Origin of the sequence: Desulfovibrio sp. 86 (assembly GCF_902702915.1) — a bacterium.
Taxonomy (GTDB): Bacteria; Desulfobacterota; Desulfovibrionia; order Desulfovibrionales; family Desulfovibrionaceae; genus Desulfovibrio.
The window spans coordinates 1-115,343 of sequence record NZ_LR738849.1; the positions used below are offsets into that span (position 1 = coordinate 1).

Below are 115,343 nucleotides of genomic sequence, written 5' to 3' on the forward strand. Positions count from 1 at the left end.
GTTTTACAGTTATCAGGGCAAGCCGGTTGGCGAATCCTACCATCTTGGCTTTGACCTTGCGTCCATACGCAACGCCGAAGTGCCCGCCGCCAACAGCGGACGGGTCATTTTCAGCGGCGAGCTTGGCATCTATGGCAATATTGTAGTGGTTGATCATGGTCTGGGGCTTATGTCCCTCTACTCCCACCTCAATGATTCTGCGGTCAGGGCTGGCGACGTGGTGCAGAAGGGGCAGCTCCTCGGCCATACTGGCACCACTGGCCTAGCGTTTGGCGACCACCTGCACTTTGGAATGATGGTGGGTGGTGTTGAAGTCACGCCTCTGGAATGGCTCGACGCCAAGTGGATACGCGACAATATCACCGACAGACTTGATGCCTCAATGGCTCAGCAATAACCCACCACCAGCAATGCGCCGTGCCCATTTTTCAGCCAAGCAGCGATTGAAAAATGGGCACGCGCCTCTTTTTTTGTAAAGTGGGGCTTGTCTTTGACGCCCCTTGCAGTATATCCTGAATCTATAGCTGGAAAATATTTCGCTTTTCCGTTAAACAGGAATCATTCTTCGATGAAAGGCGATATCTTGTCTCTTCCACAAACACACAGAAATGTGAGGACTTATTTGTGTCTCCACATCCTGCGGCCTTTCTTGGTCTGGACATAGGCTCCACCACTGTCAAGCTGGCGCTTCTTGATACCGAGGGCATGGTTATTGAAACTATGTACCGTCGTCATGGAACCGCCGTTCGCGCCACGTTATCCGCTCTTTTGGATGAACTGGCACAAAAATATCCTCTTTTGCCAGTGCGTTGCGCCATCACCGGTTCGGGTGCGCTGGATCTTGGTCAGGCCCTGTCTTTGCCCTTTGAACAGGAACTGCTGGCCACGGCCCGCGCGGTATCGGCAGCGGCTCCGCAAACCAGCGTTGCTGTCGAGCTCGGCGGCGAAGACGCCAAACTGTTGTACCTCGGGCAGGATGTGGAACTGCGCATGAACGAATCCTGCGCGGGAGGAACCGGAGCCTTTATCGACCAGATGGCCCGTCTGCTCAGCACCGATGCTCAAGGGCTCAATGAACTGGCCGCACAGCATACCACTCTTTACCCCATTGCTTCACGTTGCGGCGTGTTTGCCAAAACGGATATTGTGCCCCTGCTCAATGGCGGAGTGGCGCGGGAAGACATCGCGGCCTCCATATTTCAGGCCGTGGTCGAGCAGACCATTGGCGGCCTGGCTTGTGGCCGCCCCATTGAAGGCACAGTGGCCTTTCTTGGTGGGCCATTGCATTTTTTGCCAGAGTTGAAAAAACTTTTTATTGCGGCTCTGCATCTGGAAGATGACGAAATCGCCTGCCTGCCGCATGCCCAGTGCGCCGCCGCCCACGGTGCGGCCTTGTGCATGAAGGACAGACAAGGTGAAACGCCGCTGGTTCGTCTGGACGAACTGGCCCGTCAGGCCCGCAATCTGGCTTGTGAAGCCCTGCCTCCCCTGACCAAGGCGCTGCCGCGCTTTTTCCGTGACCCTGCCGAATATGAGACCTTCAGAAAACGGCACTCCGACGACCGCCTCCCCCGATGCGATCTGAGCAAGGCGACCGGCCCCTTGTATCTGGGACTCGACCTGGGGTCCACCACGGTCAAGGCCGCGCTCATAGACGCGCAGCAGCGCATGCTGGCATCGTGTTACGTGTCCAATGGGGGCAACCCCCTGCAGGTTCTTCTGCCGCCGCTTGCCGACATGCTTGAACAGATTCCTCCGCAGGCCTGGCTTGCAGGTACGGCCGCCACCGGCTATGGGGCGCAGCTTGCCGAGGCGGCGCTCAAGCTCGACAGCGTCACAGTGGAAACGCTGGCCCACTTCAAAGCCGCACGCCGTATTGTGCCCGAAGTGAGTTATGTCATAGATATCGGCGGTCAGGACATGAAGTGCCTCAAGGCCGAAAATGGCGTTATCGCGGATGTGAGCCTTAACGAGGCATGTTCCGCAGGCTGCGGGGCTTTTCTTGAAAGCTTCGCCCTGGGGCTTGGCATGTCTATGGAGGAATTTGTCGAGGCGGCCCTGTATGCCGAACACCCGGCAGACCTTGGCTCGCGCTGTACGGTATTCATGAACTCAAAGGTCACGCAAGCCCAAAAAGAAGGCATGAAAGCGGCCGATATTGCGGCTGGCCTCTGCTATTCTGTTGTTCGCAACGCTTTGGACAAGGTGCTGCGCATCAAAAATACCGATGAACTGGGGCAACATGTGGTAGTGCAGGGAGGCTCATTTCTCAATGACGCATTACTTTGCGCCATGGAGCGTACTCTGGGGCATAGCGTGCACCGTCCGGCCTCTTCGGGACTTATGGGGGCCTATGGGGCTGCCCTGACGGCGCTTGAGGCTTGCCCCGCCAATGAAGTGCGTCACTTCCCCCTGACTGCCGAGGCCCTTCGCAATTTTGAGATGCGCAGCCGCAGTTTCCGTTGCCGCGACTGCGGGAACAACTGTCTGCTGACTGAAACGCGCTTCTCGCACGGGACGCGCCATTTTTCGGGCAACCGCTGTGACAAGTTCGACAATATCACTGGCAAAAAAGCGGCCGCCGGACAAAATCTTTATGACTGGAAGCGTCAGCGGCTTTTCCGCTATGATCCTCTGCCCCTTGAGCGCGCGCCACGGGGAGTTCTGGGCATACCGAGGGTGCTGACCGTATATTCGCACTATCCTTTCTGGTTCACCCTTTTCACCAGCCTTGGATTCAGGGTCGAGCTTTCACCGCCGACCAGCCGTGCGCTCTTTGCCCGGGGCCTGGCCTCCGTGCCTTCGCAAAGCGTTTGCTATCCTGCCAAGCTTGCCCACGGGCATGTGCTTTCGCTTGTTGAAAAAGGAATCTCGCGCATATTCATGCCCTGCATTCCCCGCGAGTCCAAAGAATTTGAGGAAATGTGCGACGCTTTTTCCTGCCCGGTAGCCTGCGGTTATCCGCAGGTAGTACGCGAAAACCTGCCGGAACTGGTCAATGGCAAGGCTCTCATGTACGCGCCTTTTGTGAATCTCAACCACACGGGATCCCTGGTACGGAACCTTTGCCAGGAAATGGACCTGCCCAGAGGGGAAGTGCGCGCCGCTGTCCGCGTGGCCCGGCAGGAGCAAGAAAACTATTTGCGCGAACTGCGGGATGAAGCAGAAAAGCTCTACGCCGCAACGCGCCGCCAGGGCGGGACGCTGGTGGTGTTGGCGGGCCGTCCCTATCATGCCGACCCGCAGGTGCACCACGGTTTGCCGGATTTTATCGCTTCACTCGGCGCCACGGTTATAAGTGAGGATGCCCTGCCACGCCACTGGCTACGTAAAATCCCCGTGCCGGGGCTGCGCGTCCGCAACCAGTGGACCTATCCTGCCAGGCTCTACCGGGCCGCGTCATGGGCCGCTCAGGGAGAGCACGGCAAATGCCGGGTGGAGCTTGTGCAGCTTACCTCATTTGGCTGCGGCCTTGACGCCATTACTTCCGACCAGATACGCGAACTGCTGCACCAGCACGGCAAACTGTATACCCTTATCAAGATGGATGAGGGCAACGCGCTTGCTTCGGCCCGTATTCGCATCCGCTCGTTACTGGCCGTAGCCGAAGGACGCGGCAAAGGCATGCAGACGGCCATCCCGCCGGCCACGGCTCCTGTTTTTTCCAAAAAAGACGCCCGTTCGCACCTGATTCTTGTCCCGCAAATGGCTCCGCTGCATTTCCCCTTGATCACAGAGGGTATTGTGGGCAGTGGACACATGGTAAAACTGCTGCCAACGGTAACTTCTGAAGCCATCAGCATGGGGCAGGCCTATGTAAACAATGACGCCTGCTATCCGGCCATTGTGGCTATCGGCCAACTCCTGCACGCGCTGCAAAGTGGCGCGCATGATCCCCAGCGTACGGCCCTGCTGCTGTCACAAACCTGCGGGCCGTGCCGCGCCAGCAATTATCCGGCCCTATTGCGCAAGGCCTTGCTTGAGTGCGGTTTTTCGTCGGTTCCAGTGCTCACCATGAGCACATCAAGGGTTGACAGCCATCCGGGTTTTAGCCCCAGCCGCGCCATGCTGCATAAGATGGTGCTGGGCATGCTGGCCGGAGACATGCTGCAACGCCTGTCTCTGCATACGCAGACCTATGAACGCCGTGCGGGAGATACCGCCGAAAGGGTCGATCACTGGTTGCGCATATTGGCCCCCATTGTGCGGCATGGCGATGATCTGGCCTTCCGCCGCAGTATGGAGCGCCTTGTGCGTGATTTTGAGCAGATCGGCTGCGATGTGGACCATCGACCGCGCGTTGCCGTGGTCGGCGAAATTCTTCTTACCTACCATCCTGACGCCAATCGGCATATTGTGGATATCATCAGGCAGGAAGGGGGCGAACCCCTGCTGCCCGACATCACAAACTTCATGCTGTATTGCCTGAGGGATTCCATTTACGACTGGCAACGTCAGGGCGGCAGCGCTCTGGGCGCGCTGGGCAGCACTCTGGCCATCAAGAAAGTGGAAAATTTGCGCAAAAGCATGCGGGAGGCCCTGGCACGCTCTCCCCTTGCGGACAGGGTCATGCCCGTGGCCCATCTGGACACGCTGGCCCGTATGGGCGAGAGCATGCTTTCCTTGGGCAACGCTGCTGGCGAGGGCTGGCTTTTGCCGGCAGAAATGCTGGAATTTCTTAACCACGGGGCAAAGGATATTCTGTGTCTTCAGCCTTTCGGCTGCCTGCCCAACCATGTGGTGGGCCGTGGAGCGTTCAAGACTGTGCGCCGGGCGGCCCCTCAGGCCAATATTATGGCCATTGACTATGATCCGGGCAGCAGCGAGGCCAATCAACTGAACCGCATCCGCCTGTTTATGGCCATTGCCAGGGACATGGCGCGCCAACAGGGGTTTTTACGGCTGGGCGATCTTCAGGATCAGTCAGATTTTGCCAAAAAACTTTGCGGCGTGAGGTAATTGCCTAAACACGGCACGATTTAAGAAAGCACTGATTAAAGAGCCTCTTGAAGCGCGCAGTTGTTTCGTTTGGCAAGGCGCGATCTTTTTTCAAGCAGGAGTGGACTCTTCCGTCCTCGACTGTTTCAAAAAAAGTGAAACAACGCCGCCAAACGGAATAAATCAGCGTTCCATAATAAAACGGGTGGGAGATGGCCGTATTGGCACATTCCCACCCGTTATAATTTTACGTGTCGCCGAGCGGCTATTCGCGCGGAGGCAGTTCGCGACCGCCTTCTTCCAGACGTTGCAAAAATTTGTCGCGGCATTCATAGCTGCAAAAATGGTGGACAATTTCACCATCACGCACAGAAATATTGCCTTCGGCAGAAACATAGGTCCCACATTCCGGGTCCTTGACCATTTCTCCGGCAGCTATCTTGCGTTCCATTTCGGCCGCGTTTTCTTCTTTGTTTTCTTTTTGCTTTTTCTGCACATCATTGGCGAAAAGACGATACAGGGCGTAGACCGCCAATATCAAAATAAGCCATTTCCACATCTGTCGTGCTCCTTGGGCTCATGCCGGGCATCGGGCCAAAAAATCTGGAGTTTGCGGCTGGGCAAACTGCCTGCAAGCCGAGGAAGACCCTATCACAGAGAGTTCTTCCCGTCACTGAGAAATTCTTTGACCATTCTTTTCGAATTTCAGGCGTGAAAGCCAGTCTGTGGCAGAAATCCCGTCAATATGGATGCCGGGGGCAACGTCCAGCAGGGGCACAAGGGCAAAGGCGCGTTGGGTTAGCCGGGGATGCGGCACAAGACAACGCGCATCGTCGCTGCGCTGCTGCCCAAAAAGCAATAAATCCGCGTCAATGGCTCTGGGCCCAAAGCGGAGGGCCGGATCAGCGCTGCGCACACGGCCAAGGCTTGCCTCCATTTGCAGCAATGCCTCCACAAAAGAACAGGCCTGCCAGGAGGATGCCACAAAAAGTTCAACCACCTGGTTCAAAAACCACGGTTGATCGGCAAAGCCCTGAGGTTCGGTCGTGTATATGGGCGATGACGCGCCAAGGCGCACATGGGGCAGATTGCCCAGGGCCTCGCGGGCCAGCTGCAGCATGCGCGCCGCGTCCCCGCTGTTGGAGCCCAGGCTCACGTACGCCTGAATTTCTTCACGCATGGTTGATCTGTCCTTTTTTCAGATTGAAATTGAGCACATTCACCCTGAAACTGTTCTGGCGACCGCATGAGCGCCACCTGCCGTCAGGGCGTAAGTTCGGTTTACCCGCGCGCTTATGCGCCCAAGCGGGCGTGTGGCACCGTCGCGAATATATATCTCAATGGAGCCTTGTTCTAGAGGCAGCAGAGGGCCTTGGCAACAACTTTCGCAAGAGCTTTTGTCCTGAAAAGTGCAGGTGGCTACGTGGGCCGACTCCCGCCATAACTGGCGAGTCTGACCGCTGCGACTGGATATCCGCAAAAATGATTTGCTCTGGCGGCACGCGCCCTACGGATTAAAAGCGACGGAATAAAAGCGTGTGTCGGCATGTATCCAGCCGCAGCATCTGTAAAAAACTTGCTCGCGGAGCCTAAGGCGGCTAGCATGCTCACATGACAGAATCCGCAACATCCGCCACCGCACCTCCCTGCCCCTTGGCCGCCCTTCTGCCTTTATGGCAGGATCATCTGCTGGCTCAGCGCGGCCTGTCGCAGCAGACCGTTCTTTCCTACAGCCAGGACCTCGAAAATTTTTTCCTTTTTCGGCAGGAACTCTCTGGCGGCGGCATCATGGGCGCGCAACCAGACGAGCAGGAGGTCTTTCTTTACCTTGCATGGCTGCGCGCACGCCAGAACACGGGTAGAACGCTGGCGCGGCGTTTGTCCGCTCTGCGGGCTTTTTTTGATTTTGCCATGCAGGAAGGCGTCATAAAGACCAATCCCGCGCAGTTGATGGACAACCCCAAGCTGCCGCAGCATCTGCCCGAAGTGCTGACCCGCGATGAAATGGAAAAAATGCTGTCGCAGCCCGATATGCGCGAAAGGGGCGGCCAACGCGACCGCTGCATGCTCGAGCTGCTGTATGCGGCTGGATTGCGCGTGTCTGAGCTCTGTGATCTGTGCGTACCGGATCTGGATCTTCAGCGTGGCCTGGTGCGTGTTTTCGGCAAGGGAGCCAAGGAACGCCTCGTGCCCCTGCACGACTTCATGCAGCGCATGCTTGAAAATTATATCAGTCATTGGCGGCCGGCTTTTTCTCCCACTGGCAACCAGCTTTTCGTCAACCGTTCCGGCCATGCGCTTACCCGCCAGTATATCTGGAAAATGGTAAAAAAATACGCGCTCGCGGCCGACATACGTCGCCCCATTTCACCCCACACCTTCAGGCACTCTTTCGCAACGCATCTGCTTGAGGGCGGGGCTGACCTGAGAGCGGTGCAACTGCTGCTGGGGCATGCCGATATCAGCGCCACAGAAATTTACACCCATGTTCAGGCCGAGCGTCTGCGCGGCATCCACCGCCAATTCCATCCCCGGAGCCAGATGTGACAGCCGCCAAAGCAACTCTGATCACCTGTCATGCCAATGCGGATTTTGACGCCTTTGCCGCCATGCTCGCGGCCCGTCATCTATACAGTCCACACGTGCTGCTTTTTCCCGGCAGCCAGGAGCGCGGCCTGCAAAAACTCTACGCCAGCATCGATACAAAGGCGTACGGCTTTGCCGACAGCAGCGATCTTGACTGGGATTCCTTTGACCGCCTGGTACTTGTGGACACGCGCCAGCGCAGCCGGGTGAGCCATGTGTCGCCCCTGCTGGAGCGTCCCGGTGTGGCTGTCGAGATGTGGGACCATCATCCCGATTCTGGAGATGACATCCCCTTCGGCACGGTGCATCTGGCCCATATTGGCTCGGTTACAAGTCTTATCGTACAGCAGTTGCGTGCGCGCGGGATTCGCCTTGAAGCAGAGGACGCCACCCTGTTGGGCCTGGGCATATACGGCGATACGGGTTCATTCACCTACTCCTCCACCACTCCCGCAGACTTTGAGGCGGCGGCATGGCTGCTTGGTCAGGGTATGGATGTAAACCGCATAAATGACCTGGCCGCGCACGAACTTACCAGCATGCACATTCAGGCCCTCAACAGCCTGCTCGAATCTGCCGAGTCCTTTACCATCAACCGCACGCAGGTGGTGCTCGCCGAAGCGGCCATGGAACACTATCTGGGCGACTTTGCCTATCTGGCGCACCGCCTGATCGAGATGGAGAAGTTCCCCGTTCTTTTTGCCATAGGCCTTATGGGGGACCGCATTCAGGTGGTGGCCCGCAGCCGCAGCGACGCCATCAACGTGGGGGATATCTGCGCTGCGCTGGGAGGTGGCGGCCATGCCTACGCGGCCTCTGCCTCCATCCGGCATATGACCATGCATGAAGTTCGGGACGCCATTTTGCGCCAGTTATACGAACAGGCCCACCCTGACAAAACGGCGCGCGAGTACATGTCCTCCCCTGCCGTGGGTGTTGAGTCCACGGCCACCATCCGCGAGGCCGATGAACTCATGCTGCATTTCGGGCTCAAGGCTGTGCCTGTATTTACGCCAGGCACCAGAACCTGCAAGGGCCTGCTTGACGCCCAGACAGCCTCACGTGCCAGCGCGCACGGCCTTGGAGGGGCTCTGGTCGAGGACTACATGCAGGGATCGGTGCAGACTTTGCCGCCTGAAGCCGTTCTCAAGGATCTCACGGCAATCATTGTGGGCGCGCGGCAGCGCCTTGTGCCCATTGTGGAGGCAGACCGCGTCATAGGCGTCGTAACCCGCACAGACCTTATCAATGTCTTTGCCCACGAACAGGACAGCCTGCCGGTGCTCAAGCATTCCCCAAGCAAGGAGCGCCACGTGGGCAAGCTCATACAGGACCGTCTGCCCTCTTCCGTCAAAGACCTTTTGCAACTGGCGGGAAAGCTTGGCAGGGATTTGGGCTTGCCCGTGTATGCAGTGGGCGGTTTTGTGCGGGATTTGCTCCTGAACAGGCCCAATCAGGACATTGATCTTGTGGTCGAGGGCAACGGCATCACGCTTGCCAAGGCTCTGGCCGTGGAACTTGGCGGAAGGGTGCGCGAACACCAGGAATTCTTAACTTCCGTGGTTATTTTCAAGGATGAGAAAGGAGAGGAATCGCGCATAGATGTGGCCACGGCCCGGCTGGAATACTACGAATACCCCGCAGCGTTGCCCACGGTGGAGCTTTCGTCCATAAAAATGGATCTTTTTCGGCGGGATTTTTCCATCAATGCCCTGGCGGTACGGCTTGACAGCACGCCTTTCGGGCAGCTGATAGATTTTTTCGGTGGTCAGCGTGATATCAAGGAGCGCATCATACGGGTGCTGCACACCCTGAGCTTTGTTGAAGACCCCACGCGCTGTCTGCGGGCCGTGCGCTTTGAGCAGCGCTACGATTTTCGCATCGGCGCCGGGGCGGAAAGGCTCATTAAAAATGCGCTGGGCCTCAAGCTTATGGACAAGCTCACGGGGCCGCGCCTTTTCAGCGAATTCAGGCATATTTGCGATGAGGGCAATCCGCTGGCCTGTTTTGTGCGGCTTGACCAGTTGGGCATTTTGCCAGCCATCGCACCGCAACTTGCGCTTATACCGACCCGCAGGGGCTTGTTGCAGGATCTTCAGGATATGCTGTCATGGTATCATCTGCTGTATTTTGAAAAAAAACCGCAAGCCTGGCTGGTATATTTTCTGGGCCTCAGCCACGGCCTGCCCTACGCGGAAACATCCGACCTGTATCGTCGCTTGGGGCTGCCGGAAAACAAAAGGGCTGAAATCCTGAACCAGCGGGAGCAAATGCGCTCAGTTCGGGGCCGTCTTGAAACCTGGCAACGACAGCAAGAGGGGCAGGCTCCCAAAATCAGCGCCCTTTGTGAGGTTTTGGCTCCCCTAGCGCTGGAGTCGCTGCTCTATCTCATGGCAGAAACGGAGAATGAACGCCTGCAAAAAAGCCTGTCGCGCTATATCACCCAGTGGCAGCACGAAAAAGCCGACATCACTGGTGATGACCTCAAAGCTCTGGGGATGCCCCCCGGCCCCCTGTACAGCCACATTTTGCGTACCGCGCTGAAAGCCAAGCTGGATGGCGAAACGCAAGGCCGCGAAGCCCAGCTTGGGCTTGCGCGCGAGCTTATGCGGCAGGAACAGGAGAAAAAAGCCCGCCATCCCACAAAGGAATGAGCCGGGGCACTCTTGAGCTTAAATGTTGAGTTTTTTGCTTGCCTTTGTCGGTATTTCTCATTTTTTTGCCTTGCAGGCAATCGGGGATTGTTCTGTTAACTTTTTAAAATTGCTGCTGATTCACGGATTGGCATCAGGCTGGCAGGCGGCTGGCCTCTTGCTCCCGATGGTCAAGCGGTGTATAGAAAAAAAATTATGAAACAATTATGGGCACCTTGGCGTATCGAATACATTCTTGGACCAAAACCAGATTCCTGTGTGTTCTGCCTTTCCGCCGACGGACTGGATGACGAAGAACGCCTCGTTCTTTACAGAGGCCGCCATGCCTTTGTTATCATGAATAAATTCCCGTACAATAACGGACATATCATGGTCTGCCCGTACAGGCACGTCATGAATCTTACCGATCTGACCACTGAAGAGGCTCATGAAGTCATGGATCTTCTGCAGGTCTGCGCCGCAATTTTGAAAAAGCGTTTTAACTGTGAAGGCATCAACGTCGGCCTCAATCTCGGAGAGGCCGCAGGCGCGGGCATCAGAGAGCATCTGCATTTTCATCTGGTGCCGCGCTGGACTGGGGATTCGTCATTTATGGCAGTCTTTAACGAGGTGCGTACCATGCCCGAGCATCTGAGCCGCAGCTACGCTGCGTTGAAACCCTATTTCACGAAGGACGCCATGGCTGGGGAGCCATGTAGCGCCGGTTCCTTGCCCCATCAGGAAGGTTGAGATCAACGCCGGAATGGTTGATGAAGGAGTGGCAGGAAGTTTTTTTGCGCCGCGGCGGCGTGAAAAAACCGGCTGGAGAGCGCAGGCTGTGCCCCACGGGGCGGGCGGCATTCTCAAAAAGCCCGTGAAGATTTTTTGAGATAGCTTTAGCCTGAGGAGTGTGTCTATGCGGTATATCAAGGTTCTCTTGCTGGCCGTCGTTTTTTTTCTTGCTCTCGTATTCTTTTTCCAGAATCAGGGGCCTCTTTCACAAGACATGGTGCTCACGCTCCATCTTTTCTTTATCCCGCCCATGCATTCCATCCCCCTGCCTTTCTACTTTCTGGTGATCGCGGCTTTTGCGCTTGGATCATTGCTCACCCTGAGCTTCCTTGTGTGGGACAAGCTGAATCTCTCTGCCCGTCTTATGAAGCACAAGTGGCACATCAGCAATCTTGAGCGCGAAATGGCCAAACTGAAAAAGAAGTCGGACATCGAAGCTTCGAAGTTCAGCTTTCTTCAGAAGAACAAGGAAAAGACCGAAGGCGCTCAGGCAACGGAAACCAAGCCGGTACAGACTGCTGATGAGTCTCTTGTGCCCGATCCCGACAAGCAGTAGAAATTTGCCATCAGCTTTCCGGCGCTGCCCGATGCGTTTCGGGCAGCGTCATATGCCAATAATTTATGCAGCCGTACAACAATTATTGCCCATGAAGCACCACCATGTCTGAGCCCACTATCAAAATGACTCCCATGTTTGAGCACTACATGAGCATCAAGGCTGACTACCCTGATGCTCTGCTTTTTTACCGCATGGGGGATTTTTATGAGCTTTTTTTCAGCGACGCCGAAGTGGCCGCCCGTGAACTCCAGATAACGCTCACGAGCCGCAGCAAGGATACGCAAAATCCCGTTCCCATGTGCGGGGTGCCCTGGCACGCCGTTGACGCTTACGTGGCCCAGCTTGTGGACAAAGGCTATCACATCGCCATTTGCGATCAGATCGAGGACCCCAAAACGGCCAAAGGTCTTGTCAAAAGAGCCGTAACCTGCGTCAAGACTCCCGGAACCGTGGTGGATGACGCCAACCTGAACACCAAAAGCCATAATTACCTTGGGGCGCTTTGCCCTGGCGCAGACAGCGAGGGAGGCGGTTTCGCCTGGGTGGACGTGTCCACCGGACAATGGAGCGGCGTAGATTTCAAGCGTCAGGCAGAGTTGTGGCAATGGGTGCAAAAAATGGCGCCCCGCGAACTGCTGGTGCCCGAAGGCGTACAGCCGCCGCCCCGCACCCTGCTTGAGGGGGTTCGTCTGGTGCGTCAGCCCGCAAGTATTTTTGAACTCAAGCGCGCCACTGAGCGGGTGCTGTCGGCCCAGGGCGTGCGGGACGCGGGTGCTCTCGGCCTTGCCGGGCATAACGAGATCATGCGCGCCTGCGGTGCGCTGCTTGCCTACCTTGCGCAAACGCAGATGCGCAGCCCCGAGCACCTCAAACCGTTTCAGCGCCTTGATCTGAGTCGCCGTCTTGTGGTTGACGAGGTAACTGAGCGCAACCTGGAAATTTTCACACGTCTGAATGGCCGTAAGGGAAAAGGCACGCTGCGGCATGTTATTGATGATACCATGACGCCCATGGGCGGGCGGCTGCTTGAAGACATGCTGCGCCATCCGTGGCGTGAAGTTGCCCCCATTACGCGCATACAGGACGCGGTGGCCTGGCTTTATGCTGACGACGGCCGCCGCTCAGCTTTGCGGGACGCGCTTAACAACGTGTACGACATGGAGCGTCTGTCTACGCGCATCAGCCTGAATCAAGGCAGTCCCCGCGACTTTATTGCCCTGCGCAACAGCCTGGCGGCTTTGCCGCAGGTGTATGCCGTGCTGACGGGCGATCCAGCGCCGTCAATTCTCCAGCGGCCCGATCAGGACGATGCGGCACAGGCTGCCGACCTTGCGGCGGCGCCTCCCAGAGCTGTGGCCGACATCGTCAAGACCTGGGACGCCATGGAGGACTGCACGGCACTCCTGCTGTGCGCGCTTGTGGACAGCCCCCCGCCGGTTATCACTGACGGCGGCCTTTTTAAAAACGGTTACAACGCGGAACTGGACAGACTGCTTGATCTCGCCGAACACGGTGAACAAAAATTGCAGGCCATGCTCACCGAGGAGCAGACCACAACAGGCATCGCCAAACTCAAACTGGGGTATAACCGTGTATTCGGTTACTACTTTGAGGTATCGCGCGCTGCGCACAGTGGTACCGTGCCCTACCACTTCATTCGCCGCCAGAGCCTTGCCAATGCCGAGCGCTTTACCACTGAATCGCTCAAGAGCCTCGAAGAAGAACTGCTTTCAGCATCAGACAAGCGCAAGGCGCTGGAATACAGCCTTTTTCAGGATTTACGCCAGCACATGGCGCAGCAGCGTGAACGCATCAGCCACATGGCCCAACTGATCGGCCATCTGGACTATTGGCAAAGCCTTGCCCAGGTCGGACGCATCAATAACTGGTGCCGCCCTGAACTGACGGCGGACGCCAATCTGACCATTCGTGAGGGCCGCCACCCCGTGGTGGAAGCCATGCTTGGCCGCGCCAATTTTGTGCCCAACGATTTTCGCCTGGATGACAATCGCCGCCTGTGCCTGCTTACCGGCCCCAATATGGCGGGCAAGTCAACCGTGCTGCGCCAGGTGGCCATCATCTGCCTGCTCGCGCAGATGGGCGCAATGGTTCCGGCCACATCCGCGCGGCTTGGCCTGGTGGACAGATTGTTCTCGCGCGTGGGGGCTTCTGACAATCTGGCCCAGGGGCAAAGCACCTTTATGGTCGAAATGATGGAAACAGCGCGTATTTTGCGTCAGGCAACACGTCGCAGTCTTATCATTCTGGATGAAATCGGTCGCGGCACCAGCACCTATGACGGCGTGGCCCTGGCCTGGGCCATGGTCGAAGATCTGTCCCGACGCGCGCAGGGCGAGCTGCGCACACTCTTTGCCACGCACTATCATGAACTTACGGCGCTCGAAGGCCGTGTGGATGGCGTTTTTACGATGAATATAGCCATCAGCGAATATGGCGGCGATATTCTTTTTCTGCACAAGCTTGTGCCCGGTCCTGCGGACAGAAGCTACGGCGTTGAGGTGGCCAGGCTTGCTGGCGTGCCCGGCCCTGTTGTGCAGCGCGCGCGGGCCATACTGGCCAATCTCGAACGCGGGCGCGACCTTGCACGCAAAGCGGTAGTCACAGCCGTATGTCTGCCCGGGCTGGATTTGCCCGAGCCCAAGCCGACGGATGACCTGCCCATCCTTCAGGCGGCTCCTCCGCGTGCGGAGCATCCGGTGGTAGAACTGCTGCGCCATATGCAGCCTGAAGAGCTGAGCCCACTTGACGCGCTGAAAACACTGATGGAGTGGAAAAGCCTCTGGGGGACTGCCGCCGCATCTGCTGCTGCATCTGGCGCCCGGCCGCAAGACGACCAGCAGGCTGCTTCGGAAGGAGAAGACCATGGCAGGGGCTAATCCTTGGTCTGTCATCCAGTTCATTGCTGAAAGACGCATTGAAGAAGCCCAGGCGCAGGGACTCTTTGACAATTTGCCAGGGCAAGGCAAACCGCTGGATCTGGAGGACACAAGCCATGTGCCCGAGGAACTGCGCATGGCCTACAAGATTTTGAGCAATGCGGGCTGTCTGCCCCCCGAATTGGCTGAACGCAAGGAACTGAGCCGCCTCGTGGACATGCTGGAGAGCTGTGAGGATGAACAGGAGCGCGTGCGGCAGATGCAAAAACTGCGCTTTATGATTGCGCGTGCAAAAATGCGCTGCCAGCGCCATTTGCAGCTTGAGCAGGATGATCCTTACTATGACAGGCTATTGGACAGACTGTCCGCGTCGGGCAAAAAAAATCCGCATCCTGCCTGATGCTTTTGCCTTCGGGCGGCCCCGTTCAATAAAGGTCGTCATCCGCTGGCGTGCGTTCCCAATAAACGCGCCCTTTTTTCCTGTACTTGCGCAGTAATACATAGACGCTGCCGGGGCCCCCGTCATGGGACTGCGCCGTGCAGAAGGCCAGCACGACCCTTTTGAAAGGGTCCTGAGTCAGCCAGTTTTGCAGCTTCTCGCGCAAGATGCCTATGCCGTCTGGGGAATTGCGCCCCCGGCCCGGCACCACCAGCACAGTGCGCAGTCCTTTATACCAACTGCCGCGTAAAAAACCGCGCAGGGCCTCAAATGCCTGCACAGCATTGAGCCCGTGCAGGTCCAGATGCGCTTCGGGACTGAAGGAGCCTGCCCGCAGCTTGTTTATGGTCATCTGATCCAGCCCCACCACATGCCCTTCAAGGTACTCGTCGGAAAATGACAGGGCAAATTCCAGCTTGCCATCCATAAAATCCTGAAGGCTGGTGTCCCCGTGGGGCGGCGGCGTGGCCGTTTCAGGCACTGGCGCCACATCACGCCCGCGTCCCTGAAGAGGAGCAACCTCGCCCATGGCCTGAAGGAACACGGCACCGTCCGCATCGGCGTCTGCCATGTCGTTGGTATGGCCAGCCGCGTGTAGGGAGAGTTGCGCCGCATCGGAGCCGGAACGCTTTTTCGCGCCCATGCGTAGGCCGCCCTGCGCCGCATCAGACTGGTTTTCCCCCTGGGTTGGCGTTGCGCCGTCCCTCAGTGCCCCTCCCCCTGCTCCGCATTCAGACTGGGGGGCTGACATGCCTGCTTTGCCCCTGTTCTGCTTCATTTTTCGGTCGCCACAATCAGGCAGACTGGCGTGCTCTTCCAGCAGGAAGGTTCCCGGGCCGTGCTGCTTTTGCGCTCTGCCTGCCCCCTTGGGCGCTTTTGATGACTGCATTTGCCCTATGGAGCGTAAAAAAAGATCGCGCTCTTCTGCGTCAACGCCAGTATCGGCACCGCCGGTATCGTTTCCTGCGGGCGCGGGGTGAGGCTTAATATCTTTTCTGGCTTTGGCAGCAGCGCGGGAGGCCGCAGGCTTTGCCGCTTTTTTTTCAGGAAGCTTGCCCATATTGAGGGATCTGAAGGGATTTTCACCAAAAGAATCGGAGTCGGACATGGTCAACCCCACAGGGAGAGTTTAGAGCTTTTTTAGTTGGATGTTGCCGCCATCCGCAACGCTTCATCATTAACGCCTCATCATCAAGGCGTCATCATAGCCTGAGGGTTGCCGTTCGGAACGCTCAGCGACTGCGTGAGAGGCGCTCGCCTGGAACAAAAACGGCGCGCCGTAACTTTGAGAGTATACCTTCCGAAAGATATTTGCGCTGGCCAAAGGTCTTTGCTCCGGTTGAAAAAAAAGCCGCGGCATGCCGCGGCTTTTTCAATCATGAAATCAACGTGCTACTGCCCCGCAGGCGCGGCATCCTGATTGCCGACAGGCGCGGATTGCCCGGTCGGAGCAGCTGGTGCGGACTGCGCGGGCGGCACGGTGTTGGTCTTGGGTGCCGCAGGTTCTTCAATCTTTACATTAAGAATGGTAGATTCGCTGCTGGGCCGCGAACTGGTGACATACGTGTAACTCAAAGAGGTAATAACAAAAATCACCGCCATAAGCGTGGTAAGTTTGGCAAGAATGCCGCCAGCGCCACCACTGCCGAAAACAGAAGTGTTGCCCCCGCCAAAGATGACGCCCATGCCTTCCTTGCCCGATTGCAAAAGTACAAGGATAATCAGCAACACGCATACAATGATATGCAGCGTAAGAATGAGAGTCTGCACGTATTCCTCCTCGCCGTCCGGCCACTGCCCGACGGCGCGCCAGAAGTTGGGCATCAGGCCCCGATAATTTGTAGGAAGCTTTGCGCCTCTAAAGACGCTCCTCCTACCAAAAGACCATCCACGTTGTCAAGGGCAATAAGGGCTCCGGCATTGTCTGGCTTGACGCTGCCGCCATACAGGACGGGCAGTTTTTTGCCGGTTTCACCCATAAATTTTTCAAGCAGGGCGCGTGTGACGCCGTGTGCTTCACGCACTTCACCAGGGCCAGCCACCCTGCCGGTGCCGATGGCCCACACGGGCTCGTAGGCAATGACAAAACGTCCGGTAAGGGCCTCATCAGCCATGGCGTCAGGTTTTGACGAAAAAAAGGCCGTCAATTGACGTTCAAGCACCACATACAAATGGCCCTGCTCACGCTCTTCAAGTGTTTCACCGATGCAGAGCATGGTTTTCATGCCATGGCTTAAGGCAAACACTGCCTTGCGTGCGACCATCTCATCGCTTTCACCAAAAATATGCCGCCGCTCGGAATGTCCGGCAAGCACCCATTCAGCACCCACATCCCGCAGCATGTCTACAGAAACTTCCCCCGTGAACGCGCCTTCGGGCGCGGGATAAAAATTCTGCGCCCCCACAGTCAGGGCTTTTTGCCCGCGAAATGCCTGGGCCACACATTCAATGGCCGTCGCTGGCGGAAAAACGACAACTTCCCGCCCTTCCGGCAAGACTCCAGGCAGGCCCGCAGATATTTCAGCGGCGGTGGTTGCAGCCTCCATGCGGTTTTTATACATTTTCCAGTTGGCGGCAATGATTTTATGCATGACATACCCCTTGAGGCGTTAAAGCTGACAGGAGTCAAGCTCACATCGGTAGACAAGGGCGTCTTCACCCGTGTCGGCATAGTAGTTGCGACGTCGTCCCACTTTCTTGAAGCCGCAGCTCTCGTACAAGGCAATGGCAGCCCTGTTCCCCGTTCGTACTTCAAGCAAGACTCTATGAATATCCATTTTACGCGCCAGGCGCAAGACAGTGCGCAAAATGCGCCTTCCGTGCCCACGGCGGCGCATATGGGGCCGCACCGCCAAATTGAGTATTTCCAGTTCATCCTCGGTATGATAAATGGAAATATAGCCTTCGAGGCATTCGCCATTGAACAGGCCAAAGGCCGCAAATGCCTTTTGCCCAAAGGCGGCACGGCATTGCTCTTCAGACCAGGGCAACGTAAAACACTCCCGTTCTATAGCAGACATTTTTTCGGCATGGCATGCTTCAAGTTGCCGCATGCGCCATGCCTGCCCTGTGGACATGCTCATGAAAACAATTCCTTATGACTGCCTGAAAAATCCGGCACAAAGCCTTGAAGTGGTGGACAGCAACAATGCGCCCCTGTGCATCATGGCGAAAGAAGATGTTTTGCGCCAATGCCTGCCGCACCGTGCCGTGGCGCTGCTTGTCCGCGACAGACGGGGGCGCGCCCTGCTGACCTTGGGCGAACAGGGCTGGGGATTTTCGTCATACGGCCAGGTTGCAGCCGGGATGTCGTGCGAGAGCAGCGCACAGGATATCCTGTCTCGGGAATGGAGCCAGGAGGGCGGCCGCCTTGCCAGTCTGGGGCTCATGCCGCCCTCGCCCAGCAATGGCCTAACCTTTCTTCACCTGTATACGGCCAGCCTGCCGCGTTCCATCATTAAAACCAGGGCCCTGGCACGCGACAGGCACCTGCTGGTGGATCAGGATGAGATGAAAGGATTGGGTTCCCACTTTGGCGATTTGCTCTCCCCTGTCATGTATGCCGCCCTTGAGGGCGGATACCTCTCACATTTCTGAGCAGCGCTGTTTTTGCCTCTGAACTGGATTACGCTCAGAACGTGGGACTCAGGTCGTGGGGCTCAGCAAATCGACGGCCAGGGCGTGCAAACGCCCGTTGCTCGCAAGCAGGGGTTCGCCAAAATGCAGGAGATCGCCGTTCAGGTTGCTGACGCGCCCTCCAGCCTCTTCCACAAGCAGCATGCCCGCCGCAAAGTCCCACGGCTTGAGCCCGGCTTCATAAAAAATATCCAGCTTTCCGCTGGCGACGTATGCCAGATCAATGGAGGCCGCGCCAATGCGCCGCACACCTTGCGCCATGGGTAAAACCAGGGCAAGGCGTTCTAGTATTTCCGGCAGCCGGGTGGCGATGTCATAGGGAAAACCTGTGCCCACCAGAGCGTCATTGAGACAGTCCACACCACTCACGGCAATGGGCTTGTCATTGCAAAAGGCTCCGTGACCACGGGCCGACCAGTAGCAGCGATGCAGCATGGGCACATTGACAATGCCAAGCTCAACACGTCCGTTGTGCCACAGGGCCACTGACGTGCCCACCTGTGGAATGCGATGCACAAAGTTGGTGGTGCCGTCCACAGGATCGATGATCCAGCAAAGCTCGTCAGGCGCTTCGTCGTCCCGGCTGCTTTCCTCGGCAAGAAAACACGCGCCGGGCACGAGGTTCGCCAGTTTTTCCTTTAAAAACGCCTCTACGGCCAGGTCGGTCTGGGTGACCAGGTCAATGCTGCCCTTGTGGCGCACGTTACTGGGCAACTCCCAGTGTTCGCGTATGATCTCACCGCTTTGCAGGACAATGTCCACGCAGTTTTTGAGTATGGAACTGGCATCAATCATGAGAAATCCTTTGTTTCAAGTCGAAGCGCGCGAAACCCCGCCAAGTCCCCCGGACAAAAGCCGGACAGACTCAAGTGATCAGGTACATTTCCCGTGCTTCAGTTTACCCAGGTGTGCCATGGTGGTGACATTCAGAGCAATCCCGCGCCGCCGCTGACGCACGACAGCCGGGGCAGTTTTTCGCCATTGGGACTGAGAGCGACATAACCGCCCTGTTCAGCGCCGTAACAGGCGTGCTGTCAATGTTGAGAGGATGCCTGTTTGCAAAGATTGTGGCTCTGGAGCAGGCTACGAATGAAATGAGTTCACTACTGTGCAAGGATTTTCTGAAAAATCCTTGCCATTCTCAAGGATAATCTGCGCTAGTTGATAAAAACGGAGCGGTACGTTTCGCGGTCAAGCATGGCTTTGGCTGTGCCGCGCAACACTGTGGTAAGCGGATCTTTATCAACAAAAACCTTGAGGCGGGTTTCTCTGGCGATATATTCGTCAAGGCCCTTGAGCAGTGAGCCTCCACCAGCCATGAGCATGCCGTTGCGGTAAATGTCTGCGGCAAGTTCGGGCGGCGTTTTTTCCAGCGCGCGCAAGACTACCTCAAGAATGGCCTGCACCGGCTCACGCAAGGCTTCACGAACATGCGCTTCTGTCACCTTGACCACTCGGGGGCCGCCGCGAACCATATCCTTGCCCGAAACCTCAAGGATGGGGGCATTAGGTATGGGCATGGCCGAGCCGATAATCTTTTTCACGTTTTCAGCAGTATTGTCCCCTACTTCCATGCGAAAAGCATCACGCATGAAGCGCTGTACGGCCAGATTCATGGCGTCGCCCGCTATGCGTACCGACTGGGTATTGGCAACGCCGGACAGGGTAATGACAGCCACCTCGCTGGTGCCGCCGCCTATGTCCAGGACAAGATTGCCCAGGGGTTCGTGGATGGGTAAATCAGCCCCTATGGCGGCAGCCATCGGCTCTTCGATCATGGAGATGTCTGCCGCTCCGGCCAGCATGGCCGCGTCAATGACAGCCCTTTTTTCAACCTGGGTAATACCGGTGGGGATGCAGATGGACATGGAAGGCTTGACCAGACGAAGCCCCGTGATGGCCTTGCGCACAAAGTAGGAAATCATGGCGCGAGTGACGTCAAAGTCGGCGATGACGCCGTCCTTCATGGGGCGAACCGCGCGGATACGCTGAGGTGTCCGCCCTATGTATTCTTTTGCGGCGGCTCCCACGGCAAGGACTTTGCCGGAATGCGCGTCCAGGGCGACCACTGACGGTTCATTGACGACAATGCCGTGCGCCCTGGTGTAAAGCAGGGTGTTGGCGGTGCCAAGATCCATGGCTATGTCTTTCGACAGAAAACGGAAAAAGCGCCGCAGCAACATAATTAATTTTCTTTTTGAGGTGGCATGGGGGCACTGTCCGGATCATATACCTGGGGGCCATCGCTGTGCACCCTGGCTCGGGGCAGCATGGTGCGCAAACGCACCTTGAGGTACAGATTTTCAAGAAACAGCGCCAGATGGTCTACGGCCTGACGCACAAAACTGCGCATGGACTCATCAATCTGCCTGGGCTGCGTGTGGGCCAGGCACAAAACGCCGCGTGTACTTTTGTTGACCACAACAGGCATGCAAATGGCGGCTTGAAAGTCCGGCATATCAGGGAGCTTGCCGAATAAAACAGTGGAGGGCGCGCCCTCTACCCCTTCGGCCACCACAGGTTGATCGTTGTGAAAAACCCAGCCGGTTATGCCGCTGCCCATAGGCAAGATGAGGGGTTCCTGCCCGTCAAGAAGAAGCCGCGCTGATTCAGCTTCCACGCAATATGTTTCGCCAGGGGTATCCACCGAGGCAAAGGCGCAGTAGTCAAAGCCCGTAGCCTCGACCATGATGCGCAGATAATTCTGTAAAAATTGCGGCCAGCGCTTATAGCGAAAGCGCAGATCCTGGATGACGCCCAGTTCCACAAAGTAGCGTGGAATATTGCCCGTCAGATCCTGGCGGCCCTTGCTGCCCTGCTGGCGCGCCACCAGCTCTGCAAACATCTGTAATATCTTGTGGTCTTTGTCAGAAAAAGAATACTGTCTTTTGCTGTCAACGCATAACGCCCCTCCGGTCGGCACGGGGCAACCCATGAAGGCCTTGATGGCGGCCTCTTCACCACCGGAATAGTAGCCAAGGTTGCTCTGGCGCTGATCAAAGTTGGGGACAAGAAGCGGCTGGCGATTGCGTACAATCCAGCCCACCAGCCCCTTGCCAGGCAGCACTGTGGCCTTTGCCCCGATTTTGTCGCCAAGGCTGAAGGAAGCGGCGAGGTGGTGCCCCTCCCCCTCTTCGTCGGGCAAAAACAAGACAACAGAGTATGCGTCAAAAACGCTGCAAACGATACTGAGTATATGTTTTTCTAAAGAATTTTCAGTCATGGTGCTGTGGGTTTTATGGTGATGCGGCTTGGCCGCCAAATCTATTAATAAGCTCATTTCTTGTAACAAAGCGTACCGTCCCCCGCAACTGCTTTTGATCATAGGACGATGCAACAGGTCAGGCAATCAGAAGAAAAATGGACAAATTTACATAAATATGGGCACGCTGCCCCTGTAAGGGGTTGACTCTTGTGTAAAATATTTATTTATCAGCTATGGACACTGGAATTATTTTAAAAATAAGTATAAATAATTGAGAAAGACTGGTATGTAGGGTGCAGGAATGATCAAGTGGCAAGAGGTCTTCAGCAAAAATGGTCAACCTTGGCGGGACGCAACGTGCTTGTCCGCCCCTGTTGCCATCAGCGACCTTGAGTCGCTCAAGAATTTTCTTGATGCCGTACACGTGCGCTTCTGCCTGGTAAAGCCCTATCAGGAGAACAAGAACTACCCGGTTGTGGAAGGCCGCGAACTTCTGCCTTCATTTGACAATGACATGTTCGAATACAGGGAACTGCCAGGCTTTTCCCTGGTGGCTTTTGCCCGCCAACTGGATTATTTTTCTGAAATTTTTCAATTTGACAGGTTGCACCCGGTCGTCACCGAGGGTGAGGGAGCCTTATGCCCGCTGGAAAATCAGGTGATGGGGCAAAACCTGCAAACCCTCGCTTCACGTCTTCCGCGCATGCATCAGGATGTCTTTCGTCAGCAGTTCCGCTCTACGGACACTGTTCTGCTTGAAAGCTACCCCGCGCTCATGCCGTACCTGCTCAATATGGACAGGGCGCAAGTGCTGGCCTGGGGCGCGGACAACCAGTTTCATCTGGCTGGCGTGTTCGCCTCTTTTCCCTCTGATATTGACAGCGAACTTAAGCGGTTTGGCATACGTATCGGCAAGTTTGTCTATGGCGACAGCGATATTTATGAACGCAACCGCATGTTTGTGTATCAGTATCTTATGGAGCTTTACGGCTTTCCCATTGTGTCCGAGCGGCGCACGTCCAGTGCGCTTTTTGCGCGCAAGCTGCATAAAATGGGTGAACATTTTCTTCTGCGGGTTCTCGGGCAGACTGACCGTACCCTCACAACCTATATGTCCATTGGCGGAAACCAGCGCTACCCTCAACTGGAAAAGATAGCCTTGGTCGCCGTGGATGCCGACCATGAAGAAGCACTTGAAATCATAGACCGCGACGGGTTTTTCCTTGATAAGCCCCGTCGGGTCGTCATCTTGCGCGTCAAATACCGCCAGCATACCTTTGATTCGAGCAACGTCCGCCAGGATCGCGCGCTTTCCGTGGTGGCTCAGGAAGTGCTGCATCCTCTCACCGGCGAGCGCCTCACCGGGCTCAATCTTATCAAGGATACGTCCAACATGTTCCTGCGCCTCAACGACATAGTGCGCGGCGAATTCACGGGGCGTATTGTCTTCAAGCGCACCGAGGTTGTGGAAAATACCGACACTCACGAAAAGAGACTCAAATTTCTGTACAGCTGGCTGACCAAGCACCAGCGCCGCATGATCAGTTATAGCGACGAGTTTTTTTCCAATGTCAGCAAAGTGCTGTCTAATTACCTCTACTCGCCGGACAATGACGAGGTTTTTGAAGATCTGCGTGAACTGTATCAGGAAGTCTGCACACGCTTCAGCTATATTCAGCAGGCCCGCCGCGTGCGGATTCTGGAAGACCTGTGCACGCGCAGTTGCAAGGGCGTACATATCACATACAGGCAGATGCTCAGCGAAGCCCTGGTCTTGCTCAATGAACTGAAATTTGAGGTAGTCAACTTCTTTCCCGCACTGGTGGACGGCATCATCGACTGTGTTGAAAAAATATTGCGCGATCGCTACCTGCAACGCCAGTACATTGAACCGCCGGAAGACAGTCTGACCCCTGCCGGTATTGAAATACGCAAAAATTACGGACGCCTCGTGTCCTTGCAGGACGGCTTTAAGGCTGTACGCAAGGCACGGAAGGGCAAGGAAAGCATGTTAACATGAGTTTGGCGTTATTTTATCTGCCTCCGGAACACTGGGGGCATGAGGTTTGTCTTGATGGCCAGGAGGCCCGTCATCTGAGTCAGGTTTTGCGCATTGCCCCCGGCAGCGAAGTTGGGCTTCTTGATGGCCGGGGCCGTCTTGGCCGTTTTGTGGTGCTGAAGGCCGGAAAAAAAACCGTGAACCTTGAGTGCAGAAGCGAAGAATTTTTGCCGCAGCCTGAAGCTCGCGCCGTGGTTGCCCTTGCCTACAGCAAGGCCGTACGCCGTGGATTTTTTATGGAAAAAGCCGTGGAACTCGGCGCAGCCGGCATATGGCTGTGGCAAGGCGATCACAGTCAGGGCAAACTTTCCGCGGCAGCACAGGAAGCGTGCCAGGGGCAGCTTGTTGCTGGCGCCAAACAGTGCGGCAATCCCTGGTTGCCGGAGGTTTGCGTGCTCGGCGGCGGGGTGGACGATCTGGTCAGGCAGGCGGCCGAAGCCGACTACCGCATTCTGCCATGGGAAGCGCAGGACGCCGTCCCCATGCTTTCCCCAACCATGGCGGGGCAGCGCGGTTTGACAGTTTATGTCATTGGCCCTGAGGGCGGTTTTTCACAGCGTGAGCTTGCCTTGCTCACGAAGTCCGGTTTTTGCGCTGTGAGCCTGGGCACGCGGGTGCTTCGCTGCGAAACGGCCGCAACCCTCTGCCTTGGCATACACTGGTGGGCTTCGCAATTGCCGGAGGCTCCACCGCACGAGGCGGAACGGTCATGACCGTCAACAAACCCCTGCCGGAGCGCATGCGCCCGGATGATCTGGCGCTCTTTCTGGGTCAGACGCATCTTGGCGGACGCCTGCATTCTCTCATGCAGGCCCCGCGTCTGCCAAGCCTGCTTTTTTTCGGCCCTCCGGGCTGCGGTAAATCCACGTTGGCCCTGCTGCTGGCAAAATCCACAGGCAAAAAATTTTTGCGGCTCAGCGCGCCTGAGGCGGGTTTGCAGCATTTGCGCCGTTCGCTTTCTGGCGTGGACATTCTTGTTCTTGATGAGCTGCACCGTTTTTCCAAGGCGCAGCAAGACTTTTTTTTGCCTCTGGTAGAGTCGGGCGAGCTTACCCTGCTGGCTACGACCACCGAAAATCCTTCTTTCAGCGTCACGCGCCAGTTGCTTTCACGGCTTCATGTGCTGCGGCTACGCCCCCTGGGACGCCCTGAACTCATGGAACTGGCCAAGCGCGGCGCTGCCGACCTTCAGATGAACATGTCTGAAGAACTGGCGGATTTGCTGTCGGGCGCGTCGCACGGTGATGCCCGCACCTTGCTGAACCTTGTGGAGTATGTGTCCGCCCTGCCCGCTGATCTGCAAGAACTTGAGCATATTAAGGCCGCGCTGCCCGAAGTGCTGGTTCGGCACGACAAGGACGGCGACAACCACTACGAGCTTGCCTCGGCGCTTATCAAATCCATTCGGGGCAGTGATGTTGACGCGGCCCTGTATTATCTGGCCTGCCTGCTTGAGGGCGGCGAAGACCCGCGTTTTATCTGCCGTCGGCTCATTCTGTCGGCTTCGGAGGATGTGGGGTTGGCTGATCCCGCTGCCCTGTCGCTGGCGGTTTCGTGCCAGCAGGCTGTGGAATTTGTAGGCATGCCCGAGGGGTTTATTCCCCTGGCTGAAACCGTGACGTATCTGGCCATGGCCCGCAAGAGCAATGCCTCATACGCGGCCTACCTCAATGCCCAGCGTGAAATCAAGCTCAATGGCCCGCGCCCGGTGCCGCTCCACCTGCGCAATCCCTCTACCCAACTGCAAAAGGAATGGGGCTACGGCAAGGAATACAAGTATCCCCACAACTACCCGGATTCCTGGGTCGATCAGTCCTACCTGCCTCAGGGCCTTGAAGGACGCCGTTTCTATCAGCCACGCGATAATGGTGAAGAACCTCGTCTCTCACAGTGGTGGCGCAAGATTCACAAAATCAAAAAAACGGAAGACTAGGTATGCATCCTTTTGTTGAAGGCGTCTTTGCGCAAAAATTTCTTACTGGCAATGAGTATGCGAGCCAGAACGCGCACGCGGGCTTTTTTTCGCGGCTTTTTCCATCACTCAGCTTTTACAGCCGCCTTTTTGGCGGCCCGGTGCGCTGGCTGTGCTCCAAGGCCGCCAAGGGACAGTGCGACGACAGCGCCTGGGTGCATGCCAGCGTGTGGGTCTCTGACCTGATGGAGAGCATTGGCTGCCCCATTGAAGTGCAGGGCATGGACGCCATCAACGAAGTGGACGGGCCCTGCCTTTTTGTGGCCAACCACATGAGCACGTTGGAAACCTTCATGCTGCCCGGCATGATACGCCCAAGGCGTCCCGTGACCTTTGTGGTCAAAAAAAGTTTGACGACCATGCCCTTCTTTGGCCCTGTCATGTGTTCACGCGACCCCATTGTTGTCGGGCGCACCAATCCGCGCGAAGATTTGACGGCAGTGCTTGAGGGCGGCCTTGAACGCCTGAAAAAAGGAATATCTATTATTGTTTTTCCGCAGAGTACGCGGTCGCTGATTTTTGATCAGGGGCACTTCAATTCCATTGGCGTCAAACTGGCGCGCAAGGCGGGGGTGCCCGTGATTCCCCTCGCGCTGAAGACTGACGCCTGGGGCCAAGGGCGCAAGATCAAGGAACTGGGCCCAATGCGCCCTGGCATGCCCGTGCGGTATTGCTTCGCTAAACCGCTGTATGTGCAGGGGCAAGGCAAGGAAGAACATGCGGCCGTCTGCCAGCACATTGCCAGCCACCTTGAGGAATGGATACGAAAGGACGGAGCCAATGATTCCCATCCGTCACAACCTGCGGTACAGGCCTGAACTTTTGCAGACGTAGCATCTCCGTCTCATGCCTAGAGCATTTTAACTTTGAAAAAGTGTAAATGCTCTAACGTTGCACGAGAGTGCAGCGCGCCACAACGTGGCGTGGATTCAGCCGAAAATCGCATTTTCGGCTGAATGAAAATTTTGAAATGTGAAACATTTCAAAGTTGATCTGCTCTAGACCAAGCAAAACGGCCCCGCTGGAAAGAAGTTCCTGCGGGGCCGTTTTTTACTGGCAAACATGCAAATTTTCAGACCACAATTCTTGGCATCGTGCTTTTACGCGTCGTACAGCAAGGGTTGCAGATGCCTGCCACGCCGCACAGCAGCGCCGATGAACAGGATTCTTCCTTCAGGCGTGGCTACAGGCGAGTAGCTTGAGCCATTTTTCCTGAATGGCGCTAGCCGCTGTGAGCAGCAGATTCCGTTGCTTCCGTCTTTTTTTGCAGCTTTTTTGAATACAGTGAGTAAAAGTAGCCGGAAACGGGCTTCACGCTCACCACTGCAAAAAAGAGAAGAAAATACAGCATAGAATCTATAAGCAGCATTTGTGTTGAGCGATTTTCAAAGCCGAGGGCGCTCAGATAGCCATGCAGTTTTATAATAACCCAACATTCCAGAAAAAAAACGACCAAGGCGCACAGGAAACACCTGTCTTTGACCTTTCGCAGCTGTTTTTCCATATATTCCCTTCCGCAAGCAAACGGACGTTGTGCGCGTCTTGTTCCTGTTTTTCAAACCGCTCAGAATATGGCACAGAACCGAGGTTTACGCTAGTCTTTTCACCATTGGGTGCGGAGCCTGTTCTGGGGGAAGCGGTCATTCACATCCTGACGTACAAGACTCCCCATGGTGACACATACGTAAAAAAGGCAGGAAGTTACCCTCCTGCCCGTACAGACGTTCACATGTCACGCCCTGGCGTCATTCCCATTCAAGCAGTCGCCTCTGGCCAGTCAGGGAGCGCAGGTGCGTGGCGTCTTGCCCCACTTCAAGGCAGCCCAGATAGGCTCCCTGCTTGTTTCTGAGCGCAAGATACTCAATATGGATAAATTTGCCGCCAAGTTCCAGCCAGAACTCGGCCTTGTCACGCTCTCCCCTTTTAAAGGCTTCCAGAATTTCAGTGACCATGTGCACTGATTTTGGGGGATGGCAGTTTTTCACCTCACGGCCGATAACGGCGGCGCTTCTGGGAAAAATACGGTGCGCGCTGTCAGAATAGTAGGCCACCCTGTCATCCGGGCCCACAAAGCTCACATCCACGGGCAAATTGCAAAGAATGGCGTCCACAACTTCTCGCGGCAGTTGCCCTGTGGAAAGATCGACAAGTCCTGACTGGCCCGTGCCTACGGCAAGGCTGACAGCAGCCGCGCTCCATTCCCCTTCGGGCGTTACGCCGAAAGAATAGCCGATTTCATCGTCACCCAGGCGGCAGCGGCTCCAGTCCTCCTCGGTAAGCAACTGAAGGCACATGGGCAAAAGAATATTTTCTTCTTTGCTAACCATTTCAGCAACTTCATCAATGAGGTCCTGCACAGCCGCAGATCCTTCCACCCTGTTGTCGTCAGCCAGAAGTTCCTGCGCCCGGCGGAACTTGCCTCGGATGTCATCGTGCACTTCCCACATGACCTTGCCAGGAGCGCTCACATCATGCTTTTCAAGCAGGGGGAAGAGCTGATTCTCCTTACGGACGTAGTGGGTCTGGATGCCTGCAAGCTCCTGAACAAGAGAACTGAGGCGCTTAAGCACAAAAGGCCAGTGGGCGTCGGTTGGCGTCCTGGATGGGCCCAGGGCTTCCCCGATTTCGGCAATAAGCTTTTTTGCCTGAGCATTTTCCTTCAAATAGGTGTGCACAGGGTGCCCCGGTGGAACCTGCGGCATCTGCTGCCCTTCCAGCGCATTCTGGAACAGGGCCGCATGCAGATGGCACATCCTTTTTATTTCCGTCTCGGGCAAGCCCTCGTTCACAAGGGTCTGCTCCAGAGCGGCAATTTCCTGCGGAGTGATATCACCCACTGTTTTATTGAATTTGTCCTGCAACTGGCTGAACTCCACGCCGTCATGAAGATCCTTGATTATTTCCTTGAGCGCGGCCAGGCGTTGATCCTGCGACGCCTTCGTGTCATTCCCCTGCACGCCCTTGGCGTCGGGAGGCGCAATTTCAACCGATTCGCCGGTAGTGGTCATGATTTCGCCAGCGATGAACAACAGCAGTGAAAGAACACTCTCATCACCCATGCCGGCCGCTTTTTCAACAGAGGCAACCCTGCCCACTGTCTGCCGCAAAAGAGGATTTTTGAGTTTTTCAAAACTCTTGTTGTGGTTTGCCAGAGAGTCTATGAGAAAAGGATATTCCTTGGTGAGGGTATAGATACTCGTATCCTTGGTAAGCAACATGGCTACCTCGACTTGTTTGTGCAGCATTTTCATGGTGTTGACGTTTGAAGCGGCAGCGCGCCAGAGCACTTGTATGTTGTAGCTGCCCTGGCCGCTGCGTTATGTGTGCAGGCTACGCCCATGGAGACCTAGCGCGGTTTAACCGCACGGGGGCTCACCGTAAGGGGCGCGTGTAACCTTTGACGTTGTGTCGCTTCAAAGGCCATCGGCTCTAAATCGCCCTAGATGGGCGGGGTAATGGTCACAAGCAAGCGCATGCGTGTTGTGGCCTCAACCCCGTGTGGTTCACGAATTTCAGAAACAAGAATGTCTCCAGTTTTTGCTGGCAGCTTCACGCCGTCGGCTCCCAGAAAAAACCCCTCGCCTTCAAGAATCTGTATGGACAGTTCCCCGTCCAGATCGTGCGAATGCACGGGAAAAACGACGCCAGCATCAAGGTTGAAGTTGATAATCTTGAAATTGGGGGAATCCTCCACAAGAAAGAAACGCTTCATGACATTGGGCGAAAACTCTCTGGTGGAATCAAGCTGCAGTATTTTCATGACATTTCCTTTGCCGGTCATGGCTGCTTTAGCGGATTTGCAGTAGGATGGTTACACTATAAAACAGCACTGGCGGTTGCGTGAGCCGGCGCTCGCCGCGAAGACGTAAACGCCGCGTCTGCGCTGTAAGGGGAATGCCGTGAGCGTTTGGAATGTACATTCCCAATGGTATGCAGCACCAGTGAATCTATCGTAGAGGTGGGCCTCCCGGTTTTCTGTGAGTATGCTCACAATAAACCATTAATTTTGCCTTTCCCCTATTCATACGATATGCCGCAAAACCGCCTTGTCAAATTACCATAGGGCATGGCCATGTTATGACAAAACAATACATCGGTTCATGAAATACAGCCAGTTATCCATTCTTTCAGCGCAGTCTACCTTACGGAGGCTTGCCTCTCTTACACCGGATAGTATTTTCCCGTGCAGGATTGTATTGACAGTTCAATGACCCCAGTCATTTTTATCATCGCATCAGGATAGGAACCGCCTGCATGCTGCGGTGCGTATTTACGCACAAAAGCATCCAATACGGCGCGCTTTGCGGCGGCATCGGCAATCATGGCCGCATGCCCCCTGATAATAACGCTTTCATAGGCAGTATTTGTGTCACACGCCTCTTGTGCATGGTGGACAAGCCCGATCATTCGATCCACCTCAAAGCCCACGCGCGAGTCTCTTTTGATGTTGGCAAGTTTTTCGCCCGTGGCCAAACCGTGGATAAATATTTTCCCGCGCAAATACACAAAATGAACGGGCGTAATATAGGGAAAGCCATCCGCCCCTGTGCTGGCCAATCTGGCCACCGGTTCGGCAGTAAGCAATGCGTGTATTTTTTCCTCTGACAGCGGATATTTTTTCATTCTTGCTTGCATAATGTCCCTCGTATATGTTGATGTGACCCTAGCAATAACACTCTTTTATGTATAATGAATAGTGACAGTTTCAGGCTTTTTCGCCTGACACTTTCGCGCTGCGCCGGCATGCTGGCGCACTGTCCTTGCCCGTGCTCCGCGACATTACTCTGCTCTGTATGCGCTGAAAACCGCATAGTCTTAGCCTGGGCATCATCTGTATGAATTGCACCTTGAAAATGAGTAAGACCCTGAACCGCCACTGTGTTATAGCAGACAGGAAAATCGAACGAGGCTCCCCATGACCGAGTTTTCGGACGACACCATGTGGCAGGCAGTGGTTGACTGTGATTCCGCATATGACGGAAAATTCTTCTATGGCGTAAAAACTGTGGGCGTATACTGCCGCCCTTCATGCAGATCTAAAACGCCTCGGCGAAAAAATGCCGTGTATTTTATGACAGAAGAAGAAGCCGTGCACGCAGGATTTCGCCCCTGCAAGCGATGCCGACCAGAACTTTGCGGACAAGCGCCTGTGGCGGGCCTTGCCGCGCAGGCCAAAAAGCTTATGGACGATCACTACGGCGAACGCACACTGCTGATGGCTGAGCTGAAAAAGCTGGGCGTTACGCAAAGCCATCTGGCTGCCATATTCAGGCAAAAGTATGGCATGCCCCCCACGCGTTATCTGGCCAGCATACGCGAGCAGCAGGCCAAAAAAATGCTCGCCGCGACAGACACGCCTATCATTGATGTCGCTGCCGCCATTGGTTTTGCCAGCTTGGCAGCATTTTATGCGTTTTTTAAAAAACAGGCAGGCACGACGCCGCATAGATTTCGTGTGCAATCAAAATCACAAGTGGCGTGAACCCATAGAGGAAACGCGTTCTGACGAGAATATGCGCGTGTGTTTTGTACAAAAATGGAGATGCTTGATGAAAAACATGGCGTTTTACACCTTCCCCATCGGCAAGATCGGCATAGCTGCGGACGACGGTGGCATATGCGGGGTGTTTTTCAGCACCGAGGCCCCACCTGAAGGCTTTGAACAGGTGGAAACTCCCATGATCAAAAAAGCCGCAGAGCAGCTTGGCGAATATTTTGAAGGCAAGCGCAAGGAATTCGACCTCCCCTTGCACCTGGGCGGCACAGAATTTCAGGCCACCGTGTGGCGGGCCCTGATGACCATTCCTGCTGGCGAAACCCGTAGTTACAAAGACATTGCGCTAATGGTGGGCAACCCAGGCGCAAGCCGCGCGGTGGGGATGGCCAACAACCGCAATCCTGTTGCCATTATTGTGCCCTGCCATCGTGTCATCGGACAGGACGGAAGCCTGACGGGGTATGCGGGGGGGCTTGCCATAAAGCAGTATCTGCTGGACCATGAAAAAATCTGGCAGCCAGCCAGAACTGAAAAAACGCATGAGCAATACAAGTTATTTTGAATATGGCGAAAAAGAAAAGCATTGGCTCAGGTCGCGTGATCCTGCGCTGTCTGCCGCCATGGATGAAATCGGGCATATTCACCGTGAGGTGCAGCCCGATTTGTTCAAGGCGCTTATAAACGCCATTGTCGGCCAGCAGATATCCACAAAGGCCCACGTGACCATCTGGAACAGGATGCAGGAGCGCTTTGCCCCCATCACTCCAGAAAACTTTGAAAATCTGCGAGCGGAAGATATACAGACCTGCGGTATTTCCATGCGCAAGGCCCTGTATATCAAAAGCATTGCCGACGCCGTCAAGGACGGCGGGCTTGACCTGACACTTCTGCCAGCCATGACGGATGCAGAAATAAGCGCAAGCCTTGTGCAACTGAAAGGCATTGGCATTTGGACGGCAGAAATGCTGATGATTTTTTCAATGCAGCGCCCGGACGTCCTGAGCTGGGATGATCTGGCCATACAGCGCGGTCTGCGCATGCTGTACAGGCACCGCACGATTACGCCCAAACTTTTTGCAAAGTATAAAAAGCGCTATTCGCCCCATGCCTCTGTTGCCAGCCTGTATCTTTGGGCCATTGCGGGCGGAGCCTGCGCCAGCCTGAAAGACTGCGCGCCAGTAAAAAACAGGGGCGCAAAATCCAGATAATGCCGTGTCACACGCTGCGCCGGTCGTTCAGTACGAACAACCAGGCTTGATGCCGCGACTGTCGTGATGCGCCATACCAGAAAGCGGGTCGGGCCAGAAATACATTCATAGGGAAGCACTGATTAAAGAGCCTTTTGGAAACGCGCAGTTGTTTCGTTTGGCAAGGCGCGATCTTTTTTTGAAGCAGGAGTGGACTCTTCCGTCCTCGACTGTTTCAAAAAAAGTGAAGCAACGCCGCCAAACGAAATAAATCAGCGTTCCCTTAGCCCGGCCCGCTTTCTGGTCAGAACGTTGTGCACAGTAAGACGCCGTGCCTACCAGCCATTATGGTGAATTTTTTCCACCTTGTAGCGATCGACTTTGCTGAAAGGCTGCGCAGGGTGCCCCACCACGACCAGGGCCATCACATTGATGTCCGCAGGGATTTTCAGCAAGTGGCGGATGGGCTCCACTCTGTCTTCAATGGGGTGCATGCCGCACCATACCGTGCCCAGGTTTTTTCCACGCGCCGCCAGAAGCATGTTTTCCAATGCGGCTGTGCAGTCCTGCTGCCAAAAACCTGCTTCTTTGGCTTCAGCGGGGTTGGCGCATACGATTATGGCCAAAGGCGCATGGGCTGCCATCTTGGCATAGGGGTGCAGTTCGGCGATTTTTGCGAGCAAAGCTTTGTCACGCACAACCACAAAATGCCAAGGTTGGCGGTTATGCGCGCTGGGGGCCGCCATGGCTGCGCGCAAAAGGGTTTCCAGATCAGCTTCACTGACGTCTTCATTGGTAAATTCACGGATGCTGCGACGGGTAAAAATGGCTTCTAAAACGTCCATAGTGATCTCTCCTGCAATAACCTGCGTATGTATTAGAGCATTTTACCTTTGAAACATGAAACATCTCAAAGGTAGTCTGGCCTAGTATACACAGTTTTGGATGAAAGAAAAAGCATGCAAAACAGCCGCGCGCCGGGGACAGGTATCCACGGCGCGCGGTTATTGTATGTAGAAACCCCCCCGCTAGGCGGGGGGTTCCGTAAAGCTTAAAGCTTTAAGCACGTCAGCAAAACTCCTTTTGATTTGTTACAACAACTTGCGGTCTGGCAACTGCAAAAGAAACAAATCAAAAGGAGGTCACAATGGGTGACGCAAAAAGTTTAGCTCACACAAAGTGGAACTGTAAATATCACATCGTCTTTGCCCCCAAATATCGCAGACAAGTATTTTATGGAGAGAAAAGGCGAGCGGTAGGTGATATTTTGCGTAAGCTGTGTGAGTGGAAAGATGTAAAAATACTAGAAGCAGAATGCTGCCCTGACCATATCCACATGCTGCTTGAGATACCCCCGAAAATAAGTGTGTCGAGTTTTATGGGGTACTTAAAAGGTAAAAGTAGTTTAATGCTCTATGAGCAATTTGGCGATCTCAAGTTTAAATACCGCAGCCGTGAGTTTTGGTGTCGTGGGTTTTATGTAGATACCGTGGGTAAAAATACTGCAAAAATTCAAGACTATATAAAGAAACAACTGGACAGGGATAAGCTCGGTGATCAGTTGAGCCTTCCATACCCTGGAAGCCCGTTTACGGGCCGCAAGTAACAGAAATGCAAATGTCAGATCGTGCATGCGCCTGCTAGGGCGCAGCTGGTAAGAGAGCCTTACAGGCGCATATGAAAAACCCCCGGCTATGCCGGGGGATATTTATTATAAATAGTCTTGCCGAACAACACTGTCTGCGCCTGTTGCGCTGATTCGCTTTTGCGGCAGTGCGGCACGCGTCCTTGACAGAGTACCTACGCCTAGCTCATGTCCCAGTTGGGGTACATGGTCCATATGCCGCAGGGGCAAATGCCTTCACAGATGCCGCAGCCTATGCACCGGGCAGGATCAGACACGTATTCAAAACCATTTTCATCCTGCTTGCGGTCAATGGCTTTCTCCGGGCAGGATTTGAGGCACATCTTGCAGTCACGGCACGATCCGCAACTGATGCAGCGGTTGTGTTCGTCCTGCGGGCTGGGCAGATCTTTGTCATGACATTTGGCAAAGTAGGCCGTGTGCAGCCGGGTTGACGGAACAAGGCGCTTTTCTGTGGGCGTATAGCTTTCGCCGCGCATCCAGGCGTCAGCGGAAAGGGCCGCCTCACGTCCTGTGCCAATGGCATGCACCAGAAGACCAGGCTTGATAACGTCGCCAACGGCGAAGACGCCATCCATAACGCTCAGGTCTGGCTTGGGCACAAGCCATTCACGGAATTTTTCAAGTCCTTCGGGCAGGAAGGAAAGGTCAGGCGACTCGCCCACGGTGATAATGACCATCTCACCAGGAATAAGCCTGCCCTCCTGCGTGATAAGGCCCTTGTCCGTGATTTCCTTGGTTTGCACCGGCCACACAAGCTTGCCGCCCAAAGCTTCAATCTGCTCAATTTCATGAGCAAAAGCGGCAGGCTTCTGCACATCGACACAGGTAACCAACTTGGCTCCGGAGGCATAGGCTCCTGCCGCCGCGTCCATACCCGCATTGCCACAGCCGATAACAATGACGTTTTCCGGCACCCTGGGGGCCTTGCCCTTGTTGACGGCCTTGAGAAAATCGATGCCAGCCACGATTTTTTCGTGTCCCGGCCAGGGGAAGATGCGGGGGACATGGCCACCCGTGGCCACAATAAGGGCGGTGTGTTTTTTGCGAAGTTCCGCAAATTTTTTGGCGTCAACAGTGCAGTTGTTTACAAAATGCACGCCCAGGTCTTCAATACGCTTGAGTTCTTTCTGCAGCAGATCATGGTTCAGTCGGGCACGCGGTATGACCTGTTCAAGCTTGCCGCCCATGACGGCGTCAGCCTCGTACACGGTGACGTCATGCCCCATGCGGGCCAGCTGCCATGCCGCTGTAAGCCCACCCACGCCGCCGCCGATGACGCCAACATGTTTGCCGGTACGCTTTTTTTCCTTGGGCACTTTAATATCTGCCGAGCAGGAACCGAGCGCGCCAATCTGCACCGGGCTGTCCAACTGCGAGCGCGTGCAACTCTGCATGCAGGGGTTGGGGCACACGCTGCCGCAGACAGAACCCGGAAAGGGCGTATAATCCAGCACCAGACGATAGGCTTCGTCCACCCTGCCCTCGCGCAGCAGGTTAAAACGCACCTGACTGGGAATGGAGGCCGGGCAGTTGAATTCGCAGGGAGCGGCGTAACGCGCGTTTTCCCACAGGGGCACGCGCTGGCGATAGTCGCCACGCGCCACGAGCCCATTGACCGCAAAATCGTCCGGCGCCACATCGCTGAAGATACCGTCAGCAATCCATTCTTTTGCGCGGAACTGCCCTATGCCGGGCATTCCTTCATGATCGCGCTCTTCAAAAGGCAGGGGGGTTATTTTTTTCCAATGCTTCCAGATGGAGAGTTCCTTGCGCAGCCGGGGCTTGTCGATGGCGGTCAGAAAGTCGTCCAGTCCGGCTTCAAGCCAGGCAATGTCAGCGTCATCAATGGCGCTGACGCACACTTCGTGAGGCAGATGCCCCACCGGGCCGCGAAAATACACAACGCCGCCCACCATGCCAACGCACGGGCGCTCACCCAGAATGGAGGGCATGGTCTGGCTTTCATAGCCGCAAACCACAGCTTTGCCGCCGCCCATAAATTCGAAGGAAAAGCTGCCCACGCTCTTGAGAACCCACAATTCGGGGGCCGAATATACTGGGTCATGCTTCATGAGCGAGCCGGAACGCGTGCCCGCACGCCCGCCTATATACACTACACCCGCTGCGGCACAGTGCGCCGCCGTGTCGCCGGCGTCTCCGCGCACAGTAATGCGGCCGCCCGCGTTGAGCCAGCCCACATCAGCGGGGGCGGAACCTTCAACCAGAACTTCAGTGTCGGGCAGGCACATGGAGCCAACCCGCTGGCCGGGATTGTTCACGGTGAACGTGAGCTTTTTGCCGTCCTTGTTCCACAGGGGCCCGCCAATATCGTGCTGCCCCGATGCCTCGATATAAAAATTCGTCTCGCCCTTTTCCACTGCGGCCTCAATGGCCAACAGAAGATCCTGGGTGGACATCCTCTCGTGATTTTGCAGTGTAGTTACGCGCAACATACTGTCATCCTCATGCAAAGTGCTAGCAGGCATACTGAATGCCCAGTTTGTCGGCCACGGATCTGTCTGTGGCTACCAGCGCATCTGAACGTCCGACCGGCATGGAGCTGTTGCCCACAGGGGCCAGCAGCTTACGCAGCTCGGCGTCAAAGGCCAGCATGTAGTCCACAATATTTTGCGCGCCCCTGTCCACGTCAAGACGTTTGACCAGACGCGGATCCTGGGTGCAGATGCCCGTGGGACACTTGCCAGTATTGCAGGCGTTGCAACGCCCCTGCTCGTTGCCAACGCAGCCGAGCAGCTGAATGAGTATTTTGCCGATAATAACGCCATTGGCTCCGAGACAGATCATCTTGAAAGCGTCGGCTGCGGCGTTGCCTGAAAGGCCGATGCCGCCGCCCGCCCACAAAGGAATCTGCCCCTGCAGCCCCTGAGCCACGGCTGCCTGGTAGCAGTCGCGCAGCTTGGAGACGATGGGATGGCCCGTATGCTCCAGCGACACCTCGTTGGCAGCGCCCGTGCCGCCCTGAATGCCGTCGATGAAAAAACCGCCGCAAATCTTGTAGGGATCGCGCAGCAGGTTGTTGTAAACGGAAACAGACGTGGCCGAGGCTGCGCACTTGATGGCCACTGGTACACGAAAACCAAAAGCCGCATTGAGCGAAAGGTGCATTTTCTGCACCGACTCTTCAATGGAATACAGGCCCTGATGGTTCGGCGGCGAATGCAGGGTGGCCCTGGGTACGCCACGGATGGCCTGAATATGCGGCGCAACCTTGGCTGCGGGCAGCAGGCCGCCGTCGCCCGGTTTGGCTCCCTGGCCTATCTTGATGAGCACGCCCGCCGGGTCTGTTTTCATGCGGGGCATGGCCCTGATAATGCGGTTCCAACCGAAGTGGCCGGAGGCAATTTGCAGGATCATGTACTTCAGCTGTTCAGATTCCAGCAACTTGCTCGGCATGCCGCCTTCACCAGAACACATCCGCACGGGCATACCGCATTTTTCGTTCAGGTAGGCCGTGGCAACGGCAATGGCTTCCCAGGCTCTGGTGGACAACGCGCCAATGCTCATATCACTGAATATGGCCGGGTATACCCAGTTTACCGTAGGAGTGCGATCGGTAAGCACAAGGCTTGAGCCCTCGACGCGCAAGGGCAGTTCCTGCGCCAGCATGACGCGGCCCAGGGGTGAACGTATGTCAAAAGTATGCCGCTCCGAATCCAGGGCGGGGTCTGTCATCTGGCTTATGCGGCCCACAACAATGGAATCAAGCGTGCGGGGCATGGCAAGATTGCTGCGCCCGCCGCGCTTGATGGGCCCATGGCTGCGCGCCAGCAAGGGAAAACGCTGATCAATATTGCGTACAGGGCGAATCGCGCTGTTGGGGCATATTTTTTCGCACATGCCGCAGCCAACGCAGGCATGTTCGATGCTGGGCTTCTGCGAAATGACGGGCCGGGCCATATGCTCTTGTGAAGGATCGGGAAATGCCTTGCGCGAAAGCGTCACGCTGCGGCGCATCATGGTCACTTCAATGGCATTGAATGTACAGGCGGCCACGCAGGAACCGCACATGGTGCACATTTCCGGACGGTAGTCTATCTTCCAGCGCAGATCGTTGACGCTGACATCCTGAGTTTTTACTGATTCCATCTTTGCACCGCCAGATCGTTGTCAATGACCACCATTTCCCTTTCGTTGGGGTAGATGTCTTCCGCCACATTACGGTTAGGCATAATGGCATTGAGGCCACACACTTCTGAAGCTATGGCCACCATATCCTTATCATGACCGACCACCACAGGGCGAAGCTTTTTGGAGTCGCAGCAGGTCATCATCTTGCCGTCGGGCAGCAGGGCGATAATGGTATTGGGCCCGTTGATCTCAAGGTGGGCAAGAGATTCGCGGATAAGACCCAGCACCTTGCTGTCGGCGCGCTGTTCGGCTTCCACAAAAGGCAGGGGCGTGATGACATGCTTGTAGTACCGGATGGGCCATTCAAGCTCGTGCAGCACATAGTGCAAAGTGTAAAGAAAGTTCTGCGAGTCGGATTCAAAGCCTATATAGCCTCTGTGCAGGGCTTTCTGAAACTCTTTGTTCTTGGTGAAAAAGGTGTTTTCACCGTTGGCGCAGAGGGTGTACCCCTGAAGGAAGAAAGGATGGGCCGCATAGCGCACAATGGCGTAGTTGGTGTTCTGTCTGCACTGCGTGACGATGTTTCGCGCGGTGAGACGGCCATCATCGTTCCAGAGACGAAAGTATGTGGCGATATCAGCCGGGTCGCCGATTTCTTTCAGTGTCAGCACGTCGGGCCAGAAGGAATACACAAAGCCGTTGCCGTCTTTTTCAAGCAAGGTGCGCAACTCAAGTCGCGTGTCAAGCAGGAGGTCTTCACGTTCAGCCTGACTACGGTAGCGGTAGATCTCGGGATACTCGTAGTTGCGAAAGACGTAGCGCGGCATGGCCTCAATCTTCAGACCGGGCTTTTTGTCCACTTCCGGCACCCACTGGGCCACCTGCACAAAACCTTTTTCTTCCATGAAATCGTTGGCAAGTTGCACGCCCTGAGGAGTACAGGCCAAAGAAAGCAAAGGCTTATCCTTATAGTGGCTGAACACGCCCTCAAGGTCCTGCATGACCATGGCGAAGCCGGAGTTATCGTGTCCTTCCTGTTGTGGCAACATGAGATTGAGCGCCACTGAGGGGGGCACTGGCGTCTTGCTCTTGATAGAGCCTATTCTGCACATATCTGTAACCTCGGTAAAAAGCGTCACGGAAAGACCGGTCCGCAATACGCGGCGACCGCAACACTGATGTACCCGCAATGGGGAGGCGCCAATTGAAAGCTCTATTGGGCGCAAAGGCACAACCAAAGAGCGGTGAGCGAAATTCGGTTTCTACAGCCTTGGGGAGACCGGGCAATCCGATGGATTGACGAAACCATGCTGGCGGGCAATTTCGGTCACTGTCACAGGGGGGAAAATGACCTTGCTACAAACGCCAATGATAAGCAAGAACTTACAGGGGATAATTTTAAAAAATTCTTTTCCCATCCGATCCGGCTCGTTGCGCCAAAGCGACTCAGTCTTTTTCGCAGCCTGCAGCTAGCCGCAAATTGTAACCATAGTTTGATGTGAAAATACGCATGAAGAACATTGGAACGCTCAATAAAAAGATGCGCCGGGTGCCTCACAAAAAGACTTCCGGCGCATCTTGCCTCAACATTATATGAGACTTTCCCTAATCGCGTTACATCTCACTGTGAACAGGGTTTGAAGAGGCGTCCGCCCCGGCGAAAATGGCTTTTTTCAAACTGTCATTGGACAAGGCCGCCAGCTTTGCCACAACGTCCTGGTCAAAGCCCGGATCGCGCTTGAGCAACGTGATAGCCTCCTGCGGATCCATGCCCGCCCGGTAGGAACGCGGGCTGACCATGGCGCAAAAAGCGTTGACCACGGCCAGAATGCGCGCGTTGGGCGTGATGTCGTCGCCTCGCAGCTTACGCGGCTGGCCGGTGCCGTCAAGCCGCTCTCCCATCTGGTAAACGGCATCGGGCACTGGCAGGCCGAACTGCAAATCCTGCAATACCCTGTAGGCGTATTCTGGCGCCCGCATGACTTCGCTCTGCTCTTCCGGGGTAAGCTTGCCCGTCTTGGTCAGCAGCTGGTGAGGCACAAAAATCTTGCCTACCTGAGAAAGGCGGGCCGCGAGGCGCAGTGTATCTTTATTTTCATTGGAAAGATCCATGGTTGTGCACAGAAGGTCCACGACCTGCTCCATTTTCTGCGAATGCCCAATAAGGTTCACATCCACGCTTTCAATGGCGCGCACCAAGGCTGCAGTACTGCTGGCCTGCCGCTCGCGGGCGGCCTCTGCCCTGCGCCGGAATTCCGTGATGTCCTGAAAAATGCCCACGCATCCGCCTGAAACAGGCGATTCCATCTGCAGCCTGTCTTCAAAGGGAAAAAGCGTTACCCGGTACAAACGGGATCCCTGCGGCTGATCGAGCGATATCTCTATACTGCCTTCGGTCTTGTTGGCCGCCACCGTAGTCATGCCTTCCAGCAAGGTTGCGGCTGCGTCAGGCGGCAGCAGGTCAGCAACGCCGCAGCCAGCGATATCTTGTTCAGTCTTTCCGACGATGGCGTTAAAGGCAGGATTGCACATCTGTACCTGCCCCTGGCTGTTGATCATCAGCAGGCCCGCCTGGAGTGAGGCGTTTACGCTGTCCAGCATAAGCTTTTGCTGGCGTATGAGGAGGTAGAGGCGCAGAAAATGATTGGCGGTTGTACGATAGGCGCGCCCAGCTATGCTGGCCCACACAAAGGCAAACAGCAGGGCTGTGCCCAGGCTGCCGAGAATGCCGAGCCCGTAAATCTGATGGGCCTGATTCTTCAGCACCGCGTCAACTTCACTGGCAGGAACTTCCAGAACGACCCACCAGTCGAGCCCGCTGACATAACTGCCCAGGGAGTACACTTCGCCCTGTTCCCCAATACCCGGTCTGCGCTTGAACGTGAGGCTGCTTTTATCCATTTGCGCCGTTGTCGGGAGCAGCTCTGCCTTGCCGCCACGCAGGCTGATGGCCTGTATGGCGTTGCCTTCACTCTGCACAATGCAGGGACGGATTTCCCGATGCTGCTCCTGGCTCAACGACAGAAAGGACACCAGAGTCCTGTCCACGGGAATTGTGGCCAGCAGAGCCGCAACAGGTTTGGTGCTGCCCTGCCCCAGGACTTCGTAGAGCGGATCAACCATGTCGATGACAAGATTCTGCCCAAGAGCGCGCACAGGCCCGAAGGACAGAACCTTGTCGGTCACCGCTTCGCGTACCAGTTCCGCCTGCATTTCCGTTAAGGGATTATCATGCTCCTGCGCAACCAGGGGTTGGCCATTGGGCATGACAATACGGGCTGCCGTCCATTGCCTGCTGCGGACAAAATCACGCAGAAGGTCTTGCATATAGGGCAGTTGCTCGGCCAGCGAGTGCAGGGCCTCGTCACTGCTTGATTCCGCATCGGGAGCCGTCAGCCTTGTGGCGCCGTCAGGCCCGAGGTTTGATACATCGACAGCGAAAAGCCGGAACATTTCAGCCGAACTGATAAAACGCGACTGTTCTGCAAGGCCATTGTGCCATGAATGGATGGCCTCAAGGGACTTGTCCATCCAGACCTGCTCCATGTCGCGCTGATTATTCAGGATTTCCTGCGTGACATTTCTGATCTGAAGCGTGCACAACACATACGCCACAGCGGCGGCCACGGTGAAAAGCGCCAGACTGACCGCTGCAATTACGGCTTTTTTCAGGCGGTACTTGCTGGCCACGCTTTGGGCGTCCATTTCCTGCATCTTCATAATGTTACCTACTTTACTTTGCGACCTTTAAGGTGCGCCCAGCGGCCCACTTCATTCACCGAATATTGCGGACTGTATTGCCTGATCCGGCTGTGGGACAAAACGGCATTACTGAGATTATCAAGTATATAGGCGTCGCCGTCCATATATACAGCCAGAACGGCGTGCGCCAGGTTTCGCACGGTATCGCGAACGACCACGATGCGCATGTTTTCGCGCGGTATGCCCAGCTCTTTAAGCGTGAAATATTTGACTATTGCGTAATCTTCACAATCGCCGGATTTTTTCAGAAACTCTGCCGGTATGGCCCAGTAATCCTCAACGCCCCAGTTAACGATATCTTCCTTGTAGGGCCAGGTATTCCAGAATGCGTTGACATAGCGCAGAAGCTCCATGGGACTCTTGCCTTGCGCTTTTTCCTTAAAGCTGTCCCAGGTGACATTTTTTTTAAAATATTTGCCTGGAATAAAAATGGGGTCTTTTGCATTGCGTTTAAGCAGGTCAAGCCAGTTTGGCAAGGAAGACAACGGCCGTTTAAACTCCACTGTGCCAAAAAGCTGCACCTTGGCGCCGGACGTGCCGGGCTTTATGTCTGCAGGTTCGGCAGGCGGCTTTGACGCCGCATCCGGGGCAAGTGCGGACGCCTCGCCCCTAACGTCTGACGGAGCTTCCTCACCTGACGCGGCATCCCCAAGGGCAGTTTTATCCGTATCCGCGCCCACATCCGCGAGAGAAGCACTGCGTTCATCCTGCGTGGCAGCAAGCGCGTCACCCGCTGCTGCATCTTCTTCAAGCGGCGGCGTGGGGCTTTCTATCTCTGTCTGGGCAGATCGTTGGACGGAAGGACGCGGCGGAACCTGCCTGTTGGGCTGATGCTGCGGAGCGGGCTCAAGCTGGTCAACCCTGTCAAACGTTGTCGTTATGGGACGGTCTGGGGCGTAATCGTCGCCAACAAGTCCGCCGGCAACAAGCACCGTGCCCGCGCGCGGCCCTGCATTGGCGGCCGCAGGGGTAAAGTGCCGCCAGGCAAAGGCCGCCAGCAGAAATACCACTGCCACAGACAGGGTTATTATCAGGGAAATACGCAGTCGACGTTTATTTTTCATGTAGGGATGTTACGGTGGGGTTGCACTAAAATGTCGGCTTTTTTTGTAAACTATATTGTACTGGTTGTCGCGTCCAGATGCAAAAACGGCTTTCGCCGTTGAAACTCGGCGCTTGCTTGAGTCTTCTGGCGCATACGGCGGCATCTTTGCATTGGACCTATACCCCGCCGATGGTATAGATTTTTTCGGCTGCACACGGTTGCGGGTCAGATTCACTGTAATCCTGAACAACACAGAAAGCATGGCGGAGAAAAAATATGAACACGTTTGATGTAGTCATTATTGGCGGCGGCCCTGGTGGGGCAAAAGCCGCCCACGTTCTGGCCCATGGCGGCGCAAGCGTCGCCCTTGTTGAAAGTGCCCACTGGGGCGGCGTGTGCCTGAACTGCGGCTGCATACCCACAAAGATGTTGCTGGGCGCTACCGCCCCCAAAGGGCTGCTGCGCGGCCTCGAGCGCCAGCGTGTGGCCAAAGGCGCCATTGATATAGATTACGACGCATTGCAAAAGCGTATTCAGCGGTTTACGCGAGGTTCCGCTCAGACTTTGGCCAAGGGGCTTGAGCAGGCTGGAGCGGTTTTGTTCAATGGACGTGGCCGCTGCGCTGGCCCACACCTTGTGGAAATTCTTGACGCAGACGGCGCTGTCAGCGCTACCCTTGAGGCCCGTCATATTATTCTGGCCACGGGTTCGCGCTCTGCGGCTTTTCCCGGGCTTAGCCCCGATCATGACTCCGTGCTGGACAGCACGGACATGCTTGCCATACCCGCAGTGCCTGAAAGCCTTATTGTCGTTGGCGCAGGAGCCATTGGCCTGGAAATGGCCGATTTTTTCAACGCCATGGGGTGCAAGGTAACGATAGTGGAAGCCGCTTCACACATTGCCCCCACTGAAGATACCGATATAGGCGCCGAGATGCAAAAGCTTCTCGGTAAAACGGGCATTACCTGCATCTGTGGGGTCAAGGCATCCTCGTTGCTCACCCGTGACGGTCAAGCAGTGCTCACCCTTGAAGACGGCAGGGAGCTGCGGGCTGAAAAAGCCCTTGTGGCTGTGGGCCGGACGCCCAATACTGACAGTCTTTGCGCTGAAAAAGCCGGATGCACATTAACTTCGCGCGGTTTTGTGAGCGTTAACGAATATCTCATGGCCGCTCCCGCCGTATATGCCATTGGCGACGTTAATGGGCAGACCCTGCTGGCCCATGCCGCCGAACATCAGGGCGACTACGTCGCACGGCATATTCTTGAGAAAGACCCTGATTCTTACGCATCCGGCCCTGTGCCTTCATGCGTTTACGGCAGCCTTGAAATCATGCGGGTGGGCATGACGGAACGTCAGGCCCTGGCGGAAGGCGGCGAAGTTATGGTGTCTCGCGCTCAGTTGATGTCCAATGCCATCGCTCAGGCAGGCGGAGATGCCTGCGGATTTGTAAAAATCCTATGGCGTAATGGCTCAATTGTGGGAATCGCCGCATTGGGACACGGCGTTTCCCACCTTGTGACCGTGGCCCAGCTGTTGCTGATCGGCCAGTATTGCGAGGAACGCCTGCACTCCTTCATGTTCGCACATCCAACTCTGGATGAAATTTTACACTCGGCTCTGGAAGCCCCACGCCAGGCAATTGGCTAATATCTTAAACACGTATTGCTTCAGCGGCGTCTCGATTTTATGTTGCGGCATTTGTCTTGTTAAATCGTGACGTCGCTAAAGCTATTTTGTGTTCGTGCGCATTTTGTAGACCCAAAAACCTTGTCAGACGCAGTTAAGTTGGAGTAACTATTTCCCCGCCAAAAAATCAGAGTGGTTTTTTATAGCGTAATCCTGACCCATCCCCCACAAGGAGAACGATGATGTCCTACGTGCAACGTGTTATAAGCAATCTTCAAGACAGATATGCCTATGAACCCGTATTCCTTCAAGCTGTACAAGAAGTGTTGCATAGTTTGCAGCCCGTATTGGACAAAAATCCTCATTATGAGCGCAATAAAATTCTGGAGCGCATTGTCGAACCTGAGCGCACCATTTCTTTTAGAGTGCAGTGGGTTGATGATAACGGTCAGGTACAGGTTAACAAAGGCTTTCGTGTTCAGTACAACTCTGCCATTGGCCCCTACAAAGGTGGCCTGCGTTTTCACCCCAGCGTGAACCAGGGAATTTTGAAATTTTTGGGTTTTGAGCAGGTTTTCAAAAATTCGCTCACAGGGCTCGCCATCGGCGGCGGCAAGGGCGGCGCGGATTTTGACCCCAAGGGCAAATCTGAAATGGAAATTATGCGCTTCTGCCAGGCTTTTATGAGTGAGTTGTTCCGGCATATCGGGGCTACCATTGACGTGCCCGCTGGCGACATGGGCGTGGGCGGCCGCGAAATAGGCTATCTTTACGGTCAGTACAAGCGCCTTACCTGCAGTTACGAAGGTGTGCTTACGGGCAAGAATCTGCTTTTTGGCGGATCATTGGCGCGTACTGAAGCCACGGGATACGGGGCGGTTTACTTTGCGCAGAGCATGCTCGACGCCAGAGGAAAAAGCCTTGAAGACAGAACATGCGTGGTTTCCGGCGCTGGCAATGTGGCCATCTATTGCTGCGAAAAGCTCTATCAGGTCGGCGCCAAGCCCGTCACCGTGTCTGATTCACGCGGGATGATTCATGATCCTGAAGGGATCAAGGTTGACGTGCTCAAGCAGGTCAAAGAAGTTGAGCGCGCGTCCTTGAGCCGCTATGCGGAGATCGTCCCTTCCGCCGTGTACACCCCGACAAGCGGCTACCCTGAAGGGCGCAATGCCGTGTGGTCCGTACCCTGCTTTGCGGCCTTTCCCTGCGCGACCCAGAACGAGCTGAACCTTGAAGACGCCAAGGCTCTGCTCGCCAATGGCTGCCAGTGTGTGGCTGAAGGCGCAAACATGCCCTCCACCCTGGACGCCATGCATGCATTCCTTAAGGCCGGCATTTGTTACGGCCCCGCCAAGGCGGCCAATGCGGGCGGTGTTGCCACCAGCCAGCTTGAAATGGCCCAGAATGCCAGCATGCAAAGCTGGTCCTTTGAGGCGGTGGACAACAAGCTCCGCCAAATCATGAATAATATCTACATGAGCGCCGCTGAAACGGCAGCGGAATTCGGCGTGCCCGGCAACCTTGTTGTTGGCGCGAACATCGCGGGCTTCTGCAAGGTGGCTGATGCTATGGTGGCACAGGGCGTCTAGCAGCCTGCCCCCATCGCACGTACTGCAAAAAGCCGGAGGCCTCACGGGGCTTCCGGCTTTTTCTGTGCGCCCTTAAACTGCTTTGTGGGGGCGACCCTTATGCAAAAGGGTAGCCTCCCCCACGCCCCCACCCCCTAAAACTCTTATTGTGCCTTGGTAAATACAATGGCTTTTCTGTTAGAGCATTTTGCTTTTGAACCACTCCGTGTTTCAACGCATCATTCTGGCGAAAAACGTGGTTTTCTCCAGAATCCACGCCACTTCGTGGCGGCTGCCGCCTTCGCGTCAGCAGAGCAATTTCAAAGTGAAATTGCTCTAGGGGCGCAGTGTTTTTTTGATGATTTCAAGGCCGCGTGAAATTTCTTCATGCGTCAGGTGCGAATAGCCAAGAATTATCTCGTTGGCATGGCTGCCGTCACCATTCAGGGAATAGCGTTCCACCGGATACACCTTCACGCCCCTGGCATAAAGCGTTTCCGTCACTGCATCTGAAAACGCAATGTCTGCAAAGCTGGCCACAAGATGAAGGCCCGTCGCCTGCCCTCTGACTGTCACCGCCCCGCCAAAAGTTTTTGCCAGGCATTGCAGCAAATGATTCCTTTTACGGGCGTAGATTTTCTTCATTTTCCAGATATGCCGCTCAAGCTCGCCCTTGCTGATGAATGCTGCAAGCGCATATTGCGACAGGGCATCGGTATGCACATCCATATATCTTTTTTCTCTTCTCCAGTCGTCCATCATGCTCTCTGGAATGAGCGCAAATCCGAGGCGTAAGGCCGGGGAAAGAATTTTACTGAAAGATCCCAGATAGATCACCATTTCAGGATCAAGTTCATAAAGCGCACTTGTGGGCGCGCCCTCATAGCGAAACTCGCTGTCGTAATCGTCTTCAACCACGGCGCAGGACATTTCGCGGGCAAAGCGCACAAGGGCCTGACGCCGCTGAATGGGTAAAATCGCGCCCAGGGGGTATTGATGAGATGGGGTCGTATACACAAAAGCCACGTCTGCCCCTGGCGCTGCAAGAAATTTCTGCAAGGCCGACACATCCATACCCTGTGCATCCACGCCAACACCTTGTACGCGCAGTCCAGCGCGGTTCACTACCGCCGCCATCCCAGTATGCGCGGGATCTTCCACAAAGACGACGTCACCCTTTTTGCGCAGCAAGCGGGCAACAAGGCTCAGCCCCTGGGTTGAACCCGAGGTTATCATGACACGGCGCGGTGACACCTTGATTCCCCGCATCCTGAAAAGATACGCCGCGATGGCCTCACGCAATTCCCATACGCCTTCCGCCTCGCCATAGCGGAAAGAAGTTGAAGGCAATGATTCGGAGACGCGTGCGTAAATTTTCGCCCATTCCTTTTTGGGGAAAGCCTCCAGATCCGGGATGCCTGAGCGAAAACTGATATGCGCGCTGTGCTGCCCTTCGCCCGAATGACGCTCGTCAGCACAAATCCGGGCTGGAGCATCAGCGACAGACGTTCGCGCCATGACGACAATACCCCGCGCAACCGTTGTGCCCGATCCCTGGCGGGTTTCCAGATAGCCTTCGGCAATCAACTGGTCATAGGCCTCCAGAACGGTGCTTCGAGCAATGTCCAGATCTTTGCCAAGCGCCCTGCTGGACGGCAGCCTTTCACTTTCGCGCAACATACCAGAAAGAATAAAGAATTTAATTTTTTCATACAACTGCCGCGAGACAGGCACCCTGCTTTTTTTGTCTGGCGTGAACCACATATGTTCTCCTGAAAAAGTGGTCTGGCAATATTCGGCAAAAAGTGGATCTGTTAAATACCATTTTTCATCAATATATGCAGATCTGGCAGAGAGCAAGAAGTCTCATGGCAGTGGCCAAAATTCAGCCATTGAAAAACTGCAAGGCAATCAACAACTATGTCAGGTGAAAATGGACAGACAGATGGAAGCGTACTGCTACCTTGCCATGGCAATGATCATTGCTGGCAGCGCGGTTGTGGCGGGCAAGATAATTGTTTCGGACATCCCAATTTTTCTTGGCGCAGAGCTGGGCATTGCCTTCAGCCTGCCATTTCTGCTTTTTCCCGCACTGCGTCGCCGTAAAGCACCGTGGCCCTCAGACCGTAAAACACACATGATTCTTTTTGGCCAGGGACTTTGCGGCGTTGTACTTTACCGTGTTTTCATGTTCTGGGGGTTACAGCACACCTCAGCAACGACGGCGGGTCTCATTGGCAGCACGGCCCCGGTGCTTATAGCTTTTCTGGCGGTACTGCTGTTGCGCGAAAAGCTGCCCGGTTCCCGGCTTGCGGGTGCGGCATGTGTTTCCATAGGCATCATTGCCATGAACATCATGCCATTTCTTGAAAATGCAGCGGAGGCCGGGGCCACCCTGCTTGGGAATTGTCTTGTGCTGGCGGCGATCCTGTGTGAATCCCTGTTTTCGGTTATGAGTAAATTGTAGTAGTTCAGACTTGATCTGACAGTCGGTTCCGTTTTGATGGTTCCGATTGTCAGGTTAGTTGAGTTGTCCGACCTTTTCCTTCCAGATCTGTTTTCCGTCAAGGAGTGTTTGCAATGGCGTTCTGCCGCAACACTTTTTCCCTTGATGTGTCCTTTCGATGTTGTAATGTTCCATCCAGACATCCAGATCGGCCTGCAGTTCCTCCAGAGAGTTATACAGTTTCCGCCGGAAGGCAACCTGGTAAAACTCGTGCAGGATGGTCTTGTGGAAACGTTCGCAGATGCCGTTTGTCTGCGGATGCCGCGCCTTGGCCTTGGTGTGTTCTATGTTGTTTATGCCCAGATAAAGCTGGTAGTCATGCGTTTCCAGTCTGCCGCAGTACTCTGTGCCCCTGTCCGTCAGCATGCGGATAATGCCCATTTCCATTGAAGTGAAGAATGGCAAAACCCGGTCATTGAGCAGGTCGGCTCCGGTGATGGGTGTTTTGGTAGTGTAGAGCTTGGCAGCCGCCCACTTAGAGTAGGTATCCACAAAGGTTTGCTGATAAATACGGCCGACGCCCTTGATGGTGCCGACGTAAAATGTGTCCTGACTGCCGAGATATCCGGGATGATGGCTTTCTATTTCGCCGCAAGCCTCATCGTCGTGTTTTTTACGCTCCAGAGCTTGTACCTGGGCTTCGGTGAGCACAATGCCCTCTTCAGCGGACTTCTTCTCCAGGGCGTTCAGGCGCTGCTTCATTGAGGCCAGGTCATGGCGCAACCAGATGGAACGCACCCCTGACGGCGACACAAATACGCCGGTTTTGCGCAGTTCGTTGCTGGCCCGCACTTGCCCATGAGCAGGGAAGGCTATCGCAAAATCCAACACCGCCAGTTCCGTGGCCTCTTCCACGCGATTTTTCAGGTTGGGCTTTTTGCGGCTGACCTCAAACAGCGCTTCAACGCCTCCGGCGTCTCGTGCTGTTTGATACCGGTAGAAGGTATCTCTGGAAAAGCCCATGATGCGGCAGGCTCTGGAGACATTGCCGAGTTCGGCAGCAAGGTTGAGAAGTCCGGTCTTGTGTTTGATGACGTTTTGATTGAAACTTTCCATGGGGAAACTCCGTGGGCGCTGTGCCCGGTTGATGGTACGTTTACACTTCCATCAAAACGGAGTTCCCCTCGCTTTTCAAGGGACAACTGTCAGATCAAATCGCGACTACTTCAAGTAAATCCCTGTGCCAGCCCATGTCCGCACTGCTCCGAACAACCTTGGTTTCACTGTACGCGTTTGCCTGCCTGCTGCCATTGGCGCTGTACGATGCGCTTGGTTATGATTTTGCGCTCATGAACACGTCGTCCATAGTATGTGTGGCATACTATGGTTTCTTTGTTTCTTTTCTTTCCTATGTGTTTTGGTTCAAGGGCGTAGCCGAAGTGCCTGCCGGAGTGGCTGGATCATTTACCGGACTTGTGCCCTTAAGCAGCATCTTTTTCTCCTGGCTTGTCTTGCACGAACACATAGAGTTTATTCATTGGATCGGCCTTCTTTTTGTTTTGACAGGAATATTATTTTCCTGTGCCTCTGACGCACTGCTGGGTGCAAGAATATCACCCATCAGGACTCCCCCCAAAACACATGTTTAAAGCATCCCCGCCAATGAGCGTTGGACAGCATAAAAAACTTCGCCCTGCCTGGCTCTGGAAGTGAAACAAAAAAGCCAGCAACCTGATCAAAATAATAGCTGCAAGTGCAGCCATTTCAGTTGATGACCAGAAAATCAGAAACCACCCGCAACGTGCAGGTGGTTTCTGGTTTTCAAAAATGTCCGTTAGCTTATGGCAGGGATCCCGTATCAGCACAGACCTCTAAGCCGCTTGATTGCCTCTTCCGTGTCTTCGGGCGAACCAAAGGCGGTCAGGCGCACATACCCTTCGCCGGAAGCGCCAAAGCCTGCGCCAGGTGTGCAGATCAGGGCAACCTGCAATAATCTGTCAAAGAATCCCCAGGAATCCGTATCACTGGGCACGCGCACCCATATATAGGGAGCGTTCACGCCGCCATACACGGAAAGGCCCATATCGCTCACGGCAGTGCGCAACATGTCGGCATTACGCTGATATCCTGCGATCACCCCCATGATTTCCTTGTGTCCCTGTTCGCTGTACACAGCCTCGGCCGCGCGCTGAACAATATAGGGGCAGCCGTTATATTTGGTGCACTGGCGGCGATTCCACAGCGCATTGAGGCTGACCTTGCCACCTTTGCCGTCGCTGATCTGCAAGGCCTTTGGCACCACGGTATAGGCGCAACGCAGACCGGTAAATCCGGCCGTTTTTGAGAAACTGCGAAACTCAACGGCCACTTCCTGCGCGCCCTCAAGCTCATAGATGCTGTGCGGCACATCAGCGTCAGTGATAAAGGCTTCATAGGCCGAATCATACATGATGACGCAGCCTTCACGCCGGGCATAGTCAACCCAGCCCTGCAAGGCCGCCCGTGAAAGCACCGTTCCGGTGGGGTTATTGGGATAGCAAAGGTAGATCAGATCCGGCCGCACCTTGGGAAAGTCAGGCACAAAGTCGTTTTCTTTCACGCACGGCAGATAGACAATGTTGCTCCACTGCTTGCCTTCCATCTCCCCGGAACGCCCAGCCATCACATTAGAGTCTACATAGACGGGGTACACGGGGTCTGTGACAGCCACAAGGCTGTCTTGGGCAAAAAGCTCCTGAAAATTGCCCACATCGGGCTTGGCCCCGTCGCTGACAAAAACCTCATCGGCACTCAGGTTCACGCCTCGGGCCTTGTAGTCATACTCAACAATAATGTCGCGCAAAAAGGCATACCCCTGCTCGGGCCCGTAACCATGAAAATGCGCGGCATCGCCCATTTCATCCACAGCCGTGTGCAGCGCGTTGATAACGGCAGGCACAAGGGGGCGCGTAACGTCGCCAATACCCAGACTGATGACGCGCTTGTCGGGGTTCGCCTCCTTGAAGGCAGCCACCTTGCGGGCAATGTCGGCAAAAAGGTAGTTGCTTTGCAACTTGAGAAAATTGCTATTTACGATAGTCATTTATGGCCCCTGTGATCAGATATAATATTCTCCGGCAAAGACGGTTACTGCTCCGCCGGTCATGTGCACATGGTTGCTGTTTTCATCCCAATGGATTTTCAGCGTTCCGCCCTTGAGTTCCACCTCCACGTCGCGCCCGGTATAACCATTGAGCACGCAGGCCACAGCAACGGCGCACGCGCCTGTACCGCAGGCCAGCGTTTCTCCCGCGCCGCGCTCCCATACACGCATACGCACCTTGGTGGATGAAATAACCTCGACAAATTCCGTGTTCGTGCGCTTGGGGAACAGGGGGTGGTGTTCAAAATCCGGCCCCATGCGGGGCAAATCCAGATCATCAATGCCCTTCATGAATATAACGGCATGCGGGTTGCCCATGGACACGGCGGTGATTTCATACAACTGGCCGTTCACATCCACAGGATGAGCCACAAAGCGCTGCTGGCCGCCGTCTGGCGATGCCTCTGTAAGCACGGGGATTCTTGAAGGGGTCAGTTCGGGTTCGCCCATGTCAACAGTAGCGCCGCAGACTTCGCCAGCCTCAAACAGCAGACGCACAACCTTCACGCCAGCGCCTGTCTCGACCGTGATTACGTCTTTAACCTGAATGCCGTGGTCGTATACGTATTTGCCAACACAACGCACTGCATTTCCGCACATTTCCGCCTCAGACCCGTCAGCATTGAACATGCGCATGCGAACATCGGCTGATGCCGAGGGTAAAATAAGCACAAGTCCGTCCGAACCAACGCCAAAATTGCGGTTACTAATTTTCCGGGCGAGCTCGCCAGGACTGTCAACGCGCTCTTCAAAGCCATTGACATAGACATAATCATTGCCGATGCCCTGCATCTTCGTAAAGCGCAATGCCGCAGCCATATATTTCTCCTTTCCTGTCAAATCAAAAGCGTACACGCCTCAAGAAAACATTTTTGACTATATATTGAATAACTAAATTATTCTGAATCAAAATAAAAGTAAATATGGGGCTTACGACGCCACATGAAAAAGGTGGAGAGCCGCCAGACTCTCCACCTTGTGGCCACCGGCCTTCGCCGTCCGTTGCGGCGAACGGCGAGGCCCGTGGCTCCCTGCGGCTTGCCGCAGAGGCCGATGACAGGGAGACCACCTTCCCCCCCGGGATGAGACTCCTGTCATCAACTTTCTGGAAATGCGCTACGCGTCATTGTCCTCCGTGCGGTTGAACGGTATGAGACGCTCACTGTTCATCAACACTGATGTCTAGTGCACCCACAGCAGTTCTTCGTACTTGGGCAGCACCCACAAGGTGTCGTCCACGATGCCTTCAAGGGCATCGGCATGCTCGCGACATTTGTGCATGGCCGTAAGGATGCAATCACGCGCGGCCTTGGCTTCTTCAAGCGCACCCTCAACTTTGTGAGTTTTGGCAATGGCCGCTTCCAATTCAACAACGCCCTGTTGCAGAGCCACAATATGACCCCGCAGGGTGTTGAAGTTCACCTCTTCGGCAGCAGCGCCCTTTTCACCAAGCACGGCACGGGTTTTGAGCACCGCGTCAGCGGCGATGACCTGGGCCGCAAGGCACTGGGGCAGTACTGAGGTGCGCAGCATGTCAAGCATGAGGTTGCCCTCAATGCAGATGGTTTTGCAGTAGTTTTCAAACAGGATTTCCTGACGCGACAGAATTTCGCGTTCAGTAAGGATGCCGTGACGCAAGAAAACATTCATGACTTCCGGATCACTGTAGTGCTCCAGAGCCGTGACGGTATTGTTATGGTTGGGAAGGCCGCGACGGGCAGCTTCCTCAGCCCAGGATTCGGCATAGCCGTTGCCGTTGAATACCACAGGCATATGTTCCTTAAAGAGACGGGGCAGCAGTTCCTGCAGGGCGGTGTTCAAATCCGTGCCTGCAGAAATGGAAGCCTCGAGCTCGGTGGCAATGTCGTCCAGGGCGCAGGCCACTGCGGCATTGAGCACAATGTTCACGGGCGCTACGGACTGTGAAGAGCCAACCGCGCGGAACTCGAACTTGTTGCCGGTGAAGGCAAAGGGGCTGGTACGGTTGCGGTCGGAAAGATCCACGGGCAGGGGCGGCAGGGTTGACACGCCGACTTCCATAACGCCGCTTTTCTTGTTTTTGGAACCGCGCCCATTGATTATGCCCTCAAGCACGTCAGTCAACTGCTCGCCCAGGTACACGGACAAGATAGCCGGCGGCGCTTCGTTGGCGCCAAGGCGATGGTCGTTGCCCGCCCCCACAGTTCCGAGACGCAGCGCCGTGCTGTGCTTGTGCACCGCACGCAGGACAGCGGCCAGAAAGACCAGGAACTGCGCATTGTCCTGAGGGGTCGTGCCGGGGTTGAGCAGGTTCTGGCCTTCGGAGTCTCCCATGGACCAGTTATTGTGCTTGCCGCTGCCGTTGACGCCCGCAAAGGGTTTTTCATGCAACAGGCAGATAAAACCATGCCTGCCCGCCAAATGACGCATCATGTTCATGGCAAGCATGTTATGATCGCAGGCGATATTTGCCTCTTCATACACGGGCGCAAGCTCGAACTGACCGGGGGCCACTTCGTTGTGCCTGGTTTTGGCGGGAATCCCCAGAGCCAGCAACTCTTTTTCCACGTCCTGCATGAAGCTCATGACACGACCGGGAATGGCGCCGAAGTAGTGGTCTTCCATTTCCTGGCCCTTGGGAGAAGGCGCGCCCAGCAGGGTACGGCCTGCCAACATCAGATCAGGGCGCAGAGCCGCAAGGTTCTTGTCCACCAGAAAGTACTCTTGTTCCGGGCCCACCATGGCCCGCACGTAGGTGGCCGACTGGTTGCCGAACAGACGCAGAACGCGCAGCGCCTGCCTGGACAGAGCCGAGATGGAGCGCAACAGAGGAATCTTGCGGTCCAGGGCTTCGCCGGAATACGAATAGAAGTAGGTGGGAATGTGCAGCGTGGCCCCGTAAGGAGCGGGAATTATGAACACGGGAACAGAAGGATCCCACGCGGTGTAGCCACGGGCCTCAAAGGTTGAACGGATGCCGCCGGACGGGAAGGAAGACGCGTCAGGCTCGCCGCTGATAAGCATCTTGCCTGAAAACTCGCTGATAACCTGACCATCGGACGTGGGCGACAAAAAAGCGTCGTGCTTTTCAGCCGTAAGACCGGTCATGGGGTGGAACCAGTGCGTGTAGTGGGTTGCGCCATTTTCGATGGCCCAGTCTTTCATGGCATTGGCCACGACATCGGCGATCTCGGGGTTCAGGCGTTCACCTTCGCGAATGGTCTTGGCCAGCTTGCGGTAGACGTCCTTGGGCAGGCGCTTGCGCATGGTGGCGAGGCCGAATACGTAGCGGCCAAAACCTTCTTCAGCGCCGCACCCAAGTTCATCCTTACTGGAAGGCATGACAGGGGCGGTGTTTATAGCCTTGAACAAAGCCTTTTTACGGGGGGAACTCATACGTCTTCTCCTTTATCCTTTAAACAAAAGTTTGTGTCATTGGGGGGGCAACTCTTACAGAGCCGCATCGCCACGTTCGCCCGTACGGATGCGAATGGCATCCTCCACATCGCTGATGAAAATCTTGCCGTCGCCAACCTGGCCTGTTCTGGCCGTGGTCATTACCGCATTGAGCACAGACTCCAGCATGTCCTCATGCAGTACGATTTCAACTTTTACCTTAGGGAGGCAGTCCACTTGCATGATGTTCCCCCTGTACACTTCTGTATGCCCGCGCTGGCGTCCAAAACCCTTGATTTCAGTGTAGTTGAGGCCATGGATTCCCAGTTCAGAAAGCATATCCCTGACTTTTTCAAACATACCGGGCCGGATGATAATTTCGAGCTTTTTCATGCTGTTGTTCCTTTTTTCGGCAAGCCTTACATATTGTAGCCGCGTTCGTTATGTTCGCCGAGATCAAGGCCCGTAAATTCTTCTTCAGGCGCGATGCGCAGGCCGACGATAGCGTTCACGACATAAAGGATTACGCGAGTGGCAATGTACACAAATACCCAGGTACCGATGATGGAGACAACTTGGATCCATGCCTGACGAGGATTGCCGTAGAAGAGTCCATCCACATTATTGATGGCGGCGCTGGCGAAAAGCCCGGTTGCAAGAGCGCCCCATGTGCCTCCAAGACCGTGAATGCCGACCACGTCAAGGGCATCGTCATAGCCAAGCTTGCCCTTCATGAACACGCCGCCGTAGCAGACAAGACCACCAACGAACCCGATAAGCATGGCGGGCAGAATTTCAACATACCCCGCGCCAGGTGTAATGGCTACCAGCCCGGCCAGCGCGCCCGATATTGCGCCGAGGCTCGTGGGCTTGCCAGTGTGCTTCCATTCGATGAGCATCCAGCCGAGAATACCGCAAGCAGAGGCCATATGTGTCGTCACCAGGGCCTGTCCGGCAAGGGCGCCGGCGGCCAGGGCGCTGCCCGCATTGAAACCGAACCAGCCGAACCAGAGGATACCGCCGCCAAGCAGGGTCAGGGGAAGACTGTGAGGGCTGTGCTGCGTTCCAGTGGACAACCGCGGTCCAAGAGCCTGCGCGCAGGCCAGGGCCGCAGCGCCGGAAGACATGTGCACAACCGCGCCGCCCGCGAAGTCAAGAGCGCCCATGGAGCCCATCCAGCCGCCGCCCCACACCCAGTGAGCCATGGGTGAGTATACGCATATGAGCCAAAGTCCGGAAAAAAGGAGCATGGCGGAAAAACGCATGCGTTCAGCGTAGGCGCCTGAAATCAGGGCAACGGTAAGTACCGCGAACATGCACTGAAACCCCATGAAAACAGTGTGCGGCAGTTGAGGGGCCATGGGGGCGGATTCACCGCCGACGCCCTTCAGAAAGAGATAATTGAGATTGCCGATCAGTCCGCCCACGTCATCGCCAAAAGCCAGGGTGTACCCCACAAAGGCCCACAGGACAGAGATAAGTCCCAAACAGGCATAGCTGTGCATATTCGTGGAAAGTACATTGCGTGCGCGAACCAAACCACCGTAAAAAAGGGCCAGAGCCGGGGTCATTAACATGACCATAGTGGCGCAGATAATGATAAATGCGGTATCTGAGGCGTTCATACGGGCATCCTTGATCTTTACGGCCAACCTTGCCGCATCGCGTGAAAATCTTCAGTTGATGCAGCATCGGCGTACCGTGTTGACTGAACCTCTTCGACGGATCGGCGCCAGATCCGTCACAACGACACACTGTCGTTGCCAGTACATACCCACTTAGGCATTATCCATGCCAAAGGCGAAAACCACCTGCGCATCTTAAACTAACATGCTAATATTAATTAATATTTTTTCCATGTCTATGACCTTCCTCCTCACGACCTCTCACTTTGCCTTTTATTTTTTTACAATTTTGTAGAAAAATTTTATCGACAGTCGGAGGGCCACGGGCTTCAAAAGAGATGCTTTAATAAAATTCAATTATATCACATAAATATATTATTTTTTTAAAAATATACGTTTTTGTAGATTCATGTATGAAAAAGAGCGAATTCAGCCCAAGAAAAGCGATAAGCCTGAAGCAGCAAGCTGTTTCAGGCTTATCAAGTATGTGCGCACGATGGCCAAATAAAATTACAAAAACGTAGATTTTTCGGCAGAGGTCCTTTGCGCTGATTCCTCACAGCAGGGGAAAAAATACGGCAAAATTCATGTAACAGCGCATTTTTATATAAAAAATATCAAAATATGCAAGCAGCCAAAGGCGTTGCCGCAAGTATTTTACAGGCGCTCCCGCTTAAGCCGGAACTCCTTGTAATTGATGCCATATTTTTTCATGCGCAAGGCCATTATCCTTTCAGTCAGCCCAAGACTGGCGGCGGCCTTTCCCATCTGGCCCTGGCTGAACTCAAGAGCTTCCACAATGGAGGCGCGCTCCAGCTCGTCCAGCTGATCCTGCAAGCTGCCGGAGAATCCCGGCCGCAGGGTACACACATTTTCTCCATTTACAGTGGTGCAGTGGGCACCGTGCAAAGCGGGCGGCAAGTGCTGGGGCAGCACCAAGCCTTCACGGCCAAGAAGAAGCACTGCCCGCTCCATTACGTTTTCCAGTTCACGGATATTGCCCGGCCAGGCATAGCGTTGCAGCATATCCATGACGGCCAGGGAAAGGCGCACATTTTCACGTCCATTGGTCTGCGCGAACTTTTTGATGAAGTGGTTGGCAAGAGGCAGAATATCCTCTGGACGGCCACGCAGCGGAGGAAGATATATGGGAAAAACATTGAGGCGATAAAAGAGGTCCCGGCGGAACGTTTCCTGATTGACCATATGTTCAAGATTTCGGTTGGTTGCGGTAATGAAACGCACATCAACATAATGTGTTTCCATACCGCCCAGACGTTCAAAAGCTCTTTCCTGCAAAACCCGCAGAAGTTTGGCCTGCGTCATGAGCGAAAGTTCGCCGACTTCATCCAGAAACAGCGTGCCGCCGTTGGCCAGTTCAAAGCGGCCCTTGCGGGTTGCATTGGCCCCTGTGAACGCGCCGCGCTCGTGCCCGAAGAGTTCGCTTTCGATAAGGCTTTCAGGCAAGGCCGCGCAGTTGAGCGAAATAAAGGGCTTGTTGGCGCGTGCGCTGCCAACGTGTATGGCCCGTGCCGCCAATTCCTTGCCAGTACCTGATTCGCCTTGCAAAAAAACCGTTGTAGCTGATGGCGCAACCTGAGCTATCTGCGCATAAACCTTTTGCATTCCTTCTGAATTTCCGACAAATCCCCTGGGGCGTAATGGCGATGAGGTCTCTTCATCCATTCTTCCCTGAGTTTCCAGGGCAGAATGCCCCAACAGGGTGGAGACAATAGTCAAAAGGCGCATTTCATCTTCAAGCGTTGCATCATCCACCAGCAAATGGTCCACAGACAGCGCGCCCACCACCTGATCGTTGAGCCGTATGGGAACGCAGAGGAAGGATATTCCTTCTTTGCCCAAGTCCCGTGAGCGGGTGCGGTTAAGAAAAAGCGGTTCTTCAGACACATTGGAAATATACATGGGGCGGCCACTTTCAATAACCCGGCCCGTGATCCCCTCGCCGCGCACGTAACGGCCGCGACGCAGTTCGGCGGGCTTGAGGCCATAGGCCGCTTCAGTCCGTATTTCACCAGTATGTGGAGATATGAGCGTGATGGCGCCGCGCATCATATGCAGATGGCCCGCCATTAGCATAAGAGCCTTATTCAGCGCCTGTACAAGGTCTGTGGTGGTATTCACCACCTCGGCGAGATCATAGAGCAGTTTGAGTTGCTGCTCATGGTGGTCGCCCGCAGGACTAGAAAGAGAAAGCGATTGTCTGGCGCTTTCTTGGGGGGAAGGAGTGGTCTTGCTCATATGCCAAATATACTCCACCAATGCCGGCCATGCAATTGGCCAAAGGAGGGGGCGAAACTGCTCCACCCCGGAACACCAGGGGACACCCTGCCAAAAAACCTAAAAAAGGGCTGAACATGACGATCAGCCCTTTTAGCCGCTACACAGCCTTCATATGGCAATTCTTTGCCAGCTAGGCATTTGCCCTTCCGATGCAGAAATAGGCAAAACCATGAGCAGCCATCGTGGCCGGTGAATACAGGTTGCGCCCGTCAAAAAGCAGAGGCGCGGTCAACAGGGCGCGAACTTTTGCAAAATCCGGGTTGCGGAACTGGTTCCATTCGGTCACGACCATCAGCGCCTGCGCGCCCTGGCAGGCCGCATACTGGTCGTCCACAATTTCCACCAGCTTGTTATCGGCAAAAATCGCGCGGGCATTGTCGGCGGCGACGGGGTCAAAAGCCCTGATTTTCATCCCGTGGGATGTCAGTTCGTTGATGATGGTAATGGCGGCTGCTTCGCGCATATCATCGGTATTTGCCTTGAAGGCCAGCCCCCACATGGCCAGGGTCTTGCCCGCCACGCCGCCCTGAGGGGCAAAATATTCTTCAACGCGGTTGGCCATGTATTTTTTCTGCCGGGCGTTCACAGCTTCCACGGCATTGAGCAGTTCCGGCCTTACGCCCGCATTTTCAGCAGTACGGATAAGCGCCTTCACATCCTTGGGAAAGCACGAACCGCCATACCCTACGCCGGGATATATGAACTGGTAGCCGATGCGGGAATCTGATCCGATGCCGGTGCGCACATCACGCACGTCCGCCCCGACCTGGGTGCAAATAGTAGCAATTTCATTGATGAATGAAATTTTTGTGGCCAGCATGCAGTTGGCGGCATACTTGGTCATTTCAGCGCTGCGCACGCCCATGACAATAATTTTGTCGCGGGTGCGGGCAAAAGGCGCGTAAAGTTCGCGCATAAGCGCGGCGGCTTTTTCCGAATTTGTGCCAATGACCACGCGGTCGGGCTTCATGAAATCAGAAATGGCGTCGCCCTCTTTCAGAAACTCGGGGTTTGAAACCACGTCCACATGCAGATCAACGCCACGCTTGGTCAGTTCTTTTTCAATAAGGCCGCGCACCTCGTCCGCCGTGCCCACCGGCACCGTGGATTTGTCCACAACGACCATGTTTTTCTGCATATGCTGGCCGATCTCGCTGGCCACCTGGCGAACATAGCTCAGATCGCAGGAACCATCGGGCTGCGGCGGCGTGCCCACGCAAATAAACGCGCAATCGGCTTCTGCAATGCCTTCCGCAAGCGCGGTGGTGAACGTCAGTCGGCCATCGGCACGGCTATGTCGCACCATGGGTTCAAGGCCGGGTTCAAAAATATGCACATAACCGGCGTTCAGTTTGTCCACGACAGCCGGGTTAACATCAACGCAGCTCACGGTATTGCCCATTTCAGCGAAGCAGGCGGCACTTACCAGGCCCACATAGCCGGTGCCGATAATGCACAATTTCATGTAGTGTTCTCCCTGTATTCAAAACAGGCCGCACCCTTGACGTCATAACCGGGAACGGGTCAAAATGGTTCGTCGAATGGCTGAATATACGATATTTTTTTTCATTGAGCAACCAGACCTCCTGAGTCAAAAGTCCCGGGGCACTTACCTTTGCGCAGCAATGGGGATAAAATGATAGTAGGCATGGGCATCGACATCGTTGATCTTGCCCGCATAGAAAAAAGTCTTGGCCGCTTTGGTCTGCGTTTTGCCGAAAAGATTCTGGGGCCTGAAGAATTGGCTGGCATGCCGGATCATCCGCTCAATTACGTGGCCGGACGTTTTGCCGCCAAAGAGGCAGCCGTCAAGGCTCTGGGCACGGGATTCAGCCAGGGCATCGGGCCGGTTCAGGTTGAGACTGTTTCCGGCCCAGGCGGCAAGCCGCACTTGCTGCTGCACGGCAAGGCATTGCAACAGGCCCAGGCCATGGGCGTTACCCGCTGCCACGTATCCATCAGCCATGACCGCGCTTCGGCTGTGGCCGTGGTGGTTCTGGAGAGCTAATGAGTTATTCATCCACGTCCCGCTTTCTCTTGCCTCCCCTGCCTTTTCCTCAGGAGATTCGCGCCTGGGATAAGGGCGCGGAGGCTCTTGGACTACCTGAAATGCTCTTGATGGAAAACGCCGCGCGTGAGGCTTTTGTCGTTTTGCTCCGCCATTGCCCTGATATTGCCGGCAAAACTGTCTGGTTATTTATGGGAAACGGCAATAACGGGGGCGATGCCGTCTGCCTTGCGCGCTACCTCCTTGACGCGGGCGCGCACCCTCTAGTGCTGCACACAAAAGCGCAAAGCCAGCACAAAGGGGCCAGCGCCCGACACATGAAGGTGGCCAAGGCCTCTGGCGTGCCTTTTTACCAACTGCGGTTCAGACAGAACCGCTGGAACCTGCCGCATGATGATCTGCCGCACCTGATTGTTGACGGCCTGCTCGGCACCGGCTTTCGCGGGCCACTGCGTGCGGACGCCCTATCCCTTGTTGAAGCCATAAATGCACTCGCGCCAGGGCGTTTGGTCATGTCCCTGGACATCCCTTCCGGGCTGGACGCCTGCACGGGCAATCCCATGCCCCTTGCGGTACGGGCAACATGCACGGTCTGCTTTGCGGCAGGAAAACCCGGCCTGGCCCTGCCCTGGAGCCGACAATGGACGGGCTCCGTGCATGTGCGCGATATCGGCATACCCACAAGGGTGCGCGATGGCGCGCACTGTTCCGGTTACCTGCTTGACGGGCACTGTCTTGCGCCCCTTGCCTTGCCGTCCGGCCTGCCTGAGAACAGCTTTAAAAACACTTTCGGCCATATCCTGATTCTGGGGGGCGCGCCTGGCTACGAAGGCGCAGCCCACCTTGCCGCCCGCGCGGCTCTGCGCACTGGCGCGGGACTGGTGACCGTGGCCGCGCCCTCTGACGCCATCGCCGACATCAAATGCGGCTGGCCTGAAATCATGACGCTGGCTCTGGAGAACACAGGACCCCACTGGCCGTCTGACATTTCAACGAGACTTCACTCCTTAATAGAAAGCTGCACCGCCCTGGTCATCGGCCCGGGAATGGGACGTGGCAAAGACGCCGCGAAATTTCTGCATGCCCTGCTGGAAGCGCAACGGCCGCCGACTGTTTTTGATGCCGATGCCCTGGCCCTGCTCTCGTACGAACCCAGGCTGCTGGATAAAATCCGCAAAGAAGATGTTCTTACGCCGCACCCAGGCGAGGCGGGCATGCTTCTTGGCGAATCGGCCCAGTCCGTTCAGGGCGACCGGTGGGCGGCCCTGGATAAACTGTGCGCCGCAAGTTGTGGCGTTACGGTGCTTAAAGGGGCAGGCACCATGGTGCGGCAATTATCTGGCCCCACACTGATTTGCCCATATGATGTCCCTCAGCTGGCTGTGGGCGGGTCGGGCGATGTGCTGGCGGGCTGCATAGGCGGATTGCTGGCTTCACGGGCGGGTATTCTGCGTGAACACAGCGCCGCTCTGCCCTGGGACTGTCACCCGTCCCTGCTGGCTGCAGGCATGGGCGTAGCCCTGCACGCTCTGGCCGGGCGCAGTCTGGCCGTGCAATGGCCCCTGCGCGGAAACACTCCAACAGCGACAGCAGATGCCCTGCCTCACGTGCTTCACACCATTCAGCAAGACCAGGAAGATACTTTTGCATGGCCCAGATAATACTCTACAGCCTTGAGGACACAGCCCGCTTTGCCCAAATGCTTGTGGCGACCGTAAGTGCCGATGCAAAAACAAGGACGCTTCTGTTGCATGGCGACCTTGGCAGCGGAAAAACAACGCTGACACGTTTCATGGTGCTGTCTTTACCGGGAGGATCAGAAGCGGAAGTGGCAAGCCCCTCTTTTACTCTATGCAACCACTATGCAACAGTACCACCTATTCTGCATTGCGATCTCTACCGTTGTGCCGGATCTTTGCCGGAGGAACTTTTTGACGCGCTGGATAATCCGAAGATTTTAAATATAATTGAATGGTCTGAATTACTGCCCGAGCAGGACAGACCCGAAGAATATCTGGACATCACATTAAAGGCATGCGAAGAAGGTCGATTACTGACGCTACAGGCGCACGGCTCCCGGGCCGAAGCTCTGTTGCGTCATTTGCGCGGTCAATGGCCCATGCGCAAAGCCTGAGGCTGGGGCCCGGCCGTCTATGCGGCTGGCCTGTTGTACTCTTTAAGGATAGTGGGCAATGGATACAGGCATGAAAATTTTAGTACAAAAGTTCGGCGGCACCTCTGTGGCCAGACTTGAGTGCATGAAGCAGGTGCGAGAAAAAGTTCTGCACGGCCTCGCTCAGGGCAACAAGGTTATAGCCGTATTGTCAGCCAGGTCTGGCGAAACCAATCACCTTTTAGCGCTTGCCGATGAATGGTCGGGCACGCCGGACAAGGCCGAATGCGACGCGCTTGTGGCCACTGGCGAACAGGTTTCCATCAGCCTGTTTACCATGCTGCTCAAAGATGCGGGAATTCGTGCCCGATCCCTGCTGGGCTGGCAGATACCCATTACGACTGACGAAGACTTCGGCCGCGCGCGTATCCGCTCCATAAACAGCAAAGCCCTGTACGCTTTTCTTGAAGACTACGATGTGCTTGTGGTGGCGGGTTTTCAGGGTTGCACTGAAGACGGCCGTATAACCACCCTCGGTCGCGGCGGATCCGACACTTCGGCTGTGGCTTTGGCTGCGGCTCTGGGATCAGTCGAATGCGAAATTTACACAGATGTTGACGGCGTCTATACCACTGACCCCAATATCTGCTCGACCGCCCGTAAAATGGACCGCGTCGCCTATGAAGAAATGCTGGAAATGGCTAGCATGGGGGCCAAGGTTCTGCACATACGTTCGGTGGAATTTGCCAAAAAATACAAAGTTCCCGTGCGGGTGCGCTCCACATTCAGCAGTGATCCCGGCACCCTTGTTACTCAGGAGGATTCCAGCATGGAAGCCGTTCTTGTTTCCGGCATTGCCTACGATAAAGATCAAGCCCGCGTGACCATGCGCGATCTGCCCGATGTGCCTGGAATGGCCGCTGCCGTGTTCGGGCCGCTCTCTGAAAAAGGCATTCTGGTTGACATGATTGTGCAGAACACCAGCCTGGACGGTCATACGGACATCACCTTCACCATTTCGCGCAAAGATTTGCAGCAAACACTGGCGGTGATGAAAGAAGTTGCCGAAAAAACCGGCGCGTCCGAAGTTTTGCACGATGTGAGCGTGGCCAAGGTTTCGGCCATTGGCGTGGGCATGCGCAATCATTCGGGCGTGGCGGCCCGCACATTTGCCGCCCTTACCCAGGAAGGCATCAACATTCTCATGATCAGCACTTCTGAAATCAAGATCACCATTTTGATTCAGGAAAAGTATGTTGAGCTGGCCGTGCGCATATTGCACGACACTTTCGGTCTTGACTGGGATATCGGCTAGAGGATATCAGCTTTGAGTACATACCGTTCAAAGCTGACCACACCCCTGTGTTGGCGACATTATATCTGACAGGCCGAACTTGCGCCTTTAGGGCAGGTCCTGTTCGCGTGGCCGTCAGATTGATTTCACTGTTAAATAACGCTAGTGAGTCTTTACTCCAGACGTGTATATCCGGGCCATGTCATAGTGGCCCGGATATAGAGAGGCGGTTTCGTGGCTATGGATCCAGTAAAAATAATTATTACTGAGCTCAAGCCAGGGATGTTTATTGTTAATCCGGGTATTTCCTGGCTTAAAGCTCCCCTTTTGTATATGCAAGAGGGCCTTATTACTTCGCAGGAAGAAATAGATACAATCATCAAGCAGGGCTTTGCAGAAGCGTATCATGACCCCAGCCGTTTCCGTCAAATGGACGGTTTCGCAAAAGACCCCGATGCTGACCATCCGGGCGGATCGGCAAACGGTGATGATGACTTCTCGGATTGGCCAGATCCCCGTACCCCACAGGTTTCTCTGGATGAGGAAATACCTCAGGCCAAAGCCATCTATTCGGATTCCTTTGAGCATGTAAAAAGCCTGATGCAGGCCGCCCAGGGCGGCGCTGTGGATGTGGCGGCATCCCAGCCGTATGTGGAGTCCATCGTCAACAGTCTGAACCGCAATGTTGACGCGCTCATCTCCTTGTCAAAGCTTAAAAGCTCGGACGAATACACATACACGCACTCGGTCAATGTGACCATCTTCGCTGTCGCGTACGCCCATTATCTCGGCCTGTCAGAAGACAACCTGCATCTTGTCGGCATGGCTAGCCTTTTACATGACTTTGGCAAAGCTTTTGTGCCACAGGAAATTCTCAACGCGCCACGTCAGCTTCTGCCAAACGAGCTGGAGATCATGCAATCTCATGTGCTGCTTGGTTACAATCAGCTCAAAAAAGTGGAAAACGTGCGCCCGGAAGTTCTGCAAGGGGTGGTGCAGCACCATGAAAGACACAATGGCACAGGCTATCCGTATCGTTTGTCCGGAAAAAAAATAGGCATCTATGGCCGCATTCTTTCCGTGAGCGACAACTACGACGCCCTTTCAGCCCGAAGGGTGTATAAAACGCCCATGCCGGCCAATGTGGCATTGGCCGTCATGTACAAAATGCGGGGACAGGCCTGGGCCCCCGGATATGTTGAGCGCTTTATCAAAATGATGGGAATCTATCCGGTGGGCACGCCAGTGCAGCTGTCCAGCGGCGAGCGCGGCGTTGTTTGCCGCTCCAATCCTAACTTCCCCGCGCAGCCATGCATCATGCTGGCATTCGATCCGGTGGGCAGACCCATAAAGCCCCGCGCTCTGGATTTGAGCAGAGATCCGGAAGTTGAGATTGAGCGTTCTCTGGCAGGCAATGAGGCCGAACAGATGGACATCACGTTGCTCCTGTCGCAAGCGTTCCAATAAAGCCCATCACTCTCCGGTCAATAACTTCCGCAGCGCCTTCACATCGCGGCATATCTGATCCGCGCCAGCCTTTTTCAGCTCCTCTTCGGACCCATAGCCATATAAAACGGCGGCGCAGGGCATGCCCACTTCATGCGCTCCAAGCACGTCGTACTTGCGATCGCCAACCATCAGGCAGTCTTCTGACGGCGTAATGCCGAGAGTCTCGCAGGCGTAACGCAGGACTGCGGGTTTGTCGGTGCGCGTTCCCTTGAGTTGCGCCCCAGCAATGCAGGTAAAATAGTGCGTCAGGTCAAAGTGCTCTATGATGCGCACGGCAAAGGATTCCGGCTTGGAGGTTGCCAGGGCGAGAATGTGCCCGTTTTCCGCCAGTTGGCGCAAGAGATCTGCAACGCCGTCATACAGGCGGGCCTCAAAAAGGCCCTGCTCCCCGTAATATTCTCTGTACTTGGCGACCACCTGTTCAATTTTTTCAGGATCTCCGGGAAAAAACTGTGCAAACGAATCCCGGAGCGGCGGGCCGATAAAGGGGATCAGGCTTTCTTTTGAGGCGGAGATATTGAAAGACTCCAGCGCGTACTGCACAGCGCGAATGATGCCCTGCGCCGAATCGGTGATGGTGCCGTCAAGGTCAAAAAAAATAGGGTTAAATTTCACGTGATTTTGCTCCTCGCTAAACCGTTTACGCGCCGTTTCGTGGTTGTAAAAGCCGCCCTGCCATGACAGGGCGGCTTTTCCGTTATGAATTACCCATGCGGAGGCATTAGGGAATATCACTGATCATCGGTATTTCTTTGGATGAGGTGATGGTCACGGAATGCTTGACCTCGGCCTTGCCGTCGCCGGGCACGTCAACATTCCACAGCAGCATCTGTTCATCCGGCACCTGCTGCGAGGGTGGCGCGTCGTTGTAGGTGACCGTGACGCCCTGATCAACGATCATCGGCATGGGCCGCTCAAGACGGACGCTGACCGGATTCTTGTGCGTATTGGTCAGTACGTATGTCCAGGCCCAGGTCCACGTACGGCTCTTTTCAAGGAAACCGCTTTCGCCGCGACGTCTGCTGTTCACAATGACGTTTATGTGCACGCGCGGGTCAGGCCCGAAATACAGAGTTGCCTCTCCCCCGCGCGGGGTGAAGAAGCCTTGGCCGACGCCCTGGCCATCCACGCAAAACTCTGCGGAACCATCAGGCCAGGATTGCTCTGCAGGCAGGGTATACTTGCCCATGAGCCACACGCGACTGTCGCCTGTGGTGGGGCGGGCCAGCCATTGCAGGGAGGTTTTCCACATGTCTTCAACAATGAGCAGACGGGAGCGCCCTTCGGGCAGGCCGCGCACGGCAAGGCTCCAGCGGGCGAACACGGCGCTGCTGTCGTGCACCACAGGGGGCGCCATGGGGGCGGCGTCAGCATCGGCCGCCATCATCATGGCCCGACCGGCGGCCTGACGTGCCACCGGGGCAGGCATGGGAGCAGGCGTGGCCTGTGAATCAACGACCCATTTTCTCAGCTTTGCAGGTTCGCGCGGCCCTTCACCTCTCGAAATAAGGGTAATCTGGGCGTTTTGCCAATCAATGCCCGAAAGTTGCCAGATTTCAGCCATCAGGCGAACGGCGGTTTCATTGCTCTTGCCATTGCCGGTTTTTGCGTCAAAAGAATATACAGGCCGCCAGCCACAATTTTGCAATTGATAGCTGTATGTTACCTTAAGGTTTTTATCCTTGATGGGTTTGCGCAGAGCAATGGTGACGCGCTGTCCCATCTCCGGGCTCAGGGGCAACTGGTCCAGTTGCTGACGCAGTGTTTCCAGACGGCTTACAAGATTGGCCTGCTCGATGATCAGGCCGGGGATTGCGCCCTCCTGCCGCTTTTCCCGCTGGACAAGGTCCTGGTAGGAACTGCTGACAGGCGGACTTTGCCACAGCGCCAACTGGGCCTTGAGCGCGGCAAGCCTGCCGTTGACTTCGTTAATCTCCGTTGTCAGGTCTTCACGCATGGCGGCAAGATGCCCCTTGCGCTCCAAAGCCTGGGGAAAGGTCGTCCAACGGGCGATGACGTGCCCCGGCACATTGATCTGCAGATCTTCAGCGCCGCCCGGCAGCACAAAGCTTAAAACGCCCATATCATCATTCATGACAACGGGCAGGGTTTCTTCAACCTGAACCTGGCCGCCAGAAGGCGAGAGAATGACGGACACCGGACTTGTCGGCGCGGTGGCGGCAATTTTTCCGGGGACAGCCCAGGCGCCGCCAGTGGCCATAAGAGTTACCAAGAGACTCAAGACCAGGATGCGCGCACTGTCTGAAAAATTACAGCGGCGAAAAGGGTCTTGCAGATTTTTCCATTTATGCATCTGCCCTCCACAAGAGCCTGCCCCCCCGCGCCGGGCAGCCGACGCGGGGGGGAGGCGTTTATCGTGTCAGTTTACGGAATTTGAGGCGGTGCGGCGTGTCGGCATCTTTGCCGAGCCGCTTTTTGCGGTCATCATCATAATCTGAATAGTTGCCTTCGACAAAAACCACGTTGGCATCGTCTTCAAAGGCCATAATGTGCGTGGCCACCCTGTCAAGGAACCAGCGATCATGGCTGATCACCAGCACGCAGCCCGCAAAGTTGTCCAGCGCGTCTTCAAGGGCGCGCATGGTGTTGACGTCAATATCGTTGGTGGGTTCGTCAAGCAGCAGCACGTTGGCCCCGGACTTGAGCATGCGCGCCAGATGCAGCCGGTTACGTTCACCGCCGGAGAGCACTTCGACCTTTTTTTGCTGATCCGCCCCGTGGAAGTTGAAACGGGTGCAGTACGCGCGGGCGTTGACCTCGCGGTTGCCAAGCTTTATGGCCTCCGCCCCGTCGCTGATGAGCTCGTACACGGTTTTTCCGGGCGTAAGGGATTCACGCCCCTGATCAACGTAGGCGAACTGTACGGTTTCTCCAACCTTGAGCGTGCCGGAATCAGGCTTTTCCTGACCGACCAGCATCTTGAAAAGCGTTGTTTTACCTGCGCCGTTGGGGCCAACGATGCCCACAATGGCTCCTGGCGGAATGATGGCGTTCACGCCGTCCATCAGCATGCGGTCGCCCATGGCCTTGCTGATGCCGTCAATTTCAATAACGCTCTTGCCGAGTCGCGGTCCCGGCGGAATATAGATTTCAAGGTCTGGCGCACGCTTTTCACTCTCGTGCGAAAGCATGGCCTCATAGGCGTTAAGTCGGGCCTTGCCTTTGGCGTGCCGCCCCTTGGGAGACATCCTCACCCACTCCAACTCGCGTTGCAGGGTTTTCTGCCGTTCGGCTTCTGATTTTTCTTCGTGGGCAAGGCGTTTTTGCTTTTGCTCAAGCCAGGACGAATAGTTGCCCTTCCAGGGAATGCCCCGCCCGCGATCCAGTTCGAGAATCCAGCCCGCCACATTATCAAGGAAGTAACGGTCATGCGTGACGGCGATAACTGTGCCGGGAAAAGTGGAGAGATAGCGTTCAAGCCAGGCCACGGACTCCGCGTCCAGGTGGTTGGTGGGCTCGTCCAGCAGCAGAATATCAGGATTTTGCAGCAGCAGACGGCACAGTGCGACACGGCGGCGCTCGCCGCCGGAAATCTGGGGCACGGGCATGTCGCCGGGGGGACACCGCAGGGCATCCATGGCCATTTCAAGCCGGGAATCCAGATCCCAGATATTCTTGGCGTCCATAAGTTCCTGCACTTCAGCCTGCCGCGTGATCAGCGCGTCCATTTCGTCCGGCTCCATGGGCTCGGAGAACTTGGCGTTGATCTCTTCAAACTGGCGGGCAATGGCGGTCAGATCGCTGACGCCGTCCTCAACCACCTCGCGCACGGTACGCGTTTCACTGGAAAGGGGCTCCTGCTCCAGATAACCTATGGTGTGGCCCGGGGCGAGGACAGTCTTGCCGTCGTAGGCCTGGTCCACGCCAGCCAGGATTCGCAGCAGGCTGGATTTGCCCGCGCCGTTCAACCCAAGCACGCCAATTTTGGCCCCATAAAAATAGGAGAGGGAAATGTCTTTAAGCACTTCCTTCTGGCCGTGGCGCTTGGTCACGCGGATCATTGAATAAATAATCTTGTCTGGTTCGTTGCTCATGATGCTCCTCAAAATTTGGTGACGCTTTCGCCTTGCGCAGAAGTGCGACACGAAAACGCGCGCCAAATGGGCGCGTTCTTAAAGAAACAGCCTACCTGCTTGGAAGAGCTTTTACAAGTGAACTTCCTGCCGCAAGATAGGTGCGGCAGGCATGCCGCTTTGCCCAACCCTTTATTGTCAGTACCTTTTTTAGGGGGCTATTGCCAAGCCAGCACGACTCTGCCAGTATCCCCCACATGATTTGTGACGCCACAGGCGGAGGAATTTGTCTTGCTGCGTTTTGCTACTAAAATCAGCGCCGCCATCACGCGCTATATGGGTATTGTGGTTATTGCCTGTTCTGGTCTGGCCCTCTGGCGGCCAGAGATTTTTTTATGGGTGGCTCCCCACATTACCATCCTGCTGGGTTTCATCATGTTCGGCATGGGCATGACCCTGCGCCTTGACGACTTCAGTCATATTATAGTCAGCCCTGGCCGGATTTTTTGGGGCATTGCGGCGCAGTTCGTCATAATGGGCCTGCTGGCCTTCATTCTTTGCCACCTGTGTTCCCTGCCGCCGGATATGGCCATGGGGCTCATTCTTGTGGGCGCTGCTCCCGGGGGCACGGCTTCCAACGTTCTTGCCTATATCGCCAAGGGTGACGTACCCTACGCGGTAACCCTGACATCAGCGGGCACGTTTCTTTCTCTCATCCTCATGCCCCTGATTACTTGGCTCTTGGGCGGCGTATGGATCCCTGTGGACATATGGGGACTCATGGCCTCCATCAGCAAGATTGTTGTGGTTCCTGTTCTGCTGGGCATTGTGGCCCACAGCTTTTGCGGAAGACTGACAAAAAGCGCTCTCCCATTTCTTCCCCTGTTTTCAGCGCTGACCATCACCCTTGTGGTGGCCGGAATCCTGGCCATAAACGCCGAAAATATCCTGCGGGCCGGCTTTGACATTATGGTGGCCGTCATATGCCTCAATCTTGCGGGCCTCGCGGCAGGAAGCCTTTTGGCCCGGTTCCGGCGCTTTGACACAGGCATGGGACGGACCCTCTGCATTTCTGTGGGCACCAAGAATTCCGGACTTGCCACCGCCCTGGCGCTGGCGCACTTTTCTCCCACGGCGGCCATTGCCGGCGCTTTGTACAGCGTCTGGCAAAACATTTCGGGCGCGCTGCTCGCAAACTATTTCCACACCCGCCACCCTCAAATCCCCCCGACCAAGGATACATAAGGATCAATAATGAATTTTCGCCTTCCCCCCGTGCTTGGCGGCTCGACCCTTGTGGCCGGAACGGCCATTGGCGCTGGCATGCTGGCCCTGCCAATGGCTTCGGCAGGAATGTGGTTTTTCTGGTCTATTGGCCTCATGCTGCTTTCATGGCTCGTCATGTTGCGTTCAAGTCAGGCGCTGCTGGAAGTAAGCCTGCACTTTGAACCTGGCCATAGCTTTCACACCATCGTACGGGAGTTGCTCGGGCCACGGTGGAGCCTCGCCAACGGCTGCGCGGTGGCCTTTGTGCTGTATACCCTGATTTATGCCTATGTCAGCGGCGGCGGCTCAATTATTGAGCAGAGCTTCAATTCCATAACCGGCAGTGTGCCGTCGCGACCGCTTGCAAGCCTCGCTTTCGCCCTGCTGCTTACTTTCTTCATCTGGTGGAGCTCCAAGGCGGTAGACAGGTTTTCCATTCTGCTTGTGGGCGGCATGGTCATAACCTATCTTTTTTCCATCAGCGGCATGATGACGCACCTGCGACCGGACGTCCTGACGGACAGCCGGGGCACTGGCGGAGAAATGATTTTTCTGTGGGGGGCTGTATCCACCTACCTGACGTCATTCTGTTTTCACGCCTCCGTTCCAAGCCTGGTAAAATATATGGGCAAGGAGCCGCGCACCATCAACGCAAGCCTGCGGTATGGAACCATCGTGGCCCTGGTTTGCTATATTTCATGGCTGACAGCGGCGGATGGCAACATTTCGCGTGAAGACTTCAAGGCCGTCATAGCCGCTGGCGGCAATGTCGGCGACCTCATGGGCGCGGCAGGAGAGAGCATTGGCAGCTTTTTCATCCTGCGGATGCTTGAAAGCTTTTCTCTGCTGGCTGTGGCCACATCCTTTCTTGGTGCGGGTTTGGGACTTTTTGACTATATGGCTGACCTGTGCAAATTTGATGACAGCCGCTCCGGCCGCTCCAAGACGCTTCTGGTCACATTTGCTCCGCCCATTGTTGGCGGCATCATATGGCCGGACGGTTTTTTGCCTGCCATTGGCTGGGCCGGGCTGGCGTCGGCGTTCTGGGCCGTCATTGTGCCAGCTCTTTTACTGGCCGCTGGCCGCAAAAAATTCGCAAGCAGCGGCTACGTCACGCCTGGCGGAAGGCTCACTGCGCCCATGCTGCTCTTATACGGCTGCTTTGTAGCTATTTGTCATACACTTTTTGTCTTCAATCTTTTACCCATGTATCGCTGATAAGGAGCATAACATGAACAAGCAAGTCGTCAGCACTCCCAAAGCCCCTGCCGCCGTTGGCCCGTACAGCCAGGCCATCAAAACCGGGAATCTCATGTTTCTTTCCGGCCAGGTGCCCATTGATCCTGCCACGGGTAAGCTGGTGGAGGGCGATGCTGCGGCACAAGCCGCCCAGAGCTGCAAAAACGTACTGGCCATCCTTGAATCGCAGGGCATGACAGCGGCCAACCTGGTGAAAGTCACTGTGTTTATCACTGACATCACCACGTTTGGATCTGTCAATGAAGTCTACAAGCAGTATATCACTGACCCCTGCCCGGCGCGCTCCTGCGTCGAAGTCAGCGCACTTCCCCTTGGCGCTAAAGTGGAAATTGAAGCTATTGCCGCCTTTTAAACTTTTTTGCTGAACGGATTTGTGTGGCGGGGAACGCGGACGCGCCCCGCCATCTTTCATCTTCAGCGTTTTTTCCGTAGTGTGTGCTTGAAACGCTTTTTACTGGTTCCTGATGTTTGACAGGTTTTTCTTGCCATTTTGGCCGCTTTGCAAAATAGTGACCCAATAAACAGTTAGAGCAATTTCACTTTGAAATTGCTCTGGCGGTTGCGTGAGCAGACGCCCGCCGCAAAGGCGCAAGCGCAGCGTCAGCCGCGAAGACAGCACCGCTGTTTTTTGCGCGGCTACGCGCCGAAGCGGGTGTCTTGTAAGCATTGCTTCAGGCGTTGTGACGCAGGAAGCTACGGATGCTTCAACCGTTGTGCCGCAGGCTTAAAGCGTTGTGACGCAGGCTTAAAGCGTTGTGACGCAGGAAACTACGCTTGAAGACAGCATGCGTAACGAGACAGCTTGTTCCATACAATCGCTGTCGCCATCCGTAGCGATGCTGTCCTGCCCCGTAGGGCGGTTCCCGCCAACGGTTCAGGCAAGCCCTTCGGGCAACGGCTGCCGCGAAACTACGCTTGAAGACAGCATGCGTAACGAGACAGCTTGTTCCATACAATCGCTGTCGCCATCCGTAGCGATGCTGTCCTGCCCCGTAGGGCGGTTCCCGCCAACGGTTCAGGCAAGCCCTTCGGGCAACGGCTGCCGCGAAACTACGCTTGAAGACAGCATGCGTAACGAGACAGCATGTTCCATACAATCGCTGTCGCCATCCGTAGCGATGCTGTCCTGCCCCGTAAGGCGGTTCCCGCCAACGGTTCAGGCAAGCCTGCAGAAGTGGGCAACGGCTACCGCGAGAATGGATATTCTCAATGCGAAAATGCTATATTGACACAGAGAAGGCAGGTCGCATGAAGTGGTGGAATGGGAACATCAAGGGCACTTCTGCCCTGAGCAAGCAGCAAAATCTGTTGCAGCAATGTTTGGCAAGTTGGCCACGCAGAGGAAAAACCCTGCTGGAAATCAACTGCGGCCAAGGGGCATTTTCGCCCTTGCTGTGGGAATGCGGCTTTGATCTGACCGTCACTGAATTACACCCAGAACAGCGGACGCAAACTGCGGCAGTTATGGGCGCACGTGCAGAAATACTGGCTGCGGCCGACGATTATTTGCCATTTGAAGATGATTTTTTTGACTGCGCGGTGCTGCATCTTGCCGCAGGCGACACGAAAAAAATCGACGCTGCGGTGCATGAGGCTTTGCGCGTTTCCTCCAGAGGCATCGCGGTTACCTTTTGGAACAGCATGTCTTTGGCATACGCTCTGCACCGCCTTCAGGGCAGCAAGTCGCCCTGGCCCGGCCCGCCCCATAGCTGGTGGCAGGTTTGGCGCATCATCAGAAGCGCCAACATGGGGAAACTCTGCGGCATGAGCACGCTGAACGGACCTCGCAAATCCTGGGGCTGCACCTGCCCCTTGAGCTGCTTCACACGCAGGCTGCGTATGCCCTTCGGAGCCTGGGGCATCATACGTGTTGATTTGGAACCCGCACGCACTGTTACCCCCATGCCGCTCAAGGTTAAGCGTCACCGTTTGCGCAACCCGGAACCGGCACTGGAGTGCGGTTCAAAAAACTCATTGGATTCGCGTCAGGCGTCCTTGCGTGGGTAACTCATGAATTTTCCATTTATCCCTAAAATAGTGGCCTTTGCCCGACAGCATACGCTGGCGCTGGCCGCCGCCGTGCTGGTGCTTATTGTCTTTGTGGTAAGCTTCAGCGGATGGCGTTATTACCAATATCGCCAATCCAGCCAATATGCTTATGAGATTTTGCGAGACGCGCTGAAAACGGGCGACACCGAAACCATTGCTGAGCTGGTGGATTTCAATTCGCTTTCACGCGGCCTGGCCAAGGATCTGGCGCAAAATTACCCTTTCCTTAAAGCGGGGGCAGATCAGGAACGACAGATCGGCGACATGATCCAAACGGCCTTGCTCAAACAAAGCCGCACCAAGCAAGAACCGGTCAAGGATGAACCTGATCTCAAGATACGACTGAAAACTGCCCTTTATGCCTTGCCCCCGGATTTTCTCGCACAACTGGCCTCATCCCTCAGCCTGCAACCCCCCAACGACGGCACGGCATTGCTGACCGCCAAGGTACGGCATCCGCTTTTGGATAAAAATTTCCTGCTTATTCTGCGCATGGATCAAACGCCAACGGGGTGGCGCGTACGCCAACTGGTGAACAGCCCCGAACTGGTGCGCCAGTTCCGTGAGGCGCAGGTGGAGCGCATGACGGCCCAGCGTCAGATGATACTGGACAAAAATGCCGCCACCGAAAAACGCATGAAGGAACTTTTCCCGCTCCAGCCCTGTTCGGCCAGCGCCGGACTTATTTCTGACGGCAGTACCCTGCTCGTCGTTGTGCATGTTCTTGCGCGCGACATAGGCACTGTCAGCGTCAACAACATGAATCTTTTTACTGAATTAAGCTCTGCTACAGGTGAGCTTTTACTGACTCGCTATCTGAATGCTGTTCAGCCCACCCACCCGGGTGAAGACTTTGAACGCAACTGGACAATAGAACTGGATGGCAACAGTGAACTCGGGCGTCGCGTTTTGAACGGCCAGCCCCTGCAGTGCAAGGGCGCCTGGAAAACCCTGGGACTTGATAACGGCGAAGTGCTGCATATTTCAGAAGCACCGGCGCCGATTGAAGAATTTCAATAATCGCGGCACACTGTTGACACAAATAGGACTTTTCTCTCCTGTGCTTCTGTGCCATAATAAGAGTTGTTGTTCCGGCCCGTCTGGAACCAGCACCAGGCAATATGAGACTGACGCGGTCACGAGCGCGTCAGAAATATAGATTTTCTGCCGTACCGCTTCGCCTGCCCGAAAAGCCGGGTTCCCAGCGCTACTGCGGCTACTGTTATGCAGGCAAATTCTCGCAGAACGGCCTGGGCACACGCCGGGCCGTTCCCATCGTCAACTTTGAAGGAGCCGCCACATGTCGGGCCTCAGCCGATCCATCCATCTCACGGTACATATTCATAAAGATCCGGCCGCCATGGCTGAACGCGCCGCGCATATCCTTGCTGCCGCGTGCGAAGAAGCCGTTGCCGACAGAGGCGTTTTTCGCTTAGCCCTTTCTGGCGGTCAGACGCCGATTCCACTTTTCCGCCTGCTGGCAGGAGATGACTGGGCTGACCGGCTGCCGTGGGATAAAATGAGTATTTTCTGGGTGGATGAACGCTGTGTCGGGCCTGAGCATGCCGACAGCAATTACGGCCTGGCCCGTAAGGAATTGTTGAGCTATGTTCCCGCCACGCACTTTTATCGCATGCGCGGTGAGGAAGACCCTGTTAAGGCTGCCGCCAAGTATGAAAATCAACTTCGCACAGAATTTGATCTTGGCCCGCAGGAGATGCCCCGCTTTGACTTTGTGCTGCTCGGCATGGGCGAAGACGGCCATACTGGCTCCATCTTTCCCAATTCTCCGGCCCTGGCCGAAAAAAAACGTCTCGTCATTGACCAGTATGTGCCCGAACGCAAGGCAGATCGGCTCACATTGACGCTTCCGGTTATCAACAATGCCCGGTGCTGCATGTTTCTTGTGACCGGGGCGGAAAAGCACGCTGTTCTTTCACGTGCGCTCGACCTTCTGGCCCCCCCCACCTTGCCTGCGCAAATGGTGCGGCCCGGCTTTGGCGATCTTGTGTGGGTTGTTGATGAGGCGGCAGCCACCGGCGTGTAATGCCAGCCAGCGCGCCTGGGCACTTTTTCGTTACCCCCCTCCAGACCGATCATCTCTGAAAGCAAAAACAAGGCCCCTTGCATGCAAGGGGCCTTGTTTTGTCATGACAAAGCACGAACACAAACAGCCTGAGCATTGTGACGTTGAAAAGGGGGAGAGGCTTCAGGCATTTCTGCCCCCGCTCCAAACCTGAAAATTCGTTGTAGTAACTAAAACACAATAAGAGTTTTAGGGGGTGGGGGCGTGGGGGAGGAGACCCTTTTGCAAAAGGGTCCCTCCCCCACAAAGCCTTTCCCACAAACATTTCACCGTGGCATGCTCTACTGCAGTTTTTTCGCCAGCAGTTCGTTCACAAGGGCGGGGTTGGCCTTGCCCTTGGTGGCGCGCATGATCTGGCCCACAAAGAAACTTATGAGTTTGGTCTTGCCGCCCTTGAACGCTTCCACTTCAGAGGGATTGGCGGCAATGACGGCATCCACGGCTTCTTCAATGGCGGATGTATCGGAAATTTGCACCAGTCCCTTTTCCTTCACATAGGCTTCGGGCATGATTCCGCTTTCAAAGATGTCGCCAAAAATATCACTGGCGATCTTGGCGCTGATAAGCCCTTGATCCACAATGCGCGCCAGTTCGGCAAGGGCTTCTGGCTTCATGGCCCATTGGGCCGGATCTGCGACATTGACGCCACGGGCGTGGCATTCCCGCAGCAAGGGGCCAAGCACAAAATTGGCGGCCTTGCGCGCATCATAAAGCTTGGCGGCGGCCTCAAAAAAGTCCGCCAGACCACGGCTCTGCACCAGCACTTCAATCTCGGCCTCGGGCAGGCCCGTCATCTGCGTAAAGCGAGCGGCCCTCGCCTTGGGCAATTCGGACAGTTCTTGCTTCCAACGGGCCATTTCGTCGGCAGAAATTTCCACAGGCAGAATGTCCGGGTCCGGAAAATACCGGTAGTCGTGCGCTTCTTCCTTGCTTCGCATGGACGCCGTGCTGTTCTTGACCGCGTCATAGAGACGGGTTTCCTGTACGACTTTGTCTCCATCATCCAGGACGTCCTGCTGACGGCCAATTTCATACTCAATGGCACGCTGCACATTGCGGAAGGAATTAAGGTTTTTCAGTTCCGTGCGTGTGCCGAAGGCTTCTGCTCCCACAGGGCGCAAGGAAACGTTGGCATCGCACCGGAAGCTGCCTTCTTCCATATTGCCGTCGCAGACGCCAAGATAGGTGACAATGCTGTACAGCGCCTTGAGGTAGGCCACAGCTTCGGCGGCGGAGCGCATGTCCGGCTCGGAAACGATTTCCACCAGAGGCGTGCCGGCCCTGTTGAGATCTACATAGCTGACGTTTTCGCCTTGCGCATGAATGTTCTTGCCCGCATCGTTTTCCATATGGATGCGGGTAATCCCTACTCTTTTGGTCACGCCGTCAACGGTGATATCAAGATGGCCGTGCTCGCAGATGGGCAGCTCAAATTGGGAAATCTGATACCCGGCGGGCAGATCGGGATAAAAATAATTTTTGCGTGCAAAGACGGACCGCGAATTTATGGTGCAGTCTGTGGCCAGACCTACCAGAGCGGCAAAGTGTATGGCCTGCTTGTTGGGTACAGGCAAAGAACCAGGCATGCCAGAGCAGACTTCACATACATTGGAGTTCGGCGGTTGGCCAAACGTGGTCGGGCAGGAACAGAACAGTTTGGAGGCCGTGGCCAGTTGCACATGCACTTCCAGGCCAATAACGGCTTCATAAGCGGCCATAAGTCAACTTACTCCCTCTTAGGTGATCAGCTCTGATGAGGAATGCTTGCGTCAAAGTACTTGCCCACGCCATACTCTCCCCTGCGGAAGAAAAGCCTGGCTTCAGGGCCAATGATCTGCATTTCACGGTTTTTGCCTTGCACATCCAGAGCGATGCGCATTTCCTTGGTGCAGCCGGTGGAGTACGTCGAATCCTTTCCGGACCACTGCGGGGGCACCTTACGCCCCAGAAGCGCAAAGCTTTCCTCAATATCTTCAAATGTTTGAAAGCGCCACACATCAATGAGACCGCTGCGTTGCACGCGTTCCCACATGTACATGAGGTCATCCCCGTCCATGCCTTCGATGAAGTGCTCAGCGGGGTTGATTATCAGGATATTATCCATTTTTTTGCGCAAATTGTCCACAAAGGCATGCACCAGGCTGATTGCGGTGGAGGTTTCACCGGGGATGCTGCCAATGATGCAGCTGTAGAACATAACGGGCCGCCCCTGGTCCTTGGCCTCGCGCATGTTGGCGATGATGTTTTCCGCCTGAGTGGCAATGGCTTCTTCGCTGAATTTGCGGGCCTCGCGGGCGTGCTTGCGCAGTTTGATGTGAAAACCATTGCCGTCACGCCAGTAGCAGACGATGTCGCGCGTGAACTCCTGGCTGGCGCCAAGCAGCATATCGGCGGCACGCCAACCTTTGCCGAGGATAAGGTCTGCCTCTTTCCAGGCGCGGGAAAACGTCACGGAGACACGGTACAGGTTGAGCCTTTCACGCGTGCCGTCGCCGATCACCACAAGGCGATGCTCTCGCAAATGGCGCAGCAGATCATTCTTGCTCAGTTTGTCCTGACGCAAAACAATGCCTCCGCGCAACCATGGCTTGAGCGAAGGATCGGTTTCCACATCTTCCAGTGTGGGCGCGTAAAAATAAAATCCGGATTTGACGGCAAAAATAACCTTATGCCCCATGCGGATAAGGCTTTGAACCATCACAAGGTCAAAGAGGGTGCCCCCGTCAGCGTCGCAGAGGAAAAGCACGGTGCCGGATCGCCCGGCGCTGGCCTCAAAATAAAGGCGCAGACTTTCGCAGGCAGTATACGCCTCATCCATGGCCCTGCGAATTTCTTCACTGGACGGTGTGCTTTCAAGCCAGTCGCGCGACATGGCCGAAAGACAGAGCAGGCGTGTCACTTCCGCATAGTCCATGCTGCGGCGCGCCGCAGAAATGCCGGATGGCGGCGGCCCCTTGGGCATGGCCTCAAGATTGGCCATAATCTCCGGCAAAGCCAGCACTTCAAGCTGTTGCGCCGTTGATTCCCGCCGCCTGTTTTCCCACGGATCGTCCAGCATATGCCCCTGCGCCAGCACAAGACCGGTCATCCTTTTGACCAGCCTCGATGGAATAAGGGTATGCTGCGCTATGTACTGCGAAAATCGATAGCGGCAAAATTGCAAAATACGTCTGCGTTCCGCCTTGTCGGGTACTGACGAGCGTACCAGCCGCATGATGATGCGCCATGAGCGGTTATATTGATTGCGCAGTTCCACAGAGGGGTTCTTGGCGCACAGCATGGAAAACGTGGCGTCCGAGCACGGCAGATACACCTGGTCAGGGGCAAGGTGCACCATGAAGGACATCTGTTCCGGGCTCGCTATGAGGTCAGGGTTCATACGGTACGCGATATTGTTGTCCATCAGCATGCTGTACAGCCATGCGTCAAAACGGACATCATTCCCCAGACGGATATCCCGTACCTTCATGGGGACAAGCCCTTTATTCATTGATTTTCCCCCACGCAGCTGCCCGCCGACCCCTGTAAGACAAAACCGCGGCTGCGCAGGCGTTCAAAAAACGAGGCCCCTTCACCGAGGAACTGCACGGCGCCAGACCAGCCCGAAACGCGCAACATGTCGCCCTTTTCAAGCTTCTGCCCCTCTTGCCCGTCCACCGTCAGGTAGCAGTCGGTGGAGCCGCGCAACACCTGGAGCTGGATATCCGTGTTACCGGGAAAGACCATGGGAGATATGGTATTGAGGAAAGGACAGACCGGCGTGAAGCCGATGGCATCCATTGAAGGATACAGAAGCGCGCCGCCCGCCGAGACGCTGTAGCCGGAACTGCCGACGGGCGTACACAGAATGACGCCGTCACTACGCAGGGAACCCATGCGCTGCCCGTCAGCCCATATGTCAAGACAGACCAGGCGCGACAGGGAACCGCGGCTCACAACAACGTCGTTGATGGCTGCACCTTCGGCAAGTGCCCTGCCGTTACGGGTAAGGAACCAGCGCAAGGCCATGCAGGAGCGAACGCGCTCTTGGCCTTGCAGGCACTCTTCGAGCTTTTCACGCCAGTTTTCCGGCTGGGCGTCAGTAAGAAAGCCCACGCGGCCAAAATTGATGCCCAACACAGGCACGTTGCGGCCCACAAGGCGCCGCGCAACCCCGAGCATGGTGCCGTCGCCGCCAAGCACCACCACAAAATCAAGATCATCGGCAGCATAGAAAGAAGACGCCTGCCCGGCCTCCACAACATCCGCCTGATGTCCCTGCGTTTTCAGCCATGCGCCAATTTCTTCGCCCAGCTCTGCAGCGCGTTCGTGGCGGGCCTTGCAAACCAAAAGGACGTGGCATTTGTGTTGATTTTGCATAAGTCAACAATTTACGTTATCAAGGCTTTTATCGCAAGCCCGCACCTTGCTTGTCAGGGCAGACGCTTTATCATATGAACAGAGTCTTCCACGCCACAAATCCAACAGGCCGTAGCACCATGAATGACAACGCACTTGACATCATTGCCGCCCATGCACGCGACGGCGCCAGACTCAGAGAAAGCTTTTTTTCTGATCAGGCCGTCAATCTGCGCGACACGGCGCTGCAATTTGCGGTCTGCCTGGCCAAAGGCGGAAAAATTTTGCTCTGTGGCAATGGTGGAAGTGCGGCTGACGCCCAACATCTGGCTGCGGAATTTGTAAACCGTTTTCTGATTGACAGGCCCGCCCTGCCCGCCATTGCGCTCACGACGGATACGTCCGCGCTCACGGCCATAGGCAATGACCTGGATTTCAGACAGGTTTTTTCCCGCCAGGTAGAGGCATTGGGCCGCAAGGGCGACATCCTGGTGGGCATCTCCACCTCTGGCAACAGCCCTAACGTGGTGGCGGCTCTTGAGGCCGCGCGGAACGCGGGCATGCGCACTCTCGGCCTCACGGGTCGCGGAGGAGGAAAAATGGCCCCCCTGTGCCACATGCTGCTGGATGTGCCCAGTTCGCATACACCACTGATCCAGGAAATTCATATTACGGCCGGGCATCTGCTATGCCAGCTTACAGACCATTATCTTTTTGAAAATGTGGCGGCCCTTACGCCCTATCTACACGCGGATACTGTAAAAGAGGATTGATCATGCCCATCTTTGAGTACAGTTGCGAAAAATGCGACCGAAAATTTGAAGAACTGGTTTACGGCGATGCGGCCCCGGTCTGCCCGTATTGCGGCTCCGACGCAACGCATAAGCTCATGTCTTGCTGCGCTCATCACGGCGGCGGCGCTCATGGCGGCGAGTACGCGCCATCTTCTGGCAGTGGCGGCGGCTGCGCTGGCTGTTCCGGCGGCAACTGTGCAAGCTGTGGCCATTAGGTGAAAGGCATGCGCAGCACCCTTACTATCGCCACACGCGGCAGCCGCCTGGCCCTCTGGCAGGCTGAACACATCAAAAGCTGTCTCCAGGCCATTGCGCCAGAGCTTGAGATTCGGTTGAACGTCATCAAGACCAAGGGTGACATCATCCTTGATGTTCCTTTGGCCAAGGTGGGCGGCAAGGGCCTTTTTGTGAAGGAAATCGAAGAGGCCCTGCTCAACGGCGAGGCTGACCTTGCCGTGCACAGCATGAAGGACGTGCCCATGGAGCTGCCCCAGGGGCTTCTGCTTGGCTGCGTTCCTCCGCGTGAAGATCCCACCGATTGTCTGCTTTCCTGCCAGTACGATTCTGTGGCCGCATTGCCGCAAAATGCCTGCGTCGGCACCAGCAGCCTGCGGCGGCAGGCGCAGCTTCTGGCCCAGAGACCGGATTTGCGCATCGAGAGCCTGCGCGGCAATGTTGACACGCGTCTGCGCAAGCTGCGGGACGGCGTATACGACGCCATTGTTCTGGCTTCCGCCGGTCTGAACCGGCTGGAGCTGACTGCCCCCTGCATGCAGTCGCTTGACCCGCAGGTTTTTCTTCCTGCCGTGGGTCAGGGGGCTCTGGGCATTGAATGCCGTGAAGACGATTACGAACTTTTTGCTCTTCTGGCGCAACTGGAAGACACCCCCACCCGTGTATGCGTCGAAGCCGAGCGGGGTTTTCTGGCCGGCCTTGAAGGCGGATGTCAGGTGCCCATCGCCGGGCATGCGCGCTTGCTTGATGATGACACGCTCTGCCTGGAGGGCCTGGTGGCCGAAGTGGACGGAAGCCGCATCCTCAGGGCGCAAAAGCAGGGTCATACGTCTCAGGCCCGCCAATGGGGTTTTGAGCTTGCCAGCGAGATCCTTGATCAGGGCGGCCGGGCCATTCTTGAAAAACTTTACCGACAGTCATAGGTATATCAGATAAATATGTCTAAAATCTCACCTTTGCCCGGTTTCAGACTGCACGCAACGCTGGATCCGGCCCGTATCCCCTGGGACGACAGCCGGGGTGTTCCGCCCCAGCGCAATGGCCGGAAAAATCCTTTCCAACCGCGCGCCATGCAGGCCCTGGATCTTGCTTTACAGATCAAGGCTCGCGGCTACCATGTATACCTCTCTGGCGAAACCGATCTCGGGCGTACGTACATGCTGCTCAACTACCTGCGGCCGCAGGCGCGCAAAGCGCCCACGCCGCCGGATGTTATTTATGTGCACAATTTCGCCGACCCTGACCGGCCATTACTTTTCGCCCTGCCTGCGGGGCAAGGCAAAAAGCTCAAGCAAAGCCTTAAAGAATTGGTCGACGCCGTAGTCAAGGAACTGCCCCGCCGCTTTGAAGCCAGCGCCTATGTGAAGCGCCGCGCCAAGCTTGTGGACAAGTTTCAGACTGCACGCATGGGGCTTTTGCGCAAAATGAACTCCGTTGCCGTGGACAAGGGCTTCAACCTTGACATGGATGAAAACGGCGGGCTGACCCTTTTTCCTCTGGTTGAGGGCAAGCGCCTGAATGAAGAGGAGTTCGACAATCTTGACAGCGCAATTCGCTTAAAGCTCAAGAGCCGGGGCGACAATCTGGTGCAGTCCATGGCTGGCTTCATGCGTCAGTTGAACAAGGCTGAAGAAAGCTTTCAGGACGACGAACGCGGGCTGGAGCGCGAGGCCATGGGGCAGGTGCTTAACACCCTGCTTGCCCCTCTTGAACAAAGAACCCTCAAGGCATGCGACTGCAAAGGTTTGTCCGACTATTTTGCCAGCCTGCGCGAAGACATGCTGAAGAATACCGATGCCTTTCTGCAAAGGGAAGGCGTGCCGCCCTCACTTGGCGTTGAAGTCCACGGCGCGTCAGGCGCGGACAGTGTGCTGTACCGCTATGCCGTCAACCTTCTCGTTGACAACAGCGAGCAGCAGGGCGCGCCCATTGTGGTGGACGATCACCCCACTGCCGTGAACCTGCTTGGCTGCATAGAGCGGGAATCGGAAATGGGCGCGCTGGTGACAGATTTTACGCTCATCCGTGCGGGAAGCCTGCATAAAGCCAACGGCGGTTTTCTTGTCCTCCATGTGGAAGATCTGTTGCAGCACCCCACGGCCTGGGAAGGGCTGTTACGCGCGCTGCGCTCCAATCAGGCCCGCATTGAAGATTCGGGCGAAGCCCCCGATACCGCCATCCGCACCAAGGGGCTGACCCCCGACTCGCTGCCACTGGATCTCAAAGTCGTGCTCATTGGCGGCGAAGAGCTGTATGAAGGGCTGCTTGTCAACGACGACCGCTTTCCCAAGCTTTTTCGCATCAAAGCCCATATCGCCGACGAAGCGGATCGCAACGCGACCAACATCCGCCACTATCTCGGCCATGTGGCGCATATCATTCAAGGTTGCGAACTGCCGCCCTTTGACCGCACGGCCCTTGCCTGGCTTGTGGATCTGGGCTCTCACCTGTGTGAAGACCAGTGCCGCCTTTCGCTCAGGTTTCCCCTGTTGCGGGAACTGATGATTGAAGCTTCTGCCCTCGCCAACATGCGCGGAGAGGAGATCATCACCGCGCCCATTCTGGAGGAAGCCTATACAGCGCGCACATACCGCGCCAACCTTGTGGAAGAAATCTTTATGGAGGAATACGACCGTGAAATGATCAAGGTTCGTACCTCCGGTTCCGCCATTGGGCAGGTCAACGGTCTTTCAGTCACCCTGCATGGGGACTTTGAATTTGGCCTGCCCCATTGCATATCCTGCACTGTGGGCGTGGGGCACGAGGGCATTATTGACCTTGAGCGCGAGGCAGAGTTGGGCGGGCCTATTCACACAAAGGCCATGATGATTCTTAAAAGCTGTCTGACCGACCTTTTTGCCCGCAAAAAACCTCTTGTGCTTTCCGGTTCGCTGTATTTTGAGCAAAGCTACGCGGGTATCGAAGGCGATTCCGCTTCGGGTGCGGAACTTGTGGCCCTGCTCTCGGCGCTGGCTGAGGTGCCGGTGCGCCTTGACCTGGCCTTTACAGGCGCGGTCAGCCATTCGGGGCAAATAATGGCCGTGGGCGGCGTCACACGAAAAATTGAAGGTTTTTACAAGGTTTGCGCAAGACATGGGCTTACGGGCACACAGGGCGTCATCATACCCCATGATAATGTTGACCACCTCATGCTGTCGCCCGAAGTGCTCAAGGCTGTCGAAAATAAACAGTTCAGCATTTATGCGGTGCGGCGCATTGAAGAAGCCCTGTTGCTGCTTACTGGCATTGCCGCCGGACGCCGGCTGAAAAATGGCGGCTTCTCGCGCGGCAGTCTGTACGACCTTGTGGACAGAAGGCTCGAACGGTTGGGTGACTATGCGCAAAACGCCTTCCGGCGCAGCAAGCGCAACTGAGTACTGAGACGCGTGAGCACGGGCGTTCAGTTCAGTATTGACTTTACGCACAATTACAGCTAACTTGATAAAGTAGCAGTAAAATTTATGCATGACCATTCAACCGGTGCCCGCGAAAACTATGATGAACAAAAGTAAAAAAGAATCATTACTTCAGGCGGCCAAGGATTTGTTTGGCGAATGTGGCTATGTGGAAACCACATTCAAAAAGATTTCAGACAGAGCCGGTGTTGCGTTGGGTTTGCTAACCCACCATTACGGCAACAAAGAAAAGCTCTTTCTGGCCTGTGGGCTGGATGTACTGGAACATTTTCTAAAAAGGCTACGCCAGGCCACGGCCGAGGCCGATTCGGGCTTTGATGGCGTCATGCGCTTTTGCAAAGCCTATCTTGATTTTTCCATTGACAAGGACTCCAACTGGCTGGTCCTTGTGCGCTGTTCACCTTACAGCGACATGAAAACCAAGACTGATCGCGATATCATGGATTCCATGTTCTCTCAGGTGCATCAGGAACTGGAAAAAGTCATTGCGCGCGGCATCGAGGATGGCAGCCTGGTTACGGTTGACAGCAACTCCACAGCGCAGGTCATCATCTCCTTGATGGTCGGCGCCAACCGTACACGAGTGCTTACCCCTTATGCCATGCCCTCCCTGTACAAGGATGTGCTTGATTTCGTGGCCAGATCCATAAAAGCCTGAGTCTGGTACTGCCACATGCCACGGCATGGCTTTATTGACAGTAGCATGAAGAAAATGTAGATCTCAATTATGAAACTACTAAGCGCCATCCGCGACTTTCGATATTATTTTACCGGAGTCATACACTGACCCCCGGATCGCGGAGTTATGGCCTTTTTGCTGATTCAGGCAACATAGCCGCCGACCACAGGGGTCGGCGGCTTTTTTGATTCTGCGCTTTTTATCTGCCGGAGGGCTCATGGACCTGATTTCAACGCTACAGTTGATAGACACCCCAGTACTCATCGCAATGGCGTTACTGGTAGGCTCCTTTTTTCTGGCGCTCATCAACCTGGTGCGCCAGACGCAAAGGGGATAGACATGCTGGGCGACGCTCTCATCTGGTTCGGTTACATTGCGGTCTTCATCTGGCTCGCGCGCAAGGGCCAAGGGCATGATGCCATGGCTTCAGGCCGTGTGGGTTTCGTCATTCTGGCTTTGGCCTATGTGGCGACCTACATTTCCGCCGTTGCCCTGGTGGGCTTCGGCGGACTTTCATATATGTACGGCTTGCAGATGCTGTTGGTGGCTGCCGGCAACGTATGGCTTGGAATATGGTTCGTGTACCGTTATCTGGCGTGGCCTACCAAGATATGCCAACGCAACCTGCAAGCCAGGACGCCCACGCAACTTATTGCCAAGGGACACAAAAGCCCCATGCTCGGCAAGGCCCTTGCGCTGATATTCGCCATTTTTCTTAGCGTCTACGCTTCGGCGGTTATCAAAGGGGCGGCGCTCATGCTTGCCCAGATATTGCCCATCCCCGTATGGATATTGGTCTGGATCGCGGCTACGGTTGTTGGCGTTGTGGTTTTTATCGGCGGGTTGCGCGGGGTTCTCTACACCGAAGCCATGCAGGGCATTGTCGTGCTGGCGGGCATTGTCCTGCTTATATGGGCAGTGCTCGACAGGGTGGGCGGCCCCCTTGAAGGCATTGCACAACTAGCCCAAATTGCTCCCACGGCACGCGCCAATGAAGGTTTCCTCGCGCTTTCCACGGGTGAACAGGGCTGGTTTGTTCTTTCTCTTGTCATGGTCACATCTGTGGCGGTGTGGTCGCAACCCCAGATGATGCAGCGACACTTTGCGCTCCATTCCCCGCGCCAGATTAAACGCATCGTCCCGCTGGCCATGCTCGTGCTTACCGTACTTGTGGGCGGAACCTATTTTGTGGCGGCCCTTTCACGCATAATCCTGCCGGAAATTGCCTCGGCCGACGAGGTTATTCCTCATCTTGTAAAAATGCTTCTGCCCAATGCCGGGCTTCAGGTTTTTGTTCTGGCTATTGTGTCTGCCTCACTGTCGACGTCTACCGCGCTTTTTCATATCGCTGTGTCAGCCATTGCAGAAGACCTGCCCGGCAAACCAGCCTCCAGATTTTCCTGGTTTCTGGGCATTGTCTTTTGTGTTGTGGTTTCCGGCGGCAGCGCCCAGATCAAGGGCCAGCTTATTGCGCTTTTGTGCACCACCAGTTGGAGCATAGTTGGCTCGACCGTGCTTATCAGTTATGTGGCGCTGGTGCGTTTTGGCAAGCGCAGCTCCCTTGCCGCGTGCATGAGCTGCGGCCTTGGCTTTACCTCATGTCTGCTCTGGTATCTGCTGGCTAACAAGGCCGTCTCCCCCACCCCTGTTTTGGGGATGCAGGCTGCGCTTATTCCGCCCTTCTTTGTGGGCCTGACTTGTTCGCTGGTGGGCTGGTTCACAGGATGGGCTTTGGACCATGAGGGCCGCAAGGCTTCCACGTTCTGGCCCGCGCCCAACGCCGGTTCATAACAACCTGGCGACCGAAAGCGTGTATAGCGCCCGCAGAGCCGTTTTAGGTAACACTGCGGGCGCTTTTCTACGCCATAAATATGTGCTGGAACCTGCTTCGTAAAATGAACGCTGGCCTGACGCTGCGACTTCTGCTATCTCTGGCTCTGCCCTTTCCCTGCCTTGCAACGCCGCGCGATGGGCGCGCACAGCGCGGGCAAACCCGCGCTTACGTTGCCGCAGTGAACGCTGTTCTCGCAGCCGCCAGAGCGCTCTCAAAATGAAGTTGCCCAAACCCGTAACCCGAGTCCAGAAGTGCGCCAGCCCCACGCGCGCCATTTTGGCATAAGCCTGTGAGTACATAGAATGAAGCCATCTCTTGTCCGCGACTCCATAATTGTCGGCGCAGCGCTGTTTTCAATGCTTTTTGGCGCAGGCAACGTGGTATTCCCCCCGTACATAGGGCTGACGGCAGGGCCGGAATGGTTCCTGGGTTTTCTCTGCTATTACATGGCTGATGTGGGGCTGGCCTTTCTGGCCATTTACGCCATGCTGGCTTCTTCCTGCATTGACAAAAAAGAAGGCATCATGCACCGCCTTGGAAGCACGGCGGCAATGCTCATGATGTGCGCCATCATCCTTTGCATTGGCCCCCTGCTTGCCATACCCCGCACCGGAGCCACAGCCTTTGCCATCTCCTTTTCACCCCTGGGCTATTCCTCCAAGGGTATAAGCTCCGCCAAAGTCATTTATTCTTTGGCTTTTTTTGGCGTATCAACCATGTTGGCATTCAAGGAGTCCAACATGGTTGACGTCATTGCCCGCTACCTTTCCCCCATCAAGATCGGGGGTTTTCTGCTTATTGTGGCGGCCGCCCTGTATATGCCCATTGGCCCCGTCAGCGACGTGGTGCGCGATGACAACGTGGCGTGGCACAGCATTCTTTCCGGCTATCAGACCCTTGATGTCATGGCGGCGCTGGTCTACGGCCTTATTATTGTCACCGCCCTGAAAAACAAAGGCTACGAGACAGGCAGCCAGAAAGCCCTCTCCGTGGGCATCGCCAGTCTGGTTGCCGGCGCTCTGCTTTTTGTCATCTATTTCGGCCTGTGCTATCTGGGGGCCACGGGCTCAACCTATTATCCCGTGGATATGGAAAAAGGCGCCCTGGTCACCAACCTGGTGGGCAGGCTCTTTGGCCGCGCGAGTACGGTTCTGCTGGCCGTCATTGTCACGGTTTCCTGCATGGCCACGTCTGTGGCGCTTATCGGGACAACGGGAACCTTCATCTCCCAGTTCAGCAAGGGGCGGCTCAGTTACAGAACCATCGTGATCGGCACTGGCCTTTTCAGCATGGTTGTCTCCAACTTCGGCCTGGACAACATCATTGCCTTTGCAGCGCCCATCCTGACCTTTCTCTATCCCGGAACCCTTGTGGTCATTGTGCTTTCACTTTTCGACAAACATATCGCCAATGACAACATTTTCAGGTTCGCCACGGCAGGAGCCCTTCTCGCCAGCGGTCTCAACGTTCTGGAAGAGTACGGCCTGCCCCTGGCGATCACCCCGCACCTCCCCTTCAGCGCCGCCGGTCTTGGCTGGATAGTGCCAGCCTTCGCTTTTGGCTTGGTCGGCTACTTTGTGCGCCGCCCAAAGTGCTTGTTGTAATACGTTGTGGGGGAGGGACCCTTTTGCAAAAGGGTCTCCTCCCCCACACCCCTACCCCCTAAAACTCTTGGTGTATTTTATATAACACAAAGAGTTTTCTGCCCTGGAGCGGGGCAGAGACCGCATTTTCCAGCATCACCCCATCTCAAAAGGCATCAGCTCTCGTCGCAAAAAAGATATTTCTGCCTGTCATTGCGAGACGCGGACGCGCAGACGTCTCTGGCTCGCCCGCCCGGCATCATCCACCACACGGACTTCGGCGTCCCCAGGCACCGCCTGCCACAAAAGAATTTCTCCCGGAGCCCTGCTGCCAAGATAACTCCCGTTGACAAACCAGTGCAGGTGCTTGACGCCAGCCTCGGCATGAGCAATAAACGCCAGTTTTTCATGTCCCTTGTCACTCAGACTCAGCCTGTACACCAGACCGTCCTTGGGCTGGACAATTCGCGGGGGATTGCCCGATGCGGCATTTTTATCTCCACATTCGGGTGCAAAAGGCGGTGGCTCAGGTTTGGGCATGCCTGCGCGTGCGAACATCTGCGCAAGATCCGTGGGCCAGAATTCCCATGTCTGCACTTCCGTGCGGCCTTCCTGCGGCATGCAGGCCCGCAACCCGGTGGTTTTATCAATGAGTATGGAACGAAACACTCCTGATGGTGCAAGAGGCGAAACACCGGGAATGAACCAGGTTTTTGCCGTGTCCGCGCACAGCGAGGTGTCAAGGTCGCCCGTGGCGGCGCAAACCTCGATCTGTTCCACGTTCAAACCGTGCGCCGGTTCGGAAAAATGGTCTTGCATCGGTTCTGAGGCAGCCAGCTCACGAGCAATTTGCGTGAACAGGGGCACAGCTGAAATGGCCCCCACAAGCAGCGGATTCGGCCTGTTGTCAAAATTTCCCAGCCAGACCACCAGCACATAGGGGCCTACGATGCCTGTGGCCCAGGCATCGCGAAAGCCGTTGGACGTGCCCGTTTTAAGGCGAAGCGGCAGCGTCGCGCCACGTTGTGAACGAACCTGGCGATCCGGATCGCCGTCTTCCAGCATGGAAAGGGTGACAAAGGCGGCTTCCGGCGACAGCAAGGGCAAGGCGGTATCTTCACGACCAGTGCCGTGTAAAAACCGCAGGGGCCGCCAGATTCCCTTATTGGCCAGCATGGCATACAGACCAGCCAATTCGCGCATGCTCACTTCCGCCCCGCCAAGCACGAGGCTGAGTCCGTAATGATTTTCTTCTGACAAAAACGCAACGCCAGCGCTGCGCAACAACCCGTAAAAATTTGGATTTTTCAGGCGTGCCGCCAGAGCTATGGCGGGCACGTTACGGCTGCTTCTCAGGGCGTTGGCCGCTCCAATGGGGCCACGAAAGCTTCCGTCATAGTTTTCCGGATCATAGCCCGAAAAACTGCGCGGCGTGTCGGCCAGCAGCGTCAGGGGATGGATCAGCCCCTGATCCAGGGCCAAAGCGTAAATAAAGGGTTTGAGCGTGGAACCAGGTGAGCGCCGTGCGCGGGTGCCGTCCATCTGCCCCATGATGCCGTCATCAAAAAAATTAGCGGAACCTGCAAGAGCGCGCACTTCCATGCTGGGCCAGTGCACCAGCAGCACTGCGCCGTTGGTAAGACCATACGCGCGCTGCCTGGCCGTAAAAAGACGCAAATGTCGCTCTATTTTTTTCTGACTGGCAGGGTCAATGGTCGTGCGCAACAGGTTGTCGCCCTGTGGCTGCTGCAAAAGTTCCGTGCTCAGATGCGGTGCGGCAAAAGGCAGATCCCCCACCCCGTACACGCGCAGCGGAGCGTGTTCTTTACGACCATGCCATGCAGCCTCCAGTCTGTGCAAAGCTGCGGTGAAATGTTGGTTGTCTTGCGCAGGACGCCGTTGAACGGGATTTTGCGGCACCAGCATGAGGGACATGCTCTCCCCGGGAGTCAATTCCTCTGGCGTCTTGTGGAAATAGACAATGGAAGCCGCACCAAGGCCCTCAATATTGCCGCCATAAGGGGCAAGGTTGAAATAGGCCTCAAGAATTTCCTCCTTGCTGAACTTCCAGTTGAGCTGCACTGCCAGAAGGATTTGGCGCAACTTGGCTCCGATTTTTCCTGTTTCCAGCCCATAGGTGAGGCGCGCCACCTGCATGGTGATGGTTGACCCTCCCATAAGGCGCTTTCCCGTCAGAAGCCCGTAGCCCGCCCGGACCAGCGCCAGCGCGTTGACGCCGGGATGATGCCAGTAATAGCGGTCTTCATAGCGCAGCACAGCGTCCACCGCTGCCGGGGGAATATCGGCAAGGCGAGTGTATACGCGATATTTTTGATCTTTTGACAGACTGAGGCGCATAAGCCCGCCCTTGCTGTCGCGCACCACACGGGAAAAACTGACGTCTTCCAGAGGATGCCGACACGGCGCCAGTTGCAGCCAGAGCATAAACAGAGCCAGCACGACACCTGGCAGCAGAAACCACCAACGCCTTTTGCGCAGGACAGCACACAGCGTACACCGTGAAAGCGCTTTGCCTGCTCCTTTGCGGCCGGATTCATCCTGCGGGGGGTCTATTGTTGTTTTTTCTGCCATACTGCTAAAATAAATGATTTCTATTGTCTCGTCTGCACGGACAGAGAGGGATGTTTTGCGCCGTCGCACACACAGCCGCCAGAGCAATTTCAGGGTAAAACTGCTTTTTCGGCAAACCGGCCAACAGAAAAAGCAGGGCAATGGACCGGGCCGGGTTTCGATCCAGTACATTCCCCCACTTTTCTGTTCTGCGGACGTGCCTAGTCGATGATCATTTGCCCGCCTCCAAGACGGGCATTGATGGCAGGCTCGTACATGGCTTCCGCCGTTGCCGAAGGCAACACAAAGCGTCCTCTGGTGGCCGCGCGTACCTTGTAGGTAAATGTGCGCGGGGTAAGGCCGGAGTTTACAAAGAAAATGCCCCGGTCTTCACGCCGTTCATGACGGATAAGCCCCTGCTGGGCTTCTTTGCCGCTTTTTTCAAGCACAGGCTCAAGACCGCCGGGCAGCAGGTCTACCAGAACCACATTGCTGTATTCATCGGCAGAGCGCACGGTCAGTTCCACGGTGAGCACCTCGCCAAGTTTGGCGCTGGTGACGGCCTCACCACTGTTGTTGAGATAGCGCCGCTGCAATTCAAGCCCGTTGGCGGCGGCAGTCAGCGGTTTGCGCTCAAAGCCTTCAGTTGCTGTGTGAAGATTCCAGCCAGAATCGCCCTTGGGCAGTTTCACGTTATACGCAAGGCAACCGGGCGCGTTCAGTTCAAGAATGGAGCCAAGCAGTTCGGCCTTGCCAGCGGCAGGCGCAAAGTCCTGACCATAGCGGGTGCAGGTCAGCTCAATGCCCACAGGCGCAGGCGCTTTTTTTTCAGCCAGCAGTATCAGAGCGCGGGACAAAAGCCCCATATCGACAGTTGTGGCTGTGGTGTTGAATGCGGAATCAAGCAGGGCCGCGACGTTGACCTCTTTGCGACGCTCGGGATAATGGCGCAGTATGATTGCGGCATGGAGCGCTCTGGCAGCCCCTTCATCCAGCATGTTATCAGTGGTGACCGCAGTAAACGTCACAGGCATGCGCTGCTGGGCGCGGCGCTCCATGCGCAGCATTTTGTAGCAGTCTGCCAGAAGCGCAGCCACAAGCTCTTTGTCCCAGCCATTGGTGTTTTCTCTGAACCATTGCTCAAGCCTTTCAACTTCCTGGGTCATTATGCGCCCGTCGCGCAAAAGAACCCATGCGCCATAGACCTTGACGCGGCCATCGTCGATATCTACCGGAGCACTGCGCACAGTGTTTTCCAGCGTATCAAGGATGTTGCGGGCCAGCCCCTCGGGCACGACTACCCCGCTTTCGCGCAGCGTCAGCAGAAAGTCCCCGGCATAGGCCGTCACAAAATCATTGGCTGGCGCTGATGGCCAAAGGCTCACCCCCTCGTAGTAGGAAAAGTTGCTGCGTATGGTGGCAAGAGCGGCACTGATGACAGCATTGCCGCGCTTTGCCAGTGTTTCTGGCGATGCCTTGGGATCAAGCAGAACCTTTTCACGCAAAGCGGAATTACCCAGCAGGGCGGCGTAGGGCATTGCCCGGCTGATGAGTTGCTCGGTGCAGCCATAGGGGTAGGTATCCAGCCTGTCCAGCAAGGAACGCAGACCAAGCAGGGGAAGCGCCGATACGCTTGCCTGCCCCTGCGCTTCATACGGATAGATGTCTCTGTCCACAGACACGTTCATGCTGTCCGTGAGGGGCACGACCTGCTCGGTGCGCACTCGAGGCGCGGGGGGACGCACAGAAAGACTCTGGTTGCGAACGCTTCCGGGCTTGCCCTTGCCTTCCAGGTTGGCGGTAAAACGCACGTCCGCCGAACCCAGGCGATCCTGCGCCCGCATGCGAAAACGTAGTACAGCTTCGCCATTTTCATTGATTTCAAGCGGAAGCGGATTCTGTCCGCTCAGGAACACCAGTTCCGGGCCGCACTCCATCTTTACGGCAACTCTGGCATCCTTGCCGCTGCCCTCCACGGTATTGGCGATAACCAATGCTCCGTCAAACTCGTCGCCAGGAGCGACAGCCAGGGGCAGAAGGGGTTTCAGGATGAGCGTTCCACGTACTTCGGTGCTGGTTTGCGCATTACCGGCCGTGGAGGCTCCGTCGCGCGCGGCGCTGCTGCCGACGGCCATTATGCGAATGCGCCCGCTTACATATTCGGGAATGGTAAGGGTAACATCCGTCCCATCCGCATTGACGGCCGCCAGTTCTTGCCAGAAGGCAAAAGGAGGCTCGCCGCGCCGCTTGAAGGGATTGAGAAAACGGCCGCCCGCCCCCGCCATGTCGCCGCCAAATCCGGGGATACGACCCTGCAGGCGCGCATGGTCGGGCATGAGCAAGTCAAAGGCCTGCATGGTGGCCACATCAAGAGCACGGTCGTTCAAAAGATCATTCAGGGGATCGGGCGTGGTAAAGCCGGTAAGCTGCAACACGCCTTCGTCCACAGCAAAAAGCAGGGCTTTGCCCGGTACCCGCGAACTTACCCGGACAGTGATTTTTTCACCGGGCAGCACGCGTGCGGGGGCATTGAGCTTCAGCCCCATATTTCTCTGGCTGGCGCCAGCGGTAAAGGGCGCGACGCCAAAAGAATGGGGATTCATGTATATGGCTTCGGAACCAAGTGACCGCACGAAGGACACGTTAACGTAGCCACGGCCTTCAAAACCTTCGGGTATGCGTATTTCCTGCACGCTTTCACCGGCCTGAGCCGTGAGCCATGCGTGGGTCAGCACATTTTCCCTTTCAATGGTTATGAGCCCTGTACCGGAATACGGCGTGGAAAGGCTCATCTTTATGGTATCGCCGGGAGCGTACTGCTCCTTTTCAAGCTTCAGGCGCAGGTTGCCCTTGGCCAGAGAGCGGGTGGAAAGGTCAGAAGGTTCGGCAAGGCGCGTGCCCGCGACGGAAAACGGAACAAGAGCCAGTACGTGGCCGTTGTTCTGGCGCACTGTGACCAGATAGTCTCCCGCTTCGGCTGTGGGCAGGGGCCAGGCCAGCCCTTTGGCGTCAAGGCTGACGGTTTGGCGCGTAATCTCCGTATCAACAGGAGTGGCGTCATAGCGGTATTCACCGCGAGAATCCGTCACAAGACTGTTCACATAGCGTCGGGCGGAAAACACAATCTCGGCGTCACGCAGGGCGGTGGGCGCAAGATCGTTGTTGACGGCCAGAAAACGCAAAGAAGCCTTGGCGTTCTGCGGCACGTAGTCAAGATTGTTGGCCTGCCCTTCGGGTTTGTAGCCAAGGGCTACCTCCAGCGGCGAAAACAGGGCTGACACCTGCCGCGTGACGGCCCTGCCGCCTGTGGGTTCAAAGCCTTCAATCAGTACGGTGCCGTAAAAGGTGCTGCCCTGCAGTTTGCCCAGGGGCAAGGCCAGCTTGGCAAGTCCCTTGGGGTCGGTGAACACGTCGGGCAAATCCATGTATTGATCCTGCACGCTCCCGGACAAGGCGTCATAGAAGGCATAGTCTTCATACCCCGGAAAGCGCAGCAGTCCTTTACGCGCGTGGAAGGCGGCATGGATGCGGTGGCTGGCGGCAGGTTCACCATAAAGATTGTCCAGCCGGGCCAGCACCATGGCGGGAGGCATGTTTTCGCCAGTACGTATCCAACCCTTTGGCGCACTGGATTCAAAACTGGTGGCAAGGGCCAGGGTGTCTGGCTGAAACTCCTCTACCCGCGTGGTCACGCTGCCCAGAACCGGGCCGCCATAACCGGGCTTGTCCGAAGCGAGGCGGATGTCCATGCGGTATTGCCCAACGGCGGCGTCTTCGGAACTGGCCCAGGTAAAGTTCTGAAGCCCTTCAGGCCCAACCGTGAAGGATCGGCGCATGACTTCCGTTCCGGCAGGGTTTGTCAGCACGGCTTCCAGCGGCAGGTTTTCAGGCAGGGCCTGCCAGTCAAACCTGCGTATCACGCAGCCAAAGTGCAGCGTTTCCCCAGGCAGGTATAATCCGCGCTGGCTGAAAACCGAGGCGCTGAGGCCATTGCTGGCGGCATGACGGCCCGATACGGAAAAATTGCTGTAATCCACGGTACGGGCGCTGTCGTCAAGGGAAAGCCAGGCCATGTCCTGTCCTCCGCCCTGGGCGGGCGCAAGGGCCACAAGGGCCACGGGGCGTTTTTCCCTTTCAAGTCCAACCGTGGAGGGCAGGTCGGCACGCCCCTGGGCATTGGTCACAGCGCTGCATACTGGCAAACCATTGGCCCCCAGCAGGCGCACCTCGGCATTGGACACGGGCTTTCCTGTGGCAATGTTCTGCACAAACACCGCCCTAGTTCCGTCAGAGGCGGTTTTTACACTGAGCCCCATGTCGGTGACCAGCAACAGGCGCGTGGCCTCAGCCACCTGTTTGTCGCCATTGCGCCCTGTGAGCACCATACGCATAAGACCATGACGCAGACCACCCTGCCCTTGCAGCAGCGGGGCCAGATCCAACACGCCAAAAAACGCCTGACCAGGGATGTCCCCACGCTCGCCCTTGCGCACATTGATATGGCCCTGAACCGCATCACTCAGAACCGTAAAGTCCGCTTCCGGTTCTTCAAAGCTGCCGTCCTTGGCCAAAAGGGCCATAAAGGGCTCACGCACACGCTCGGCGCGCCAGTCAATTTCAGTGAGCCCCAGGGCGTAAATATCAAGTTTTTTATCACCGCTGAGCGCAAGAATATTGCCGGGCTGCAAGAAAGACAGTTCCGCTCCCATGCCGGGAACAGTCAGGATAAAACGGCGCACATCCGACAGTGAAAGACCGCCCGTGGACGTAAGGCCGGGCTTCACGGCGGCCAGCAGGCCCCGGCCGCTGGCGGCTTTTACGCGCAGGACAACCTGATCTGTAGGCTCATCAGCAGCCTGAACCAGTTTCGGCTGAAGCTTTTCTCCATTTGCGATGTCCGTGGCGCTGATGGCGGGCATTTTTGCCCAATTGGCTTCCTGCCCTGCCTCAGGCGTTATCGTGCGCGGCAACTGGACCACATCCAGGTAGCGCAGCACCTCTGAAGGCAGCACGCGCAGGCTGGTTTTGACCACCAGGTGGAATTCCTTGTCCAGCCCGGTATCATACGCAACCCGCACGCCGATATCACTGACGTTCATGATGCGGTCACGCCCGGTGACATACAGCAGCGCTTCGGAGCCTCCCTGCCCTTTGCCGCCAGAGCCTTTTACCATGCGCATGTTGTTTTTTTCAATGAATCCCGGCAGGCCCTTAACAGATATGACGGCAGCGGCATTATCCTTGGGCAAGCTTGTAACAACGGCAGAAACCACGACCTCGTCGCGACGTTCATTCCATACAAAACGCGGCGCGCCAAGAGCCAGGCCACTCTTCGCATCGCTGGGACGCAGGCTTATATTCCCTTCCATACTTTGGGGATTGACCGGCCACATGAAATGCACCGGAACAGAAAGGGCGTGCGCCCCCTTGGGGGACGGATCAATCCAAAAGGTCTCCTTGCCAATCCTTACGGCCTGCGGCTGCGTAGTATAGCGAACCTGGCGGTTGACCTCGAACCGTGACGGCAACGGCACCTTGTCAAGGGAAATGGAGTATGTGGTCTGGGGACTCAACGGCTTTTCCGGCAGAAAAGACATGGTGGAACCATAGCTCCAGCGCCACTGCCCAGGCACAGCCGGAGTCATGTGCACACCTTCCACCAGGCGGCCTTCCTGACCGGCAGGCGGGGCGGAGCACTGGCGGGACCAGTCCGATCCGTACTGTCTTTTACAGCGTTCAATATCGACTTCAAAGCTTATGGAAAAACCGTCCGACCGTTTCCAGCTGTCGGATTCAGGTCGACTGGTTTCTGCTATGCGGTATGCCGGCCCTGCAACAGCAGCGGCAGCAAAACTTGTTATAAGCATGCACACTGCAATGCTGTATACAATGAATTTATGAATCATGGTATCTCCGCGTGTTACAAGGCGGCTGAATATGCATATTACTGTTGCCAATCGCGCAGCGTCCGCACGATAATTTCATCCAAGGCCGCCAGGCTATGGCCATCGTTGGTTTCATGAATGTATGCGTAATTTTTCCAGTAGGCACGCGCCTCTTCGGGGTCCAGCAGGGTGTCGGCCAGCCCCAGAACCACCATGCGCTTGACAGGAGCAGAGCGCGCATCGGCAAAAATGGAATAACTGTCGCACATTTCGTGTGTGAATTCCCAGTGCTGCCCACCGTAAAAAGAGGTGTTTGGCCCCACAAATTGCCGCAATGCCTGGGCAGGACGAACCACCGGGTTGATAAGAACGCAGTTGCAAAGCAGCAGCGCCGCCAGTTGGGAAGCGTAAAATCCGCCAAGAGACGCGCCCACAAGAACAAAGGGGGATGAGGCGTCATTGAGGGCCCGCGCCTGTTTTTGCAGGCGCGCCAGGTTTTCGGGGAAAAAGCCGCTTGAAGGATAGTTCAGCGCATGCGCATCAGGAAAAAATTTGCGCAACATGCCAAAGGTATGACTCTCGGGGCTGGAATTAAAGCCGTGAATATACGCGATCATGTGCACTTTCTCCAACAAGGGGCTTGGGTTGAAAATATGCATGCAAGGCCTGAGGCACACGCGTTGCGGCGTTTACCAGCGCAATCACCAACGGCGCTGCCATTGCGATGGTCATTGCGACGGTCATTGTGAAGGTCATTGCGACGCAGAAATCTTGCATGGCGCGGCACAGGAACCTGCGGGCAATGACAGGCGTTTGGACGAAGCCCACAGCAATTGCAGGGAACAGGCCGTGTGGTTGTGCACACGGCTGGAACCCTGCGTGCGCCTTCATGGCGGGCGACTGTGCGGCAGTCGCCAAAACTTTTCACTGCGAAATTAGTCTGTCTGTCGTCGGGTTGGCGACACAGCAACCATACTGGCACGCGGACAGAAGATTTGCTCTCACGCAAAACATTCACGGCTGCGCCAGAAAATTCTTCAGAACTTGCCTGAGCAAAAAACAGCCGGATACAATTGTATGGAAACAAAATGCGTCAAGAAGACATAGATACGGCAATCAGAGCCGACTTCGACTACACTGCTGACTGATGCTTTTGTGGCATAAGCGCTCAATTTTGTCTGAAAATTCAGTTCTTACTGAACAACGCTATACTCTGCCTGCATATATGTCAATTTTACGTGCAAGCTTATAAACATACATATGAAAACATGTCCCACGAAATCGAATGGCACTCTGGCAAAAAATTTCCGCCGTTAGCGTACGACTGGCAAGCGGCACGCTAACGGCGGATCAGGTATGGAGCAAAAACCCCATATTATTTTACCAGGGAAGCACTGATTAAAGAGCCTCCTGGAAACGCGCTGGTATTTCCTTTGGCAAGGACGATCTTTTTTTGAAGCAGGGGTGGACTCTTCCGCTCCCGACTGTTTCAAAAAAAGTGAAACAACGCCGCCAAACGAAATAACTCAGCGTTTTCCTAGAACAAGCCAGTTACCTTGCCGGTTTCCACATCAACATCAATGTTCCGGAAAGAGGGTTTGGAACCCGTGCCCGGCATAAGGCTGATATCGCCAGCCACAGGGGCCACAAGTCCCGCGCCGCCGAAAAAGAGGACATCGCGCACGTTCAGCTTCCAGCCTGTAGGCACTCCCTTGAGTGCGGGCTTGTCAGACAGGGAGTACTGGGTTTTCACCATGCACACGCCAAGATTGTCGGCGTCCGGGCGCTCCTGCAAGCTCTTGAGCCGCTGTAACGCAAGAGACTCATATTCCACGCCGTCAGCACCGTAAACCTCACGCGCTATGCTTTCAATACGCGCGGTTATGGGCTGCTTCCAGTCATACAGCGGGTGGAATTCATTCTTTTCCCTGCAGGCGTCCATAACCGCATCCGCCAGTTCCAGCGCGCCGTTTCCGCCCTTCTCCCAGTGTTCGGACAGGGCTACGCGGGCTCCGGCCTGTTCGCATATGCGGCGGATGGCGTCCACTTCAGCCTTGGTGTCAGTATGAAATTTGTTGATGCAGACCACTGCGGGCACACCAGAGCGGCGAACAACGCCAAGATGGTGCAGCAGATTGGCGCAGCCAGCCTCAACAAGACCCACATCTTCACGAGTGTAAGCCTCGGGCAAGGGCTGACCGGGTTTGGGCTGCGGCGCGCCGCCATGATTTTTGAGCGCGCGCACCGTGGCCACGACCACGGCCGCATCCGGAGCAAGACCACTGTAGTGGCACTTGAGGTTCCAGAACTTCTCATAGCCCATTTCAGAAGCAAAGCCCGATTCGGTCACATGGTAGTCGCTGAGCTTGAGGGCAACCCTGTCCGCAATGACCGAACTCTGCCCGAGGGCGATATTGGCAAAAGGCCCGGTATGCACAAATACCGGCTGCCCTTCAATGGTCTGGATAAGGTTGGGTTTCACCGCTTCCACAAGCCATGCGGTCATGGCTCCGGCAACGCCCAGATCGCTCGTGGTCACAGGCTTGCCGTTACGGTCGTGCGCAAGGACCATACGCCCCATCCGTTCACGCAAGTCGGCAAGGTCGCGGGCTATGGACAGAATGCACATGACTTCAGAAGCCACGGTGATATCAAAATGCGAACGCATCATGAAGCCGTCATTGCGGCGTCCCTCGCCCTCAATGCCAATAATGATGTTACGCAGCGCCTGAACGCAAAAATCCATGACCCATCCCGTGTTGACGCGCGTGGGGTCTATATTCAGACGGGCCATTCCTGAGAGTTTTTCAAGCGTGGCGTCATCATAATTGCGCTCATGCTGCATGCGGGCGGTGAGCGCTGTCATGCCCAGGTTATGGGCAGCGCCCACGGCATGGAGGTCACCCGTAAAATTGAGGGAATACGGCGTAAGGGGAATGCACTGCGACAGCCCGCCTCCGGCAGCAGACCCCTTCATGCCCATGGTGGGCCCGCCGGAGGGCTGACGAATGGCTGCCGAAGAGCGCTGCCCACGTCTGGCGAGACCTTGCACCAGACCTATGGTCGTGGTGGATTTTCCCTCTCCAAGAGGGGTGGGCGTGATGGCCGTGACATCAATGTATTTGCCATTGGGGCGATTTTCCAGACGATGCAGCACAGCCTGTTGCTCAACCTTGCCCATATAGTGCCCGTAGGGCAGCAGTTCCGGGCCTTCAAGGCCCAGCTCGGATGCCAGGGCTTCAATGGTTTTCATGCGGCTTTCCGCATCTTGAGCGATTTTCCAGTCTGGGTGCTTGGTGGGATCTAGAGTCATGGCATCTCCAACATATGGTTTTCTAAGTTCATAATATTATGATCAGGCACAAAAAGCTTTAAGCCAAAGAAGATGGACAACAGACGCTTTTTTCATCTGCGTGTCCGGCCATCTTCTATTTTAAATAAAATCACAATACGTTATTTTTGGTAAAAAAACAACGCGACACGCGAGTTTAAACCGCTTAACAAAGACCAGCGCACATTGCAGACGCAAACATGCTTTGAACTGAAAAAGTGTGCTGTGGCGCCAAAAACATATTCAACAGATTCCCTGGCGCTGCTTGCAGGGGGCAGCCCCCCTGCGCTATGTTGACCCCGCCATAAACACGAATGATGCCAGTAACGAGGGAACACATGCGCCTGACCGCAAAACACGGCAGACTTTCCGTCACCCTGCGCGCAGTGCACCAGGGGCAAGACCTGCAGGTCATATGCAGTGGCGGCGAGGCCCATATCGGAGCTGTCGCCCTTGCCAGCCCGCATCCTTCAACTGAAGTTGCAGGCGGGGAAAAAACGGATGTTCTGCTTGCCGTGCCCGGGCACCGCGAAGACATGTTGGCTGCCCGCATGGCTCGCCGTTTGGCAGATGAACTCAACTGCGTAGTGTGTGTGACTGCCGGCATTCATTTTGACTCTATCACCAAAAAAGAAATAGAGCGAGTGCTCAACCTGGCTGATATCCTCACAGAACGTTGCCTGACCAGACTGAAACAAGCTTCCAAGGAGTGCTCATGCTGACTGTCAAAGACCTGGAAAATCTGGAAACCTACATGAATTCAGGCCAACTGGAACAAGACTTCAAAGACGGTTGCGAGAATGACCGTTTTTACCTTCTTGAACTGCTTGAAAAGCTTATGGACATGGCGGAACTGGCCGACGCCACTGCCACAAGGCTCATATTCCGGGGTCTGCCTGTGCCGATGCCGCCGTCCGTGCAGGGCGGGGAAAACGGCGGGCAGCCGCAAGGCTCATAACCAGTGAAAACGCCAAACCTGCAAAGCTCCAGTCGCTGACTCCGGTCAGCGCGGCTGTGAGCCCAAGCCCACCCCCTCCCACAATGGCCAGCGCCATTCCCCAAGGGTGAAAATGCACCTTGCCATGCAGGAGCATGCCGGTAAAAACGGGAATAACCACGCCGCACACATAGATGTCATTGGCCATAAGCAGCAGGGAAAGAATGCCCTTGCCCGGCAGCGCCAGAACAAGCCCCATAATTCCAAGCAGGATCAGGCACAAGCGGCACATTTTTACGCCGGGCTTGCGCAAAATGTCATTGCTGCATACCGAGGCGGCGGTGATCAGGCAGGAATCCGCGGCGGAAAAAATGGCGCTGAAAATGCCAAGCAGGATGAGTGTGGCCGCCCATGATGGCAGGTGTGTCAGCAAGGCCGTGGTCAACACCTGTTCGGGCGCTGTTCCGGCAGGTACAAGATCACGGCAGGCAATGCCCAGAGCCACAATCAGGGCGGCGGTGAGCGTAAGTCCTGCCGCTGCCACAAGCCCGCCGTTGCGTGCCGCTCGCTCGTTGCGTGCCGTGAGCATGCGTCCGAAAAGCATAGGGCAGACCACGTAACTTCCGCCAAGAATGAGAAGAAAATAGCGTAGCTTTGAAATGGGAAACTGCGCATTGAACACTTCCAGCCGCACGGCAGAAAGCGCCTGCCCACCTCCAAAATGAAGCGCCAGCAAAAGCGCGATGGCCAGTGAAAGCAGCAAAATGCCGAACTGCCAGATATCAGTCTTCATTACCGACGCCTGACCACCAGCCAGTGTGTGCCCCACCAGCACAGCCGCTCCCACGAACATGGCCGTGTTTTTTTCAATATTTGCCAGAGGGGCAATGATTGTGGCCAATGCGCTGAACTGCGCCGCAAGGATGGCCAGCCAGGCCGTTACGATGATGACGGAGGCCAGGGAACGGCTGGGAGCCCCCAAAAACGTGGTGAGCATTTCAGGCATGGTCATGGCCCCGCTGCGGCGCACCTTGCGGGCCAGAAAAAGGCTCAGCAAAACCAGTCCGAGGGAGCCCGACATAAGCCACCAGATGGCCGGAACCCCCACCTGCCACGCCAGCCCGGCCATGCCCATGGTGGCGGAACCGCCCACGCAGGAAGCCACAATGGACAAGGCCACCAACGCGGCGGAACTGCGCCGTCCGTTAACGAAATAGGTATCCTTGTCAGGACGGCGCCGCGCCATAAACCATGCGTGCAAAAACAGAACGGCAACATACGCCAGCAGAAACATCACGGCAAATACACTCCCATGTGCAAAGCCTTTTCAACGGCGGCGCACAGCTGTGCCACATCTTCCACGGGAGTCACATACGGCGGCATGAGGTAAATAAGATGGTTGAAAGGACGCAACCACACCCCGTGCTCCACAAAAAATTGCTGCAACGCGCGCGTGTTCACCGGATCGCGCATTTCAACCACACCTATGGCCCCGAGCACCCGCACATCGACGACGTCCGGCAGCCCCTGACAGCCTGCCAATCCTTCGCGCAACGCAAGTTCAATATCGTCCACCTGCTTTCGCCAGTTGCCCGACGCCAGCATGTCAAGGCTGGCTCCGGCCACGGCGCAAGCCAGGGCATTGGCCATAAAGGTGGGCCCGTGCATAAAAACGCCGCCATCCCGGCAAATACCTTCCGCAACCTGCCTGCTGCACGCAGTGGCCGCCAGCGTGAGCATCCCCCCGGTAAGCCCCTTGCCGCAGCAAAGAATATCGGGACTCACTTCGGCCCATTCGGCAGCGAACATCTTGCCCGTGCGGCCAAAGCCAGTCGCAATTTCATCAAATATCAAAAGCGTGTCTGCTTGCCGGCACAATAGCGCAAGTTCGCGCAGATACTCGGGATGGTAAAACCACATGCCCCCCGCGCCCTGCACCACAGGTTCAAGGATAACGGCCGCAAGCTCCTTGCCATGCTCCGTGAGCATACGGCGGGCATCATCAAGGCACGTGGGATCAAAGGGCTGGTCGAAGCGGCACGAAGGACGCTCCATGAAAAGCTGCTGGGGCAGTACGCCCGAAAAGAGGCTGTGCATGCCTGTAACCGGATCACAGACAGACATGGCCCCGATGGTGTCGCCATGGTAGCCGCCGCGTGGGGCCAAAAAACGGGTGCGCTGACGCTCTCCCCTGCTCTGCTGATACTGCAAGGCCATTTTCAGGGCCACCTCAACGGCAACCGAACCGGAATCCGCAAAAAAAACCCTTTCCAAACCATCCGGCATAAGATCAAGCAAATGCTCTGCCAGGGCCACGGCCGGCTCATGGGTGAGGCCGCCGAACATGACGTGGGGCATGCGTCCAGCCTGGGAATGCAGGGCATCAAGCAGGCGCGGATGATTATATCCGTGGATGGCCGCCCACCAGGACGACATGCCGTCAACAAGCTCTTTTCCGTCAGCAAGCACCATGCGGTTGGCAAAGGTTCGGCTGACGGCGTTAAGGGACGGAACATCCGTGGCCGAGGCATAGGGATGCCAGACCGTTTTTCCGTCCCGCTGTATGAGGCGTTCTTCTTCCAGAAGCTCCGGAGAGCCCTGGCCTTGTTCAGACCAGCGCAGGTCCATTTGCAGCGCTATGGGCCGCAGCAGATCTGTCAGCCTTTCCCAGCCGGACCAGTCCAGTTTTTCAAGGCGCGGCAGCTCGACCACAGGCGCATCGCAGTCCATACCTTCAAGCTTTTTACGCAGAATACGGGCATTGTCCGTCAGAAGGCCCGCCACATCCACTCCAGGACAGTTCATGGCAGGGTCGGCGGCGGGCGTCAGGGCAACTCCGGCCAGAACAAGTCCGTGATGGCGCAGAGCTTCAACTGAAAGCAAAATATGATTGAGTCCGCCAAGATAGTTGCCGCCAGCCAGCAAAACGGGCAAGCCCAGCATGGACATCAGATCCAGCATGTCCTCGTCATCATTGAGGGGAACGCGCAATCCTCCCGCGCCTTCCAGCAGAAGCGCCCTGGCCGGGACAGCCCGCCAGTGGGCAAGAATGTCCTCGCGCAGGCTCCGGCAACTCAGCCGTTTGTTTTCTTTGGCGGCAGCAAGATGCGGCGAGGCCGGCAACTCGAAACAGTGGAGAACCGCCGACGGTTGCAGCCCTTGCATGGATTTTATGCCCTGCATGGCCTTTGCGTAAACACAGGCGTCGGACAAGGGCGAAGTCGCAACGTCATCGGCCCGCACGCCTGTCTGCACAGGCTTGACCGCCTGCGCGGCCACATTTTTCTGTCGCAGGCAACGCAGTAGCGCGCCCGTGCATACTGTCTTGCCCACATCCGTACCTGATCCAGCCACAAAAAGACCCCGCAAGGGCCGTGCTTCCTGCGCGGACACATGCGGTTCAGCAATGGGGGACACAGTCAACCTCCAACCCAATATCGGCAATCATTGCAAGGTCATCAGCCACCCCTCGACCATGTGTGGTGAGATAGTCGCCGGTCATGAGCGCGTTGGCCCCGGCATGAAAAAGTTCTTTCTGCCGCTGGCCAAGCACCAAGGGCCTGCCGCCGCAGACGCGCAAGGTTGCTTTGGGCAGGATATGCCTGAAAAGGGCAATAATACGCAAGGCTTCACGTGCTGCAAGTGGCGGCTGCCCGGCAAGAGGCGTCTCGGGATGCGGATGCAGAAAATTTATGGGCACGTTGTTCACACCCATTTCTTTAAGACTGAAGGCAAAATCGATACGGTCACGCCAGCTTTCCCCAAGGCCGAACAGGCCGCCGGTACAGGCCGTCATACCCGCCTTTTGCACGCGCGCCACAGTATCGCTGCGCTGGCTCCATGTTTGCGTGGTGCAGATGCTTGGATAAAACTCGCGTGAAGTTTCAAGATTGTGGTGATACCGGTCAAGCCCGATGTCAGCCAACAGAGCCAGCTGGTCAGCATCAAGTCTGCCAAGCGATGCGCAGACACGTTTGCGCGCAGACTCCGGCAAAGATTGCAGCACGCCCGCCAGGCGCTCAAACTCTTCACCACTCAAAGCGCCGCCGCTGGTCACAATGCCTATGCGGGCAACAGGCTGTGCCGCCAGCGCCAGGATACGGGCGCGCAATTCCTTATCCGGAAGCAGGGGAAACACATCAATGGGAGTATGGTTGTGCCTGCTTTGCGAGCAAAACCTGCAATCCATGCCGCAGTTTCCGCTTCGTGCGTTGATAATGGCACAAAGCGTCACCTTGTTGCCGAATGTTGCTGTACGAAGATGTGAGGCGCTGGCAAAAAGTTGCTCATCTGAAAGCGATAAAAGCTCCAACGCCTCCGCAGGGGTATTCGCCGTGTAATTTGCAGTCATACCTTGATCCTGAAACCTGAAAAAAATGACCAGGAAGCTGCTACTCTTCCCCGCCTGCCGTTTCACAAAAAGCAAAGCATCCCGGTGCAGAAGCATCTGCGCCACGAGACGTCTGCACTGTTTTATGAAAATGGATTCGTAGCCTCTTCAAAAAAGCACCATTACAAATGGCAGGCATTCCTTTAAGCAGGTTAGGGCAATGTAAATTTACATTGCCCCGACGGCTGCATGAGCAGACGTTCGCTATGAAGCGTAAGCGCAGTATATCTGCGCGATCAAACGCCGTAGTGAGCGTGCCTTAAACTTTGAGAATGCATGCTCTCAAAGCTGCTCTGCTCTAGCTGTAAAAATGAACAATCACCCAATGCAGATCATGCCCGTTACTGTAAATGCCCGCGCCAATGACCGGCAATGCGGTTTTCATCCGCAGACCTTGCAGGTCACGGGTGGGCTTGCGTCCATAGCGCCTTGCGGGCGTCTGCTCACGCACATGACCTGGCGCTTCACAAAGCGCTTTAAAGTACAGTTGCGGCGCACAAATGAAAAAAAGCCCGCCTGCGCGGCGGGCCTGTACATTATTGGACTTTACGTCTTTTTTCCCACAGCTTCATGTCTTTCATTTTTTTGCGACGTTCGCGCTGAAGGGCCTTGCAGACCAGCGGAGCATCTTTCTTGAAGCCTCATTTTTCGCGGTATTCCGCAGTGCTCATGCTGTGGCCAGCGAGGTGACGTTTGGTCAGAATTTTGAAGCTTTTGCCACACTCAAGGCAGGTAACGGACTTTTCCTTGACAGACTTACGAGCCTCTTGAGCCATTTCAAGGCTGTCCATTTCAACCGGAGTTTCACCTTCGGCCACGGCGCGAATGCCAAGAGCCACCCTCTGAATGAAAGTAGCTATTTCTTCTTCGCTCATCACACGCACACCGGCCTGCGCCCTGGTGATTTCCAGAGCTTCTTTCAAATAGTCGTCCATAGTTACCCCTTATGGTCATCTTTATGATCCGCCAAACGCGCAACAGTGGGGGGCGCGTTTATATTCAAAACAGATCGAGTTGTTAAATCCACAGTCCCAATTGGCAGAACATACACAGGGCTTATTATTTCGTCAATGTAGTAATACGTAATAAAAAAATCATTTTACAAACATTAATGTAGGCATTTCGAATATGTTGGCCATTTTGGCGCAGTAAGGGCAAAAATTCCATACAACTTTGCGGCATTCAATGTGCAACGGCCTTCCAGAACACGAGTTTTGGAAGGCCGTTGCCAGAAGATTTCGAAACAAGGAGGACTGATTATTAATAATAAATCAGTTTACCTTAAAATTATCGGACTGTGATACAGTTCCCAAAAAGCGCTGATCCATGAACTGCCAGCGAACGTTTTTCAGGTAAGGATCGGCAAGTCCGTTCAAATTTTCGGGTATCCCTCCGACAACAAAGGTATTTCTGGCACGCTGCTCAAATGCCTTCAACTGATCGGTCTGTGCGATAGTCAGCACGTCAAGAAAAGCCATCTGCTCAGGAAGGGGTTCGCGGTATTCCAGTATAACCTTGTCGAGATTAAAGTTGAACCGGGAAGTAAAGCTGCGCACAAGCCAGCGCACCGGAGGCGTGTCAGGCTGCACTCCGGCCAGAAGCGAAAAAGGATCATGCGAACTGTCTACAATAAAAGTACTGGCTGAAAATTCGGTGTCCCCGATGACCTCGGTTGCGTGATCCACGCTGAAAGGCGGCGTGGAATCGCTATTCCAGTACCAGTGTTGCGGCAGTTCAGCCTGCGCCACAATTGCAAGCGGTGATTGCAGCGTGCCCTGACCGTAGGCGGCCAGCCATACAGACACGGGCAGTCCGCCCAGAGCGCTTGTCCAGGTGAGGTTGCACTGCCCCTGCCCGCCTGCAATCAAGGGCATGTCCTTGACCGTCAGGCTGATAGCCGGGCGCGCCGTTGACACATACACAGGCCCAACCAGCCCACGCTGCAGGGCCGCATTGCAACCGGCAAGAAGCGTCGCCAGAAGCGCCAACAGACAAACGTGACGCATTTTTTTCATATTTACCCCCGTTAACAACGGTATTTCCCGTCAGAGTTACATGGACCAGTGCGCGATAACAATATTTATTACGACACTATGCCATGAACGCAGACAAGGCAACGCATGCAGGTGGTCAAAAACCTTCTGCATGAGGCGTCAGCTCAAGTATACATCATAATGTTCTGGTATAATTTGTAAAGCTATAAATATCAGTTGCGGCGGGGCCTGCGCAAAATTTCTTATTGGCCGGAAGCGCCCTGCGGCGCAGCGGCGCCCTGAGGCGCAGAGGATCCCTGTGGCGCAGAGGCCGCGCCAGGCAGAAAATTCTGCAGGTCGCGTGAGACCTCAAAAGTTCGCAGTTCGCTGGCGGCTGCCTGGGCAAATGGCGATCCGGGATAGTTGCGCACGATGTCTTCCAGCAGGGCCTGCGCCCGCGCGGCATCGCCAAGCTTGCGGTAGAGTCGCGCCTCACGGAATCGCAGGCCGGGGTACTCCGGCGATTGCGGGGGCGCGTAGGCATTATAGCGCTCAACCCATTCCAGCGCCTCAGGAACACGGTTGGCCACTTCGCTGATGTCCATAAGCGCAGCCAGGGCATCCTTGATGCGCTGCGGGTCAGCCTTGTCCGAACGCTCATCCTGCAACTGGGTAAAAAGCTCAACAACCTTGCGGTTAAGCATGTAAGCGTTCTTGATGTCCTTTCGTTCCTCAGCGTCACGCGCCAAAAAGTACGTCGCGTAGGCGCGTTGATACAGCGGAATATCCTGCCGGTCCGCCAGTTGCGCCCACATGGCCAGCGCAGGGCCGGAAAGGTTGAGATTTTGGGCAGACAGGGCCATGGCGTAGTCAAGCTGGTTGCGCAACTGCTTGTTCATGGGCCAGGTGGAAACAAGTTTGCCAAGATCAAGCACTTTATCCCATGCGCCAGCTTTGAGATACCGATTGAAAAATTCCGTAAAAGCCGCTTCGCCGTAGTTGGGATCCATAGGGCTTTTCAAAAAATCCGCCAGCAGAGCCAGGGCGGCTGCCTCATCTCCGCGTTCAAGCAGACCTTGGGCCAAAACATAACGCATACGCGGATCAGGAGCGCCGTAACGCTCGCGCACAAGTGGAAAACCGTTCCAAAGTATAAGGATACGCCCGTAATTATTCTCGGCCAGGGAGTTGGCCAGTTCTTTCTGAAACGCTTCCCAGATGAGATCACGGGCTTCGGGGACATTGGCGTTGTCAGGATAGGCGTCTATAAAATCGGCGGCCTTGCCCATGGCTTCGGTATATTTTTTATCCCAAAACAGCCACATGGCCTCTTTGAGGCGGGCCAGGACAGCTTCTGGCGCGGTTTTGGAACTCGCCGCCAAATCATGGTATACCTTCCATAATGTCCCACTGTCAGCCCTGGCAAACACTGCGCTCATCCCGGCATAGGAAATGGGCGAATCGTAAATGCCCTTCTCCGCCAGGCGGAGCTTGGCCAGGGCCGCAGGTGACGTCCCGGGATATTGGCGCTCCACATAGTGGTAAACAAATTCCGCCGTGGTCCAGACGCCCTGACGGGCATAGATATCGCCCAGTTCCAGCAAAAGAGCGTCATTACCGGAATTGCCGGGCACAAGATTGTAGTAAAGCCAATACAGGTTGAGGGCTGCGGGCATTTTGTCCAAAGCCTTGTCAGTGGCTGCCTGCAAAAGCAAAAACGCCGGTTGGTCTATATAGTACCGGGGCCAGCGCTTGCTTATGAAGTCAAGTATAAGCTGGGCATTCTGAAATTTTTTCTGATTGCTGAAGGCTTGAGCCAGCCCCACGGACGCTTCCTGCAAATAGGAAGATTCCGGATACTTATCCAAAACGATGGAAAAAGACTGCTCTGCGCGCTCATTGAGACCGCGCTTCAACTGGGCCTTGCCCAGCGCCGTGAACCCTTGCGCAACGCCTGGGTAGTCAGGATAACGGCGCAGCAGGGCCACAATGTAGCCCCCCGCGTCCACCAGGTTGCCCACGTTAACATTTGCCAGGCCCAGGCGCAGCAGAGCTTCGGGCACACGTGGAGACCGCAGATTGGCGTTCATTGCCTCACTGGTGGCGGACACAATGGCTTCATATCCCGCAAGCGGATTGTCCGCATAGCGCGCCCACGCGCAATCACTGATGTAATAGAGAGTTTTTTCAAGCATCTCCGGGCTGATTCCGGGGAGGCTCTTGAGCTTTTCAAGCTGCGGCAAAGCCTCGACATACTTGCGCTCGCGAAGAAGCCTCTCGGCTTCTTCCATCACAACTTCAGGCTTGATGGGCCTGGATACAGGATTGCCCTGCTCGTCCACGTAAATGACGGGGCGCTCTTCCGGCTCTTTGACAGGGGCTTCGGGCGCATGCTGACCTGAGGGCAGACCCAGAGTTTGCCCGCTTACCTTGCCGGATACCTCGCCAGTGCCGGACGGCTTGTCCTGTTTGGCAGAGCCGGACTGCGCCGCGCTTTCCACGGGCTGCACAGCAGGCGAAACGGACGCGGACGAAGCGGGTGCGGGTGCGGGTGCAGCGGGTGCGGCTGGCGACAGAACAGCCGCCGTTGCCGACGGCGCTCCGCTTGAAGCGCCGGGCTGCGCCTGTTCGTTTTTTTGCGCCTGTTCGCCCTGTTGCTGTTCGGCCTTCTCCTGTCCAACTGGCGCTACGGATGCTGGCGCAACCCCTGATGGAGTGGCGTCATTGGCGGAAGGCGAGTTGCCTCCTGCCGAAGTATGGGCAGCGGCTTCATTTTGGACAGCGGGCCCGGCAGTGCCGTTTTCTTGCCGTGTCACAGCGCCGGAACTTTGCGGCGCTGGCGCGTCTGGTTCGCCCTGGGCCTGATCGGCGCGGGCGGACTCTGCATTGGGCAGAGACCCGGTCACAGTAGAAAGCGCCTTGTCTTCCGGCCAGTTTTCCGGCCCCCCGGTGTTTATCCGGCCGAACACCGTTTGCCGGTCAACCATGCTCCCCCGCTCTCCAAGCGTTTGCGGGGAAGCTGGCGCTGCGCCAGCCGGGGCCGCAGCCGTCGGGCTGGCGGATTGCTGCGCCGCCTGCGCTTCGGAAAAGCCCAGCAAGTCCCAAATCCTGTCAGAAAATCCTTCACTACTGGATGAAGGCGATTGTTTTGAAGACGCTTTTTCACTCGACTGCGCAAACTGCGCCAACTGCGAAAACGGCAGGCTCGATTCATGGCCAAGCGTGCGCCGCAAGGTCTCGCCAAGGCCATCCTTGTCATGATCAAAACCGCTTGGCGCTGAGGGCAGGGCCGCTCCTGTGGCCTGGGAGTTTTTTTCCCCGGCCAGACTGGTGGCTTCCCCCGTCGGGACTGACGCCCCCTTTCCGGCGGCAAAAAATTCTATATCCAGCTTGTCGGGCGCTGTGCGGTGCACAGCATGCCTCACGGTGCGGGAAGAAAGCAGAATGCGCACATGGCCGTCAACAAGACCGGCATGTTCAAGCAGGGCTCCCTGGGCGGGCATGGGGCCGTCAGGCGTGAATGAAGGCGCAGAGTGCGCATCAGAGTTCAAGTAAAGCGTTAAGGAATTGTTGCCAGAACGGGCCAGACTGTTGACCTGATCCGGAGCATCCAGTTGCAGGTGCAGCCTTTCAGCGCCATTTTCAGCAGCTGACCAGTTCCACGAAAGGGCGTGAGCGTTCAATGGGAACAGCCCGATGCTTCCGACCCCCAGAAGAAAAATACAAAAAGATCGCCCGAACCGGTACAGAACACGGCGCAGACTGACGACAAAACCTTCACAAAAAGGAAGATGAGGTTGGCATATGCCAGCGGGTATCTTTTTATTCACGTACACTTCGCGGAACGTTTGAAGCACCTGGAACCGCCATGCGTTATGCAAAAAATGCGCCGTCATGTATTGCGTTTCTTCAATTTTTCAATAAGAGTCGTGCGCTTTATGCCAAGCAGTTCAGCGGCCTGGTTTTTGACGCCCTCGGCCCGTCCCAGGGCTTCATCAATCAAACGACTTTCCACAGCATCAAGGAAATCCTTAAGATTCAAAGCCTGGGCCTCAAGTACAGCCAGATCGGGCCAGGCGAACCCCCCGGGCTTCTGCGGGGCAGCCACCTGAACAGCATACGAATCTGGAACGCCGCTCTCCACAACAGGCGCGGCAGGGCCTGAGGCGGGCGCGGCAGGGCAGGATTCTTCATGTATTGGGGGCTCTATTTCCTCAACGCACTCTTCAACTTCAGGCAATGCTGCAATATCGCCGACATGGTCAAGTATTTTTCTGGGCAAATCATCCGGATGAACAAAATCGCCATCCACCAGAATGCTCAGGCGCTCCATAAAATTTTCAAGTTCACGCACATTGCCGGGCCAGGTGTATGCAGACAGCACCCGACGCGCATCAGGCGAAAGCACAAGGGTAGGACGCTTTTTTTTGGAACAAAAAAAGTTCAGAAAATATTTGGCCAACACAAGCACGTCTCCACCCCTTTCGCGCAAGGGCGGCAAGTGCAGGGGAATGACGTTAAGCCTATAGTATAGATCTTCGCGAAAGCGTCCGGCGGCCACCTCAACCTCAAGGTCACGGTTGGTGGCAGCCACAATGCGCACGTCAACTTTCTTGCAGCCGCTGCCGCCAACGCGCTCTATCTCTTTTTCCTGGAGTACGCGCAGAATTTTGACCTGAAGGCTCAGGTCCATCTCGCCTATTTCGTCAAGAAAAATAGTGCCCCCGTCCGCCACTTCAAAGCGGCCAGGGCGGGAGCGGATCGCATGGGTAAAAGCGCCCTTTTCATGCCCGAAAAGCTCACTTTCCAGCAATTCTTTGGGAATGGCTCCGCAGTTGATGGGCACAAAGGGTTTATCATGCCGGCAGCTGTTGGAGTGCAGGGCGCGCACCAGCAACTCCTTGCCTGTTCCCGATTCCCCGGTTACAAGCACGGTGCTGTCTGTGGGCGCAACCTTGCCCAGAACTTTAAATGTAGTAGTTCAGACTTGATCTGACAGTCGGTTCCGTTTTGATGGTTCCGATTGTCAGGTTAGTTGAGTTGTCCGACCTTTTCCTTCCAGATCTGTTTTCCGTCAAGGAGTGTTTGCAATGGCGTTCTGCCGCAACACTTTTTCCCTTGATGTGTCCTTTCGATGTTGTAATGTTCCATCCAGACATCCAGATCGGCCTGCAGTTCCTCCAGAGAGTTATACAGTTTCCGCCGGAAGGCAACCTGGTAAAACTCGTGCAGGATGGTCTTGTGGAAACGTTCGCAGATGCCGTTTGTCTGCGGATGCCGCGCCTTGGCCTTGGTGTGTTCTATGTTGTTTATGCCCAGATAAAGCTGGTAGTCATGCGTTTCCAGTCTGCCGCAGTACTCTGTGCCCCTGTCCGTCAGCATGCGGATAATGCCCATTTCCATTGAAGTGAAGAATGGCAAAACCCGGTCATTGAGCAGGTCGGCTCCGGTGATGGGTGTTTTGGTAGTGTAGAGCTTGGCAGCCGCCCACTTAGAGTAGGTATCCACAAAGGTTTGCTGATAAATACGGCCGACGCCCTTGATGGTGCCGACGTAAAATGTGTCCTGACTGCCGAGATATCCGGGATGATGGCTTTCTATTTCGCCGCAAGCCTCATCGTCGTGTTTTTTACGCTCCAGAGCTTGTACCTGGGCTTCGGTGAGCACAATGCCCTCTTCAGCGGACTTCTTCTCCAGGGCGTTCAGGCGCTGCTTCATTGAGGCCAGGTCATGGCGCAACCAGATGGAACGCACCCCTGACGGCGACACAAATACGCCGGTTTTGCGCAGTTCGTTGCTGGCCCGCACTTGCCCATGAGCAGGGAAGGCTATCGCAAAATCCAACACCGCCAGTTCCGTGGCCTCTTCCACGCGATTTTTCAGGTTGGGCTTTTTGCGGCTGACCTCAAACAGCGCTTCAACGCCTCCGGCGTCTCGTGCTGTTTGATACCGGTAGAAGGTATCTCTGGAAAAGCCCATGATGCGGCAGGCTCTGGAGACATTGCCGAGTTCGGCAGCAAGGTTGAGAAGTCCGGTCTTGTGTTTGATGACGTTTTGATTGAAACTTTCCATGGGGAAACTCCGTGGGCGCTGTGCCCGGTTGATGGTACGTTTACACTTCCATCAAAACGGAGTTCCCCTCGCTTTTCAAGGGACAACTGTCAGATCAAATCGCGACTACTTCACTTTAAATACTTCGGCCAGACTTGTACTCTGCCCGATAATGCCGCTTTTGTTTAACTCCATGAGTTCTTCTCCGCCGGTCATCCTTTCCTGTGTCAATACACTGACGCGAGAAGGATTGCCAGTAAAAAAGCTGTTTGAACTTTACGTCCTTATACAGCACGCTGCATCATATGACTGAACGTACCGCACACGTCGCCTCCGCAACTGTTCTGCCGCCCTGCCCCCTTGATACAGAGCGCCAGGCTCTTCTTGCCGCGCTGGATGCAGGCTGCAACCTTGTTCTCAGCGCCAGCCCCGGCGCGGGCAAAAGCAGTCGCGTTCCACTATGGCTTCTTGACGCCCCATGGCTTGAGGGGCGCAGCATCGTCATGCTTGAACCGCGCAGAGTCGCGGCCCGGGCTCTTGCGCAGTACATGGCCTCTCTTCTTCACGAAGAAATCGGGCACACCGTGGGGCTGCGCATGCGCGATGAAAGCCGTGTTAGCCGCCATACGCGCATTGAAGTCGTCACTGAAGGCGTGCTTACCCGCCTGTTACAGA

At 55.8% G+C, this 115,343-nt stretch carries 89 protein-coding genes and 2 pseudogenes (1 of these 91 running past the window's edge); 45 read left to right on the forward strand and 46 right to left on the reverse strand.

The genetic code is table 11. The features are described 5' to 3' along the window. Both DESU86_RS00005 and DESU86_RS00010 read left to right on the forward strand, forming a co-directional pair. Window positions 1–397, forward strand: a 397-nt coding sequence (locus DESU86_RS00005; protein WP_179979177.1) for a M23 family metallopeptidase, incomplete at its 5' end; no start/stop codon positions are given. Between the two features lie 227 nt (window positions 398–624). Beyond that, the gene (locus tag DESU86_RS00010; RefSeq protein WP_179979178.1) at window positions 625–4,959 is read left to right on the forward strand and encodes an acyl-CoA dehydratase activase; all 4,335 of its coding nucleotides are present in this window, start codon (window positions 625–627) and stop codon (window positions 4,957–4,959) included. Window positions 4,960–5,203: 244 nt separating this feature from the next. On the opposite strand, the gene DESU86_RS00015 is transcribed toward DESU86_RS00010, so the two are convergent. After that, window positions 5,204–5,497: a transcriptional regulator gene (locus DESU86_RS00015; RefSeq protein WP_179979179.1), complete on the reverse strand. Its 294-nt coding sequence runs from the start codon at window positions 5,495–5,497 to the stop codon at window positions 5,204–5,206. A gap of 111 nt (window positions 5,498–5,608) precedes the next feature. Then, window positions 5,609–6,118 (reverse strand): 2-amino-4-hydroxy-6-hydroxymethyldihydropteridine diphosphokinase, encoded by a 510-nt coding sequence (gene folK, locus DESU86_RS00020; protein WP_179979180.1) that lies wholly within the window; start codon window positions 6,116–6,118, stop codon window positions 5,609–5,611. 431 nt (window positions 6,119–6,549) lie between these two features. Between folK and xerD the strand changes: the two genes are divergently transcribed. The 7 genes from xerD to DESU86_RS00055 all read left to right on the forward strand — a co-directional run bounded on the left by xerD (window position 6,550) and on the right by DESU86_RS00055 (window position 14,805). Continuing rightward, window positions 6,550–7,485, forward strand: coding sequence for a site-specific tyrosine recombinase XerD (gene xerD / locus DESU86_RS00025; RefSeq protein WP_179979181.1), 936 nt, complete (start codon window positions 6,550–6,552; stop codon window positions 7,483–7,485). After that, entirely contained in the window at window positions 7,482–10,178 is a 2,697-nt protein-coding gene (locus DESU86_RS00030; protein ID WP_179979182.1) for a CBS domain-containing protein, read from the forward strand. The genes xerD and DESU86_RS00030 overlap by 4 nt, the downstream gene beginning before the upstream one ends. A gap of 22 nt (window positions 10,179–10,200) precedes the next feature. Next, window positions 10,201–10,377: a hypothetical protein gene (locus DESU86_RS00035; protein WP_179979183.1), complete on the forward strand. Its 177-nt coding sequence runs from the start codon at window positions 10,201–10,203 to the stop codon at window positions 10,375–10,377. After that, window positions 10,374–10,907 (forward strand): HIT family protein, encoded by a 534-nt coding sequence (locus DESU86_RS00040; RefSeq protein WP_179979184.1) that lies wholly within the window; start codon window positions 10,374–10,376, stop codon window positions 10,905–10,907. The genes DESU86_RS00035 and DESU86_RS00040 overlap by 4 nt, the downstream gene beginning before the upstream one ends. Window positions 10,908–11,073: 166 nt before the next feature. Beyond that, entirely contained in the window at window positions 11,074–11,505 is a 432-nt protein-coding gene (locus DESU86_RS00045) for a LapA family protein (RefSeq protein ID WP_179979185.1), read from the forward strand. Window positions 11,506–11,609: 104 nt separating this feature from the next. Next, window positions 11,610–14,405 (forward strand): DNA mismatch repair protein MutS, encoded by a 2,796-nt coding sequence (gene mutS, locus DESU86_RS00050; protein ID WP_179979186.1) that lies wholly within the window; start codon window positions 11,610–11,612, stop codon window positions 14,403–14,405. Beyond that, the gene (locus DESU86_RS00055) at window positions 14,392–14,805 is read left to right on the forward strand and encodes a DnaJ family domain-containing protein (protein WP_179979187.1); all 414 of its coding nucleotides are present in this window, start codon (window positions 14,392–14,394) and stop codon (window positions 14,803–14,805) included. Before mutS ends, DESU86_RS00055 begins: the two co-directional genes overlap by 14 nt. 25 nt (window positions 14,806–14,830) lie before the next feature. Here the strand turns inward: DESU86_RS00055 and DESU86_RS00060 are convergent, their stop codons facing one another. The 4 genes from DESU86_RS00060 to rimI form a co-directional block, all read right to left on the reverse strand. Beyond that, window positions 14,831–15,952, reverse strand: coding sequence for a Smr/MutS family protein (locus DESU86_RS00060; protein ID WP_179979188.1), 1,122 nt, complete (start codon window positions 15,950–15,952; stop codon window positions 14,831–14,833). A gap of 284 nt (window positions 15,953–16,236) precedes the next feature. Then, window positions 16,237–16,614 carry a preprotein translocase subunit SecG gene (gene secG / locus DESU86_RS00065; protein WP_179981639.1) on the reverse strand — a complete coding sequence of 126 codons (378 nt, stop codon included), beginning with the start codon at window positions 16,612–16,614 and terminating at the stop codon, window positions 16,237–16,239. Window positions 16,615–16,667: 53 nt separating this feature from the next. After that, entirely contained in the window at window positions 16,668–17,435 is a 768-nt protein-coding gene (tpiA, locus tag DESU86_RS00070) for a triose-phosphate isomerase (protein WP_179979189.1), read from the reverse strand. 18 nt (window positions 17,436–17,453) lie between these two features. After that, complete coding sequence (gene rimI / locus DESU86_RS00075) at window positions 17,454–17,927, reverse strand: ribosomal protein S18-alanine N-acetyltransferase (RefSeq protein WP_232088193.1); 474 nt, start codon at window positions 17,925–17,927, stop codon at window positions 17,454–17,456. On the opposite strand from rimI, the gene DESU86_RS00080 reads away from it, so the two are divergent. Then, window positions 17,926–18,441 carry an NUDIX hydrolase gene (locus DESU86_RS00080; RefSeq protein ID WP_232088194.1) on the forward strand — a complete coding sequence of 172 codons (516 nt, stop codon included), beginning with the start codon at window positions 17,926–17,928 and terminating at the stop codon, window positions 18,439–18,441. The two genes, rimI and DESU86_RS00080, sit on opposite strands and share 2 nt — an antisense overlap. Before the next feature lie 48 nt (window positions 18,442–18,489). Here the strand turns inward: DESU86_RS00080 and DESU86_RS00085 are convergent, their stop codons facing one another. The 3 genes from DESU86_RS00085 to DESU86_RS00095 form a co-directional block, all read right to left on the reverse strand. Next, window positions 18,490–19,275 (reverse strand): inositol monophosphatase family protein, encoded by a 786-nt coding sequence (locus DESU86_RS00085; RefSeq protein WP_179979191.1) that lies wholly within the window; start codon window positions 19,273–19,275, stop codon window positions 18,490–18,492. A 362-nt stretch (window positions 19,276–19,637) separates the two neighbouring features. After that, window positions 19,638–20,663, reverse strand: a complete 1,026-nt coding sequence (locus DESU86_RS00090; protein WP_179979192.1) for a rod shape-determining protein — start codon at window positions 20,661–20,663, stop codon at window positions 19,638–19,640. A 2-nt stretch (window positions 20,664–20,665) separates the two neighbouring features. Beyond that, window positions 20,666–21,760 carry a GAF domain-containing protein gene (locus tag DESU86_RS00095; protein ID WP_232088195.1) on the reverse strand — a complete coding sequence of 365 codons (1,095 nt, stop codon included), beginning with the start codon at window positions 21,758–21,760 and terminating at the stop codon, window positions 20,666–20,668. A 226-nt stretch (window positions 21,761–21,986) separates the two neighbouring features. Here DESU86_RS00095 and DESU86_RS00100 point away from each other — a divergent pair, with 226 nt between their 5' ends. Genes DESU86_RS00100 through DESU86_RS00115 form a run of 4 tightly spaced genes read left to right on the forward strand, consistent with a single transcriptional unit; the run spans window position 21,987 to window position 26,534 of the window. Continuing rightward, window positions 21,987–23,705: a hypothetical protein gene (locus DESU86_RS00100; RefSeq protein WP_179979193.1), complete on the forward strand. Its 1,719-nt coding sequence runs from the start codon at window positions 21,987–21,989 to the stop codon at window positions 23,703–23,705. Beyond that, window positions 23,702–24,457, forward strand: a complete 756-nt coding sequence (locus DESU86_RS00105) for a 16S rRNA (uracil(1498)-N(3))-methyltransferase (protein WP_179979194.1) — start codon at window positions 23,702–23,704, stop codon at window positions 24,455–24,457. The genes DESU86_RS00100 and DESU86_RS00105 overlap by 4 nt, the downstream gene beginning before the upstream one ends. Beyond that, the gene (locus tag DESU86_RS00110) at window positions 24,454–25,677 is read left to right on the forward strand and encodes a replication-associated recombination protein A (protein WP_179979195.1); all 1,224 of its coding nucleotides are present in this window, start codon (window positions 24,454–24,456) and stop codon (window positions 25,675–25,677) included. Before DESU86_RS00105 ends, DESU86_RS00110 begins: the two co-directional genes overlap by 4 nt. A 2-nt stretch (window positions 25,678–25,679) precedes the next feature. Then, entirely contained in the window at window positions 25,680–26,534 is an 855-nt protein-coding gene (locus tag DESU86_RS00115) for a lysophospholipid acyltransferase family protein (RefSeq protein ID WP_179979196.1), read from the forward strand. A gap of 404 nt (window positions 26,535–26,938) precedes the next feature. Here DESU86_RS00115 and DESU86_RS00120 read toward each other — a convergent pair whose 3' ends face one another. From DESU86_RS00120 to DESU86_RS00135, 4 genes are all read right to left on the reverse strand, one after another. Continuing rightward, the gene (locus DESU86_RS00120) at window positions 26,939–27,220 is read right to left on the reverse strand and encodes a hypothetical protein (protein WP_179979197.1); all 282 of its coding nucleotides are present in this window, start codon (window positions 27,218–27,220) and stop codon (window positions 26,939–26,941) included. A gap of 241 nt (window positions 27,221–27,461) precedes the next feature. Beyond that, window positions 27,462–28,934 (reverse strand): DUF438 domain-containing protein, encoded by a 1,473-nt coding sequence (locus tag DESU86_RS00125; RefSeq protein ID WP_179979198.1) that lies wholly within the window; start codon window positions 28,932–28,934, stop codon window positions 27,462–27,464. A gap of 221 nt (window positions 28,935–29,155) precedes the next feature. Further along, the gene (locus DESU86_RS00130; protein WP_179979199.1) at window positions 29,156–29,476 is read right to left on the reverse strand and encodes a cupin domain-containing protein; all 321 of its coding nucleotides are present in this window, start codon (window positions 29,474–29,476) and stop codon (window positions 29,156–29,158) included. 401 nt (window positions 29,477–29,877) lie between these two features. Further along, window positions 29,878–30,351, reverse strand: a complete 474-nt coding sequence (locus DESU86_RS00135) for a pyridoxamine 5'-phosphate oxidase family protein (protein ID WP_179979200.1) — start codon at window positions 30,349–30,351, stop codon at window positions 29,878–29,880. Between the two features lie 304 nt (window positions 30,352–30,655). Here DESU86_RS00135 and DESU86_RS14420 point away from each other — a divergent pair. From DESU86_RS14420 to DESU86_RS00150, 4 genes and pseudogenes are all read left to right on the forward strand, one after another. Continuing rightward, window positions 30,656–30,835 (forward strand): annotated as a pseudogene (locus DESU86_RS14420) (Ada metal-binding domain-containing protein); the annotation flags it as partial. 63 nt (window positions 30,836–30,898) lie between these two features. Further along, window positions 30,899–31,198 (forward strand): helix-turn-helix transcriptional regulator, encoded by a 300-nt coding sequence (locus DESU86_RS14425; protein WP_232088386.1) that lies wholly within the window; start codon window positions 30,899–30,901, stop codon window positions 31,196–31,198. A 67-nt stretch (window positions 31,199–31,265) separates the two neighbouring features. Beyond that, on the forward strand, window positions 31,266–31,775 hold the full coding sequence (locus DESU86_RS00145) for a methylated-DNA--[protein]-cysteine S-methyltransferase (RefSeq protein WP_269474296.1): 510 nt from the start codon (window positions 31,266–31,268) through the stop codon (window positions 31,773–31,775). Continuing rightward, window positions 31,753–32,421 (forward strand): DNA-3-methyladenine glycosylase family protein, encoded by a 669-nt coding sequence (locus DESU86_RS00150; RefSeq protein ID WP_179979202.1) that lies wholly within the window; start codon window positions 31,753–31,755, stop codon window positions 32,419–32,421. The genes DESU86_RS00145 and DESU86_RS00150 overlap by 23 nt, the downstream gene beginning before the upstream one ends. A 314-nt stretch (window positions 32,422–32,735) precedes the next feature. Here the strand turns inward: DESU86_RS00150 and DESU86_RS00155 are convergent, their stop codons facing one another. Next, entirely contained in the window at window positions 32,736–33,245 is a 510-nt protein-coding gene (locus tag DESU86_RS00155) for a nitroreductase family protein (protein ID WP_179979203.1), read from the reverse strand. A gap of 302 nt (window positions 33,246–33,547) precedes the next feature. Here DESU86_RS00155 and tnpA point away from each other — a divergent pair, with 302 nt between their 5' ends. After that, entirely contained in the window at window positions 33,548–34,006 is a 459-nt protein-coding gene (gene tnpA, locus DESU86_RS00160) for an IS200/IS605 family transposase (RefSeq protein ID WP_179979204.1), read from the forward strand. Between the two features lie 200 nt (window positions 34,007–34,206). Here the strand turns inward: tnpA and DESU86_RS00165 are convergent, their stop codons facing one another. The 5 genes from DESU86_RS00165 to DESU86_RS00185 all read right to left on the reverse strand — a co-directional run bounded on the left by DESU86_RS00165 (window position 34,207) and on the right by DESU86_RS00185 (window position 42,963). Beyond that, entirely contained in the window at window positions 34,207–36,501 is a 2,295-nt protein-coding gene (locus DESU86_RS00165; RefSeq protein ID WP_179979205.1) for an FAD-dependent oxidoreductase, read from the reverse strand. 22 nt (window positions 36,502–36,523) lie between these two features. After that, on the reverse strand, window positions 36,524–38,155 hold the full coding sequence (locus DESU86_RS00170) for a glutamate synthase-related protein (protein ID WP_179979206.1): 1,632 nt from the start codon (window positions 38,153–38,155) through the stop codon (window positions 36,524–36,526). Beyond that, window positions 38,143–39,249, reverse strand: a complete 1,107-nt coding sequence (locus DESU86_RS00175; protein ID WP_179979207.1) for a glutamate synthase — start codon at window positions 39,247–39,249, stop codon at window positions 38,143–38,145. The genes DESU86_RS00170 and DESU86_RS00175 overlap by 13 nt, the downstream gene beginning before the upstream one ends. 502 nt (window positions 39,250–39,751) lie before the next feature. After that, window positions 39,752–41,857 (reverse strand): HD domain-containing phosphohydrolase, encoded by a 2,106-nt coding sequence (locus DESU86_RS00180; protein WP_179979208.1) that lies wholly within the window; start codon window positions 41,855–41,857, stop codon window positions 39,752–39,754. Between the two features lie 8 nt (window positions 41,858–41,865). Next, window positions 41,866–42,963 carry a transglutaminase-like cysteine peptidase gene (locus DESU86_RS00185; protein ID WP_179979209.1) on the reverse strand — a complete coding sequence of 366 codons (1,098 nt, stop codon included), beginning with the start codon at window positions 42,961–42,963 and terminating at the stop codon, window positions 41,866–41,868. Window positions 42,964–43,220: 257 nt separating this feature from the next. Here DESU86_RS00185 and DESU86_RS00190 point away from each other — a divergent pair, with 257 nt between their 5' ends. Together DESU86_RS00190 and gdhA are read left to right on the forward strand one after the other, a co-directional pair. Next, the gene (locus tag DESU86_RS00190) at window positions 43,221–44,594 is read left to right on the forward strand and encodes a dihydrolipoyl dehydrogenase family protein (RefSeq protein ID WP_179979210.1); all 1,374 of its coding nucleotides are present in this window, start codon (window positions 43,221–43,223) and stop codon (window positions 44,592–44,594) included. A gap of 221 nt (window positions 44,595–44,815) precedes the next feature. Beyond that, on the forward strand, window positions 44,816–46,165 hold the full coding sequence (gene gdhA, locus DESU86_RS00195) for an NADP-specific glutamate dehydrogenase (RefSeq protein ID WP_179979211.1): 1,350 nt from the start codon (window positions 44,816–44,818) through the stop codon (window positions 46,163–46,165). A gap of 315 nt (window positions 46,166–46,480) precedes the next feature. Here gdhA and pdxR read toward each other — a convergent pair whose 3' ends face one another. Then, on the reverse strand, window positions 46,481–47,908 hold the full coding sequence (pdxR, locus tag DESU86_RS00200; protein WP_179979212.1) for a MocR-like pyridoxine biosynthesis transcription factor PdxR: 1,428 nt from the start codon (window positions 47,906–47,908) through the stop codon (window positions 46,481–46,483). Between pdxR and DESU86_RS00205 the strand changes: the two genes are divergently transcribed. Continuing rightward, a complete protein-coding gene (locus tag DESU86_RS00205) occupies window positions 47,898–48,611 on the forward strand; it encodes a DMT family transporter (RefSeq protein ID WP_232088387.1) in 714 nt (237 codons plus the stop codon). The genes pdxR and DESU86_RS00205 overlap by 11 nt on opposite strands. Window positions 48,612–48,665: 54 nt before the next feature. Here DESU86_RS00205 and DESU86_RS00210 read toward each other — a convergent pair whose 3' ends face one another. Further along, on the reverse strand, window positions 48,666–49,706 hold the full coding sequence (locus DESU86_RS00210; protein WP_072312028.1) for an IS481 family transposase: 1,041 nt from the start codon (window positions 49,704–49,706) through the stop codon (window positions 48,666–48,668). A 98-nt stretch (window positions 49,707–49,804) separates the two neighbouring features. On the opposite strand from DESU86_RS00210, the gene DESU86_RS00215 reads away from it, so the two are divergent. Continuing rightward, window positions 49,805–50,239: a DMT family transporter gene (locus DESU86_RS00215; RefSeq protein ID WP_269474323.1), complete on the forward strand. Its 435-nt coding sequence runs from the start codon at window positions 49,805–49,807 to the stop codon at window positions 50,237–50,239. Between the two features lie 209 nt (window positions 50,240–50,448). Here DESU86_RS00215 and DESU86_RS00220 read toward each other — a convergent pair whose 3' ends face one another. The 7 genes from DESU86_RS00220 to DESU86_RS00250 all read right to left on the reverse strand — a co-directional run bounded on the left by DESU86_RS00220 (window position 50,449) and on the right by DESU86_RS00250 (window position 60,498). Next, complete coding sequence (locus DESU86_RS00220; RefSeq protein WP_179979215.1) at window positions 50,449–51,672, reverse strand: LL-diaminopimelate aminotransferase; 1,224 nt, start codon at window positions 51,670–51,672, stop codon at window positions 50,449–50,451. A gap of 15 nt (window positions 51,673–51,687) precedes the next feature. Continuing rightward, the gene (gene dapF, locus DESU86_RS00225; RefSeq protein ID WP_197957522.1) at window positions 51,688–52,551 is read right to left on the reverse strand and encodes a diaminopimelate epimerase; all 864 of its coding nucleotides are present in this window, start codon (window positions 52,549–52,551) and stop codon (window positions 51,688–51,690) included. 363 nt (window positions 52,552–52,914) lie between these two features. Continuing rightward, window positions 52,915–55,107 (reverse strand): glutamine synthetase III family protein, encoded by a 2,193-nt coding sequence (locus DESU86_RS00230; protein WP_179979216.1) that lies wholly within the window; start codon window positions 55,105–55,107, stop codon window positions 52,915–52,917. A gap of 54 nt (window positions 55,108–55,161) precedes the next feature. Continuing rightward, window positions 55,162–55,500: a P-II family nitrogen regulator gene (locus DESU86_RS00235; RefSeq protein ID WP_179979217.1), complete on the reverse strand. Its 339-nt coding sequence runs from the start codon at window positions 55,498–55,500 to the stop codon at window positions 55,162–55,164. A gap of 26 nt (window positions 55,501–55,526) precedes the next feature. Then, window positions 55,527–56,732, reverse strand: coding sequence for an ammonium transporter (locus DESU86_RS00240; protein ID WP_179979218.1), 1,206 nt, complete (start codon window positions 56,730–56,732; stop codon window positions 55,527–55,529). Between the two features lie 657 nt (window positions 56,733–57,389). Next, window positions 57,390–58,991 carry a sigma-54 interaction domain-containing protein gene (locus DESU86_RS00245; protein ID WP_232088196.1) on the reverse strand — a complete coding sequence of 534 codons (1,602 nt, stop codon included), beginning with the start codon at window positions 58,989–58,991 and terminating at the stop codon, window positions 57,390–57,392. A gap of 172 nt (window positions 58,992–59,163) precedes the next feature. Beyond that, window positions 59,164–60,498 carry a UDP-glucose dehydrogenase family protein gene (locus DESU86_RS00250; RefSeq protein ID WP_179979219.1) on the reverse strand — a complete coding sequence of 445 codons (1,335 nt, stop codon included), beginning with the start codon at window positions 60,496–60,498 and terminating at the stop codon, window positions 59,164–59,166. 171 nt (window positions 60,499–60,669) lie between these two features. On the opposite strand from DESU86_RS00250, the gene DESU86_RS00255 reads away from it, so the two are divergent. The 5 genes from DESU86_RS00255 (at window position 60,670) to DESU86_RS00275 (ending at window position 65,915) form a co-directional block, all read left to right on the forward strand. Beyond that, the gene (locus DESU86_RS00255; protein ID WP_179979220.1) at window positions 60,670–61,041 is read left to right on the forward strand and encodes a holo-[acyl-carrier-protein] synthase; all 372 of its coding nucleotides are present in this window, start codon (window positions 60,670–60,672) and stop codon (window positions 61,039–61,041) included. Beyond that, complete coding sequence (locus tag DESU86_RS00260; RefSeq protein WP_179979221.1) at window positions 61,041–62,702, forward strand: NAD(P)H-hydrate dehydratase; 1,662 nt, start codon at window positions 61,041–61,043, stop codon at window positions 62,700–62,702. The genes DESU86_RS00255 and DESU86_RS00260 overlap by 1 nt, the downstream gene beginning before the upstream one ends. After that, window positions 62,690–63,175 carry a tRNA (adenosine(37)-N6)-threonylcarbamoyltransferase complex ATPase subunit type 1 TsaE gene (gene tsaE / locus DESU86_RS00265; protein ID WP_179979222.1) on the forward strand — a complete coding sequence of 162 codons (486 nt, stop codon included), beginning with the start codon at window positions 62,690–62,692 and terminating at the stop codon, window positions 63,173–63,175. The genes DESU86_RS00260 and tsaE overlap by 13 nt, the downstream gene beginning before the upstream one ends. A 70-nt stretch (window positions 63,176–63,245) precedes the next feature. Further along, entirely contained in the window at window positions 63,246–64,469 is a 1,224-nt protein-coding gene (locus DESU86_RS00270) for an aspartate kinase (RefSeq protein ID WP_179979223.1), read from the forward strand. 219 nt (window positions 64,470–64,688) lie between these two features. Beyond that, window positions 64,689–65,915 (forward strand): HD-GYP domain-containing protein, encoded by a 1,227-nt coding sequence (locus tag DESU86_RS00275; RefSeq protein ID WP_232088388.1) that lies wholly within the window; start codon window positions 64,689–64,691, stop codon window positions 65,913–65,915. Between the two features lie 6 nt (window positions 65,916–65,921). Here DESU86_RS00275 and DESU86_RS00280 read toward each other — a convergent pair whose 3' ends face one another. The 3 genes from DESU86_RS00280 to ettA form a co-directional block, all read right to left on the reverse strand. Next, window positions 65,922–66,572 (reverse strand): HAD family hydrolase, encoded by a 651-nt coding sequence (locus DESU86_RS00280; RefSeq protein WP_179979225.1) that lies wholly within the window; start codon window positions 66,570–66,572, stop codon window positions 65,922–65,924. 106 nt (window positions 66,573–66,678) lie between these two features. After that, entirely contained in the window at window positions 66,679–68,178 is a 1,500-nt protein-coding gene (locus DESU86_RS00285) for a DUF4139 domain-containing protein (protein ID WP_232088197.1), read from the reverse strand. Window positions 68,179–68,329: 151 nt separating this feature from the next. After that, entirely contained in the window at window positions 68,330–70,012 is a 1,683-nt protein-coding gene (gene ettA / locus DESU86_RS00290) for an energy-dependent translational throttle protein EttA (protein ID WP_179979227.1), read from the reverse strand. Between the two features lie 270 nt (window positions 70,013–70,282). Between ettA and DESU86_RS00295 the strand changes: the two genes are divergently transcribed. The 6 genes from DESU86_RS00295 to pgl all read left to right on the forward strand — a co-directional run bounded on the left by DESU86_RS00295 (window position 70,283) and on the right by pgl (window position 76,613). Then, window positions 70,283–71,236 carry a bile acid:sodium symporter family protein gene (locus DESU86_RS00295; RefSeq protein ID WP_232088198.1) on the forward strand — a complete coding sequence of 318 codons (954 nt, stop codon included), beginning with the start codon at window positions 70,283–70,285 and terminating at the stop codon, window positions 71,234–71,236. A gap of 9 nt (window positions 71,237–71,245) precedes the next feature. Continuing rightward, a complete protein-coding gene (locus DESU86_RS00300; protein WP_179979228.1) occupies window positions 71,246–72,475 on the forward strand; it encodes an aromatic amino acid transport family protein in 1,230 nt (409 codons plus the stop codon). A gap of 13 nt (window positions 72,476–72,488) precedes the next feature. Continuing rightward, window positions 72,489–72,869: a RidA family protein gene (locus DESU86_RS00305; RefSeq protein ID WP_179979229.1), complete on the forward strand. Its 381-nt coding sequence runs from the start codon at window positions 72,489–72,491 to the stop codon at window positions 72,867–72,869. Between the two features lie 896 nt (window positions 72,870–73,765). After that, entirely contained in the window at window positions 73,766–74,524 is a 759-nt protein-coding gene (locus DESU86_RS00310; RefSeq protein WP_179979230.1) for a class I SAM-dependent methyltransferase, read from the forward strand. Window positions 74,525–74,602: 78 nt separating this feature from the next. Next, window positions 74,603–75,586, forward strand: a complete 984-nt coding sequence (locus DESU86_RS00315) for a translation initiation factor IF-2 (RefSeq protein WP_179979231.1) — start codon at window positions 74,603–74,605, stop codon at window positions 75,584–75,586. A 280-nt stretch (window positions 75,587–75,866) separates the two neighbouring features. Further along, entirely contained in the window at window positions 75,867–76,613 is a 747-nt protein-coding gene (gene pgl, locus DESU86_RS00320) for a 6-phosphogluconolactonase (RefSeq protein ID WP_179979232.1), read from the forward strand. A gap of 320 nt (window positions 76,614–76,933) precedes the next feature. On the opposite strand, the gene gatB is transcribed toward pgl, so the two are convergent. Genes gatB through DESU86_RS00335 form a run of 3 tightly spaced genes read right to left on the reverse strand, consistent with a single transcriptional unit; the run spans window position 76,934 to window position 81,011 of the window. Beyond that, window positions 76,934–78,370: an Asp-tRNA(Asn)/Glu-tRNA(Gln) amidotransferase subunit GatB gene (gene gatB, locus DESU86_RS00325; protein ID WP_179979233.1), complete on the reverse strand. Its 1,437-nt coding sequence runs from the start codon at window positions 78,368–78,370 to the stop codon at window positions 76,934–76,936. 26 nt (window positions 78,371–78,396) lie between these two features. Further along, on the reverse strand, window positions 78,397–80,142 hold the full coding sequence (locus DESU86_RS00330; protein ID WP_179979234.1) for an ARMT1-like domain-containing protein: 1,746 nt from the start codon (window positions 80,140–80,142) through the stop codon (window positions 78,397–78,399). Next, a complete protein-coding gene (locus DESU86_RS00335) occupies window positions 80,139–81,011 on the reverse strand; it encodes an NAD(+)/NADH kinase (protein WP_179979235.1) in 873 nt (290 codons plus the stop codon). The genes DESU86_RS00330 and DESU86_RS00335 overlap by 4 nt, the downstream gene beginning before the upstream one ends. 119 nt (window positions 81,012–81,130) lie before the next feature. Between DESU86_RS00335 and DESU86_RS00340 the strand changes: the two genes are divergently transcribed. The 7 genes from DESU86_RS00340 (at window position 81,131) to brnQ (ending at window position 89,551) form a co-directional block, all read left to right on the forward strand. Then, complete coding sequence (locus DESU86_RS00340) at window positions 81,131–81,763, forward strand: D-sedoheptulose 7-phosphate isomerase (RefSeq protein WP_179979236.1); 633 nt, start codon at window positions 81,131–81,133, stop codon at window positions 81,761–81,763. Window positions 81,764–81,765: 2 nt separating this feature from the next. Next, entirely contained in the window at window positions 81,766–81,999 is a 234-nt protein-coding gene (locus DESU86_RS00345; RefSeq protein WP_179979237.1) for an FmdB family zinc ribbon protein, read from the forward strand. A gap of 9 nt (window positions 82,000–82,008) precedes the next feature. Beyond that, a complete protein-coding gene (gene hemC, locus DESU86_RS00350; RefSeq protein WP_179979238.1) occupies window positions 82,009–82,941 on the forward strand; it encodes a hydroxymethylbilane synthase in 933 nt (310 codons plus the stop codon). A gap of 15 nt (window positions 82,942–82,956) precedes the next feature. Further along, a complete protein-coding gene (locus DESU86_RS00355; RefSeq protein ID WP_179979239.1) occupies window positions 82,957–85,392 on the forward strand; it encodes a Lon protease family protein in 2,436 nt (811 codons plus the stop codon). Between the two features lie 124 nt (window positions 85,393–85,516). Beyond that, complete coding sequence (locus DESU86_RS00360; RefSeq protein WP_179981646.1) at window positions 85,517–86,092, forward strand: TetR/AcrR family transcriptional regulator; 576 nt, start codon at window positions 85,517–85,519, stop codon at window positions 86,090–86,092. Window positions 86,093–86,452: 360 nt separating this feature from the next. Next, entirely contained in the window at window positions 86,453–87,904 is a 1,452-nt protein-coding gene (locus tag DESU86_RS00365) for a sodium:solute symporter family protein (RefSeq protein WP_179979240.1), read from the forward strand. Between the two features lie 345 nt (window positions 87,905–88,249). Continuing rightward, window positions 88,250–89,551: a branched-chain amino acid transport system II carrier protein gene (gene brnQ / locus DESU86_RS00370; protein WP_179979241.1), complete on the forward strand. Its 1,302-nt coding sequence runs from the start codon at window positions 88,250–88,252 to the stop codon at window positions 89,549–89,551. A 189-nt stretch (window positions 89,552–89,740) separates the two neighbouring features. Here brnQ and pbpC read toward each other — a convergent pair whose 3' ends face one another. From pbpC to DESU86_RS00390, 4 genes are all read right to left on the reverse strand, one after another. After that, window positions 89,741–92,122 carry a penicillin-binding protein 1C gene (gene pbpC / locus DESU86_RS00375; protein WP_232088199.1) on the reverse strand — a complete coding sequence of 794 codons (2,382 nt, stop codon included), beginning with the start codon at window positions 92,120–92,122 and terminating at the stop codon, window positions 89,741–89,743. 200 nt (window positions 92,123–92,322) lie between these two features. Then, entirely contained in the window at window positions 92,323–98,007 is a 5,685-nt protein-coding gene (locus tag DESU86_RS00380) for an alpha-2-macroglobulin family protein (RefSeq protein ID WP_179979242.1), read from the reverse strand. Window positions 98,008–98,045: 38 nt separating this feature from the next. Next, window positions 98,046–98,603: a YqiA/YcfP family alpha/beta fold hydrolase gene (locus DESU86_RS00385; protein ID WP_179979243.1), complete on the reverse strand. Its 558-nt coding sequence runs from the start codon at window positions 98,601–98,603 to the stop codon at window positions 98,046–98,048. A 920-nt stretch (window positions 98,604–99,523) separates the two neighbouring features. Further along, window positions 99,524–101,299 carry a formate--tetrahydrofolate ligase gene (locus DESU86_RS00390; protein WP_179979244.1) on the reverse strand — a complete coding sequence of 592 codons (1,776 nt, stop codon included), beginning with the start codon at window positions 101,297–101,299 and terminating at the stop codon, window positions 99,524–99,526. Between the two features lie 356 nt (window positions 101,300–101,655). On the opposite strand from DESU86_RS00390, the gene DESU86_RS00395 reads away from it, so the two are divergent. Beyond that, window positions 101,656–102,039 carry a prenylated flavin chaperone LpdD gene (locus tag DESU86_RS00395; protein ID WP_179979245.1) on the forward strand — a complete coding sequence of 128 codons (384 nt, stop codon included), beginning with the start codon at window positions 101,656–101,658 and terminating at the stop codon, window positions 102,037–102,039. Beyond that, window positions 102,033–102,275: a hypothetical protein gene (locus DESU86_RS00400; protein WP_179979246.1), complete on the forward strand. Its 243-nt coding sequence runs from the start codon at window positions 102,033–102,035 to the stop codon at window positions 102,273–102,275. The genes DESU86_RS00395 and DESU86_RS00400 overlap by 7 nt, the downstream gene beginning before the upstream one ends. Here DESU86_RS00400 and DESU86_RS00405 read toward each other — a convergent pair. From DESU86_RS00405 to bioB, 3 genes are read right to left on the reverse strand one after another with little or no spacing between them, the layout of a single operon-like run. Next, window positions 102,196–103,548: a sodium:solute symporter family protein gene (locus DESU86_RS00405; RefSeq protein WP_232088389.1), complete on the reverse strand. Its 1,353-nt coding sequence runs from the start codon at window positions 103,546–103,548 to the stop codon at window positions 102,196–102,198. The two genes, DESU86_RS00400 and DESU86_RS00405, sit on opposite strands and share 80 nt — an antisense overlap. Then, on the reverse strand, window positions 103,548–105,671 hold the full coding sequence (gene bioA / locus DESU86_RS00410) for an adenosylmethionine--8-amino-7-oxononanoate transaminase (RefSeq protein WP_232088200.1): 2,124 nt from the start codon (window positions 105,669–105,671) through the stop codon (window positions 103,548–103,550). The genes DESU86_RS00405 and bioA overlap by 1 nt, the downstream gene beginning before the upstream one ends. Beyond that, window positions 105,655–106,605: a biotin synthase BioB gene (gene bioB / locus DESU86_RS00415; RefSeq protein WP_179979248.1), complete on the reverse strand. Its 951-nt coding sequence runs from the start codon at window positions 106,603–106,605 to the stop codon at window positions 105,655–105,657. Before bioB ends, bioA begins: the two co-directional genes overlap by 17 nt. Window positions 106,606–106,608: 3 nt before the next feature. Here bioB and DESU86_RS00420 point away from each other — a divergent pair, with 3 nt between their 5' ends. Continuing rightward, window positions 106,609–106,791: a hypothetical protein gene (locus tag DESU86_RS00420; protein ID WP_179979249.1), complete on the forward strand. Its 183-nt coding sequence runs from the start codon at window positions 106,609–106,611 to the stop codon at window positions 106,789–106,791. 389 nt (window positions 106,792–107,180) lie between these two features. On the opposite strand, the pseudogene DESU86_RS14585 reads toward DESU86_RS00420, so the two are convergent. From DESU86_RS14585 to DESU86_RS00445, 5 genes and pseudogenes are all read right to left on the reverse strand, one after another. After that, a pseudogene (locus tag DESU86_RS14585) lies at window positions 107,181–107,579 on the reverse strand (MucR family transcriptional regulator). 336 nt (window positions 107,580–107,915) lie between these two features. Then, complete coding sequence (locus DESU86_RS00430; protein ID WP_179979250.1) at window positions 107,916–108,659, reverse strand: DUF4851 domain-containing protein; 744 nt, start codon at window positions 108,657–108,659, stop codon at window positions 107,916–107,918. A gap of 221 nt (window positions 108,660–108,880) precedes the next feature. Beyond that, window positions 108,881–112,300 carry a tetratricopeptide repeat protein gene (locus tag DESU86_RS00435; RefSeq protein ID WP_232088201.1) on the reverse strand — a complete coding sequence of 1,140 codons (3,420 nt, stop codon included), beginning with the start codon at window positions 112,298–112,300 and terminating at the stop codon, window positions 108,881–108,883. A gap of 209 nt (window positions 112,301–112,509) precedes the next feature. Further along, window positions 112,510–113,550, reverse strand: a complete 1,041-nt coding sequence (locus DESU86_RS00440) for a sigma-54-dependent transcriptional regulator (protein ID WP_232088202.1) — start codon at window positions 113,548–113,550, stop codon at window positions 112,510–112,512. A gap of 98 nt (window positions 113,551–113,648) precedes the next feature. After that, window positions 113,649–114,689 (reverse strand): IS481 family transposase, encoded by a 1,041-nt coding sequence (locus DESU86_RS00445; protein WP_072312028.1) that lies wholly within the window; start codon window positions 114,687–114,689, stop codon window positions 113,649–113,651. A gap of 284 nt (window positions 114,690–114,973) precedes the next feature. Here DESU86_RS00445 and hrpB point away from each other — a divergent pair, with 284 nt between their 5' ends. Next, window positions 114,974–115,343, forward strand: the start of a protein-coding gene (gene hrpB / locus DESU86_RS00450; RefSeq protein WP_179979252.1) for an ATP-dependent helicase HrpB. 2,378 nt of this gene lie beyond the right edge of the window; 370 of the gene's 2,748 nt are visible here — the first part of the coding sequence; the start codon lies at window positions 114,974–114,976; its stop codon lies beyond the right edge, outside the window.

Coding starts and splice junctions, on each gene's coding strand:
- DESU86_RS00015 (WP_179979179.1), bottom strand. CDS start 5,497: ATGTGGAAATGGCTTATTTTGATATTGGCGGTCTACGCCCTGTATCGT.
- folK (WP_179979180.1), bottom strand. CDS start 6,118: ATGCGTGAAGAAATTCAGGCGTACGTGAGCCTGGGCTCCAACAGCGGG.
- xerD (WP_179979181.1), top strand. CDS start 6,550: ATGACAGAATCCGCAACATCCGCCACCGCACCTCCCTGCCCCTTGGCC.
- DESU86_RS00035 (WP_179979183.1), top strand. CDS start 10,201: ATGTTGAGTTTTTTGCTTGCCTTTGTCGGTATTTCTCATTTTTTTGCC.
- DESU86_RS00040 (WP_179979184.1), top strand. CDS start 10,374: ATGAAACAATTATGGGCACCTTGGCGTATCGAATACATTCTTGGACCA.
- DESU86_RS00045 (WP_179979185.1), top strand. CDS start 11,074: ATGCGGTATATCAAGGTTCTCTTGCTGGCCGTCGTTTTTTTTCTTGCT.
- mutS (WP_179979186.1), top strand. CDS start 11,610: ATGTCTGAGCCCACTATCAAAATGACTCCCATGTTTGAGCACTACATG.
- DESU86_RS00055 (WP_179979187.1), top strand. CDS start 14,392: ATGGCAGGGGCTAATCCTTGGTCTGTCATCCAGTTCATTGCTGAAAGA.
- DESU86_RS00060 (WP_179979188.1), bottom strand. CDS start 15,952: ATGTCCGACTCCGATTCTTTTGGTGAAAATCCCTTCAGATCCCTCAAT.
- tpiA (WP_179979189.1), bottom strand. CDS start 17,435: ATGCATAAAATCATTGCCGCCAACTGGAAAATGTATAAAAACCGCATG.
- DESU86_RS00080 (WP_232088194.1), top strand. CDS start 17,926: ATGAAAACAATTCCTTATGACTGCCTGAAAAATCCGGCACAAAGCCTT.
- rimI (WP_232088193.1), bottom strand. CDS start 17,927: ATGAGCATGTCCACAGGGCAGGCATGGCGCATGCGGCAACTTGAAGCA.
- DESU86_RS00085 (WP_179979191.1), bottom strand. CDS start 19,275: ATGATTGATGCCAGTTCCATACTCAAAAACTGCGTGGACATTGTCCTG.
- DESU86_RS00090 (WP_179979192.1), bottom strand. CDS start 20,663: ATGTTGCTGCGGCGCTTTTTCCGTTTTCTGTCGAAAGACATAGCCATG.
- DESU86_RS00095 (WP_232088195.1), bottom strand. CDS start 21,760: ATGAGCTTATTAATAGATTTGGCGGCCAAGCCGCATCACCATAAAACC.
- DESU86_RS00100 (WP_179979193.1), top strand. CDS start 21,987: ATGATCAAGTGGCAAGAGGTCTTCAGCAAAAATGGTCAACCTTGGCGG.
- DESU86_RS00105 (WP_179979194.1), top strand. CDS start 23,702: ATGAGTTTGGCGTTATTTTATCTGCCTCCGGAACACTGGGGGCATGAG.
- DESU86_RS00110 (WP_179979195.1), top strand. CDS start 24,454: ATGACCGTCAACAAACCCCTGCCGGAGCGCATGCGCCCGGATGATCTG.
- DESU86_RS00115 (WP_179979196.1), top strand. CDS start 25,680: ATGCATCCTTTTGTTGAAGGCGTCTTTGCGCAAAAATTTCTTACTGGC.
- DESU86_RS00120 (WP_179979197.1), bottom strand. CDS start 27,220: ATGGAAAAACAGCTGCGAAAGGTCAAAGACAGGTGTTTCCTGTGCGCC.
- DESU86_RS00125 (WP_179979198.1), bottom strand. CDS start 28,934: ATGTTGCTTACCAAGGATACGAGTATCTATACCCTCACCAAGGAATAT.
- DESU86_RS00130 (WP_179979199.1), bottom strand. CDS start 29,476: ATGAAAATACTGCAGCTTGATTCCACCAGAGAGTTTTCGCCCAATGTC.
- DESU86_RS00135 (WP_179979200.1), bottom strand. CDS start 30,351: ATGCAAGCAAGAATGAAAAAATATCCGCTGTCAGAGGAAAAAATACAC.
- DESU86_RS14425 (WP_232088386.1), top strand. CDS start 30,899: ATGGACGATCACTACGGCGAACGCACACTGCTGATGGCTGAGCTGAAA.
- DESU86_RS00145 (WP_269474296.1), top strand. CDS start 31,266: ATGAAAAACATGGCGTTTTACACCTTCCCCATCGGCAAGATCGGCATA.
- DESU86_RS00150 (WP_179979202.1), top strand. CDS start 31,753: ATGAGCAATACAAGTTATTTTGAATATGGCGAAAAAGAAAAGCATTGG.
- DESU86_RS00155 (WP_179979203.1), bottom strand. CDS start 33,245: ATGGACGTTTTAGAAGCCATTTTTACCCGTCGCAGCATCCGTGAATTT.
- tnpA (WP_179979204.1), top strand. CDS start 33,548: ATGGGTGACGCAAAAAGTTTAGCTCACACAAAGTGGAACTGTAAATAT.
- DESU86_RS00165 (WP_179979205.1), bottom strand. CDS start 36,501: ATGTTGCGCGTAACTACACTGCAAAATCACGAGAGGATGTCCACCCAG.
- DESU86_RS00170 (WP_179979206.1), bottom strand. CDS start 38,155: ATGGAATCAGTAAAAACTCAGGATGTCAGCGTCAACGATCTGCGCTGG.
- DESU86_RS00175 (WP_179979207.1), bottom strand. CDS start 39,249: ATGTGCAGAATAGGCTCTATCAAGAGCAAGACGCCAGTGCCCCCCTCA.
- DESU86_RS00180 (WP_179979208.1), bottom strand. CDS start 41,857: ATGAAGATGCAGGAAATGGACGCCCAAAGCGTGGCCAGCAAGTACCGC.
- DESU86_RS00185 (WP_179979209.1), bottom strand. CDS start 42,963: ATGAAAAATAAACGTCGACTGCGTATTTCCCTGATAATAACCCTGTCT.
- DESU86_RS00190 (WP_179979210.1), top strand. CDS start 43,221: ATGAACACGTTTGATGTAGTCATTATTGGCGGCGGCCCTGGTGGGGCA.
- gdhA (WP_179979211.1), top strand. CDS start 44,816: ATGTCCTACGTGCAACGTGTTATAAGCAATCTTCAAGACAGATATGCC.
- pdxR (WP_179979212.1), bottom strand. CDS start 47,908: ATGTGGTTCACGCCAGACAAAAAAAGCAGGGTGCCTGTCTCGCGGCAG.
- DESU86_RS00210 (WP_072312028.1), bottom strand. CDS start 49,706: ATGGAAAGTTTCAATCAAAACGTCATCAAACACAAGACCGGACTTCTC.
- DESU86_RS00220 (WP_179979215.1), bottom strand. CDS start 51,672: ATGACTATCGTAAATAGCAATTTTCTCAAGTTGCAAAGCAACTACCTT.
- dapF (WP_197957522.1), bottom strand. CDS start 52,551: ATGGCTGCGGCATTGCGCTTTACGAAGATGCAGGGCATCGGCAATGAT.
- DESU86_RS00230 (WP_179979216.1), bottom strand. CDS start 55,107: ATGAGTTCCCCCCGTAAAAAGGCTTTGTTCAAGGCTATAAACACCGCC.
- DESU86_RS00235 (WP_179979217.1), bottom strand. CDS start 55,500: ATGAAAAAGCTCGAAATTATCATCCGGCCCGGTATGTTTGAAAAAGTC.
- DESU86_RS00240 (WP_179979218.1), bottom strand. CDS start 56,732: ATGAACGCCTCAGATACCGCATTTATCATTATCTGCGCCACTATGGTC.
- DESU86_RS00245 (WP_232088196.1), bottom strand. CDS start 58,991: ATGAGCAAGACCACTCCTTCCCCCCAAGAAAGCGCCAGACAATCGCTT.
- DESU86_RS00250 (WP_179979219.1), bottom strand. CDS start 60,498: ATGAAATTGTGCATTATCGGCACCGGCTATGTGGGCCTGGTAAGTGCC.
- DESU86_RS00255 (WP_179979220.1), top strand. CDS start 60,670: ATGATAGTAGGCATGGGCATCGACATCGTTGATCTTGCCCGCATAGAA.
- DESU86_RS00260 (WP_179979221.1), top strand. CDS start 61,041: ATGAGTTATTCATCCACGTCCCGCTTTCTCTTGCCTCCCCTGCCTTTT.
- tsaE (WP_179979222.1), top strand. CDS start 62,690: ATGGCCCAGATAATACTCTACAGCCTTGAGGACACAGCCCGCTTTGCC.
- DESU86_RS00270 (WP_179979223.1), top strand. CDS start 63,246: ATGAAAATTTTAGTACAAAAGTTCGGCGGCACCTCTGTGGCCAGACTT.
- DESU86_RS00275 (WP_232088388.1), top strand. CDS start 64,689: ATGGATCCAGTAAAAATAATTATTACTGAGCTCAAGCCAGGGATGTTT.
- DESU86_RS00285 (WP_232088197.1), bottom strand. CDS start 68,178: ATGGCCACTGGCGGCGCCTGGGCTGTCCCCGGAAAAATTGCCGCCACC.
- ettA (WP_179979227.1), bottom strand. CDS start 70,012: ATGAGCAACGAACCAGACAAGATTATTTATTCAATGATCCGCGTGACC.
- DESU86_RS00300 (WP_179979228.1), top strand. CDS start 71,246: ATGAATTTTCGCCTTCCCCCCGTGCTTGGCGGCTCGACCCTTGTGGCC.
- DESU86_RS00305 (WP_179979229.1), top strand. CDS start 72,489: ATGAACAAGCAAGTCGTCAGCACTCCCAAAGCCCCTGCCGCCGTTGGC.
- DESU86_RS00310 (WP_179979230.1), top strand. CDS start 73,766: ATGAAGTGGTGGAATGGGAACATCAAGGGCACTTCTGCCCTGAGCAAG.
- pgl (WP_179979232.1), top strand. CDS start 75,867: ATGTCGGGCCTCAGCCGATCCATCCATCTCACGGTACATATTCATAAA.
- gatB (WP_179979233.1), bottom strand. CDS start 78,370: ATGGCCGCTTATGAAGCCGTTATTGGCCTGGAAGTGCATGTGCAACTG.
- DESU86_RS00330 (WP_179979234.1), bottom strand. CDS start 80,142: ATGAATAAAGGGCTTGTCCCCATGAAGGTACGGGATATCCGTCTGGGG.
- DESU86_RS00335 (WP_179979235.1), bottom strand. CDS start 81,011: ATGCAAAATCAACACAAATGCCACGTCCTTTTGGTTTGCAAGGCCCGC.
- DESU86_RS00340 (WP_179979236.1), top strand. CDS start 81,131: ATGAATGACAACGCACTTGACATCATTGCCGCCCATGCACGCGACGGC.
- DESU86_RS00345 (WP_179979237.1), top strand. CDS start 81,766: ATGCCCATCTTTGAGTACAGTTGCGAAAAATGCGACCGAAAATTTGAA.
- hemC (WP_179979238.1), top strand. CDS start 82,009: ATGCGCAGCACCCTTACTATCGCCACACGCGGCAGCCGCCTGGCCCTC.
- DESU86_RS00355 (WP_179979239.1), top strand. CDS start 82,957: ATGTCTAAAATCTCACCTTTGCCCGGTTTCAGACTGCACGCAACGCTG.
- DESU86_RS00360 (WP_179981646.1), top strand. CDS start 85,517: ATGAACAAAAGTAAAAAAGAATCATTACTTCAGGCGGCCAAGGATTTG.
- DESU86_RS00365 (WP_179979240.1), top strand. CDS start 86,453: ATGCTGGGCGACGCTCTCATCTGGTTCGGTTACATTGCGGTCTTCATC.
- brnQ (WP_179979241.1), top strand. CDS start 88,250: ATGAAGCCATCTCTTGTCCGCGACTCCATAATTGTCGGCGCAGCGCTG.
- pbpC (WP_232088199.1), bottom strand. CDS start 92,122: ATGGCAGAAAAAACAACAATAGACCCCCCGCAGGATGAATCCGGCCGC.
- DESU86_RS00380 (WP_179979242.1), bottom strand. CDS start 98,007: ATGATTCATAAATTCATTGTATACAGCATTGCAGTGTGCATGCTTATA.
- DESU86_RS00385 (WP_179979243.1), bottom strand. CDS start 98,603: ATGATCGCGTATATTCACGGCTTTAATTCCAGCCCCGAGAGTCATACC.
- DESU86_RS00390 (WP_179979244.1), bottom strand. CDS start 101,299: ATGACTCTAGATCCCACCAAGCACCCAGACTGGAAAATCGCTCAAGAT.
- DESU86_RS00395 (WP_179979245.1), top strand. CDS start 101,656: ATGCGCCTGACCGCAAAACACGGCAGACTTTCCGTCACCCTGCGCGCA.
- DESU86_RS00400 (WP_179979246.1), top strand. CDS start 102,033: ATGCTGACTGTCAAAGACCTGGAAAATCTGGAAACCTACATGAATTCA.
- DESU86_RS00405 (WP_232088389.1), bottom strand. CDS start 103,548: ATGTTTCTGCTGGCGTATGTTGCCGTTCTGTTTTTGCACGCATGGTTT.
- bioB (WP_179979248.1), bottom strand. CDS start 106,605: ATGACTGCAAATTACACGGCGAATACCCCTGCGGAGGCGTTGGAGCTT.
- DESU86_RS00430 (WP_179979250.1), bottom strand. CDS start 108,659: ATGAAAAAAATGCGTCACGTTTGTCTGTTGGCGCTTCTGGCGACGCTT.
- DESU86_RS00445 (WP_072312028.1), bottom strand. CDS start 114,689: ATGGAAAGTTTCAATCAAAACGTCATCAAACACAAGACCGGACTTCTC.